Raw genomic sequence first — 115,343 nt, forward strand, 5'->3', positions numbered from 1 at the left:
ATGGTACGCTGCATGACGGCGGCTGGCGAGCCTGGATGCGCCCCGATCGACGTTCTGGTGCTGCATTCGGTGGCGCACCGGCAGCGGCCGAAGCGGCTCGGCGATCTCTGCAGCGTGCTCGGCGTCGAGGATACGCATCTGGTGATTTATGCGGTCAAGAAGCTAGAAAGGCGCGGCCTGGTGAAAAGCACGCGGGCGGGCAAGGAGAAGCTGATCGCCGCCACCGAAAAGGGCTTGGAAATCTGCCTGAAATACCGGGCGGTGCGCGAAGCGCTGCTGGTGCAATCGGTCAAGGGGCTGGGGCTCGATGCCGCGGCGGCATCGGCGGTGGCGTCGACGCTCAGGGCGCTTTCCGGCCACTATGATCAAGCAGCAAGGGCCGCCGCCTCTTTCTGACGACAGCCCTTGACGGGGGCAGGGAGAGATCCCCCGAAAATTTTCAGCGGCGTATTCAGCCGAAGCAGGGCATCGCCGGCAGATTGGCGCGGCTTGCGATCGCTCCGATGATGTTGCTGACCGATGTCGAGCGCGGTTCGCGTTTACCGGCGGCCGTCTCCAGGAGTTGCTTGAAGTCTTCAAGCTTCACGCCATCGGCGCGCATCACCATGGCGATCAGGGGGTCGCGAAGGGCTTCGGATATCGTCAGGTCGTCTCTGGTCTTTCTCATGGTTGTCCTCCTTTCGTGGGCGGTCGCCCGTGTTCCACTTTGCGCTGCCGTGTTCTCATTGACTTTCGCGTTTCGTGGTGTTACCGGTAAGTAACAATGCATTTGTTACCGATCGGTCACATCGATGTCAAGGACTACGTCCGCAAAAAAATCAGAAACTTCGAATGAAATCTCCGCAGCCGTTCCAGAAGATCGCATCCCGCCGCGGGAACGTATCGTCTCGACGGCGTCGGAGCTTTTCCGCGAGCGCGGCATCCGCGGCATCGGTGTCGATGCCATCGCCGACGCGGCGCTCACCAACAAGATGACGCTCTACCGGCATTTCGGCTCGAAGGACGAGCTCGTCTGCGAGACGCTGCGCCGCGCCTCGGAAAAGGCGGGTGCGATCTGGCGCGAGCTGGAGGCGGCCTATCCCGGCAACCCGCGCGCCCAGCTCTACGCCTGGGTGGAGATGCGGGCGCAATGTCTGAACGGCGAGCCCGCCGGCTGCGATCTCGCCAATGCCGCCATCGAGCTGAAGGGCGAGGGCCATCCCGCCCACGAGATGATCGAGCGCCACAAGGCCGAACAGCGTGATCGCCTGGCCGCGCTCTGTTCGGCGGCCGATGCGCGCGAGCCGGAGCTTCTTGCCGATACGCTGACGCTGCTGCTCGAAGGTGCGCGCGTCAGCCGCCAGGCCATGGGCGCTGCCAGCTGCTGCGGTCATTTCGCCAAGGCCTGCAATGCGGCGATCGCCTCTTTCGCCTGAACCGGTTTTTCGGGAACCTTACCGCTTCCATACCGTTTTTCCCTCACCGGAGGCCAAGTGGAGACCGGGAGATGAACTACGTCTATCTCAAGCGCCTGTATGCCAAACGCGCCGAACTCGAAGCCAAGCTGGAGCTTCACGATGCGCGCTATTGTTTCGGCGAGGAGGAGGTCGATGACGGCACCGACAGCGACCTGCGTCAGCGGCTGAGCGAAATTTCCGACGAAATCGACGCACTGGAATCAGGCCGAGCCGCTAGAACAGGCTGATTTCACGCCACGCCGGCCTGAATCCTGTTCTAAATTAGAGTGTGCCGAAAATTGTGAGCGGTGTCGGACCACATTGGGTCGACCGGGCCCAAATCTACCTATTCTAGGTTCGGAGGACTTCCATCGTCCGTTCGTCGAATTTCCCTTCATAGAAATGCTCGATCACCCGGTGGAAGGGGGAGCCGTGGTCGCTGATCGCCGCGAACAAGGTCATCGACGAGCGCAGCTTCAGGTCATCAGGTGAACCGAGGATCTCATGGGCGGACTGGCCCTTCACCGACAGGATCGCCTCGACGCAGCGCAGCAGCCGGCTGGAGAGAACGGGATCGGCGAGATAGGCGGTGGCTTCCTCCGCCGAGCGGATCGCATATTTTTCCGCCATCCGCGAGGTGCCGAGACCTGATATCTGCGGGAAGATGAACCACATCCAGTGGGAGGTCTTGCGCCCGGCTTTCAGCTCCGAGAGCGCTTTTTCGTAGACGCCGTTCTGGGCGTCGACGAAGCGGTCGAGATTGTAATCGATATCACCGGCCATGGTCCTTTTCCCTTTTCCTGCATTATGCAGCCTGGGCCAAGGTCTCCATGCCCGGCGAGGTGATCTTACCCGCGCGAGCGGAACTCGCCTTCAGCAGACCCTTTCAGCATACGGGCTGCTCTCACGGCAATGGCCGTAAGGCTGATGGTGCGGCGCGCTGTCGCCGGCGGGGGCAGCGATGGCTGATGTCGTTACCGGGTCCGTCTCATTCGAAGAATATGCGGCGAAACCGACAAAGCTCAAGAGAGCCAGCGCGGCGACCACGACAATGCGCTCGAAGCCCGAAAGTTTCTGGGCGCTGACATGTTCCACATAGTCGCGCTCGCCCAAGCCGGTGGTTTCATCCTCTTTCACATGGAGGGTCACCATATCCTGGCGACGGGTCAAAGTTTCACAATCTGTCATCTAAATTACTCCTGCAACACATGCGGCGCCGGTCTCTCAAGAATAAACTCTCAACCCTCATGGCGGACCGACTCCCGCATGCGTGCAGCATGTGTGTCTTTAATCGCGGCAATTGAAGGGGCAATCTGCAAACTCAGTGTTCAAAAAATCGTCCTAATAAATGCAAAATATCGTGATGCTCTGGCTCGCCGGAATGATCCGGGGTAGTCCAGAGGATCATCTTTCTGTGGATCGTCCCATGAGCAAATCCTACGGCGCGATGTCGGTCGCCCAGCTTTCCGTCCTCATCCAAGGTGGCGCGGCCGATCCGGTCGATGTGGCCGAGGTGGTCTTCGGCACCATCGCTGATTACGCCGACAAGGCGGTCTTCACCACGCTGACCGAAAGCCGCGCGATGGAGGAGGCGCGCGCCTCTTCCAAACGTTTGCGGGAAGGCCGGTCACTCGGATTGCTGGACGGCATTCCTATCGCCTGGAAGGATCTTTTCGATATGGAAGGCCTGGCGACGACAGCGGGTTCCGTCGTGCTGGCCGGAGACGCGCCGGCCAAGCGCGATGCGGCCGTCGTCGCTCTCCTCCGGCAGGCGGGCATGGTCGCTATCGGCCGCACCAATATGAGCGAATTTGCCTTTTCCGGCCTCGGCATCAACCCGCATTACGGCACCCCGGTCAATCCGCGCGGCACCGATCTCCCGCGCATCCCAGGCGGTTCGTCCTCCGGCGCCGGTGTCGCGGTAGCAACCGGCCTGGTGCCGGTGGCGATGGGCACGGATACCGGCGGCTCGGTGCGTATTCCCGCCGCCTTCAACGGCATCGTCGGCTACAAGGCGACCCGCGGCCGTCATGCGATGGACGGCGTCTATCCACTGGCCAAGAGCCTGGATTCGCTGGGGCCGCTCTGCCGCAGCGTCAGGGACGCGGTGTGGATCGATGCGGCGATGCGCGGCCGGATCGCGCCTGATGTCGTCGAACGTCCGCTGCAGGGGCTGGAATTGCTCGTGCCTGAAAATATCGTCTTCGACGGAGCCGAACCCGGCGTAGTGGCCGCCTTCGAGACCGGTTTGGAACGTCTTCAAAGGGCCGGCGTCCATGTTGCCCGTGCCGTCATTCCCGCCTTCGACGCCATTTTCGATCTGATGACGAGATATGGCCCGCTGGTCACCGCCGAAGCTTTCGCGCTTCACCATGAACGCTTGGCGGGACCGGATGCGGACCGGATGGACCACCGCGTCGTCATGCGCACCCGCTTAGGAAGCAGGACGACCCTGGCCGATTACCTGGCGATCCTCGAGGCGCGCAAACGGATGATCGCCGATGTCGAGCGCCTTGTCGGCGACCGGCTGCTCGCCTTTCCGACGGTCGCCCATGTCGCGCCGCCGATCGGACCGCTGGAAGGGGACGACGAACTGTTCTTCGCGACCAACAACAAGACGCTGCGCAACACCGCGCTCGGCAATTTCCTCGACTGGTGTGGGGTCTCCATCCCCTGCGGCACGGGTGCATCCGGCATGCCGGTCGGCCTGCTGCTCTCGGCCACCGCCCGCCGCGACGAAGCGCTGCTGGGAGTTGCCCTTGCCGCGGAGCCGGTCGTCCGTGGCGATTTCGCCTGAGGCGGCAATTGAACCGGCGGGCTTTTATTGCCATTGATGGCAGAAGGAAATCTTGGAGGAAGGCACGTGCAGATCTTGCAAAACGGACGCTTCGCGGTTTCGACGTGGTCGCTGCATCGGCTGCTCGGTGCCATCCATGCCTACAGCCCCGATCCCGACAAAAGTTCTGCGGCGAAAGAACCCTATGGCCCTGGTGCCGCGGCGCTGATCGATATGCCGGCGGCGCTGGCAGCCCGCGGCATCAACCGGCTGGAAGTCTGTTCCTTCCATCTGCCGAGCCTCGACGCCGGCTATATAAGCGAATTACGCGACGCGATGACGGCCTCGAGCGTGCTGTTCCAGACGCTGCTCGTCGAGGACGGCGATCCGAGCCATCCCGAGACGGCCGAACGCGACGTCAGATGGATGGCAAAGTGGATCGATATCGCCGCGGCCCTCGGAGCGCAGAAGATGCGCGTCATCGCCGGCAAGCAGAAGCCGACCGAAGAAAATCTTGCCCGCGCCGCCCGTCACCTCGGCTGGCTGGCTGAAAAAGCCGAAGGCAGCGATGTGCGCATCGTCGTCGAGAACTGGTTCGACCTGTTGCCGTCGCCTGTCGAGATGAACTGGCTGCTGGATCGGCTGGACGGCAAGGTCGGCCTCAACGGCGACCTCGGCAATTGGGCGCCGCCGGCGAAATATGATGGGCTTGCCGACATCATGCGCCGGGCGGAAATCTGCCATGCCAAGGCCGATTATGGCGTTGCCGGCCTCGATGCCGATGATTACCGCAGGTGCCTGGAGATGTGTGAGCGGGCCGGTTACACCGGCCCCTTCACGCTGATCTACGACTCGCCCTTCTTCCCCAACGAATGGGACGGCATCCTGCTGCAAAAGCAGTTCATCGAGGATTTCCTGCGTGAGGCGCCGGCTCGCAGGACGGCTTGATCCCAAAGGATTTCGCCCTCATTCCTGCCGCGGGAACCTCTGGTTTTCCTCGAGCACGTTCAGGTCCATGTGATTGCGCATATAGCGCTCCGAGGCTTTCTGCAGCGGCTGGTAATCCCAGGGATAATAAGCGCCGTTGCGCAGCGCCGCGTAGACCACCCAGCGGCGCGCCTGGCTTTCGCGCACGGCTGCATCGAAATCGGCAAGGTTCCAGCGGCGGTCGGCCTGGTCTGCGAGCCTCGCCAGGGTGTCGGCATAGGCCGGCTTTCCCGCCAGATTGTCGAGCTCCCGCGGATCGGCTTCGAGGTCGAACAGCATCGGCGGGTCCTTCTCGCAGAGCGAAAGCTTGTAGCGCCCGTCCCTGAGGCAGACGAGCGGCGCTTCGGAGCCTTCCGCGGCATATTCCATCGGCACGGGGCCGCGGCTGCCGGCGCCTTCGGCAAGCGCTGCGAGATCCCAGCCCTCCGTCCAGGGTTTCAACGCGGTGATGTCGATCCCGGCAAGACCGGCGAGCGTCGGGGTGACGTCGAGGGTGGAGACGGGCTGATCGATGCGTTTTGGCTTCCAGCCGGGTGCCGCGATCATCAGCGGGACGCGCGCCGATCCTTCGAAGAAGTTCATCTTGAACCAGAGGCCGCGGTCGCCGAGCATGTCGCCATGATCGGAAACGAAGAGGATGACCGTGTTGTCGCACATGCGGGTCCGTTCCAGCACGTCGAGAATGTCGCCGATCTTCTCGTCGACATAGGAAATATTGGCGAAGTAGCCTCGCCTTGCCCGCCGGATTTCTTCCGGGCTAATGTCGAAGGCCTCGTGGTCGCAAGCTTTCATCAGCCGCTGCGAATGCGGGTCCTGTTGCTCGAAGGCAATCGGCGCCACCGCCGGGTCAAGCGCCGGGCAGCCTTCATAGAGGTCCCAGAATTTGCGGCGTGCGACATAGGGGTCGTGCGGATGGGTGAAGCTGACGGTCAGACACCAGGGGCGCCCGTCGTGGGCGCGTGAGAGATCGAACAGCTTGCGGGTGGCGTGGTAGGCGACCTCGTCGTCATATTCCATCTGGTTGGTAATCTCGGCAACGCCGGCGCCGGTTACCGAACCCAAATTGTGATACCACCAGTCGATGCGCTCGCCGGGCTTGCTATAATCGGGCGTCCAGCCGAAATCGGCCGGGTAGATATCCGTCGTCAGGCGCTCCTCGAAGCCATGAAGCTGGTCGGGGCCGACGAAGTGCATCTTCCCCGATAACGCCGTCTGATATCCGGCGGCGCGCAGATGATGCGCATAGGTCGGAATGTCGGAGGCAAATTCCGCGGCATTGTCATAGACGCGCGTCCGGCTCGGCAATTGTCCGGACATGAAGGACGCCCGCGCCGGCGCGCAGAGCGGGCTTGCCGTATAGGTTTTGGCGAAGCGCACGGAACGTTCAGCCAATGCTTTCAGATGCGGCGCATGCAGGAAATCGGCAGGTCCGTCGGGAAACAATGTCCCGTTTAACTGATCCACCATCAGGATGAGAATATTCGGGCGCGCCATGTCTCCGGCTCCTCCTATGCTATTTGAAGATTTTATTGAAACGTCTATTATCGTGCCTGTAAAGACGGCATTTTTGAATGGCTGCATAAAGGAATTTTTATGCCAGACCGCCCGCTTGAGCTTGGATGGATGCGCATCTTTGTCGAGGTCGCAAGACTCGGGAGCTTTTCGTCGGCCGCAGCGCTTCTCGGACTTACCCAGCCAGCCGTCAGCTACCAGATCCGCCGGCTGGAGGAGCAGTTCGGCGTCAGCCTGCTGCGCCGCGAGCATCGCGGCGTCACGCTGACTGCCGAAGGCGAGCGGCTTCTCGACGTCACCGCCAAAGCGGTCGGCGACATCGATGCGCTCGCCCGCAGTTTTCGTGCTGAAGTCCAGAGACCGATCGTTCGGCTCAGAACCGACTATGCCTTTTCATCGCTTTGGCTGATCCCGCGCATGGACGGCTTTCGTCTTCTCCATCCGGAAACGGACATCCAGATCGTCGCGACGCAGCGGTTTGCAGCCGGTTTTCGCGACGAAGCGGATGTCGCGGTTGTTTTTGGCACGCGGGCGGAATTCGGCGCCATCGGTACGCTTCTGCTGCGGGAAAAGGTCGTGCCGGTCTGCACGCAGGGATTTCTCGATCGCAACGGCCCGTTCGAGGATGCGAGGCAGCTTGCCAAGGCGGTGCTGATCAATCTCGACACGCCGATGCCATCGCCCTGGTTCGACTGGCGCAGTTATCTGACCGAATTCTCCGTCCTGCGCGACGCCCATGCCGGCCGCGGCGATATCAGCTTCAATACCTACTCGCTGGTCATTCAGGCTGCGTTGAGCGGGCAGGGCATGGCGATCGGCTGGATGGGGCTGGTCGATACGCTCCTCCACGCGCGCATGCTGGTCGAAGCCGGCCCGCCGCTCGAGTCGCAGGACCGCGGCTACTGGCTGGTGCCGCCGCGATCGGCAAGCGCCCACGGCGAGAAGCTCAGCACCTGGCTGATGAACGAGGCGGGGAAGGTCAGCTAGCTCAAGCCGCGTCGCATGGCGGAAAGGCTCTGACGGCGGTTATCCCGGATAACCATCGCCACATTCGCATGCTCACCAGACGCCTCGCAAGACATGGATATAGTTGAAGCCTTTTCGAGTCCGACTCTTAGCCGATTTTTCTCGTCACAAAAAAACTCATCGCAGCTTTTTCGTCACCATTTGGCATTGACGTGAACGGCGCTCGAAATTCCTTCCGTGCTAGTCCGTCCGCACGGATGTACTGGAGTTCCGCAAGGATTTCGAAGCCGCTCTCCTGCATCAGATTGATGTGATGGCTACGCCACTTCCGATTTATCAGGTAGGGTCGTCGTCCACGCATCATCGTCCACGTGGGCGCGCTCAAAACCCAGTGCCCATTCCAGTCGCTTGACAGACCGTGAGATTGGAAGTCGATCAGGTGTGTCGCAAACCCTCCTGGCTTCAGCCACCGGGCAATGGCGATATAGGTATCAACGAGGTTGTCCACGTGCTCCATGACTGAATGCGTCATCAGCCAGTCAGCCACACCCGCCTGCAGTACGTTGAAATCGGTCCATGGTGCGACGAACTTTAATCGTTCGCTGCCATTCACGAGGTCCGCCTTCAGCGCGTCGATTGCCTCCGCACTGAGGCGCTGTTGCACGATCCCATCTATTTGATCCCAGGCGAAGTTTGTCGGTGACGGCGGAAAAAAGATGTCGCCCGATACGGTGTTATCCCAAAATGCGGCCCGCTCGCCGAAGAGTTCAATCAAACCGTTCAGGACTTCAAGATCGTGCTCGATGCTCCGGTGGTCTTGCAAATCCAGCCCGATGTACGTGTCGACGCCCGCAAGCAGTGCGGCAATTCCAACGCCAAGCGAACTTCCGGGGCCGACCTCGACCAATACTTCAGGTCTTTTGCCGTTCAGCCAAGGTGCTAGGTGACCGTAGTGGCGAAAGAAAAGGTCATAACAGTGGCGCGCAGAAGCAGTGCCCCCTTCTACGTGCGTATTTCGCAGTTGCGGAAGGACAAAGGAACCCAGTCCCTTGGCTAGGGAGCGAAGTGCAATATGGGTCATGGCGCCACCTTTTTCATCGAAACTCCAGCACGGCAATGTCCGGCGTGCTCTACCCAGCAGAATTCGCGTGCAACATCTTCAGAGACCAAAGAAAAGCCAAGCAATATGGTTCGGCCATGGACTCGTTAGTTAAGATTGTACGCGGCTCATAGTGATTGATATTTTCACCAACCTAAAGTCATTCATTGGGCGTACAGCAATAATCACTATGACCATGGCTGGATTGCTGAAGCGCATGAGAGGCTGCCTCAAAAAGAATTGAGTGATTTCAGCGAGTTGTGATTCCTTCGGATTTGCGAGATTCGATGGAGTTCTTCCTCCCGCTAGCGATCTATGCAACATGAGTAATAGAGAGGGCATTGGGTAAGTGGGCGGATGTATCTCGTTCTCCTGGTCTATATCGGAATTTCAAAAGCGCCACATGGATGCCCGCCCGATCTGGGTGGCGAGCAGCAGCCTTGCGGCTCACCACGCCTCAACGCCGACGTTTGTGTCTAAGAGAAGCCTTGTCGTGAACGACGCCGGTCGCCATTGTGGGATCGAATCGATAGGGAAGGCGGCTGAAGCATGTGGCGAACGATCGGATATGTTCTCGGAGTGCTTATGATCATCTTCGGACTGATCTGGATCGGCCAGGGAAGTGGCTATTTTCCCTATCCGTCGTCCAGCTTCATGATCAGGCAAACGATCTGGATCCTTTGGGGAGCCATCCTGGCGGGACTGGGAGTCGTGGTCATGATCATCGTCTCGCGACTGCGGCGGAGAGTGTGAACCGCCGCCGCTGCCTGACAGCAATGGCCGCCGGCGGTCTGATGAATTGGGGGAGAATGGCATGGGTGCAGCTGAGATAGACGGATTTGCAGATCGGATCAGGGGCAGCCGGGGTGGCATGATCTCCGCCTGGGTCGGCATTCCCGACGCCATGCTCGTCAACCACTTGGCGCAGGAGGCCTTCGATGCCGTCGTGCTGGATATGCAGCACGGCATGTGGGACATGCCGTCGGCGGCCAATGGCATCGCGCAGGTGCGCCTGGCCGGCAAGCCAGCCCTGGCGCGCATCCCGGTCGGCGATTTCGCTTCCGCCTCGCGCCTGCTCGATGCCGGCGCCTCCGGCATCATCGCGCCGATGATCAATTCGGCCGACGATGCGAGAGCCCTGGTCCGGACGACGAAATATCCCCCTGTCGGCGAGCGCAGCTGGGGGCCGTCATTGGCGCTGAACCATACCGGCCTGTCGGGCGATGATTATCTGAAGAACGCCAATGCGCTCACCGTCGCCATCGCCATGATCGAGACCCGCGCCGCGCTCGATGCGATCGACGGCATTCTCGGTGTGACCGGGATCGACGGCATTTTTATCGGACCTTCCGATCTGTCGATCGCGCTGTCGAACGGTGATCAGGTGGCGCCGAACGCCGCCGAAATCGACAGCGCCATGCAGCATGCCGTCGCGCGCTGCCGCGCCCACGGCAAATTCGCCTGCGCCTTTGCCGCCGACGGAGAGCGGGCCGGCGAACTGCTGAAATTCGGCTTCGATCTGGTCATCGCCGGCGCCGAGACGACGCAGCTGCGCTCCGGCGCCCGCCGCGCCATCAATGCCGCCCGGAGGATCGCTTCGGCCAGTTGAGCCAGGCGACGCCGCCTCATTGGTTGAGGAGCTTGGGTCAGCGGGTCGGTTTCTTCGCCAGCCAGATCACATGACGGGCGCCGCCGCGTTTGCCGTTGGCGCGGGTGTTGACGGCTTCGACGGAAAAACCGCTGTCCCTCAGGCGGCGGGTAAAATCGGCATCGGGACCGGACGACCAGACGGCGAGCACGCCGTCGGGGCGGAGCGCGTCGCGGGCGGCGCGCAGGCCGGCGAAATCATAGAGCCGATCGTTGGATTTGCGGGTCAGCCCATCCGGGCCATTGTCGACATCGAGCAGGATGGCGTCATAGGCGCCCTTGCCGGCACGGATCGCTTCGCCGACATCGCCCTGATGGATGGCGACGCGCGGATCGTCGAGACAGCCCTTGAAGACCTCGGCCATCGGCCCGCGCGCCCAGGTAACGACGGCCGGCACCAGTTCGGCGACGGTGACGCCTGCATCCTCGGGAAGGATGGCGAGAGCGGCGCGCAGGGTAAACCCCATGCCGAGCCCGCCGATCAGCATCCTCGGCTTCGGATGCGCCTTGATCCGCTCCCAGGAAAGGGTGGCAAGCGCCTCTTCCGAGCCGCTGAGGCGGCTGTTCATCAGCTCGTTGGCGCCGAGCATGATCGAGAATTCACTGCCGCGCTGCTTCAGCCTGAGTTCGCCGCATTCGCCGGGAATGGTCGCGGAATCGAGCTGAATCCAGGGCAGCATGACGGTTTCGCCTCACTTGAAAGAACCGTCCCCTAGCATAGGGTGATGAGCGGGGCCAGTCAGCAGGCTTCGGGGACCGTTCGAAAGCGGGGCGGTGGTTAGAGGCGGTCCGTTCAGCTTCCGATGTGAAGAGCAGAAAATTGCGCTTGGACGGCTGTCGGCGCTGAGGTTCCTGACACGTCCTTTGTTGGACGAGGCGACGCCTCTCAGATTGCAACGACACTTTTGGAGATTGGAAACATGGCGCTCAAGCGGATGGACAATGTAGGCATCGTCGTCGAAGACCTCGCAGTGGCGATTGATTTCTTTGGCGAACTCGGCCTCGAGCTCGAAGGACGGGCCATGATCGAAGGAGAATGGGCCGGACGTATCACTGGGCTGGGCGATCAGCGTGTGGAGATCGCCATGATGCGCACACCTGATGGCCACAGCCGGCTCGAGCTCTCCCGCTTCCTCATGCCTGATGTCGTCGCAGACCACCGCAACGCTGCGGTCAACGCGCTCGGCTATCTCCGCGTCATGTTCACCGTTGACGACATCGACGACACGCTTGAAAGGCTTCGCGCGCGTGGTGCGCAGCTCGTCGGCGAAGTCGTCCAGTATGGAGATACATATCGGCTCTGCTACATAAGAGGGCCCGAAGGGCTTCTCCTCGGACTCGCCCAGGAACTCAGCTGAGGCGCCTCAGACCATCCGTATGAAATGCTGCGGCTCCACTTCGACGATCTCGTCCTGCGGCGCGGCGGAACGGCGGCGGATATCGTCGACTTCATCCGGCCTGAGACGTGCCTTCGGGTCTTCGAAGCGGATGTCGGGATCGGGCACGGCGGAGAGCAGCAGCCTTGTGTAGGGATGCAGCGGATTATCGATCACCCTTGCGGTGCTGCCCCATTCGATGATCTGGCCGGCATACATCACGGCGATGTCCTCGGCGACATAGCGGGCGGTGGCGATGTCATGGGTGATATAAAGCAGGCCGAGATTCATCTCCTGCTTCATCTCGTTCAGCAGATTCAATACGCCGAGGCGCACCGAGACGTCGAGCATGGAGGTCGGCTCGTCCGCGACGATCACCTCCGGCTGGACTGCAAGCGCGCGGGCGATGTTGACGCGCTGGCGTTGGCCGCCGGAGAGTTCATGCGGATATTTCAGCGCGACGAGATCGGGATCGAGCCTGACGCGCGTCAGCAGTTCGCGAACCGCGACGTCGATCTCGCTTCCTCTAATCTCCGGGCGATGCAGCTTCAGCGGCCGCCGGAGATGATAGGCGATGGTATGGGCGGGGTTCAGCGAGGCGAAGGGGTCCTGGAAGATCATCTGCACCGAGCGGCGGTAGCGGCCGATCTCGGCGGAATTCGCCGCCTCGACCGGCCGGCCCTTATAGAGGATCCGCCCCGATGTCGGCAGATATTCGCGCATCGCCATGCGGGCGCAGGTCGTCTTGCCGCTGCCGGATTCGCCGACGAGCGCCAGCGCCCGGCCGGCATGCAGCGAAAAGGAAATGGCGCGCGCCGCATGCACGGCCGCCGAACCATGGCCGAAACTCTTGGTGACGGCGTCGAGCGCGAGGATGGCGTCGCTCATAGCAGCACTCCTCCGTGAAGCGAGGGGAAGGAGGCCCAGAGCCTTTTCGTATAGTCGTGCTCCGGCGTCCGGTAGATCGCCTCGGCCGCTTTCTGCTCCACCAGCCTGCCTGACAGCATGATGCCGATGCGATCGCAGAATTGCACCATCAGGCCGAGATCATGGGTGATGAACAGTACGGAGAAACCGAAGCGGCGGCGCAACTCATTGATGCGCTGCAGGATTTCGCGCTGGACGACGACGTCGAGCGCCGTCGTCGGCTCGTCCATGACGACGAGCTTCGGATCGAGCGCCATGCAGATGGCGATGACGATGCGCTGGCGCATGCCGCCGGAAAACTGGTGCGGATAGTCGCGCATGCGATCCGGCGCGATGTCGACGAGCCTCAGCATTTCGGCGGTGCGCTCGCGTGCCGCCGCACGGCTCATGCCCTTGTGGGTGCGCAGCATGTCGTAGAATTGTGTCTCGATGCGCAGCACCGGGTTCAGCGAGTTCATGGCGCTCTGGAAGACCATGGCGACCTCGCGCCAGCGGAAGGCGGCAAGCGCCTGCTGGTCGAGATCGAGCACGTCGCGGCCGTCGAGCAGGATGCGGCTTTCCTTGCGGATCAGCGCCGGCGGCTTGTGCAGGCGGCTGATGGCGAAGGCGATGGTGCTCTTGCCGCAGCCGGATTCGCCGGCGAGCCCGAAGACCTCGCCGGGTGCGACGTCGAAATTGACGTCGTCGACGGCGCGGAAATCCTTCTCCTCGCCGATATAGTCGATGGTGAGGTTCCTCACCGACAGCAGCGGCTGCGTCACAGGCGGCCCTCCCCGGAACGGACGAGCAGCGACCAGCGCTTCAGGTGATTGCCGGTGCGCAGCCGCGGATTGGCGATCTCGTCGACGGCGAAATTCAGAAGCGACATGCCGATGCCGAGGAAGGCGAGTGCGAAGCAGGGGGTGAGGATATCCCACCAGGCGCCGACCGAAAGGGCCGATGCCTTCTGCGCATTGTAGAGCATGGTGCCCCAGGAGATCGCGCGGGGATCGCCGAGACCGAGAAACTCAAGCGTCGCCTCGGTGATGATCGCGAAGATGACGCTGCCGATGAAATTGATGCCGACGATCGATATCACGTTGGGAAAGATCTCGAATGTCATGATGCGCCATTGCGGCTCGCCCATCATCTCGGCGGATTTGACGAAATCCTTGTGTTTGACGGAAAGCGTCTCTGCGCGGGTGACGCGGGCGCCCCAGGCCCAGGAGGTGGCCCCAAGGATCAGCGCGATGACGACGGGGCTTGCCTGACCGATGAAGGCGGCGAGCACGAGCAGCAGCGGCAGATTGGGAACGACCAGCACCATATTGGTGAAGAAGCTGATGACCTCGTCGGTCTTGCCGCCGCGATAGCCGGAGATAATGCCGAGCGCGGTGCCGACGAGGGTGATCAGCAGGCCGGCGCCGAAGCCGACGGCAAGCGAGGTGCGGGCGCCATAGATCAGCCGGGCAAAGACATCTTGGCCGAGGCGGGTGGTGCCGAGAATATGGTCGAGCGACGGCGGCTGGTGCGGCCGGCCGGTGCGGGCGGCGGGATCGTATTGCGTCAGCGGCGGTGCGGCGATCGCGACGATGATGATGGCGGCGATGATGGCGAGGCCGGTGAGCGCCTTGCGGTTTCGAAGCAGGGTTTTCATGTCATGCTCCCTTCAGCCGCGGGTCGAGCAGGATATAACTGACGTCGACGATGAAATTGGCGATCAGCATCGTCGCGGTCATGATGAGGAGCTGGCCCTGGATGACGGGGTAATCGCGGGCGAGGATCGCCTGGTAGAGAATATTGCCGAGGCCGGGATAGTTATAGACGACCTCGGTCACCAGCGAGCCGCCGAGAATGGTGCCGATGGCGATGGCAAGGCTGGAGACGGTCGGCAGCAGGGCGTTGCGCGCCGCATACCAGAGCATCACATGCCGGTCGGAGAGGCCCTTGGCGCGGGCCATGACGATATAGTCCTCCCCGAGCAGGTTGATCATGTTGTTGCGCATGGTGACGGTGAAGCCGCCGATCAGCACGGTGCAGAGTGTGCCCATCGGCAGGATGCCGTGATAGGCGACGCTGCCGAGGTATTGCAGGGTGAAAGCCGGATCGAGCGAGGGATCGGCGGCATAACCGTTCGGGAACCAGCCGAGCGTGAAGCCGAAGATGAAGAGCACGATCAGCGAGGTGACAACCGCTGGCACCGAGGTCGCGAAGATCGCGCCGACGGAAACGAAAACGTCGAACCTGCTGCCGCGGCGCCAGGCGGCGGCGATGCCGAGGAGGGTGCCAAGGGCAAAGCTGACGATCGTCGCCGTTCCCATCAGCGCGACGGTCCAGATAAGGGCATGACCGAGCACCGTGGTGACCGGCAGCGGGAAATATTTGATCGAGCGGCCGAGATCGCCGGTGAAAATGCTGCCGAGATAGGTGAGGTACTGCTGCCAGAGCGGCCCATCGACGAAGCCGAAGGTGAGCTTCAGCGCCTGCAGGCTTTCCGGCGGCAGCTCGGTGCCGGCGCTCGAGAACATGATCTGCACGGGATCGCCCGGCATCAGGCGCGGCAGGAAGAAATTGATCGTCGCTGCGGCGATGAAGGCTGCCATGTAGAAGACGAGGCGGCGAAGCAGAAAAGCCATGAGAACTCCGTCGTGACGGGAGCGGCGCTTCTGGATGAGCGTGATGTCATCCGAAAACCGCTTACACTTTTCGGCATCATGTTCTGACGCCGCTCCCGGGAGGTGTCTTACTTGACCGGCTCGAGCGCGAGCAGGTTCAGGAGGCGTGCCGGATTGGTCCGCGAGATCGACGGATTGACGAAGGGATTTTCCTTGGTCGACCAGCCGGTGAAGCGCTTGGTGTTGTACTGATACCAGTTCGGATTGTTGAACACCGGAATCATCGGCATGTTTTCGGCGACGATGCGCTGCGCCTTGTTCATCGCCTCCTTCTGCTTGGCAAGATCTGCCGTCTGGGTGAACTCGGTGACGAGCTTCTCGACCTCGGGATTGAACCAGCGCTGCGCGGTGAAGCGGGTCTTGCCCTTGTCCGAAGCGCTGAAGGCGCGCTTGTAGGGATAATAGGGCGAGGCCGAGGCCGGCAGGCTGTTGATCGCCGCATCGAAGCTGCCGTTGATCAGGTTGCCGGTCCAGACGGCTTCTTCAGGCGTCTCGATCTTGGCGTCGATGCCGACCGCCTGCATGCCTTCGACGGCGAGATTGACGGTGTCGATCCAGTCGGTCCAGGCGCTCGGGACGATGATCGAGAAAGAGATCTTGCTGCCGTCGGGATTGTCGCGGAAACCATCGCCGTCCTTGTCCTTGTAGCCAGCCTCGTCGAGCAGGGCCTTGGCGGCGTCGGCGTCATAGGTTGCGAACTTGCCGAAGTCTGATTTGACGGATGGGTCCGCCCAGCTCTTGTAAAGCTCGCCCATCAGGCCGGGGTCTTCGTTGAGCGTCGGATAGCCGTAGCCGGCGACGTCGATCATCGTCTTGCGGTCGAGCGCCATCGAGACGGCTCGGCGGAATTTCAGATCGTTGAAGGCCTTTTTGTTGTTCTCGTTCGCGGTGTCCAGGTTGAACAGGAAGGCGACCATACTGCTCGGCGAATACCAATAGTGGAAATGCGCCGGATCCTTGGAAACATAGACATTGTCGATATCGGGAATGAAGGAGACGCCCCAGTCGAGCGTGCCGTCGGCCGTCGCCGTCAGCATTTGGTTGTTGTCGGCAAGCTGCGGGAAGCGCATGCAATCGACCTTCAGATGCGCGTTATCCCAATAGTTCGGGTTGCGGCACTGGTCGTAGGTCTGGCCGGTGAAGCGCGGCACCTCGGTCAGCGGGCCGCTGCCGACCGGGTTCTCGTTGGCGAAAGTGACCGGATCGGCGACGTCCTTCCAGACATGTTCGGGAACGATCGGCAGCTGCGAGATCTGCTCGGCAGCGAGCGAGCTCGGATTGGCGAGCGTGAAGCGCACCGTCTGGCCGTCGACGGCTTTGACATCGGTGATGAAGCTCCAGATGCTGACGAAATCGAGCGCCGGGAATTTCTTCAGGTAGTCATAGGTGAACTTGACGTCGGCTGCCGTCAGCGGCTTACCATCAGACCATTTCAGGTTCGGGCGCAGCTTGAAATCGATGCTCTTCAGATCGTCGGAGAGCTTGAAGCTTTCGGCCAGGCGATAGACCGGCTTGTTGCTGTCGAAGCGGTTGAAAATAACCAGCGGCTCATAGATGAAATCGAGCGTCGACTGGCGCGACGAGGTCTGGTTGAACGGGTTGAAGTTGCGCACCCAGGTCGTCGCCGGTTCGATATTCGCCGTCAGGACCGTTTGCGCCATGGCGGAGCCCGAAAGCAGCGTCAGTGCTGCGGCGGCAAGAAGATATCTTTTCATGTCTTATTCCCCTTTTTTATGCAGTGAGAGATGACGCGCCGGTCAGGAGACCAGCGCGCTTGCAAACATGTCTTCGACTTCAGCATGGGCGGCGCGGACATCGATCTTGAGATTGCCGAGGCGGGCCTTGGCGGCGGCGATCCGCTTGAGAGCGGCGTCCGTCAGCGGCCGGGCGGCCTTGGCGGCGGCTTCGCTTTCGGCAATGTCGCCATGGCTGTGGAGGGCGATGTCGAAGCCGGCGTCGAGTATCTGTTTGACGCGTTCCGGCAGGGTGCCGGAGAGCGATTCCATGAAGATGCAGTCGGAAATCAGCACGCCGTCGTAACCCAAATCCTTGCGGATGACGTCGTGCATGACTGGCGAGACGGAGGCGGGCAGCTCCTTGTCGTAGGCGGCGTAGACGACATGGGCGACCATGGCCCAGGGCGTATCCTTCAGCGCCACGAAGGGCTTGAAATCGGTGGCAGCGAGCGTCTCGCGGCTGGCATCGACCACCGGGCGCTCCTTGTGGGAATCCAGCGTCGCGCGGCCGTGGCCGGGAATGTGCTTCATCACAGGCATATTGCCGGTCTCGAGCAGGCCGTCGATCACCTCGCGGCCGAGGGCGGCGATGACATCAGGATCGGGGCCGAAAGAGCGGGCGCCGATGACCGCGCTCGTCGTCTCGAAGACGAGGTCGAGAACGGGCGAGCAGCCGCTGGAAAGGCCGAGTTCCGTCATCATCGCCCCCATGGCCTGGGAGGAAAGGCGCAATGCTTTTTTGCCGAGCGCGAAATCCCGGCGCGCAAGTTCGGCGAACTGGCCGAAGCTGCGGAAGAGTGGCCATGGGCCGGCATCGAGATGCTGCACGCGACCGCCTTCCTGGTCGGTGAAAACAGGCGCATCGTCGCGGCCGACGGCTTCGCGAAAGCGTTCGATCAGCCGCTTCGTCTGCTCCGGCTCGCGCTGATTGCGCCGGCCGACGAAGAGGCCGAGCGGATTGGTCTCGCGAAACAGGGCGAATTCTTCATCCGAAAGGACCGGATTGGGAAGGCCGACGAAAAGGGCGAGCGGGGTCGAGGACAATTCTGGTGCTCCGGGATCAGGTGGTCATTTCGGCATGCGTCTCAGCATGCCTTCGTAGATGCCCTTGTCGGGGGCGGGGATGGTGATGGCGCCTGCGGTCTTCGCGTAAAAATCGACCGGGCCGGCATCGCCGATGAAGGCATAGGCATGGCCAAGCGTCTTCATCGTCTGAAGGCAGGCTGAAAACAGGGCGAGCCCGATACCCTTGCCGCGCGCCTCAGGATCGACGCCGGTCGGGCCGAAGAAGCCGCGCGCCGTCGTGTCGTAGCAGGCAAAGCCGAGCAGCTTGCCGCCGTCGACGGCGATCAGGCAGGCAACCGGCTGGCGGGAGAAGGCGACGGAGACTTCGCTTGCCCAGTTCTCGCTGAACTGCTGGCGAACCCAGTCGACGACGAGGTGCAGTTCCGGGGGGAGGGCCGGTCGGATGGAGACACCGACATGATCGGCTTTCCGATTCAGATCGGCAAGCTTTGTGGAGTATAGACTCACAAGCAGGTCTGGCACCGGTCATTCCTCCTCATATTCCGTTATTGCGGAATATATCCCCTTTTAATGTCATAGACTTGGCTATCTGGCTGAGCTTGTCAACTGCGTTTTTCAAATGGCGCGATGCTGCTCGCCATGATGCTCCCGCTCAAAAGCAAGATGGCTGCCGAACGCAAAAACGGCCCGGGGAGCCCGAGCCGTTTCGATTGAAGGGGTGCGTCGATGATGGATGTTTATCCCGCCACTTTCCAAAGCGCATGAAAATGCTGCACCGGGCCGTGGCCGGAGCCGACGGTGAGGCTTCCGGCGGCGGCGACCGCGCCGGCGAGGTAATCCTTGGCGATAGCGACAGCCTCGGGCACCGAGGCGCCCTTGGCAAGCTCGGCCGCCAGCGCGCTCGACAATGTGCAGCCGGTGCCGTGGGTGTTCTTGGTCGGCACCCGCCGGGCTTCGAACCAGTGCAGGCCGTCGGCCGTGGCAAGCACGTCGGGGCTGTCGTCGCTGTCGAGATGACCGCCCTTGACCAGCACCGAGGCCGGGCCGAGCGCGCGCAGCCGTTCGGCCTGCGCCGCCATCTCCTCCCGGTTTGTCGCGACCGGCTCGTGCAGCAGGGCGGCAGCCTCCGGCAGGTTCGGGGTCAGCAGTGTCGCGAGCGGCAGCAGCCGGCGGGTCAGCACATCGACGGCTTCGGGCGCCAGCAGGGGGCACCGCCCTTGGCGATCATCACGGGATCGATGACGATGGGGATGCCGCGCTGATCGGCGAGCGCTCCAGCAACGGCCTCGGCGATGCCGGCATTGGCGATCATGCCGATCTTGACGGCATCGACACGCACATCGGCAAAGACGGCGTTGATCTGATCGGCAACGAATGCAGGTGGCACCAGATGCACGCCGCTGACGCCTTGCGTGTTCTGCGCCGTCAACGCGGTCAGCACCGCCATGCCGTAGACGCCGCGGGCGGAAAAGGCCTTGAGATCGGCCTGAATGCCGGCGCCGCCTGAGGGGTCGGAGCCGGCGATGGAGAGGACGTTGCGGATCATGCACGGGCCTTTCGAATTTCTGCGGCGATGCGGCGCGTGGCTGCTTCCGGGTCCGGCGTGCCGCAGATGGCGGAGACAACGGCAAGCCCGCTGGCGCCCGCGGCAAAGACTTTCGCCGCATGCTCCGCCTTGAGCCCGCCGATGGCGACCGACGGCACCGGCGAGGCTTTCACCAGCCTTGCCAGGCCGTCAAAACCGATCGGCTGCTTGTGGTCGGCCTTGGTCGAGGTCGCAAACACCGGCCCGACGCCGGTATAATCGACCAGGCTGCGATCGACGCCAGCGGCAAGCGCTGCGGTCTCGACCGAGAGGCCGAGGATCATGTCGGGGCCGATCATCGCCCGCGCTCTCACCGCATCCATATCCTCCTGGCCGATATGCAACCCGTCCGCTCCGATGGCGATGGCCGCCTCGACATCGTCGTTGACGATGAGGCGGGCGCCGGTGCCATCGAGCGCCTGTTTAAAGGCGCGGCCGGTCTCGATCATCGCGGTCGTGCCGGCATGTTTGTCGCGCAACTGCACCATCGTCGCGCCGCCGGCAACTGCAAGCCGCGCCGTTTCGACCATGCCGATCCCGGCGCAGAGGTCAGGATCGAGGACGAGATAGAGCGAAAGATCGAAGGTCTTCATGCCGCCGATATCCTTGCCCTGGCATCGAGCGTTTCGGCGTCGAGCGCGTGCAGCGCATCGAGAAAGCGCCAGGCGAAGGAGCCGGGACCGGCCGCACCGAGTGCTGCCTCCTCGCCGGCGATGGCGAAGGTTGCAAGGGCTGCGACCGTCGCCCCGAACAGATCTTTGGGCACCGTGGCGGCAAAGGCGCCGACCAGGCAGGTGAGCGAGCAGCCGAGCGCGGTGACCTGCGGCATCAACGCCGATCCGCCGGTGATGCGCACCGCCTGCTCGCCATCGGTGACGAAATCGACAGCACCGGTAACGGCGACGATCGCCTGCTGCCGCTCGGCAAGCCAGCGCGCCGAGCCTTCGGCCTGCTCGACCGGATCGCGGCTGTCGACGCCCTGGCCGCGGCTCTCGCCGCCGGCAAGCGCGATGATCTCGGAAGCGTTGCCGCGGATGATCGTCGGCTTGAGCGCCAGCAGACCGGCAACCGCATCGCGGCGGAAGGCCGTGGCATAATGGGCGACCGGATCGAGCACCCAGGGTTTGCCGGCCGCGGTTGCGGCCTTCGCGGCCGCCTGCATGCCGTCGATCCATTGCGTCGACAGCGTGCCGATATTGACGGTCAGCGCACTGGCGATGCCGGCGAATTCGCCGGCTTCTTCAGCCGCATGCACCATGGCGGGCGAGGCGCCGGCGGCCAGGAGAACATTGGCGGCGATGTTCATCGCCACGTAATTGGTGATGCACTGAACGAGCGGCGGCTTTTCGCGCATCGCCGTCAGCATGGCTCCTGGTGTGGTCCTGGTCTGCATGTGGCCCCTTTCAGGCGGGGGCGGGCACGGGGCAATTCGTGCGGGCTAAGCCGCGACCCCGAGCGACTCCCTCCGCCGGCATTATCCGGTTCAGGTTCGAAGGGTGCTTCTCAGCCCGTCTGTCGACGGGCGCCCCTGTCTCTCATCGCGCTCTTTTTCGCAGAGAACGGGGCGGATGTCATCTCGAAAATGACAGTCCTGCGACGGCGCAGCGAGAGACGGGAGGTCGCCGCCGATTCGGGTCTTAATCGGGTTTTCGCGAATGCTGGGCCGCGAATTCCGTCCTGGGCTGTGTCGGCCGTTGCGGTTTCGCCATGCGGTTGTCCCCTCATCCGCAGATAAACAACAGTAGCAACCCGGGGGTGTAAGGAATTTCCGAAATACATCTCTGTATTTGTGGGCGGCATCGGGAATGATGCAGGCGCCTCGGAGCGTCTTTTCTTCAAAATGAGTGCAGCTCATCTTCCGCAGGATTCTCCGGATGTCCGGCGGTGCGGAATTATTCATCCTATCCGTCTATGCGCATGATTTTCAATGACAACGAGCAGGTGGCCAGCTTCGCGTAAGTTGCGCGTCGTCTCATGGGTCTCGCCAATCGGTTTCATTCGAATTTTGGAATCTGTTGTGATTTCGTTGCGCGTAGGTTCTCGGGCAAACTGAACGTAATCTCCCAGAACGCGAAATAAATACCTAACGCAAACTTTACCGTGCTGACACGTTAAGGTTGACCGAATTGCGGATCGTAGCGATATGACTTTCCACGAGAATAAAATCTTCCTGAAGTTGCACTTTAAATGAAGACATTTTTGAAAAGCGGCATGAAGCGGGGTCTCCGGACGAGTGCCCCCATTCTGATATCGATCGCCTGTGCGACCCCATCCTTTTCGCAATCTCCCGGCACCCAAGAGCCGGAGCAGGTGCAAGCGCCGACCCAATCGGCGCCGGCGCTAAAATCTCAGAAATTCGACGACTGGTATTATCGCTGCACCGGTGCGGCAGGCGCTGAGGCTTGCGAAGTCGCACAGGTGGCACAAGTCACCAAGGACGGTAAACCCGTCAATATCTTGACGCTGGCGATATCGGCGCCGCCTGCCGCGCCTTCCGACAAGGACAAGGGCAAGCCACGGCTGATGCTGACCGCCCTTCTGCCGCTCAACGTTTTCCTGCCCTCGGGCCTGTCGATCAAGGCCGACGGCAAGCCCGTCGCCAAGCTCGACTATCGCAACTGCAACCAGACCGGATGCTGGGCGCAGCTGGCGCTGGATACGAAAATGACCGCGGCTTTGAAGAAGGGCGCCGCCGCCGAAGGGCTGGTGCGGCTGATGAACGGCCAGGACGTCAATATCCGTTTCTCGCTGAAGGGGCTGAAGCCGGCCCTCGATGAACTTCAGTCCGTCGCCGCGAAGTAGCCGAATTTCACCCATGACCACAGAAATTCGATACTTTCTGGTTACTGGCGCTGCTCTCGCAGTGGCGATCGCCCCCGCTTATGCGCAAACGCCTGCCGATGATTTCAACCGCCGCCAGGAGGAGCAGTCGCAGACGCAGCGGCTGGATGCCCTGCGCCGCGCAACACCCGGCGGCGGCGCGGATGCGGAAAACGGCGCTTTGCCCGCCGGCCCCGGCAAGGGTGCCTGTTTCGACATCACGCGGGTCGTGATCGACGGGGCGACCCTGCTGTCGGCCCAGGAAATCGGCAAGGGACGGCGCCTTATGGCAACCGCTGCGTTGGCCTTGCCGAGATCAATGCGGTGCTCAGGGACGTCACGCATCTCTATATCGATCATGGCTATGTAACCTCGCGGGCGTATGTGCCGCAGCAGGATATCCGCAAGACCAGGATTCTCCGCCTGCTGGTCGTCGAAGGCACCCTCTCAGACATCTATCTCAATGGCCAGAAAGTGGCCGGCAACGGCACGTTGGCGACCGCCTTTCCCGGCCTGATCGGCCGCGTCGTCAATATCCGCGATATCGAGCAGGGGCTCGACCAGATGAACCGGCTGCAGGCCAACGACGCCAAGTCGGCGATGCTGCCTGGCCCGAAGGATGGAACCTCGATCCTCAACATCGAAAACCGGCCAGGCCGACCCTGGCATGTCTCCGTCGCCAACAACAATATGGGGCAGGAGAGCACCGGCTTTTCCCGCAGCTCGGCATCGCTCGGCTATGATGGCCTGCTTGGCATCAATGACCAGTGGAATTTCTCCTACGAGCACAGCGGTCCGGACTATTCGTGGGAGAATGACGGAAATGGCTATGGCAACAGTTATTCCGGCAGCGTCAGCGTCCCCTACGGTTACTCCACCCTCTCGCTGAGCGGTTCCTGGTATCAATATGAAAGTGCCGTCGAAGGAAACTTCAGCACGCTCGAAACCTCCGGCAATTCGGGGCAGGCGGGCCTCGGCATCGATCGCGTTGTCGCTCGCGACAAGGATTCGATCACCACGGTCCGCAGCGGCCTGACCTACAAGCAGACCAACAACTTCCTGCTCGGCAACCTGATCGAGGTCGGCAGCCGCCGCTATACGGTCGGTGATATCGGTATTTCCCATTCCCGCCGCATGTTCGGCGGCATCTGGATGTTCGACGCCAGCTTTGACAAGGGGCTCGGTCTCTTCGATGCGGTTAACCCGGGGGATCCGGGTGTCGGCAATGCCGATCCGCGGTTTTCGAAATTCAACGCCACCATCAGCGTGACACAGCCATTCCAGACCGCCGGCAGGCAGTTCGAATTCACCTCGCTGCTCGGCGCTCAATATTCCCCCGACAATCTGCTCGGCGCCGAACAGATCTCGCTCGGCGGCTACAGCAATGTCCGCGGCACGCGCGAAAGCGTGCTCTTCGGCAATAATGGCATGTTCAGCCACAACGAGATCGTCTGGCGAACGCAATCCAACCAGGGCGGCGGCGCGGCTGCGAAGGCATTCGGCGAACTGCGTCCCTATCTCGGTTTCGATTACGGCCACGTCTACGCGCAAAAACGCTTCGACATATCAGGCGGCGACCTCGCCAGCTGGACGGCCGGCATCCGGGCCGTCGGCGGCAATATCAGTGCCGACCTCGGCTATTCCGACATTGTTGCAAGCAGCCTCGACGATGTCGACGGCGGGCTCTTTTATTTCAGCGCATCCGCGCATTGGTAACGAAAGCAGGACCATGACCACCCGCAGTATTTCGACGAACAAGCACGCCAACACCCTTTCAAGATCGACGGCGCTGATCCTTGCTCTTTCCATGTCGCTTGCCGGCTGTGCCGGGCGGGAGGCACGCCCGGTCGCTTCGACCAACCCGTCCGACAGCGCCTTCGATTGCGCCGGCATCGCGCGGGAGTTCGAGGCCAACGAGCGGCAGATCTCCTCGACGGTGAAGGAGCGCACCGATGCGCAGGGCAAGAATATCGTGCTCGGGGCGACCGGTGTGCTGCTGTTTCTGCCGGCGCTGTTTTTCATGGATCCGAAATCGCCTGAGAAAGTCGAGATCGATGCATTGCGCAACAGGAACAATGTCTTGACCAGCATCGCCAAATCGAAGGGATGCCCGGCGCCGAAGTCCCAGCTGACCGAGCTCTACAAGCATCTCGACAGCAAACCAAAGCCGGCATCGTCCTCAGACAGCCGAAACTGAATTTGGCGGGCACGCAAATCTTATAAATGAAGTCCGGAGTTTCCTATGCGTTTCGTGCGTTTTCTAACCCTTCTCCTGCTGGCGGCGACGTTGGCATCCTGCGTCACCACCAGGACAGATCCCCGGCTGATTGCCGCCCTCCAGCGCACGTCCGTGCGCGAGATCCGGATCGAGCTGGCTCCTGACGTCAAGACATTCGGTTTCGGCGACAAGCCGGACCAGCAGGTCCAGGAGGCGATTCGCACCCTCCAGGCCACGATGTCGAAGGAACTGATCGGCGTGCCGGGCGGCCCTAACAAGGGCAGGCTGGTCGTGACGCTGCATGTGTTCGACGTTACCACCAAGCAGGCCCGCATTATCGGCGGCCATGACAGCATGATCGACGGAACCGTTCGGCTGGAGGATGCCAAGACCGGCCAATTGATCGCCCAGGCGCAAAACATCCATGGCGAAGACCTCTCCATGCGCGGAAGCGGTTACGGCGTAATCATCGCCGTCGCGGTCAATGCGGCGACAACGTCCGGAGCGCCTGATGTCATGGCACAGCGCCTGTCCAAGTCCTTCACGCGCAATGTGAAGACCTGGCTCACCCAGAAATAACGAGACGAGGCGAGGCGCTGCCGGGAAGGCAGCGCCGGTCACGATTGATGTCGAGACACAAAACCAGTTGTGCGTTTGGAAAGACGAAACGATGCGTGTAGAAGCCGATTTTGGTTCGAATGCCAGGGCCCTTGCTTACCGGTTTGGTAGGTTCGCCCATCGCTCGCTGGCGATCGTGCTCAGCGCGCTGTTGGTCTTTCAGCCGATGCTTGCCAATGCCCAGTCGGTCTCGGCGAGCACCACGGCGCCGGCCGCCAATCAGCCGGGCGTTGGTTCGGCACCCAACGGCGTGCCGCTCATCGACATCGTCACCCCGAACAGCCAGGGCCTGTCGCACAACAAATACGACAATTTCAACGTCGGCACGCCGGGTCTGATCCTCAACAACTTCAAGGGCGAGATCGGCAACTCCAATCTCGGCGGCGTCACGCCCGGAAACCCTAACCTCAACAGCTCAGGGCCGGCATCGGTCATCCTCAACGAAGTCACCAGCGGCAACCGCTCGGCGTTGAACGGCGCGATTGAAGTGTTCGGCGGGCGCGCCGATGTCGTCATCGCTAACCCGAACGGCATCACCTGCGACGGCTGCGGCTTCATCAACACGCCGCATGCGACGCTGACGACGGGTGCACCGCAGATCGGTGCCGACGGCAAGCTCAACGGCTTTACCGTCAAGGGCGGCGATGTCACCATCGGGTCGAACGGCGGCAATTTTTCCGCCGGATCCGGCGCGGTGGATCTGTTCGACATCGTCTCGCGCAGCGTCCACGTCAACGGCCCGGTCTACGGCAAGTCGCTGCGCGTGACGGCGGGTGCGTCCAATTTCGACTACGCCACGGGCGACGCTCAGGCGCTTGCGCCAATCTCCGGCATGCCGGAATACGCAATCGACGGCACCGCGCTCGGCGCCATGCAGGCCGACCGCATCAAGATCGTCGTCACCGAGAATGGCGCCGGCGTGCGCATGAGCGGCGATCTCGCGGCCAACACCAACGAACTGTCTTTGTCGGCCGACGGCAAGATCTCGCTCGGTAACGTCTCCGGCGAGCAGGGCGTCTCGATCTCCTCGAAGTCGAAGGTGACGGCCGCCAAGGTCACGTCGAAAGCAAAGGCCACCATTGCAGCGGATCAGGGCATCACTATCGATACGGTCGCCGCCGACGGCGATATCGCGCTTTCCAGCGGCAGCGGCCCGTTGAGCATCGGCGTCGAGGTCAACAGCGCCGCCAACGTGCAGATGACGTCGGCAGCCGGCATTGCCGCCGGCAGCGTCGTGGCCGGCAATGCGCTCACCCTGTCCAGCACCGCGGGCAACATCCAGATTGCAGGTGCGGTCAAGAGCGCCGATGCGCTGACGATCATCGCGACATCAGGCGCGATCTCTGCCGCCTCGCTTGTCAGCGGCAAGAATCTCACCCTTTCCGCCGGCGCCGACATTGGCATATCGGGTGATATGCTGGCGCAGGGCAACGTCACGGCTTCAGGCCGTTCGATCTCGGCCGCAACCATCGCCTCCGGCGTCGATTTCGCCGCCACCGCTCAATCCGCCAATGGCACGCTGGCGCTGCAGCAGGCGGGCAGCATGAGCCTAACCGCCACAAATGGTTCGATTACCGTCAGCAATGCGCTGCTCAGCAGCGGCAATCTTTCGGCCACGGCAACGCAGAATATCGCCTATAACAAGCTCCAGAGCCTCAGCAATGCAGCACTGACGGCCTCGGGCCAGATCAGCTACCGTAACCCCACCAGCGCCACCGGCAACCTGACGCTCACCACCACCAATATCGATCTCTCCAATGGCGCAGCCGGCAACATCGCTGCCGGCGGCACGCTGACGCTCAACGCCGATAGCGCCAATCTCAGCAACAACAGCCTCACGCTCGGCGGCCTCGCCCTCAATCTCTCCGGCTCGGCCGATCTCAGCGGCGCCACCATCAACGCCGTCACTGGTGCCGGCGGCTCCGGCGACATCGCCATCAATGCCGACGGCCTCTCCACCTCGGCCAGCACCGCGCTGCTCGCCGCCGACGACCTGACGCTGACGCTGCTGTCGCTGACCAATGCCGGGCAATTGGCGGCCGGCGATGATCTCAAATTCAACATTTCCGGCGATTTTGACAACAGCGCCACTGGCCTCGTCTATGCCAGCCACGACGCCGGCCTCTTCATCGGCGGAGTGCTCACCAACAATCAGGGCGCCATCCTCGCCGGCAACGACCTCAAGGTTGCAGGCGTCACGTCGGCGCAGAGAAGCGCTGGTGTCACCAATATTTCCGGCCTCATCCAGGCTGGAAACGACATGTCCATCCTGACCAGCAACCTGACCAACCAGCGGGCCGCCACGCCGCAATGGACGACCGGGACGCTGGTTTCCTCCGGCGTCCTGACCGGCTTCACGCTCAATCCCGCCGCCGCCGGCCTGCCTTTCGGCTACCTCGAGACCGCAGATCAGAACATGTTCCAGCTCTATGCTGGCGTCGATCCGGGGTTGTGGCAGGATTATCAGCCGCTGCTCTGGTCGAAGGCGACGCTCGCCGACGGCACGACCTATCGCGCATGGACGTGGATCTCGGCCGACGGCCCGGAGAAAGTCACGCCGATCATCGACTGGATCAGAGCCCGGGTGCCGCGGGATGCGAACGGCAATCCGGTCGCCGATGCCAACAATCCGTCGCGCTATTTCATCGTCGACGAGGTGAATTTCAGCGGCTCGGACGAAAGCACCACCTATTCATGGGACTGGTCGTCCCATCTCAGCCAGTCGGTCTACGAGGACCGTCTGAACGGCACGCTCAGCCCCGAAGCGACGATCCGGGCGAGCCGCAACCTGACGATCGACGCCACCAATCTCACCAATGCCTACAGCTCGATCGAGGCCGGCGGCGACGCGACGCTGGAGGGTTCGACGCTAAAGAATGAGGGCGTCACCCTCTTCCGCACGACGACGACGACCTGCAGCGCCCAGGGCGCCTGCACCGCCTATGATGCCAACGGCCACGCCAATCCCTCGAAGAACATCGCCAACGGCACGACGATCGTCAGCTCCGTCCAGGCGATCGGCGGCGTCTCGGCGAACATCAAGGCCGGTGGAGCGCTCTCCGTCGATTTCGGCAGCGTCAACAATACGTCGGCAGCCGGCTCGATGGCCGGCGGCGCCAGCGTCGCGGCCGCAAGCAATCCCGGCGATCCGTTGTCGGCCCTCTCCGGCCTGACGGCCGGCGGCGCTCTCTTCAACGTCAACTCGGGCCTCGGCACCACCCTTGTCGCCTCAACCAATCCGCGCTCGGGCGGTTTCGGCGACCCGATCCCGGGACAGACATTCCTGTTCGAAACCCGCGCCAAGTTTCTTGATGTCGGCACCTTCTACGGCTCCGCCTATTTCATGGGCAAGATCGGTTATCAGCCGGAGACGACGGTTCCGTTCCTGGGCGATGCCTATTTCGAGAACCAGCTGATCGACACGCAGCTGCGGCAGCTCGTCGGCGAAGGCCTCGGCAGAAGCACCTTCATTGCCGGCAACAGCGCGATTGAGCAGATGAAGACGCTGCTCGACAACGGCGTGACCTATGCCCAAACGCACAACCTGGCCGTCGGCCAGGGCCTCACGCCGGAGCAGGCGGCCGCGCTCACCGAGTCGATCGTCCTCTACCAGATGCAAACCGTCAACGGCGTCCAGGTGCTTGCGCCTGTCGTCTACGTCGCGGCCGCCGACCGGCAGAAACTGACCGGCGCCGGCGCCGTCATGGCAGGCGGCTCGGTCGACATGAATGTCGACGATCTCGCCAATTCCGGCCTGATCGCGTCCAATGGCGGGCTTACCATCGCCGGCAAGACCATTCAGGGCAGCGGAACGTTCCTGTCGCGCGGCGACACGGTGCTCAACGCCACCAATGGTATTACGCTGGCCGCCCAGACCATGACGATCGGCGGCCAGAACATGGTCAACACCAATGCCGGTGTGACGGCATCGGGCAATGTGCAGCTTGCCGGCGGCAGCGGTGATCTCGCCCTCAAAGGCGTCAAGGTGAACGCCGGCGGCTCCGCCCAGCTCACCGGCACCAATGTCACCCTCGCGGCGGCCAAGGTGGAGAACAACGGCCAGCAAAATGCCACCGGCAGCCAGATCGCCAGCGGCGGAGCCCTGACGATCAAGGCAACCGACAATGTCAATGTCATCGGCAGTTCCGCCAAGGCGGGAACGACGCTCGATGTGACGGCCGACAACGGTTCGGTGGCCGTGGTCTCGACCGATGTCGCCCGCAACAACCAATCCGGCTACACCAGGACGCTTTCCACCGACCAGCCGCAATCGCAGCTTTCTGCCGGCACGAATGCGACGATCAAGGCCGGAGACGACATCCTGCTTTCCGGCTCTTCCGTCGAGGCCAAGGGCAATGTCGCGCTTGCCGCCGGCGACGATATCAATATCACCGCCGCCCAGGAGCAATCGGCCTCCACCTTCGGCAAGAAGTCCGCCTCGTCGATCACCCATGTCGGCTCGGAGATATCGGCCGGCGGCGACCTCTCGGTGACGGCAGGCAGCGGCAGCGGCGATCACGACCTCAACATCGTCGGCAGCAAGCTTGCCGCCGACGGCAAGGTCGGGCTCAAGGCCTCCGGCGACGTGACGATCGCCGAAGCCACCGACACCGCGACCCTCGACACCAAGCTCAGCAGCAAGGGCGGTTTCCTCGGCACGAGCGAGAAGACGACCACGCATCTGGAAACGACGACGGCCGTCGGCTCCGCCATCACAGGGGGTGGCGGCGTCGATATTGAATCCGGCAAGGATACAGTCATCTCCGCCTCGAAGATCGAAGCCGGCAAGGAAGGCAGCACCACTCCGGCCGACCTGAACATCACCACCGGCGGCGACCTCGTCATCGCATCGGGCAAGGACACCACAGCCAAGGATGACAAGGGGTCGCGCAGCGGCTTCCTGTCCAAAGGCTCGTCCAGCCACAAGAGCTATGACGAAGCGACCATCGCCTCTGAACTCGGCGCATCCGGCAATATCAATCTGAGCGCCGGCGGCGCGGCAGTGATTGCCGGCTCTAAGGCTGATGCCGACGGGTCCATCAACATCTCCGGCGACAGTGTCTCGATCGTCGGGGCGCAGGAAACGCACGAGCTCGAAGAGCAGCGCAAGAAGTCCGGTTTTGGCGTTGGCGGCGGTGGCGGCTTCATTTCGATCTATGGCAGCCAGCAGAACAAGGGCGCCCAGGCGTCGACCCTGAATGTCGGCTCAGCGCTTTCCGCTGGCGAGGACGTCAACCTCACGGCGAAGGCGACCGACCTGAACATTATGGGCTCGTCCGTCGATGCCGAGCGCGACATCAACCTGGCTGCCAAGCGCGACGTCAACGTCACACCAGGGGCAGAAAGCTTCTCGCAGTCGGAAGAGGAGAAGAAGTCCGGCTTCGGCCTGTCCTTCTCTGCTGGCAATGGCGGCATTTCCATAGGCATCGGCGCGCAGACAAGCAAGGACAGCTCGGCGCAAAAGTCCGATACCAATGCGGCGTCGATGCTGTCGGCCGGCCGCGACCTCAACATCTCCGCCGGCAACAACCTCAACCTGCAGGCGGCGGGGGCCTCGGCGGAGCGTGACGTCAACCTCTTCGCCGGCAAGGACATCAACCTTCTCTCGGCTGCGGATAAGACCAATTACGAGGAGATACACGAGAAGACCTTTGCCGGCGTGACGCTCAGTGTCTCCAGTCAGGTGAGCCAAGCCGCCGGCAGCATCATGAACTCGGTCGAGCGCCTTGCCGGCGATACCCGCGTCAACGCGGTCACCAACACCGCCATTGCCGGTCTCGGCTTCTATCAAGGCTACAAGGGCCTGAAGGAAGCCTATAAGCAACTGACGGATACCTCCGCTGAAGCGGAAGGCCTCAGCTTCTCGGTGTCGCTGTCGGCCGGCGTCAACCATCAGGAAAACAACTCGTCCTCGTCATCCTCGACGCCCGTCGTCACCGATATCCGTGCCGGCCGCTCGATCGCGCTGGAGGCTGAGAATGGCTCGATCACAAGCGACGGCGCTCAGATTGCCGCCGGCTACGATAAGTTCGGCCTGCCCACAATCTCTGACGATCCGCTTGCCGGTGACATCGTCCTGTCGGCCGAGAAGGGCAATATTACCCTCAATGCCGCGACCGGCACATCCGATACTGCAAGCCAGAACTCGTCTTATAGCGTCGGCGTCGGCGTCAAGTGGGAGTGCGGCACGAAGTCGAAGTGCGTGCCCGGGGTCAGCGTCAGCGGTTCCTACGGCAAGGGCAACGACGGTACGACGGGGCTGACGAATTACAACACCCATGTCAACGGCACCGGCGACGTCACCATTCTTACCAACGACCTCACTTTGAGGGGTGCTACCGTCACCGGAAACTCGGTGACCGCCGCCGTGCGTAACCTGACGGTCGAAAGCCTGGTGGATACGGCGACTGCCGAGGCCCGCCAGCTCAATCTCTCCGGTTCGATCGGCACCGACGGTTTCAGCGCCTCCGGCTCAACGCAGAAGGCGACGGGTGACGCCGCCATCGTCTCCGAGCAATCCGGCATCCATGCCGGCATTGGCGGTCTTGATTTGACCGTCGAGAAGAAGACGACGCTGGTGGGCGGCCTGATTACCAGTCAGGCGCCGGCGGAACTGAACCATCTCGAAACCGGCACGCTCGAAGTTTCCGATGTCGACACCCATTCGCGCTGGAAAGCCGACACCTACGGCGCCTCGATCGGCTCCGGCGGCCTGAGCCTTGCAAAGGTCAACGACGGGGAGAGCGAAACCGGCAAGGCCTATTCAGCCATCGGTGGCAACATCGGCATCACCATCACCGATCCCGAGCATCAGACGCAGGACATCGGTACGATCCGCCGCGACACCGATAACACCAATACCTCGCTGCCCGGCCTGCCGGATCTGCAAAACATCCTGCGCGATCAGTACAAGACCCAAGCCGATCTGCAGGAAGCGCAGGCGACGATGGCGGGCTTGGTGGCCGATATCGCCAACGAGATGATGCTGAACGCGCCGGAGGCGGAGAAGGAACTCTGGGGCGAGGATGGAGTCGGGCGAGCGTTGCTGCACGCTATTGGCGGCGGAATCCTCGGCGGCGTCAATGGCTGGGAAGGAGCGCTGAAGGGTGCCCTTGGAGGCGCAACTAGCACGTTACTCTCTTCTGCCATCGACAAACTCGTTGAGGGTATGCTCAAGGGCAGCAAATACGAGGGGACAAAGGAAGGTGCAGAACTGGCGAGGTTGCTTGGGGCCAGCCTCGCGGCCGTGGTTGGTGGTGCGGTCGGTGGAGGGGAAGGCGCCGCATATGGAGCCGCGAATTATCAGTACAATTACCTTGCCGACAAGGAACTGTTTGAGGCGGTAAAGGCCCTGAAGGAAGCCGAAGCGTGCCAGTCCGATTGCGATGCCGAATGGGCGAAAGTCAGAGGCTATCAGCAGCAGTCATTACAGAATGACATCGTGATGATGGCGGTCTGCCAGCAGAATCCCGCCTCGGACACCTGCCGTTCGATGATCAAGGATTTCCTGAAGTTCGCCTCAAGATTGGATAGGGCAGGCATCGACGTCTTCCCCGATCAGCAACCCGGGGATAGCTCGTTAAACCTGGACTTCGACGCAGATACGCTGGCCCAATTCACTCCGGGCAAGGGCGCAGTCTATCTCGATGTGATCCTTGCTAGATACGTAGCTGACGCTGTCAACAAGGGTGGCTCGATACCGGACGCGATCGAGGGAGCAATGGCCCAGATTGCTCGAACCAATGCGGGCATGTCGGCGATCCTTGAGGTCGCAGGTACGGTCGGTGTTACCGCGCTGTGCAACGTTGGGACGGCGGCGTGTATTGCTGCGATTGCTACAGCGATGAACAGTGCCAACCACTTGGTTGGCTATACGGAAACGCTCATCACCGGCAAGGAAGCCGATAGTCTGCTGGTTTCCCTGCTCAAGAAGCAGAATTATTCGGATGAGGAAGCGCAGAAGATTCAGCTTGCTCTCGATCTCGGTCTTATCGCTGCTACTCTCGTAACGTCAGGCGGTGAGGCACTTGCGATACGCTTCAAGGTCAGTGACTCAGCCGATAGCAGCATCCGTTCCGCGCTCAACAATATTGAGCTGAATCCGCAGACAGGAGAATTTGTTACCGGCGGCGTGTCGGCGCCAACTAATCCGCTTAGAGCGGATGCTATGACCAGAAACGGCAATCGCATGTTGCTTGATCAGGGTCAGGTACCCACTTGCGGTCATAATTCCTGCGGAATGGTATTGGATACGTTAGGACGGCCTGTTGATGTTGAGGCTTTGATCGCTAAGATTCCTCCAATGGAAGACGGTATTTTCCCGGGAGATGTTGTTAGCCTTTTCAAGGATCAAGGTATTGACGCGAATGTCTTTAGGAATAGAAACGTCGATGATCTCGTCCGCTACACGACCAATGGCACACCGGTCATCGCTCGGGTTTCGGATCCGACGACTGGCTTCTCTCACTTTGTGGTTGTGGATGGAGTGACAAAGAGAAACGGCATAGAAGTCGTCGCAATCAGAGATCCGCACGGACAGCAATATTTCAGTCCAAGAACAACATTTTCCAAATATATGGCTGAAGTGATTGTTCCAAGGAGCCCATGATGAATGTAGAACTTATTATCACCAAGAATCTTCTGACCGAAACATTGTTTGCGCAGCGAGGTATACCCTGCTTGTGCCGCATCCGCGGTCCCGAATTCGAGATCGCTTTCGTCGACCCGCTACCTGCGGCCAATGGTAAGGTGAGCGATTGGGACCACAGAAAAATAGATGAACGTGCGCCGGCAGGGGTGGGTGGAAAATATACGCATTACTGCTTTGGGACAGTTAGTCTTGCGCCACTTGGGGATGACAAATATCAGGTTGTAGATCTAGCCTTTTTTAATCGTAGTGTAGGGTGGTGCCCTATCGTGATCGACGGGGAGTACGGCCCGGTTGGCTCTTTCTGGGACGAGGAAGAGTAGACATCGCCGTTGACCGCAGTTACGAGCGCACACGTATTCTGACAGACGATTAACTGGGAAGCATCCACAGTTGTTTAATAGGCTTCTGCGTCCCTTCCGTCCGAAGCCGCCAAGGATTGGCGTGAAGGTGCTTGTTAATCGTTGTCTGCCTACCGTGGAAAAGGCAGTAAACTCCAACATGGACCACGCGGTAGATCGAGCAGTTGAGAGAGGTATTTTCGAAAGTGCTGCAGAGGCCCGCGAGGCCTACAAGCAGCTCTCTGTCGATATTTCCGACCGCTAATACAAGCGTTGTTCCAACGAGTCCTACGGCGAGTGCCCAATGACAGATATGGATAAAGAAGCCATCGAATTGTGAAACCGCACGACGGTATGCCTCGTGCAGGCGTTGCTCGGGACAATTTCTCCAAACTTTAGGCTTGTGGCTTTGGGAAACCTGGGTGGGCGATGGCAACTTAGATTCGTCCTCGAGCACGAAAGCCTGGAAGATCGAGAGGAGATTGAGGATATAGGTAGCCTGTTAGAAAGTATGATCAAAGAGTCTACATTGAAAGCAGGAAAATAGCTTCCATAAGGGTATCGGCTAGGATGCCTTCACGCCTCTAGCTTAGGAAGCAGTCTAATTGACCATCGAAGAACGCGACCCCGCCCCAGGCGAAGGTCCTCAGAGGAACAAACCGGCCGCAACGCGGCTATATGCGATCCTCGCGCGGGCAGCGAGAACGGGTGTCATATTCCGTCGCGGACCGAGCAAACAGGTGCAGCTAATTCGTTGGGACCTGCGCAACGACACTTTTGAACATGGGCAATGGTTCAAGGGACGCATCTACGAACGACGTTGCGATCTTTCGCCGTCCGGCCGACTGCTCGTCTATTTCGCGGCGACAAACTGCGCGCCCTACGGAAGCTGGACAGCAATATCAAAGCCCCCATTCTTCACCGCGTTGGCCCTTTGGCCGAAGGGGGATGCCTGGGGTGGTGGCGGCATTTTCGAGGATGAAGAAACACTGCTTTTGAATCATTCCCCCGAGTGGGAGGCCAGCTTCAAACTCGCCGATGGATTCCGGCTAAAGCCGGGAATGCATATCAAGCCGTGCGGGAAGCGGCCAGGCCGCGGTGAGGACGAACCGATCAATGGCCTCCTGCGCGAGCGCGATGGTTGGCGGGTGATCGCGATCGGTGAAGGGCAGTACTGCGGTTTGAATGCGACCGCATTTTTTCGCTTTAGCCAGCCGCACGTTGAGGAAAAGGTCGGTTTTAACGGTCGGCGGCTCCAGATGATCCTCCACGCGATCGGTCGTAGGCAAAAGGCGTGGTACGGCCTGGATTATCGCGTGATTGATCGCGGCGGAACCCTGCTCATCGATCTCCCTGAGACTGATTGGGCGGATTGGGACGGCGGCGACCTTGTGTTTGCCCGGGGTGGTTGCATCTACCGATTGTCGAAAAGCCAATTCCGATATTATGCCGACAAGCGCGAAGATGCCTTTCAGCGCCTGTATGATTTCAGGGATGCCCGCTTTACTGCTGTGGCGCCCACGCCCGCTGCACTCCAATATTGATGGAGCCAGCGGTTCAACAACAGCCGAGGTACTCGCTACCGGATGAAAGTCGAGTGGCGGGGCAGCCGCTAAAAGTTCCGGGTTTCATGCGAAGCCCGAAATAGGAGATGCGATTGTCGCGCAGATTTGAGGAAATCGAATCGTCATTCCAATGCTTAATGGAAGCAGCACGAACAGAGCTGTCTGAATCGGAATGTGGCGAGATACAGGAATATGTTGATGTCGGTGAGTACGGACTCGCGTTGAGAACAGCAGTTGCGATTTATGCCGAGGAAAACAAGATCGCGAGCATTGCGGTAAGAGAATTGATTCATCGTTTGGCGAGCGCAATGGCGATTGACGTTGATCAATTGCTGGGGCGCTTACCGAATTGAGAAATATTCGGATATTTAACTCTGGGGATGGTTATCTTGGAGCTGGTGGCTTTGATACGCGACGCAACAAAAAGACGATATTGCCGATGCAAGATTTTATCGCAGGTATCTTGGATGTCCCGAAATAAATTGGTCGCCGCCGTTTTCTGTGCGGTCGTTGCGCTGCCGGGGTCCGCGTTCGCTACGGATTCGGCACAGCTGATATCTGCACTCGAACGGTTCAACGACGGCAGCGGCGCTCAGCAACTGGCAATCAAACTGGCTGGGCTGGTTGAGAAGGCCGATAGGCCTGGTTTGAATGCGCTTAGCAAGCAAATCCAAGCCGAGGATGGGCCCCTTGCTTTCTGACTTAGCGGGCGTGGGGGAGCTTGGAGAGGCTGAACAGCGGAAGGTTGCGCTGGCCATGCGGCCATGCCAAACCGCGAATGTGTTGATCAGAGCAATCGCCATTGCGATTGGAGACGGGCGGTTCCAGCCCATCGTCAGAGGCGGAACGGTCATGATTGACGGCACAGAAGTTGATTCCAATTTCGCAAAACACATGTGGACGTGCGAGCTCCTCAGGCAATTGCCCCATAAAACGTCAATCGGCTCCAAATGCCTGATGACTGGCGTTTGCAAGGACGACCCTGACCTATGAGCCGTGTGCCTGTGTTTATGCGGAAGTTGACCGCCACTCGGTGTCTGACGGTGGCGCCGGATTGTGCTGTGTCAACGCACGGCAGATTGTCAGATGCAGTCGAAATAAGCGCCAAGCTTATCCGGATATTGCCGCAAGTCACGACGAGGTGCGTATGGAAGTTGAGAAACAGCTGATCAAGCTCATCAGTGATTTCAGCGGACGCCTGCCCGAGAAATATATCGGCGAATACATATCCCTTGCGAAGCACAATGAGTGCGCAGTCGCATTGGAAAATCTATGCACGCAATTGTACGAGCATGACGTGGTGCCGGCTCCAGGGGAACGGATCACCATTCGGGAGCTAGCCGAGGAACTGAAACTGCAGGAAGATACATGGCACTTCCTCAGGCATTCGAATTCGTGAGCTCGGTGCAAGGGCGACAACGGTGAACAAACTTCCAAACTGGCTTGTCCTCAATATCTGGCGAAATCTACTGGGAGAGATTTACCCAGCGATTAGGGCCATCGCCGTCGAATTCGATGAAAAGGCCCTTCTCATAAGATATTATCTGGAGCGTGAGCCAACTGAGTTTGATATCGAAAGCGCGGAAGTATTATCCACAAATGTTTTCGCCTCTGCCGGACCGGAACTGATCGAACGTATCGATACGGAATGTTCCCACGCAACGCGGCTCTTCAAAGATTTGGACGCATTGTCTGGGTTTGTATATTGCCGTCGAGAATACGACATGCCCGACTGAGGATGGCTGTGTCTCTTGTTCCAGGTGGTGCACGGCATGTGGCGCTTGAACGCATCACAGCGTTCCTCAACTCAAATCATGCAGATCCGTCGTAATCGCCGGCCCGATCGAAAACTCCGAAAAACGCACCATCAACCCACTGCGCTCCGGCGTGCAGGCCGTCGGCCCGACTTCGTATTGGTCGGCGATCGGGAAGGGCGCTAGCCGCAGCAGCGGCCAGCGGCTGCCGTCGCGGGAGGCCTGGATGCGCAGGGCGCCGTTTTTGACGGTGACGCGGATGTGGAAGTCCTCGAGTGGCTTGAAGGGCTGTGAGACCGACCAGTCGGATCGGCCGTCGGTGACGACGGTGCTGAGGAAGGCTTCGCCGTCGGTGAATTCCACGCCGGTTTTCACCCAGCGGTTTTCGTCGAGGCGCACCATCAGGCCGGCCTGGTCGTACAGGGTGCGGAATTCGCCCTGGATGCGGATCTGGGCGGTGAAGCTCTCGGCCGTGGGAAAGGCGAGGAAGTGGCCGCTGTCGCGGGTGAAGCCGTAATAGGTCTCGCGCCAGAAATCGGTTTTCTCGTCGGTCGTCAGGGTGAGAGCGGTGTTGTCGGCGTGCCAGCTGGCCGGTTCGTTCAGCCATTTTCCGTCGTTGAAATCAATGCTCATTCTATTTTCCCGTTCCATTGAAGCCTGACCGCCGGTGATCGCTCACCTTGGCATAAAAAGCGGCCTTCGTGCAGGCAGAGCGCAGCCGAAGATTGTGGTTTTTGGTGTTCCAGTATCCGCCAGAGCGCATAATAGGTCGCCCGCGCTTGACAGGATCGATCCATCTCTTATTCTCTTACAAAAAGATGAATTACATAATTGTGGAACTGACCGGGAGCCCTCACATGAAAACACTTGTCGCATTCCTGCTCGGCACCGCGCTTGTCGCCTTGCCTTCGACCTTGCTTGCCCAGGAAAAGGGCGGCGTCATCAATGTCGCGACGATCGGCGAGCCGCCGACGCTCGATCCGATGTCGTCGACGGCCGATCTCGTCGGTATCGTCACGCAGCATATTTTTGAGACGCTCTACACTTTCGATAAGAGCTGGAACGTCACGCCGCTGCTGGCCGAAAGCCTGCCTGAGATCAGCGCCGACGGCAAAACCTATACGATCAAGCTCAGGACCGGCATCAAGTTCCACGACAACAGTGACATGACCTCGGACGATGTCGTCGCCTCGCTTGGCCGCTGGATGAAGATCGCTTCGCGCGGCAAGCAGGTGGCGGGCTTCATCGACAAGATCACCGCCGTTGATCCCGCAACCGTGACGATCACGCTAAAACAGCCCTATGCGCCGCTGGCCTCGCTGCTTGCTTTCAACAATTCGGCCGCGATCATCATCCCTGCCGAAAAGCAGGATGAGCCGATGAAGGAGTTCATCGGCACCGGTCCCTATATGCTGAAGGAGCGCAAGGCCGACCAGTATATCCAGCTCGTCCGCTTCGACGGCTATAAGTCCCGCGAAGGCGACAGCAATGGGTATGGCGGCGCCCGCCATCAATATCTCGATGAAATCCGCTTCGTGCCGGTGCCGGACCCGAACACCCGCGTCGAGGCCGCCATCTCCGGCCAGTATGATTATGTCGACTCGATCGCGGTCGAATCCTACGACAAGCTGAAAGCCTCCACCGCCTCGCAGCCGGTGATGCTGAAGCCCTTCGGTTATCCGGTCTTCGTCTTCAACACGAAGGAGGGTGTTGCCGGGAATGTCGAGGTTCGCAAGGCGATCCGCCAGGCGCTCAGCATGGAAGATATGCTGGCCGCCGCTTTCGGCAGCAAGGATTTTTATGCGCTCGACGGCGCCATCTATCCGAAGAGCTTTTCCTGGTCGACGGATGCCGGCGTCGAAGGCGCCTATAACGTTGCCGATCCGGAAGGGGCTGCCGCTGCCGCCAAGAAGGCCGGCTACAACGGCGAGCCGATCCGCATCCTCACCAGCCGCCAGTACGAATTTCACTACAAGATGGCGCAGGTCGCCGCCGAATATCTGAAGCTTGCCGGCTTCACCGTCGATATGCAGGTGGTGGACTGGGCGACGCTGACGCAGCGCCGCACCGATCCGAAGCTCTGGGACATCTACATCACCCACAGCCCCTTCCTGCCGGAGCCGGCGCTGATCGGCTCGCTCTCGACCAGCTCGCCCGGCTGGTGGGATACGCCGGCCCGCAAGGCCGCCGTCGATGCCTTCACCTCCGAGGTCGACCCGAAGAAGCGCGTGGCACTCTGGGCCGATGTCCAGAAGGCTATCTATACAGACGCGCCCTTCATGAAGATCGGCGATTTCAACGCCGTCGCGGCAAAGTCGGTCAAGCTCGAAGGCGTCGATCCGGCCCCGTGGCCATATTTCTGGAACGCTTCGATCAAGAAGTAAGCATCGCCGCCGGTGCCGGCCCTGCGGGGCTCGGCGCCGGTCTTTTCTGCCGCATCTGCAAGGGCTTGAAGGCCAGCATTCATGATCCGCTACATCCTCCAGCGCTTCTTTGGCATGATCGTCGTGATGTTTCTCGTCGTCACGATCGTCTTCGTCATCGTGCGCGTGACGCCGGGCGACCCGGCTGCCGTCATGCTCGGGCCGGATGCGACGCCGCAGGATGTTGCCGATCTGAGAAGCAGGCTCGGTCTCGATCAATCGCTCGGCCTGCAATATCTCTATTATATCGGCCAGTTGCTGAAGGGCGATCTCGGTCAGTCGATCTTCCTCAACATGCCGGTCACCTCGGCTCTGCTCGACCGCGCCGAGCCGACCTTCTTCCTGACGCTGTTTTCCCTGGCTATCGCCAGCATCATCGCCTTGCCGATCGGCATCTACGCCGCCTATCGGCGCGGCTCCTTCGTCGACCAGGCGGCAACGACGCTGGCGATGCTTGCCGCCAGCATTCCAAGCTTCTGGCTCGGCCTCATCCTGATGCAGTTCTTCGCCGTCCGGCTCAACCTCTTCCCGGTCTCGGGTTATGGCGGCCCCGGCTCGACCTTCGCGGACCGCATGTATCATCTGACGTTGCCGGCCTTTGCGCTCGGCATCGTCTCCTCGGCGCTGATTCTGCGCTTCACCCGCGCCTCGATGCTCGATGTGCTCGGCGACGATTATATCCGCACGGCGCGCGCCAAGGGGCTGGTCGAGCGCAAGGTCATCCTCAAGCATGCGCTGAAGAATGCGCTGATCCCGATCCTGACGGTGCTCGGCCTGACGGCGGCGGTGCTGATCTCAGGCGCCGTCGTCACCGAAACGGTCTTCGGCCTGCCGGGCGTCGGCAATCTCGTCGTCTCGGCGGTGTTGCGCCGCGACTATCCCGTCATCCAGGGGGCGCTGCTCGTCATCGCCGCCCTCTATGTGCTGATCAATTTTGCGATCGACATGCTCTATCTGCTGGTCGATCCGAGGGTGCGCTACTGATGGCCGATATCGCAATCAGGCCCGCCGCGAGCGAAGGCAGCAAATTCGTCCGCCGCCTGCTGAGGCGCAAGACGGTGGCCTTCGGCCTGCTGATCCTGGCGATCTTCGTGCTATTGGCGGTCTTCGCGCCTGTCGTCGCGCCCTATTCGCCGTCCAAGCTTTCCATCGTCAACCGGCTGAAGCCGCCGAGCGGCACCTTCTTCTTCGGCACCGACGAGTTCGGCCGCGACGTCTTCTCGCGGACGATTTTTGCCGGCCGCCTGTCGCTGCTGGTCGGCGTTGCGGTCGTCAGCCTGTCGGCGGTGATCGGCGTGACGCTCGGCCTTCTCGCCGGCTTTTTCCAGAAACTCGACACGCCGATCGCCCGGCTGACCGATGCGATGATGGCCTTCCCGGATATTCTGCTGGCGATCGCCCTCGTCGCCGCCCTCGGCCCGTCCTTGACCACTGTCATCATCGCCCTGTCGATCGTCTATGCGCCGCGCCTTGCCCGCATCGTCCGCGCGTCGACGCTGGTCATCCGCGAGCTGCCCTATGTCGAGGCGGCGAGGGCGCTCGGCATTTCCACCTTTCACATCATGACGCGGCATGTGTTGCGCAACCTGCTGTCGCCGATCCTGGTGCAGGCCACCTTCCTCTTTGCCAGCGCGATGCTTGCCGAGGCTGGCCTGTCTTTCCTCGGCCTCGGCGTCAGTCCGGAAATTCCGACCTGGGGAACGATGATTGCCGCCGGCCGCCAATATATCGGCCAGGCCGACTGGATGACGCTGTTTCCCGGTGTGGCGATCATTCTCTCGGTGCTGTCGCTGCAGATGGTCGGCGATGGCCTCAGGGACATGCTCGACCCAAGACTTCGCAAGGACCTTTAATCCGCCGACCAGACGTCGGCCAATCCAATTCGCATGACAGGAGTTTGCGTGAATCAGTTTCCCAACGCCGCCGGCAAGGTCGAGAACTCGCCTTACCAACGGTTAGTCGCCCTCGGCATCAAGCTGCCGCCGCCGCCGCCGCCGATCGCCAATTTCGTGACGCATGTGGTGGAGGGCAATATGCTCTACCTCTCCGGCCAGGGGCCGCGCGAAGCCGATGGCTTCCTGCATGCCGGCAAAGTCGGCGCGAATGTCGGTGTCGAGGAGGCTTACCGGCATGCGCGGCTGACCGGCATCAATCTGCTCGCCGTCATGCATGATGCGCTCGGCGATCTCTCCCGCGTCAAGCGGGTGGTCAAGCTGCTCGGCATGGTCAATGCGGTGCCTGAGTTCGAGGATCATCCGAGCGTCATCAACGGCTGCTCGGATCTGCTGATCGCCGTCTTCGGGCCGGCCGGCGAACATGCCCGCTCGGCCGTCGGCTTCGGCTCGCTGCCCGGCAACATCACCGTCGAAATCGAGGCGATCGTCGCCTTGAATGGCTGACGAGAGCTTTCATATTTGGAGCAGCGCCCACCATGCCGCGTTGCTTGACTGAGACTTCTGGAGACCTTCATGCCCAATGATATCAGACCTTCGCTCGGCCTTCGCCCCGTCATCAACGTATCCGGGACGATGACCAGCCTCGGCGCTTCGATCGTCGTGCCGGAGGCGATCGAGGCGATGGCATCGATCCTGCCGCATTTCGTCGAGATCAACGATCTGCAGCGCAAGGCAAGCGCCGTCATCGCCCGGCTGACCGGCGGCGAGGCCGGCTTCGTCACCGCCTCCTGCTCGGCCGGCATTTCGCTGGCCGTTGCCGGTGCCATCACCGGCGACAATCTGCTGGCGATCGAGAAGCTGCCGGATGCCGTGTGCGAGAAGAACGAGGTGCTGGTGCAGATGGGCCATGTGGTGAGCTACGGCGCGCCGGTCGACCAGGCGATCCGGCTTGCCGGCGGCAAGGTCGTGCTTGTGGGGCAGGCGACCTCGACGCATCGCTTCCACATGGAAAAGGCGATCACCGACAAGACTGCCGCGACCGTCTATGTCGTCTCCCACCATGTCGTCGATTACGGCCTGCTGAACCTCAAGGAATTCGTCGAGATCGCCCATGCCAGGGGTGTGCCCGTCATCGTCGATGCGGCCTCGGAATATGACCTGCGCATCTTCCTGGAGCAGGGGGCCGATATCGCCCTTTACTCCGGCCACAAGTTCCTTGGCGGCCCGACCTCGGGCATCGTCGCCGGCCGGAAGGAGCTGGTGCGTCATGCCTTCCTGCAGAACATGGGCATCGGCCGCGGTATGAAGGTCGGCAAGGAGAGCATCTTCGGGGTCATGGCCGCACTCGAAGCCTGGGAAAAACGCGATCACGCCGGCATCCGCGAACGCGAGACCGGCTCTCTCAACCTGTGGAAGAAGACGCTCGACGGCCGTCCCGGCGTCACCGCGCTGATCGAGCCCGACCCGACCAACAATCCGCTCGACCGGCTGCGTCTCGTCGTCGATGCCGAGCAGGCCCATATCACCGCCTGGGATCTGGCCGATGCGCTGGCGAAGGGCACCCCGCCGATCATCGTGCGCGATCATGAGGTGGAGCACCGCTATTTCTATCTGGACCCGTGCAACCTGCATCCGGGCCAGGAGGTCATCGTCGCAAACCGCCTGGCCGAGGAACTCGACAAGGCGCGCGCCTCCAACGAGATCATCGCAACCCCGATCGAAAACCGCAGCCGGCACCGTTTCGACGGCGTGTTGCGCTGGCCGGATTGAGCCGCAAAGGAACCGACCGACATGGGCATCGTCCAAGCACAAACGATCGAGACCGCCAGCACCGTTCTTTCCGTCGAGGGGCTGACAACGTCCTTTCTGGTCGACGGCGCCTGGAAACCGGTCGTGCGCGATGTCTCCTTCACCGTCGCACCCGGCGAAACCGTGGCGATCGTCGGCGAATCCGGCTCGGGCAAGAGCGTCACCTCGCTCTCGATCATGCGGCTGCTGCAGGCGGATATGAGCCGCATCGAAGGCCGCGTCATGCTCGGCGGGCGCGACCTGCTGTCCTTGCCGGAACCTGCGATGCGGCAGGTGCGCGGCAACGAGGTGGCGATGATCTTCCAGGAGCCGATGACCTCGCTCAATCCGCTCTTCACCATCGGCGACCAGATTTCCGAAGCGCTGCTCTGCCATTCCGCTATGAGCCGGGCCGATGCCAAAGCCGAGACGATCAGGCTGCTGGAAAAAGTCCGCATCCCGTCGGCCGCCTCGCGTTTCGACGAATATCCGCATCGTTTTTCCGGCGGCATGCGCCAGCGGGTGATGATCGCCATGGCGCTCGCCAGCCGACCGAAGCTCTTGATCGCCGACGAGCCGACGACCGCACTCGACGTGACGATCCAGGGCCAGATCCTCGATCTCATCAAGATGCTGCAGGAGGAGGAGGGGACCTCCGTCCTGTTCATCACCCATGACATGGGCGTCGTCGCCGAGATCGCCGACCGGACGGTGGTGATGTATCGCGGTGAGCAGGTCGAAAGCGGCCCCACTGCCGATATTTTCCACCGCGGCAAACATCCTTATACGAGGGCGCTGCTGTCAGCCGTGCCGGTGCTCGGCTCGATGCAGGGCCGCAAGCGGCCGCTGCGTTTTCCCGTGGTCAACGTGGCGACCGGCCAATCGGATAGTCCGGCCGAGGCCGCCGATACGGTCGCAGCGACGCCGGTCCTTGAGGTGAAGAACCTCACCAAGCGTTTCGACATTCATTCCGGTCTCTTCAACCGGCTGACCAGCCGGGTGCATGCGGTCGAAAACGTCTCCTTCGATCTTCATGCCGGCGAGACGCTGTCGCTCGTCGGCGAATCCGGCTGCGGCAAATCGACGACGGGGCGCGCCATCATGCGTCTCATCGAGCCGCAGGCCGGTTCCGTTCTCGTCGAGGGCAGGGAGGTGCTCGGCCTCGACAGGAAGGATCTGCGCGAAATGCGCAAATCCGTGCAGATGATCTTCCAGGATCCCTTCGCCAGCCTCAACCCGCGCATGACGGTCGGGGCGGCGATTGCCGAACCCTATCTCGAGCACAGGATGGGCAGCGCGAGAGAGGCGAGGGAAGTCGTTGCCGATCTGCTGGTCAAGGTCGGTCTCTCCCCGGATATGGCGGCGCGTTATCCGCACGAATTTTCCGGCGGCCAGCGCCAGCGCATCTGCATCGCCCGGGCGCTTGCCCTGCAGCCGAAGGTCATCGTCGCCGATGAAAGCGTGTCGGCGCTCGACGTGTCGATCAAGGCGCAGGTCATCAACCTGATGCTCGACCTGCAGCAGAGCCTCAACCTCGCCTTCCTGTTCATCTCGCACGACATGGCGGTGGTCGAGCGCGTCAGCCACCGGGTGGCGGTGATGTATCTCGGCGAGATCGTCGAGATCGGCCCGCGCGCCGCCGTCTTCGAAAATCCGCAGCATGCCTATACCAAGAAGCTCATCGCCGCCGTGCCGGTGCCCGATCCCGACCGCCGTCATGAGAAGCGCATGGTGGCGAATGACGAGATCAAGAGCCCGATGCGCGCCGTCGACTACCAGCCTCCGGCCACCCTCTATCGTGAAGTCGGGCCGGGCCATCTGGTGATGGCCGATCGGTAGGTTGGCTCGGTCCAATGGCAGTTGCCTAACGGACCGCCGGCGCATAAAGCAGATGTAGTGACACCTGCCTGGAAAGCTGCATCAATGGACAAGACAGAGTATTATTCGAAGCTCGGCGGTTTGCCGCCGCAGACCCAATTGCTTTCCGGCAGGGCCGTCTTCACCACGGCTTACGCGGTCATCCCCCGCGGTGTCATGAGCGATATCGTCACCAGCCTCCTTCCGCATTGGACGGGAACGCGGGCGTGGGTTCTCTCCCGGCCGCTTTCCGGCTTCTCCGAAACATTCTCGCAATATGTCATGGAAGTTCAGCCGGGCGGCGGAAGCCACCGGCCGGAGCCGGACAAGCGGGCCGAAGCAGTGCTGTTCGTCGTTGAAGGCGGCATGACGGTGGAACTCGACGGCGTCAGCCACGCACTACGCGCCGGCTCCTTCGCCTATATTCCCGCCGGTTCGACCTGGCGCCTCAAAAACGATGGTTCGGCTGTTGCGATCTTCCACTGGGTCCGAAAGGCGTTTCAGGAAGTCGAGGGACTGGAGCCGCCGCCGGCGATCGTCACCCATGAGGACGACCATCCGATCCGCGCCATGCCCGACACCGACGGCCGTTGGGGCACGACCCGCTTCATCGATCCGGCCGATGTGCGCTACGACATGCACGTCAATATCGTCACGTTGGAACCGGGCGCGGTGATCCCCTTCATGGAAACCCATGTCATGGAGCATGGTCTCTATGTGCTCGAAGGCAAAGCCGTCTACCGCCTCAACCAGGATTGGGTCGAGGTCGAGGCCGGCGACTTCATGTGGCTGCGCGCCTTCTGCCCGCAGGCCTGTTATGCCGGCGGTCCCGGCCGCTTCCGCTACCTGCTCTACAAGGACGTCAACCGGCACATGAAGCTCTGGTAGGCAGCTTCGCATACCGCGTCGGCACGTTTCGGCGTGCCTGTCCGGTTGCTTGACAGCTCTCTCGATTGCCCGCATCGTCCTTCGATGCGGGATATGGATTCATGGCTGTCGGAGAAGCAAGAGATACAGCGGAGAAACGCTGCCGAAGCGGTCTTCGAAGATGTCCGCACGGCCATTGTCGATCGGAAACTTGCTCTCGGCACCCGTCTTCCCTCGGAGGTGCAACTTGCCGAACGGTACGGCATCAGCCGGGCGATCGTGCGTGAGGCGCTCCGCTCGCTGCAGACGCTGGGGTTCACGCAAACCAGGACCGGGCGGGGCACCTTCGTCGTTTCGGAAAGCCCGGCGCGGCAACTCGGCGGCGGCGCCTATTCCGCCCGCGATCTGATGGAGGCGCGGCCCTGCATCGAGATACCGGCTGCGGGCTGGGCGGCATTGCGGCGCTCGAACGCGCAGCTGGCTTCGCTCTCATCCTTGTGCGACCGAATGGATGAGGAGGAGGACGTCCAGAAATGGGTGCGGATGGACGCGGAGTTTCATGGAGAAATCGCCGAAGCCTCGGGCAATGCGATCTTCAGGAAGGTCGTCGCCGATGTCCGCGGCGCTCTGTCGACGCAATCGGAACTGGTGGAGCATGTTCGCGGACGGCGCAAAGCCTCGAACGCCGAGCACCGCCGGATTCTGGAGGCGGTCGCCGCGGGCGGCGAGGGGGATGCGCGCGCCGCCATGACGGAGCACCTGCTGGAGGTAAAGCGGTCGATCATCGGGATTGTCGATGATGAGGGAGCGCGGCTGAAAGCATGATATTAAACTTGGCGTCCGGACAGCCGGGTCGCTGCCGATCGAATGCAAAGCGATGAACGATCTAGAAAGCTGGCTTTCCGACTCCGCGATCCTCAGTCGAAAAAGCGCCTCGCAACTGGTCTTCGAGGAGTTGCGCAATCTCATTCTTTCCGGCCGGTTTGCCGCCCGTTCCAAGCTGCCTTCGGAAGCGAAGTTGGCGGCAAAATACGGCGTCAGCCGCCCGATCGTGCGGGAAGCGCTGCGCTCGCTGCAGATTTTGGGGCTGACGGAGACGCGGACCGGGAGCGGAACCTATGTGCTCACCGCCGCAGGGGATGGAGATATCCGTTACGGCAATTACTCCGCGCGCGATCTGATGGAGGCGCGCCCCTTCGTCGAGGTATCCGCTGCCGGTTGGGCAGCGCTGCGCCGAAACGACGATGAACTGTCCCGGCTGCTTGGACTTTGCGACCGGATGGAGCAGGAAGAAGATACCGAGGCCTGGGTGCAGCTGGATTCCGATTTTCACGGGCTGATCGCCGAGGCGTCGAGGAATACGGTCTTCCGCGACATCGTCAACGACGTTCGCGAGGCGATGGCGCAGCAATCCGGGCTGCTGACCGCTTTGGGGCCGCGACGTCAGGAATCGAATGAAGAGCATCGCGCGATCGTCGACGCCATCCTCCAAGGGTCGGAGGCCAAGGCCCAGGCGGCGATGGAAATTCATCTCAAGAAGGTCGAGGCGGCAGTCAGCCGCATCATCGGCGCCGAGCCGCGCTGAAGTCTGCCGCGCTTTCAACAAGAAAGTGGAATCGACGTCATCCGGCCGCAAACACTGCCTTTCCACAGGTCGTCGTTTATGCATCCGCGCACAGCAGGAGGAAAATCCTTGACTGGAGTGCCGTTTTCGTTTCTATCGCTAAACCTGTCAGACCGCATAGCAGATTGACACATTATTTGCGCGGAGGGGCGGCCGGGAGTTTGCCGAACCCATGGATAGGGAGGAGAAATGACAGTCATGGAATCCAACAGAAGCGAGGCCGATGGCCAGGTTTTTGCCGAGGAGGACCTCGGTTACAAAAAGGCGCTGAAGCCGCGGCAGATCCAGATGATCGCCATCGGCGGCGCCATCGGCACGGGACTGTTTCTCGGCGCCGGCGGCCGGCTCGCCGCTGCCGGTCCCGCGCTGGTGCTGGTCTATGCCTTGTGCGGCTTTTTCGCGTTTCTCGTTCTCCGGGCTCTCGGCGAACTGATCGTCCATCGCCCGACCTCGGGCTCGTTCGTCTCCTATGCCCGGGAGTTTTACGGTGAAAAGCTCGCCTTCGCGGTCGGCTGGATGTATTGGCTGACCTGGGCGATGACGGCGGTCGCCGATGTCACCGCGGTGGCTCTCTACATGAATTTCTTCAAGGCCTATGTCCCGTGGATCGCGATGATCGACCAGTGGGTATTTGCGCTGGCAGCGCTGGTCACCGTTCTCGCGATGAATCTCCTGTCGGTGAAAGTCTTCGGCGAATTGGAATTCTGGTTCAGCCTCGTCAAGGTTCTCGCGCTGGTCGTCTTCTTGATCGTCGGTGTCTATTTCGTCTTCACCGGCACGCCGATCGACGGCCACGTTCCGGGCCTGAACACCATCACCGATTTCGGCGGCATGTTCCCGAACGGCATCCTGCCGGCGCTGGTGGTGATACAGGGCGTGGTTTTCGCCTATGCCTCGATCGAACTGATCGGCACTGCTGCCGGTGAAACCGAAAATGCGCGCAAGGTCATGCCCCGCGCGATCCGGACGGTCGTGCTGCGCCTGGTGGTCTTCTATGTCGGCTCGGTCCTGCTGCTGTCGCTGTTGCTGCCCTATACCGCCTATAAGGGCGGCGAGAGCCCGTTCGTGACCTTCTTCGGCAAGATCGGGATCCATGGCGCCGACGTCGTCATGAACCTCGTCGTGCTGACCGCCGTCATGTCGTCGCTGAATGCCGGGCTCTATTCGACAGGCCGCATCCTACATTCCATGGCGATTTCGGGCTCGGCGCCGGCGGCGCTGGCGAAGATGAACAGGTCAGGCGTGCCCTATGTCGGCATTGCGGTGACCGCTGTCGTGACCGCCTTCGGCGTCGTGCTGAACGCCCTCGTACCGGCAGAAGCGTTCGAAATCGGGCTTAATGTCGCCGCTCTCGGCATCATCGCCGCATGGGGCGTGATCGTCCTGTGCCAGCTCAAGCTGTGGCAGCTGTCGCGGCAGGGCAAGCTGGTGCGGCCCGAATTCCGGATGTTCGGCGCGCCTTACACCGGCCTGCTGACGCTGGGCTTCCTTACTGTTGTCGTGATCCTGATGGCCCTCGATTATCCCGTCGGGACCTACACGGTCGCCTCTCTGCTGCTGATCATCCCGGCGCTGGTGGTCGGCTGGCTGCTGATGCGCGAGCGCATCCACATGCTCGCCGCCGAACAGGGCGAGGATCGCGGCGGCTTCGACCTGGCCTGACACCCTTGATAAGCCGAGCCTGCCCTGGCGGCGTGTGTCGCAGCCAGGGCACCGCATGAATGGAGAGAGAAATGACCCCGAGTGAGGATTTCGCCGTCACCGATCGTGGCGGGATCGTCGAGAACCGTCATCGCGTCCACGCGGCTGTCGTCGATGCAAAAGGCAGGCTGCTTTACGCACTTGGAAATCCGGCACGCCTGACGCTTGCCCGGTCCGCCGCCAAGCCGGCCCAGGCGCTTGCCATCCTGGAGGCGGAAGGTGTCGCGCGTTTCGGATTCGATGATGCGGATATTGCGCTGATGTGCGCTTCCCACAGCAGCGAAGAGCGGCATATCGCGCGCACGCGAACCATGCTGTCGAAGATCAAGGCCGAGGAGGGCGACCTTCGCTGCGGCGGTCATCCTTCGCTGTCCGACACGGTGAACCGCTCCTGGATCAAGCAGGACTTTGTCCCGACAGCCGTCTGCAGCAATTGCTCGGGCAAGCACGTCGGCATGCTTGCCGGCGCCCGGGCGATCGGGGCAGGCATGGACGGCTACCACCTGCCGGATCATCCGATGCAGGGGAGGGTCAGGCGCACCGTCGCCGAACTGTGCGATCTGGACGTCCAGGACGTCGAATGGGGGATCGACGGATGCAATCTTCCGACCCCCGCTTTTCCCTTGGATCGTCTGGCGCAGATCTATGCCAAGCTTGCCACGGCAGCGGATGGGGACGAGGGCCCCGCGACGCGCGGCGCTGCACTGGCGCGCATCTTCCAGGCAATGGCGCGCCATCCTGAAATGATCGCGGGCGAGGGTCGCTACTGTACCGTGCTCATGCGCGCCTTCAACGGCACCGTCATCGGCAAACTCGGAGCCGATGCCAGCTACGCGATCGGTGTACGGACCTCGGATGAAACCAGGCGACTGGGGACGGACGGTGCACTCGGCGTCTCGATCAAGGTCGAGGATGGCAACATCGAAATCCTTTACGCCGTCGTGACGGAGATCCTCGAGCGGCTCGAAATCGGCTCGCCGGAAATCAGAAGTCCGCTCGCGCCGTTCCATCATCCACAGCGCATCAACACGATGGGTGTTACGACAGGTGGCGTGTCTTTTCCATTCAAGCTGCGCGGATCGAAGGCGGACGGTGACGATCCTCGCCTTGCCGCCCTGGCCCGATAACGCCTCGGGACTCGGTTATCCCGCCGCGTTTCCACCCATCCTCTTTTTCCAGTCTGCCGCCGCAATGCATGCCCGGCGCCTCTCTTGAAAGTTCCCGCCATGACGACATCCGATATGACGACAATCCGCGTTGAGCATGACCTGATCGGCGATCGCGACGTGCCGGCCTCCGCCTATTACGGCGTGCATACGCTGCGTGCGGTCGAGAATTTCCCGATTACAGGCCAGACGCTGAAGGAATCGGCGGATCTGATCGCGTCGCTTGCGGCAATCAAGCAGGCGGCGGCTCATGCCAATGCAAGCCTCGGCCTCCTCGATCAGGAGCGGGCCGATGCCATTATCGCGGCCTGCATCGAAATCCGCGACGGGGCGCTGCACGACCAGTTCGTTGTCGATCTGATCCAGGGCGGGGCGGGAACCTCGACCAACATGAACGCCAACGAGGTGATCGCCAACCGGGCGCTGGAAATCCTGGGGCATCGCCGCGGCGAGTATCAGCACCTGCATCCGAACGAACACGTCAATCTCTCGCAATCCACCAACGACGTCTATCCGACGGCGCTGAAACTTGCCGGATGGATCGGCGTTCACCGCCTTGTCGATGCCATGGCGATCCTGCGCCGGGCGTTCGAGGCCAAGGCGATCGAGTTTGCCGACGTCCTCAAGATGGGCCGCACCCAGTTGCAGGATGCCGTGCCGATGACGCTGGGACAGGAATTCGGAACCTACGCGCTGATGCTGGCGGAGGACGAGGCGCGCCTCTTGGAAGCGGTCTCGTTGATCCGCGAGATCAATCTCGGCGCGACCGCGATCGGCACCGGCATTACCGCCCATCCTCATTATGCGGCGCTGGTGCGCGAGCGCCTGTCTGATATCGTCGGCGTCGATCTGGTGACGTCACCGGATCTGGTGGAGGCGACGCAGGATTGCGGCTCCTTCGTGCAGCTTTCGGGCGTTCTCAAGCGCGTGGCAGTCAAGCTTTCCAAGACCTGCAACGACCTGCGGCTTCTGTCCTCGGGGCCGCGCGCCGGGTTAAACGAGATCAATCTGCCGGCGCGCCAGGCCGGCTCCTCGATCATGCCCGGCAAGGTGAACCCTGTTATCCCTGAGGTCGTCAACCAAGTCGCCTTCGAAGTGATCGGCAATGACGTGACGATCACCATGGCCGCGGAGGCCGGCCAGCTCCAGCTGAACGCCTTCGAGCCGGTGATCTTCTACAGCCTCTATCGCAGCCTGAGCCACCTGACCAATGCCTGCCTGACGCTTGAGGCGAATTGCATTTGCGGCATCACCGCCAACCGCGACCGGTTGCGGCAGACGGTCGAGCAATCGATCGGCATCGTCACGGCGCTCAACCCCTATATCGGCTACCGCAACGCCACGGAGGTTGCCCTGGAAGCGCATCATTCGGGCCGAGGAGTCTATGAAATCCTTCTCGAACGCGGGCTGATGCAGAAGGAGCATCTCGATGCGGTCCTGCGCCCGGAAACGCTGACTCGGCCGAGCGAGAAGCTTTCCTTCTCGTAAGCATGCGGCTTATTTTGCCCTGCTTCCGCAATCTGCTCTACAGCGCAGCGGCACATAAAGTCTGGTCGCTTGCCTGTATTCCTGAAACAGCCGTCTTTGATTTCCTCGCCAGCGGGAAGTCAGGCGGCCGTTGTCATTTCTTCGTATCTTCCGGCGGCAGCGGGATCGCCGAGCAATGTCACCGGCAGAAGCGGTCGAAGAAAAGATCATACTTGAAGCCGTGCATCGGCACACAGAAAGGAAAAATCGATGGCGACAGTCAAACTGCTGTCGGACCAAGAGGCCGCAGCCATTCCGGCCGTTCAAGCCGTGTTCGACGACATCAGGGCAACACGCAAGACCGACTTCGTCAACAACTTCTGGCGCGCTCTTGCAAACGATCCGGCAAATCTCAAGCGGGTATGGGAGACGCTTAAATCGGTGATGACGATCGAAGGCGCGCTCGATCCGTTGACGCGGGAGATGATCTACATCGTGGTGTCGACGGCCAATGCCTGCCAGTATTGCATTCAATCCCATACCGCGGCCGCCCGTGCGCGCGGGATGACCGATGCCCAACATGGCGAACTCCTGACGATCATCGGGCTTGCCGCGCAGACAAATCATCTCGCTCTCGCCATGCAGGTTCCGCCCGATCCGGAATTCGAGGTGCGGTAAGAAACGACGTCTCGGATCAAGCGCATACAACCAGTGCCGTCCGCAATCTCCCACATCATCAAAAGCGGGGAGTGTGACGTTCCAACTTTGCGTAACTTCGCAGCTACGGCATCGACGTACAGAACCTGCCCTTTGAGCGCTTTCAGCACGATGCGATTACTCCCCGCTGAAAACGCTCACATGTGCCTTTGACAGAATAACAAGCTTGTCCGGTCTGACGTTGAGATAGTTGCGTCGCGTGCCGCAGACGGCTCCTCCGTCAGCAAAAATTTCTAAGATGCCCTTGTCGTGGATGACTCTCAGATCCGTCGCATCGGCAATGGCCGCGGCGTAACGGATCGATCCGTCGTCTTGCGGCAGCTGCACGGAGACATTTTGATCTTCCACCACGATGGAAAATGACGATTGTCCGGCTTCGGTCGCGGTGATCCTTGTTCCGTCGAGCATCCCGTTCAACCGGATATCGGTCGACGCTCCGTCCAGAACATATCTGCCGGGCTCTGCGCAAGACAGAGGCGCATGAGTGAGGGCATCGTCCACTTCGTCAGCGGGTCTCATACATATCCTCTTGCGCGGATCCAGCGACAGCTGGCGGGGTAGGGACAATTCGCCCGAATACGGCGATCCGGCAGGCTTGCGGAACTCCCAATTGAAGAGCCACGCAAAGGCAATCTGCCTGCCACCCGTCGCGAAGCTCTGCATCGCATAAAAGTCGCTGCCGAAATCGAGGAGTTGCAGGGCATCGGAGTCCGGAAGGAAGCGATCATCGACGAAGCCGCCGACGAGCCCATAGAGCAGGTTGTGTCGCCCGCTGTCAGGATCACGGTGTCCGACAAATCCCATGATCAGCACCCATTTGCCGTCGACGGGAAAAAAGTCGGGGCATTCAACTGCCCTGGCGCCCTGCTCGCGGAAGAAGGGCGGTGCACGGTACAGCGGTCCCAGATATTTCCACTCAAGCAGATCCTCGGAACCGTAAAGCAAGACTGCCGGGTCGCCATGAATAGAAGCGCCAAGCACCATGCGATAAGCGCTGGAGGTTTCATCCCACCACACCTTTGGATCGCGGAAATCGTGCTCAACGCCTTCGGGGCGCCGCTCGAGCACGGTCAAGATGCTTTCCGCCTTGATCATCCGCCGGTCCGGCCGGGCGATCTTTTGTATTTCCCGATAGCCTTTGAAAAGGTCATAGGCGGGCAGGCGTTCCGTATAGAAGAACATCATGCTGCCATCCCTGTCCTGAAATGCATTGCCGGAGAATGCGCCTCCGGTTGCACCGAGACGCCATAGGTTCTGCTCCGGATGGAGAAAAACCGGCATGTGTGTCCAGGTGAACAGGTCAGGGCTGGTAGCATGTCCCCAGTGCATTGGCCCCCAGTCGCCGCCGCATGGATGGAATTGATAAAACAGGTGCCAGCAATCGCCGATCCTGCAGAGACCCACGGGATCGTTCATCCAGTTGCGACAAGGAGAAAAATGAATTCGAGGCCGCTCAGGATCGCTTCGCAGCCATGTGTCAATTTCCTTTCCTGCGCGAATAAGAATTTCATCCGTGCTGAATTCCCATAGCTTTATGCCGGCCTCCGCAACGGTTGCCGGATCGTAGGAGTAGGCCCAAAAGAATGCTTCCGGCCGGTCCCACTCAACGACGACGCTGCCGGCCTCGCGGTGGTGATAGGAATAGTATGATGGATGAGTGTCTAAAGCGGGCACATGCCAGAGGGTCTCGCCATCGTGTGAAATGGTGACAGCCCCAGGGCCAGACGCCCAGAATTCCAAACGCTCGCCCGAAGCAAAAGAGACAGTCATTTTCGCCATTTGGAGACGCAATCTGAGTAAAGAACGGCCGGTCCGAAGACTGGCCCAGGTTATTCTCGGGAAGAGGACTGCGGTCCCACGACCAGCGGGAAAGGCTTGGCGGCTACGGGTTCTATTGCCCAGGAACCGGAGTGCCCCTAAATGCATTTACCGTTCTGTCCATCACAACTTGTTCGTCATTTCCAGAGTCCAGGACTGTATTCCGTACGGACTCCTTTTGCACCAGCACTGCCGTTACATCGAGCAGTGTCGAATTCTCGGTTGAAAGCAAGGCGCTCACTTGTGTGGAAAAACAGGCACTGTTTGGCGCATCGATCTTGTCCTTTTGAGTTGCTTCGGTTGTGGCCACAATGTGGTTGTTGGCTATGTAGTTCCCGTTGCCGGAAACAACATTAATTATCACAGGCCTTACTGCTGGAGGCCTGATGTGTTGGGTATCTATTGTTTCCGAAATATGGTTCGCGATCAGCGAATTGTTGCTGCCGCCAATCTGCAAAAGTCCGAACAGATCATCCAGGCCATTATCGTACTTCTGCATCGGCGCCCATGGCTCGCGATCTCGCAGAAAGTGATTTGAGGAGACCAAATTCTCGCAGCAGTTGGCAGCAAAAACCAACATCCCGGGATAAAAGGAATGAAACCTATTTCCTGTAACCGAGGAACGCACCACGCCGGAGAAATGGACACTGCTCGCTCCTCGAGGAAATACGTTGTTTGAGGATACCAGAATGCCCGCGTAATTCTCAGCGTAAATGGAGTGCCCCCTATATCCGGCGCCGACAAAATTATTTGCTATTCTTGATGCCTGCCCCATACCTTTCAGCTCGATACAGTTGCCGCACTCTGCAATGAAATTGTTGTCTATCGCGAGCGCATCGGCATCATGAACAGTAACTCCATGCTCCAGGTAGATAAGGCCCATCCCGGTTATTCGGAATGAGTCATTGGCGCTGCCTACGTAGATTCCCGTCTTGCCGTTCCTGTATGTGTTTTCTGCGTCGTTTTGCCCCGAACTATCATCGATGAAGTGCAGGCCATCGATGCAAAAGTCAGCAAACTCCACTGAACTGAGACGCGGATTTCCGCTGCGCTTGACATGAAAGGCGGCACCAGCAGCCTCACCGTCTGCGGCCTCTGGAGACGTGTCCACAAGGATGCGACTTCCGCCCGGCCACACTTCGTGCCAGTGGGCCAACTCGCTTGCGGGTGTGTTGAAACGGATGCTCGACGACGTAAAACCGTGCCCAGAGCCGACGATTTTCAGATAGCTCACGTCTATAACGACTTGAGTGACAAGACGATAATCGCCTGGCGGTATATAGATAACCGATCCAGGTTTTCCGCCGTCATTTACATCGGCAACCGCTTGCCTGTTTTTGATATCCGCAATGATGCTATTGATGACCGCGCCAATATCCTCACGAGGATTGCCGGCTGGATACTTGGTAACGTCGTAACAATTTTCGCCAACCATTGTAATGTCTCCTCGGACAGCGAGAGTTATCTTGTTTTCTTTTGGCTATGCCATCACCAGATGCTGATGCGGGTGTCCGGGTCAAAGAAGTGAAGTTCTTCAGCATCGACAGCGATGCGCGCGATATCACCTGCACGCACTGTGCTCTTTGGGGAAAAACGGGCTACAGCAGCTTTTTCGTCGCCGATGTCGGCGATGGCGTCCGGGTCGCCGGCTTCCACCCAAGGTGCGTCGATATTCAGATGCACCATGGATTCAGAACCGAGCGCCTCAACAAGAGTGACCGGGGCCGAGATCTCGGCCGAAGAAGGCCGGATTGCAGCGTCGTTCATGTGCTCGGGCCGGATACCGAGAAGGATTTCACGGTTGGACGCGCCGTTGAGCGAGGGACGGCATTCAAAAACCCGGTCAGGAATTTCGAAACTGTTGCTGCCCAGGGTCACCGTCCTTCCATTCAGAACGGCCTCGTACAAGTTCATCGAGGGCGATCCGATAAAGGCCGCAACAAAGACGTTTTCAGGGCGACTGTACAGGTTTTGCGGTGTATCGACTTGCTGCAGCACACCGCCTTTCATGACAGCGACACGGTCACCCATCGTCATTGCCTCGACCTGATCGTGAGTGACGTAGATCGTGGTGACGTTAAGTTTTCTCTGAAGGCTGGCAATCTCGGCGCGCATCTGCACACGCAGTTTTGCATCGAGATTGGACAGCGGTTCATCCATCAGGAAGGCGGACGGCTGGCGGACGATCGCCCGACCCATGGCGACGCGCTGCCGCTGGCCGCCCGAGAGCAGCGCCGGTTTGCGGTCGAGCAGAGCCGTCAGTTCTAGGATGCGCGCGGCCTCATCCACGCGGCCGGCAATGTCGGATTTTGGCAGCCCCGCCATCAGCAGTGGAAAGGCGATGTTTTCGCGCACGGTCTTGTGCGGGTACAGCGCGTACGACTGAAAGACCATGGCAATGTCGCGGTCCTTGGGATCGACCTCGTTGACGACCCTGTCCCCAATTCTGAGTTCGCCGCTTGAAATGCTCTCAAGGCCGGCGATCATGCGAAGCGCCGTCGATTTCCCACATCCCGAGGGACCGACAAACACCATGAACTCACCATCCCTGATGTTGAAATTCAGGTCGTGCAGCGCATGAAAGCTGTTGCCGTAGATCTTGTTGACGTTGCGTAGTTCTATATCGGACATGTCGCCTCCCTCATCCTTTTACAGCGCCGAAAGTCAGGCCGCCGACGATCTGCTTTTGAAGTGCGAGTGTTATGATGATGACGGGCAGTGAATAGAGCACGGCCGCCGCCGTCATCGCTCCCCAGGCCAGGCCATAGACTGAGTTGTATTCAGCAATGACGATCGGTGCGGTTTTGGTCGCCTCTGACGTCAGCAGTAGTGCGTAGAGGAATTCGTTCCAGCTCGTGATGAAGGTAAAGAGCGCGGTGACCGCGATTCCGCCCGTCATGATCGGAAGAATGACCTTCAGAAAGGCCTGGAATCGGGTGCAGCCGTCCATGCGCGCCGCCTCTTCCAGATCCTTCGGCACGCCTTCGAAGAAGGCTGCCATGAGAAGAAGCGCAAGAGGTACCGCGGCCGATGTATGGGCGAGCACCAGACCGGGAACGGTATCCAGTAGACCGAGCGACTTCAGAAGCTGGAACAATGGCACGCCGAGCGACACCGAGGGCACCATGCGCGTGACCAGTGCGAAAAGCAGGAACAGGGTGGTGATCCGGCGCCGGTATTGGGTCGCGACATAAGCGGCCGGAACCGCCACGGCGAGGGAAAGGATGGTTGTCAGCACCGCCACCGTCAGCGAGCTTGCGAAGGCCCGCGGCAGGGTCGATGATTGCAGGACGTCGCGAAAATTCTCGAAAGAGATGACGGCGGGAAAGAAGCTCGGCGGAATCTGCTGGACATCCGCCGCCGGCTTGATCGACGTCATGAGCAGATAGACGTAAGGCAGCGCATAGGACAGGACGAGGACGAGTGCAGCGGCATTGATCAGGATACCGTTGAGATTGAGGCGCCGCGCACTAAGCATGGACCGGCCTCCATATCTTCCAATAGGCAGCGGCGGCCAGAAGGATCATGACGATCAGAAACAGCGTGCCTGAGGCCGACGCCTCGCCGAGATCGCCGAAGCGCACCATGCGCTGATAGATGTTCATCGAAAACACTTCGGAGGCGTGGTTGGGGCCACCTTGCGTCTGGATCCAGATGAGGTCAAAGGTCTTGGCTGCATCCACCCCACGCACGATGACGACAACGGCGATAACCGGGCGCATCAGCGGCAGCGTGACATGCCAGAAGCGCTTGAACGCGTTCGCGCCGTCGATCCTCGCCGCCTCGAGCAGGTCTTTGGGAATGTTTGTCAATCCGGCATAGGAGACGAGGGCGACAAAGGACGTCGTCAACCAGATATCGGCGAAAGAGACGGAATAGATGGCGATATCTTCGTCGGACAACCAGGCAATCGCATCGGGATCGCTGATGACGCCCAGATGGACGAGCCCGTAGTTCAAGATGCCGATGTTCCCGACCAGGAGAAAGCGCCACAAGAGGCCGGCGACAATGGGCGGCACCATCAATGGCAGCGTGAAGATCGTGCGGTGCCAGCGCGACTGACCGGGGAGCGCCGTGAACAGCAGAGCGGCGCAGAAGCCGAACGTAAATTCGAAGAACAGCGCAAAGGTCGAATACCGGATTGTTCTGAATGCGCTTTCCGCGACCCGCTTCGAGGTTAGCGCGTCGATATAGTTCTTGAGCCCGATCCACTCTCGTATGTGGGGAGTAATGGTATCGACCTTAAAAAAGGAATCGAACACCAAAAGCCCTACCGGGTATGCGACCAGCAAGCCAAGGATGGCGAGCGCTGGCGCAAGCATGCACAGCACGAATCGATCTTCACCCGACATGGCGCTCTCCGAAAGCTGATGATGCGAGGAGGACCATCCGTCCTCCTCGACGCTGAGGGATTAGTCGAGGATGTCTTCAATCGTTTCCTTGGCGTCCGTCAGGACCTTTCCGACATCCGCTTTGCACGTCAGCGCCTGCTGCACGGCGGGAAGAACCGCTTCGTCGACAATTTCCTGATATTTTTCGTTCATCGGACGGCCTTGCGTAGCAGGAGCATGCAACGTCTCAAGCAGCGGCGTGAAATGCTCATAACCGGGCTTGCTGGCATATCTGTTATAGGCCGAGTTCGTCGCAGCCAATCCAAGCGGCGCTTCGATACCCAAGGCGTTGTTGGCAATCGCGAAGGCTATGAACTTCTTGGCCGCGTCCTTGTGCTGGGAGGTCGACGGAACGACATTGTACCAAGGACCCGGAATTGCCGCGATTCCTGCATCGCCGGCCAGCATCGGGACGACGCCGACCTTTCCGCTGACCTTGGAATCGGTGGGCGTCATCTTGTAGGCGTGCGCCCAGAATTTCATCATCGCCGTCTTGCCTTGATAAAACAGGTTCTGAGCTTCGCCCCAGCCGATCTCATTGACGTTCTCGGGCACAGAATGATCGATGCAGTGCGGTGCGATGTAGAATTCGAGCGCCTTCCTATGCGCTTCGTTGTCGATGATCACCTTCCCATCTTTGTCGAGGATCACACCTGGCGAGCCCGCCTGAAGTACATGCGCCATCCATTCTTCGGAGAAGCTGCCGATGGTGTCGGTGCCCCAAAAGTCGGTCTTGCCGTCACCGTCTGTGTCTCGGGTGAAGAATTTTGCGATGTCGCGCCACTGCTGCCAAGTCTGCGGCGGGGCGAGGGGATAATTATATTTTTCCTGGAACGCTTTCTGTTCCTCCGGTTTGTCGAAGAGGTCCTTGCGATAGAAAACAATTTCGGCATTGGCCCAGGCAGGCATGCCGATCAGTTTGTCACCGACCTTCGCGTCGGCAAGCAAAGCAGGCGGCAGGTCCTTACGAACCGTATCGGTGAAAAGCGGCGCGAGGTCTTCGACGTGGCTTGCGAATTTCGCGTTCCACACGACGTCGATCGTTACCACATCGAACGCCGATGAACCGGAGGCGATTTCGGCCGAAAACTTGTCAAAGACGCCCTGATATGGAACGACGGTGAAGTTCACCTTGATGCCGGTCTCGGCGGTGAACTTCTCCGCGGCCGCCTTCTGCAGCATTTCGCCGCCACCTTCCACGAGGATATTGATGGTCTCGGCCTTAGCGGAGGCCGCAATGCAAACGAGCGCGAGCGCGCTGGCGCCAAGCAATTTCTTCATGAGTTCCTCCCTCATTGCGCCGGAAGCATTTGCCTCAGGCTGTTGCATTGTTGGGACCATAAGCGCGCTATGACGACGTTGTCAACGGCAATGTCGACGTTGTCAGAAAAATATGTCGACGTTGTCATGCGTCTGGTTTACAACAGACCCGCACGAGGAGAATTGGCGGACATGGTGAGCATCGTCAGCGTCGCGAAAGCGGCCGGGGTTTCAAATAAAACAGTCTCTCGTGTCATCAATGGCGAGCCCTACGTGACTGAGGAAACTCGGGAGAGAGTAGAAAAGGCTATTCGCGACCTCGGCTATGTCCCGAATATGGCGGCGCGCCTCATACGATCCAACCGCTCCAACACCTTTGGGATTATCACTGATTATGTTTCTACGACGCCCTATTCCGTCGATATTGTCCGCGGAATTCAGGATTGGGCCAATGCGAATGGGAAAACCATCCTGATAGCCAACACCGGTGGTTCTTCCGAGCGAGAGGTGGAAATCTGGAAAATGTTCCAATCCCATCGCATTGATGGAGTCTTGTATGTCACCATGTACCGTCGCATTGTGGATCCGGAGACCGGCGATGTCAGCATTCCGACAGTGATGATAAATTGTCGGCCGCAAACAAGTGAGCTCCTGCCATCTATCGAACCCGATGATTATCAGGGGGCGCGAGATCTTACCCGTTATCTCCTTGACCGGGGGCATCGCAGAATCGGTTACATCCGGCTCAATCCAATCCTCTTGGGAGCCGAACTGCGCCTGGATGCATTTCGCCGAACAACAAGCGAGTTCGGTCTCACGGAGAACGACCTCTCTATCAGCCTTGGTATGGATGGGCCTGTTGGGGCAGAAAACAACTACGTCTTTGCGGCAGCGACCGAAATGCTCAAACAAGACGACCGTCCGACCGCGATCATGAGCGGCAACGACGAAATGGCAATTCAAATTTACATTGCCGCCATGGCATTGGGATTGCGTATTCCACAAGATGTCAGCATCGTCGGCTTTGACGATTTTCGAACAGTCACTATGGCGCTGAAGCCGGAACTGACCACGGCGGCCTTGCCATACTACGATCTCGGCCGAGAGGGTGCGAAGTGGCTGAACGATTTGATAGGGGCCGAGAAGATTTATCCGGGCCGTCGGGTTATCTCTTGCAAGCTGGTTGAACGTAGCTCTGTCGCCTGTGGCCCTCGTTAGGTGTCGAGAAGCTCAACTGCCTGACTCGAATGATCACGTCTGGTTTGAGCGTTGCCATAGCTGAACTGGAGTGAATCTGTGCACGTCGGAAGATCGTCAGCTCGCCCTCCTTATTCCCAACGTCGGCATTGACCAGCACGTCGAGAGGCGAGACTGTCGCATCTAACTGGCCAACTGTCGCATTACTAAATAGCTCCTACAGTTAATGTGGCGGCAAGGTTGAAATGTCCGCCGGCCTGCAAAGTCGAAATGTCCGCCTGGTCGCCGCACGGCGCAACGACCAGTCCCGATCTGAGCGGCTGAGACCGGTTGCAAGATCAGATCGGGGCGGGTGATAAGAACACCTCTTCGGCTTTAGATCCCATGAGGAGTGAACAGCGGCCGCCGCTCTGGCAGAGTGAGGTTGCATCAAAACACTCGCTCAGGAGGAGAAGTTTATGAAACCTGCATCCATTCATCCGACCGCTGTCCGCACTGATCTTGGCGCAATTTTTGTGTCATTGGAACTGAGCCGATCGACCTGGTTGATCACTTCGTTGTCGCCGGGCAGTGGCGAGAAGATGTCGAAGCATGTAGTGGCCGGTGGCAATGTGGCCGAGCTGCTGGATCGGTTTGAGCAGCTACAACAGAAGGCGCGGTTGAGAACAGGGAAGTTATTTCCCATCGTGACGATCCAAGAGGCCGGATTGGACGGCTTCTGGATACACCGCGTGCTGGAGGCTCGCGGCATCGAAAGTTACGTTGTCGACGCAGCTTCGATCGCGACCTCCCGTCGACGTCGGCGTGCGAAGACCGACAAGATTGATGGAGAGGCTCTGACGCGCACATTGCTCGCGTTCAAGCGCGGCGAGCCACGCGTATGTGCGATGGTCAGAGCGCCAGATCCGAAGGACGAAGATCGGCGTCGGATTTGCCGGGAACGCAAAGTTTTGATTGCTGAACGGGTCAGGCATGTCAATCGAGTGAAGGGGCTGCTCTTCGCTCAAGGCGTCAGCGGCTATCAACCGCTCCGTAAGGATCGCCGTAAGCGCCTGGAGGAGCTCCAGACGGGAGATGGGCGCGAGTTGCCGAAACACCTAAAGGCTCAAATCAATCGCGAACTCGACCGTCTCGAGTTGCTGCTTGAACAGATTGCTACAGTGGAAAGCGAGCGTAATTCTCTCCTATCGACGTATGAGCAGCCAGCGGTTGAGGCAACCTCGCCCGCAGCGATGCTGCTGTCCTTAAAGGGTGTCGGCGCTGAATTTGCCGCCGTTCTTTGGACCGAAGCACTGTCCCGGCATTTTGATAATCGGCGGCAGATTGCCGCCTATGCAGGTTTGACACCGACCCCATGGATGAGCGGGACGATTGACCACGAACAGGGTGTCTCAAAAGCAGGGAATCCTCGGCTGCGCACCACGATGATTCAACTGTCGTGGCTTTGGCTACGCAATCAGCCAGCGTCAGCGCTCAGTCGTTGGTTTGTGGATCGGGTTCAGTTGAACGGGGGACGTTTAAAGAAAGCCGCGATAGTTGCCCTTGCGCGCAAGCTCCTTATCGCGCTGTGGAAGTTTGTTACTGCGGGTGTTGTTATCGAAGGGGCTGTCATGAAGACCGCCTGACGACCAAGAAATGACCGAACACACAAATCTTCCAGGACTGATCACTCCTGGCGGATCCAGGTGAGCGAACCGCCTCAAAGTCGGGCTTCAAATGCCGCGCTTTAGATTGGTCCCGTTCTCCTGAGCCTTGCCGCTACGCAAGCGGGATAATGGTGCAGCCGGACAAAACGGCGACCGTATGTGAGTTTGAACCGGTGACGGAAACGTGCCGCGTCAAGCAAGGTGGCTCAGACCATGGGTTCGATATGAAATCGAAGGGGCACGCTATGAAGCCATGATTGATCTTGACGCCAAAATCCTCATGTGAGCTTTGAGGCTATTCAAACGATCACTCATTCCGCGGCAGGTCTCGACAGCGCTTTCTCTCGCCGGGCAATCACCGCCGGATCGTTCATGTAATCTGTCCTCGGCTTGCGGCCACGCTTCTGATAGCCGTTTTTGTCACTATTGGTTTTGACGACCGGCGGCACATGCTGGTCCTGGCGCTCCTTGACGTAAGCCAGAATATCCCCGAGCCGTTTGTTCTCGGTAATTGCCGTATGCGTCACCCGCTGGTCCTTGTCGAACACTTTGTAGGGCAGGGAATAACCCTTCCAGCGCACATCGAGGCGACCATCTGCATAGGCATAGGTCTCGACATAATGGCCAACCAGACCACGCGTCACCTCGGTCTCCGCCAGCATGATCCGCTTGCGTTCAAACGAAAATGTTAGCTGTGTTCCGACGTAACGCTGCTCGCGCTTGCACAGGATCTCCGTCAATCGATCCGGCGCCAGATTCAGCGGTCGGTGCAAATCATCTGAACGGGCAGGGGCGATCGAAAATCGAGCATTATACCGGCTCATGAAACTCGCCAGAAGCGCGTTGCCGGCTTCCATGCTGTCGATCCCGGCAAGTCGCAGTGCCTTGACCAGGCGATCCTGCAATGTCCGGTTCATCCGTTCGACGCGGCCCTTAGCCTGACTTGAATTTGCGCAAAGAATCTCGATATTTAGCTCACAGAGTGCACGCCCGAACTGCGTCATGGCCTGACCACCTCTGGCATCCTTCTTTGCCACCCGGAACACCGAATGCTTGTCTGAATAGAATGCTATCGGCGCGCCATGTTCACGTAAATACAGCCCTAGCGCTTCAAAATACGAGAACGCACTTTCCGACCGTACGAACCGCAATTGCATCAACTTGCCTGTCGCATCGTCGATGAACACCAATAACGAACAGGGATCGCCTCGGTCTTCGAACCAGCGATGGTCAGAGCCATCAATCTGCACCAGCTCGCCATAGGCCTCGCGTCGTAGCCGCGGTTGATGAAACGTCCGACGTTGCTTGCGCGACAACCAGATGCCGGCATCGATCATCCAGTGCCTCAGCGTCTCGCGCGACACACACAATCCATCCCGCTCAGCCAACATCTCTGAAGCCAGGGTCGGACCGAAGTCCGCATAGTGTTCGCGAACCAGCGTCACTGCATAATCCCGAACGCCGTCGCCGATCCGATTGTTCGATGGACGGCCAATCGCCTTGTGCCGGATCGATGCCGCACCACCAACGCTCATCCGCATCAACAGACGCCGGACCTGGCGCGTGCTCACGTCGAGCACATGTGCCGCCGACACCATCGTCATACGGCCAGCCGCTACCTTCGACAAAACTTCGATCCGCTGCAGGTCGCGCTCGCTCATCGCTATCAATCCCATCTGATCGTCTCCGCGTTATCAAGCGCGGGGAGCGTGACATTCTAACTTTGCTAAAGTAGGACATTCTAACTTTGCGGCTACAGTTAAATGTGGCGTAATCTGTCTTATGGAACCTGCCGAGGGAGACCTAGAACGATCGCCCGGCGCGAGGGCAACATGTGGCGGAGATTGCCAGTAGGGTTGCCGTAAGCACAGCGACAAGGTTAGGCCACCTCTACCGTGCATCAGCCTTGTTTGGCGTGCTGGCGACCGCCGAAGACAGGTGCGCTTGTCCTTGGCATCCGTCATCATCTCGACAAAGCCATTACGGGCAAGAGGACGCACCGCATAGGTCAGAGCAGCCGACGCCACGCTGAGAAGCGACGTGAAGACTTAAAGCGCGGGTCGCTCGGCGAATGCTGTCATTGGTACGGGTGGACGATATTGGCGGCTCCGGCAAATATAAGGCGCATTCGAATCCCACGAGCGTAGCAACCAGTGCGGTAGGGCGATGCGGAAATTATTTTCCGGTCGCCTCCTTCTGACTCTTGAATATATATCATTATATAATATGTTATTTTATATATTGATTTATTGGAGGCGTTCATGGCTCTAACCGCAATTTCTTTAAAACTGTCGGTTTCTCCCCAGCCGAGCATCGAGGACATAGGTTCCCTGCGCGACCGAGGGTTTACGGCGCTCGTCAACAACCGGCCGAACGGGGATGAACCAGGCCAACCTGGGTCCGACGCCGAGCGGGATGAGGCGCGCCGTCACGGCATGTCCTATGCCTATATCCCGGTGACGCTGGACAAGATAACCGAAGCGGATGTACGCGCTTTTCAGTGGGCGCTCGACGAAGCGCCAGGGCCTGTCTTTGCCCATTGCAAATCAGGTACGCGTTCGCTGAACCTCTATCTGATCGGCGAGGTTCTCGATGGTCGACTTTCGGCCGACCAGGTCATCGAGTTTGGCAGAAGCCGTGGCTTCGATACCAGGACTGCCGCGCACTGGATTGAGAAGCAGGCCGCGCGCCGACCGCAGGTGAGGGGTTTTTTCGACCGGCGCACATGGAGCGTCCAATACGTGGTGTCTGATCCGACGACCCGCAAATGCGCGATTATCGATCCCGTTCTCGATTTCGATGAGAAGTCCGGGGCGACGGCAACCGGCAGCGCCGATGCCATCCTGGCGTATATCGTCGAGAATGAGCTAGTGGTTGAGTGGATTCTCGATACGCACCCGCATGCCGATCACCTCTCTGCAGCCGATTATCTCAAGAAGAAGACCGGTGCCAGAACTGCGATCGGTGAGCATGTCGTGGATGTCCAGGCCCTGTGGAAGGGCATCTACAACTGGCCGGAGCTTGCCGTCGATGGCTCGCAATGGGACCGGCTTTTGCACACGGCGAAAGCTTCGAACTTGGCTCGATCAATGCGAAGGTGCTGTTCTCACCCGGGCATACGCTGGCCTCGATTACTTACCTTATCGGCGACGCGGCGTTCGTGCACGACACGCTGTTCATGCCGGATAGCGGCACGGCCCGCGCCGACTTCCCCGGCGGCGATGCCCGCCTGCTTTGGAAGTCGATTGAAGAAATCCTGGCGCTGCCGGACGAGACCCGCGTCTTCACCGGCCACGACTATCAACCAGGCGGCCGCGCGCCGCGATGGGAAAGCACGGTGGCCGAGCAGAAGAAATCCAACCCTCATGTTGCTGGCATGACGGAGGACGCCTTCGTGGCGCTGCGCACCAAACGCGACACGACATTGCCGATGCCGAAGCTCATCCTGCATGCGCTGCAGGTGAATATCCGCGCCGGCCGCCTGCCGGAACCCGAAGCCAACGGCGCGCGCTACCTGAAGTTTCCGCTCAATGCGCTTGAAGGAGTGGCCTGGGAATGACGCAGGTTAAAAAATCCATGCCGAAGGAATGGCTCTCCCGCGCCGAAATGGCCGACCGGGCCGACGATGTGGCGAATCTTCTGAAAACCCTCGCACACCCGGCACGCTTGATGATCGTCTGCACACTGGTGGACAGCGAATTTTCCGTCGGCGAACTCGAGGAAAAGGTCGATGTCCACCAACCGCATCTGTCGCAGCATCTCACCGTGCTGCGCGGCTCGGGCATCGTCGAAACGCGGCGTGAGGGAAAGCAGATTTTCTACCGCTTGACGGAGGAGAAGGCGGCGCAGCTGGTCGACGCGCTCTACGATATCTTCTGTGTGAAGGACGGCAAATGAACACATATCTCCCTTCCCTCTTCGGCGGCATGCTGATCGGCGTCTCTGCTGTCATGCTTCTTCTTTTCAACGGCCGCATTGTGGGGATCAGTGGGATCGTTGGACGGCTCGCCCAGGGTGTTGGTGTTCAGACCAACCTGCCCTTCGTCTTCGGCTTGCTGCTCGGCCCGCTTCTCTATCTGCTTGTATTCGGGCGTTGGCCAACAGTTCAGATCACCGTCGGCTGGCCGCTTCTCATCGTCGCGGGCCTGCTTGTCGGTTTCGGCTCGCGCATGGGCTCGGGCTGCACGAGCGGGCACGGCATAATGGGTCTAGCTCGCCTGTCTCCACGCTCCTTCGTGGCCGTCGCCATTTTCTTGACCGCTGGCGTAGTGGCGGTCACGGTCCTTCGATGTCTCGGATTATGAACGGCAACATCTACAAAAGCGCGTCGGCGCTTGCCTCCGGCATTGTCTTCGGCTTCGGGCTGTCGCTGTCCGGCATGCTGAACCCGACGCGGGTCCAGGGCTTTCTGGACGTCTTTGGCGGCTGGGATCCAAGCCTCGCCTTCGTCCTTGGCGGAGCTGTCGTCGTCGCGTTCGCAGGCATGCAGATGGTGAAGCGGATGCATCGCCCAGCCTTCGATGGCCGTTTCCACATTCCGACCGGGCGGCGTATCGATGCTCCCCTCGTCGCCGGATCGGCGATCTTCGGCCTCGGCTGGGGTATCGGCGGCCTCTGCCCCGGCCCGGCCGTTGCATCCCTCCCGATCGGCTTTTCCTCGACCGCTGTGTTCGTGATCGCGATGCTGGCCGGAATGGCGCTTTATGACAGGGTGTGGAGCCGTCGATCGTGAGCAACTCTGTCCTCGCAGCAGTCAGTTCCGGCGGCCTGGTGGGCTTCATGCTCGGGCTGCTTGGTGGCGGCGGCTCCATTCTGGCGACACCCTTGCTCCTCTACGTTGTCGGCGTTGCTCAACCGCATATAGCGATCGGCACGGGGGCTCTGGCGGTGTCGGCAAATGCCTTCGCGAATTTCGTGAGCCATGCATACAAAGGACACGTCTGGTGGCGGTGCGCAATCGTGTTTTCCGTTTTCGGCGTCATTGGCGCCTTTGCCGGGTCGAGCCTTGGCAAGGCGATGGATGGGGGCCGTCTGATGTTCCTGTTCGGCCTTCTAATGATCGTAATCGGCCTTCTGATGTTGAAGCCGAAAAAAACGGTCGTGGAACGGTCTCGACCGGTCGACCTGAAGATGTGCCTCGCTACCGCCGCCGTAGCCCTTGCCACTGGCACAGCATCCGGTTTCTTCGGCATAGGCGGAGGATTTCTTATCGTGCCTGGTCTGATGATGGCGACAGGCATGCCGATGATCGATGCGATCGGAACCTCTCTGCTGGCAGTCGGCGTATTTGGACTGGCGACCGCTTTGAACTATGCCTTGTCAGGCTTCGTGGACTGGCGGCTGGCCGGCGAGTTCATCGGTGGCGGTATCATTGGCGGCGTGCTAGGCATGCTGGGGGCGACACGCCTGAGCGCTCGCCGGAATGTCCTCAACCGTGTCTTCGCTGCTCTGGTCTTCACAGTTGCGGGCTATATGATCTTTCAGCAGTCATGATCATTCGCTTGGATCGCGGCCGACGAGGCTCATCCGAATCTGGTTCGGCTTTGGCCCAGAGCTGAACCAGAGGGCGCGCCTGTGTGGAAGGCATGGCCTAGCCACGTGCAATGTCGCAAGAACCTAGGTCCATATTTCGCGGCCACATGATTTTCCGATCCAGCGACGATTTTTCATTGCGAAACGCAGGAAATCAATAGCCTAGGGATGCCGGGGCGATACTTGCCCGTTTACCCCGCCAACCACGGCGGCGGCCGCCACCACGGTAAGATTCAACTCTTCGCGAATCGCAGGACCGTTGCGAACCCTTTCAACAAACTTTCGGAAGGCTGGCGCGTTAATCTCGCGCAGCGGCGACGCAGAGGAAATGCTGATGAGCAAAGGCTTTCGATTTGATGTGCTCGCCAAGGGCGGCTACACGGCGCGCGGCGTCGTTTTTCTGCTGATAGCCGGGCTTGCGCTCTTCTCCGGCGTCGCCGGCGGCCGACCGGAAACGAAATCGGCGCTCTCGACGCTGCTTGCGCAGCCGTTCGGCCGGATCTGGGTCGGAATGATCGGTCTTGGACTTCTCGGATTTGTCGCCTGGAGGCTGGCCCAGTCCTTGGCGGATAGTGACGGCCACGGCAGGGACGGAAAGGCACTGGTGATTCGGGCAGCACTCCTCGGCAGCGCCATCACCTATCTCGGGCTTGCCGGATATGCCCTCAGTCGTGCCATCTTCCTAGGCGGCGGGAGTGAAGGTTCGGGTGAGAAGGGGCTGGCGGGATGGATCATGTCGCAGCCGTTCGGGTCCTACCTTGCGATCGCTGTTGGGGCCGGCTTTGTCATCGGCGGCATCGTAACGATCGTAAAGGGCATCAACCGGAAGTTCGAGCGCTACGTCAAGATACCCGACAGCAAGGGTATCGTGGCTTTGATATGCGTTTACGGTCTCGTCGCCCGCGGCGTAGTGTTCGCGATCACGGGGATACTTTTCGCCTATGCCGGCGTCCGGGTGGATCCGCAGCAGGCCGGCAGCATGGGCGATGCCCTGGAATGGGTCCGCCAGCTTCCGTTCGGATCCTTCCTCTACATCGCCGTCGCCGCCGGATTGGCCGCCTTCGGAATATACAACCTTGTCGAGGCACGGTACCGCGTCATTTCCCACCCGTCATTGGCAGACGCCAGGCGTTCAATTCCGCTGGCACGCCCCTGAAACAGCTTTGTCAGCAGTTGACTTCCCTCCACTGAAGCCATGGAGCTGCCATTGCCCCCGCCTTCATCCGCGGTTTGCAGAGCGACACTTGTTTTTCGTCTTTTCGTTGTATTTTTTGCGTCGATCTTTGGCATTTTAACAAAGCCCATATGGTTTCGTTAGGCCCGCTTTGGCACCCTCCCCGCACCTTGGAGATGCCATGTTCACTGTGCTTTCATGTATCGCCGACCAGCATGACTGGACGTTGCTTTTCGTCGCCCTGTCGATCTGCTGCTTCGGCAGCCTGACGGCCGTCTTCATGCTGACGCGTGCGCAGGAATGTGTGCGCCACCATCACCACTACTGGCTTATCGCCGCTGCCGTCGTTCTTGGCGCCAGCACCTGGGCAACCCATTTTATCGCGATGCTGGCCTATGCCGGACCGGTGCCGATCGGCTACGACGGTCCTCTGATCATTCTGTCGATCATCGCCGCCATCGTACTGTTTGCGGTGGCGGTTGAAATTGCTTTTAAGAATGGCGGCCAGCTTGTCCAGGCGTCCGGCGGGGTCCTGTTCGGCGTTGCCATTTCGGCAATGCATTTCGTGGGGTTGCTCGCCATCACGCCGTTCAGCATGGTTTCGCTCGCTTTCGACAAATCGATCGTCGCCTGTGCGTTGGCAATCGGCTTCGGCATCGTTGCGGTTGTGGTCGTGCGGCATAGCGCCGGCAGGCGTTTCTATATTTTTACCGGCGCGGCGTGCATCGTCCTGGCGATCTGCAACCTCCACACCGTGTCGATGAGCGGTGTCCAGATCACCCCTTCCGCCGAGCCTGTCCATGCCGATCTGTCCTCCGTCGATCGGATCGCCATCGCCATTGCCGTCTCGATCATCTCCACCTTGATCCTGCTCGGAGCCGCCGCAGCGCTGTTCCTCGATCGTCATCTGACCGATCTGCGCGGGTTGGCGAATGCCTCGTTCGAAGGGCTCGTCATCACCCAGGAAAATGTCGTCATCGATCTCAACGAGAAATTCGCCGTGATGGCCGGCAAAGCACCCGCGCTTCTGAAAGGCCAACGGGTCGAGGCGGTGCTTGCGATCGAAAGACGCCTTGGCATCGACACCTGCCAGGGAGCGGTGTTGTGCGACGGCCAGGAGACGATTCCGGTCGAGATCCTTGATCGGACGATCGAATATCGCGGGCGCGAGTGCCAGGTGATCGCCGTGCGCGATCTGACGGAACGCCGTGAGGCGAGCCGCAGGATCGAGCATATGGCGCGCCACGACCCATTGACCGGCCTGGCGAACCGCCGCGAGTTCGATCAGCGTTTCGAGATGGCGATTGCCGCCGCTGCTGCAACACCAGGCGGGCTGGCGCTGCTTGCCCTCGATCTCGACCGTTTCAAACTCGTCAATGACACATTCGGCCACGCCGAGGGGGACGCGGTTCTGCAGCGCGTCGCCCAAGTCTTGGTCCGGACCTTGCCGGCCGATGTTACGATCGCCCGCATGGGAGGAGACGAATTCTGCATCATCCTGGAAAACGCGTCCCGCCAACAGACGGAAGCGTTGTCGGCCGATCTGCAGAAGGCCTTCGCGCAGGAGTTCGCAGATCTCGCGACCTCTTCGGGATTCGGCGCCAGCATCGGCATTGCGTTGTACCCGGAGCATGGCGTTACCGATCGGCGGCTGCGAAACAACGCCGACATGGCCCTTTACAGGGCCAAGAGCGGCGGCCGCGGCAGAGCCTGCACATTCGAGGCGGCGATGGACATTGAACTGCATGCCAAGCGGCAACTCGAGCACGATCTGCGGCACGCACTCGCCAAAGGGGAGCTGTTTCTGGTCTACCAGAGGATCGTCGACACCTCTTCGCAAGAACCGTGCGGCTACGAGGCGCTGCTGCGCTGGCGCCATACAAGCAGAGGCGTCCTCGCACCGGCGGACTTCATCGCTGCCGCCGAAGAAACCGGCTGCATCATCCCCATCGGGATCTGGGTTCTAGAAGAAGCCTGCAGCGAGGCAGCCTCGTGGAAAACCCCGCTGTCGATCGCGGTCAACATCTCGCCGGTTCAGTTCCTGATGCCGAACCTGGTGGAGCAGTTCTCGCAAATTCTTGCAAGAACGGGGCTGCAGCCTGACCGGCTGGAGCTCGAGATCACCGAGACGGCGCTGTTTCACGATCGGGCTGCCGTCCTTTCCACGCTCGGTCAGCTGCGCGCAATGGGGATCCGGGTCGTCCTCGACGACTTCGGGACCGGTTATTCCTCGCTTGCCAATCTCCGGGATTTTCCGTTCGACAAGCTGAAGATCGATCGGCGTTTCCTTGCCGGCATCGGCGCCGATCCAACCATCAGAGCGCTGTTTGAGAATGTCATCGAGATGGCCTCGACGCTCAACCTGCCGGTGATTGCCGAAGGGGTCGAGACGCAGGAGCAGCTTGCGATCCTTCATGCAAGCCAGCCGGCCCAGATGCAGGGCTTCCTGTTCGGCAAGCCTGAGGCAGCGCCGAGCAGCCGCGCTCCCTTGAAAGCCATCGCCTGACCCTTGCGGGCGGAATGGTCGCTGTTCAAACAGCGACTACTTTCCGTCGAGCCACTCCTGCAGCTCTGCTTCGGCCCGCTCCAGGGCGCTGTAGTTCAGGAGCTTGCGCAGGAAAGCGACGGTGATGGCGCGGGCGCGGAGGTTGAAGCGGCCGTCCTCATGGTCGTCGCCAGCGCTCTGGTAGACGTCGAGCTTGTCGTAGAGCTGCTGCAGGCGGTTCTGCACGCTGCGCAGCGACAGGCCCCGGCGTTTGGCGATCGCCCGATCGGTCAGACCCAGCGCGATATCGACGAGGATCTCGTATTCGGAATCGGTAAAGCCGTTGGTCTGGCCGAGGCTTTTCTGCTGCAGGCCGCGCACCTCGCGGTCGATGACGCATTGGCTCTCGATGAAGATCGAGCGCAGCGCCAGCTTCAGCCGCTCATCCGAGGCGGATTTCAGCACATAGCCGTAGGCGGCGCCATCCGGCACTATGCGCGAGACGCCGCGCACATAGGCCTCGTCGGAATAGTTCGACCAGAACAGGATGCGGGTCTCCGGCCGCTCCTTCCAGATGGTGCGCGCCGCCTCGATGCCGTTGCGGCTCGCCATCTGCAAGTCCATGACGATATGCGCCGACTTGTGGTCGCGGGCGAGCTTCTCGCCGACCGTTCCGTTCTCGGCCTCGATCACCGTGTCGCATTCCGGCAGGGCGGCGTTGACCGCCTCGTGCAGATAGGAGCGGTGCAGCGGGTCGTCCTCGACGATCAGAACCTTCATTGCGCGTTTCTCCTCAGTCCGGCCCGCTCGCCGGGTTGTCGAGCGGGGTCAGCGGCAGCACGACGCGCACCACGGTCCCGCGATTGTTGTGGCCGGGCCCGGTCGAGAAGCGTGCCGAGATCAGCCGCGCACGAGTCTTCATATTGTCGATGCCGCCGCCGATCCGTCCCCGCGCCTTGGCAAGTCCCGTTCCGTCGTCGGAAATTTCGATCGACAGCCGTTCCTCGTCGGCCTCGAGCCGCACCGTCACGGCCAGCGGGGCGGCGTGGCGCACCGCATTGTTGATCGCCTCCTGCGCGATCCGGAACAGCGCGACGCTGACGGTCGGTTCAAGCCGCTCCAATGCGCCGTGCGTTTCGTCGACCAGACCCCATTCGATGGCCGATCCCGTGTCGCGGGTCGATCGGTCGAGATGATGCTCGATCGCCTGCGCGAGACCGAAGAGCTGGAGGACCGAGGGTTTTGCCTGTTCGATGATCTGCCGCAGATCCTGCATGCAATGCTGCAGCGAACGCGATACCGGCTCCAGCGCCTCCGGCGTCACCTCGCCGTTGCGCGACAGTCGATCGATCCGGCGGGCGAGCCGCGTCAGGTCGGCAAGCGTCTGGTCGTGCAGGTCCATGCCGATCCGCTGGCGTTCCTGCTCTAGTGCCTCGGTCAGCTTCAGCGCGCCCTGCCGCAGCCCCTCCTCGCGGGCGCGGGCCTCGGCCTCGACGATGGCCGAGCGTTGCGCCTGCTCGGCAGCCTGCAGCGCGAAGAAATAGGGCGTCAGCAGGTCGGCGATAATGCGGGCGCGTTCGATATCCTCCATCGTGTAGGCGCTCGCCGTTCGCGATGAACAGGAGAGCGCGGCGATGATCGTGCCCTGCACCTTCATCGGCACATGCAGGCGGCTCCTCAGCGACTCTTCGACGATTGGCCGCTTGAACGCGCCCTCGAAATGGAAACGCGGGTCCGTCATGGCGTCTTCCGCCAGCAGAAAGTCGACCTCGCCCCAGAGCAGCGAACGGATCGGGCTGTTGACCACCGGCGCGCCGGCAAGATCGCCCCAGGCGGTTTCGATGCCCGTCTCGTAGGCCGTGTGGTAGTTGCCGCCCTCCAGGAGCACGCAGACATCGAGATGGTCGTGCGGAATGATATGGGCGACCTCGGCTGCAACCGAACGGATGGCCGAGCGGAAGTCGAGCTGGCCCGCGAGCAGCCGGGAAATACCGAGATAGTGGTCGAACATCGCTGCGGGTGTGAGATGCAGCATTGTAGTTCCTCCCCGAGACGGCACAGGCTCCTCAACCCGCCGCGATCCCTTCGCAGTAAGCGCCCGCGGAAGCGCCGCCGTCTTGCGTAAACCCGCAGCTAATTGCGCAAAACCCGCAAACGACTTGCTGCCTTGCCCCTGTACAGGCTGATCGATCTCCCGCATCCTGCCCTTACTGAGAGGAGGAAGCTCAGTGCAAGAACAATTTTCACTCGGCTCCGATTGGGCAGGCAGGAGTGAAGCGATCCGCCGACCGGCGCGATCATCAGGGAGGAAGTCATGACAATCCGCAAGATGCTTCTGGCATCGGCCGCTATTGCCTGCGCCGCGATGCCCGTTTCCGCCTTTGCCGACACGTCGGCCAAGAAAATCGCTCTTTCCAACAACTATGCTGGCAACTCATGGCGCCAGGCCATGCTGACGAGCTGGGGAAAGGTGACGGGTGAAGCCGTGAAGGCCGGCACAGTTGCCGCAGCCGACCCTTTCACCACCGCCGAGAACCAGGCGACGGAGCAGGCCGCGCAGATCCAGAACATGATCCTGCAGGGCTATGACGCCATCGTGCTGAACGCCGCCTCGCCGACGGCGCTGAACGGCGCGGTCAAGGAAGCCTGCGACGCCGGCATAACCGTCGTCTCCTTCGACGGCATCGTCACCGAGCCCTGCGCCTGGCGCATCGCCGTCGATTTCAAGGAAATGGGCCGCAGCCAGGTGGAATACCTGTCGAAGAAACTTCCGGCGGGCGGCAACCTGCTTGAGATCCGCGGCCTCGCCGGTGTCTTCGTCGACGACGAGATCTCGGCGGGCATCCACGACGGCGCCAAACAGTTCCCGCAGTTCAAGATTGTCGGCTCCGTTCATGGAGACTGGGCGCAGGACGTGGCGCAGAAGGCGGTTGCCGGTATCCTGCCGAGCCTGCCCGACATCGCCGGCGTGGTGACGCAGGGCGGCGACGGTTATGGCGCTGCGCAGGCGATTGCGGCGACCGACCGGAAAATGCCGGTCATCATCATGGGCAATCGCGAAGATGAACTGAAATGGTGGAAGGAACAGAAGGACGCCAAGGGCTACGAGACCATGTCCGTCTCCATCGCACCTGGCGTTTCGACGCTCGCCTTCTGGGTCGCTCAGCAGATCCTCGACGGCAAAGAGGTCAAGAAGGACCTCGTGGTGCCCTTCCTGCGCATCGACCAGGACAATCTCGAAACGAACCTCGCCAATACCCAGGCCGGCGGCGTCGCCAACGTGGAATATACCCAGGCTGATGCAATCAAGGTCATCGAGCAGGCAAAGTAAATCTCCCGGCGACTGCCGCGCGGCCGCACATGGCCGCGCGGCATTCTTTATGAAGCAGATGTGGCAGGCAGGATGGATGAGGTTTTGAAGGCGGTGATCGCCGTCGATGGCGCCAAGGTGAGCTTCGGCGCGGTCAGGGCGCTCGACGGCGTCACGCTCCGCGTCATGCCGGGCGAATGCGTCGGGCTCGTCGGCCACAATGGCGCCGGCAAATCGACGATTGTCAGTGTGATCAATGGCGGCCTCACCCCGCACGAAGGAAGTGTGGCAAGCGACGGCGAGCGGCTGGAGCGTTATGGCATCAACGCGGCGCGGGCCCGCGGCGTGCGTTGCGTCTTCCAGGAGCTTTCGCTCTGCCCCAACCTATCCATCGTCGAGAACACCCGCATCATGCACCGTCATCTCGGCGGCTTCGGCTGGCGCAGGCGCGCGGCTGGGATCATCGAGAAGAGCCTCGATGCCGTCTTTCCCGGCCACGGAATCGACAGCGGCCGGGCCGTGGGCGATCTGTCGATCGCCGAGCGGCAGATGGTCGAGATTTCAATGGCCTTTTCCGATGCCGGCGTTGCGCCACGCCTGGTGATCCTCGACGAACCGACCTCGTCGCTCGATGCAAGCCTTGCCCGCCAGATGCTCGACCATGTCCGCCGCTTCGTCGCCGCCGGCGGCTCCGTTATCTTCATCTCGCATATCCTGCACGAGATCCTCGAAACCTCCGACCGCATCGTCGTCATGAAGGACGGCCGCGTCGTTGCCGAGCGTCCGGCGCCGGGCTTCGATCATCACGGTCTGGTGGAAGCGATGGGCACCGTTGCGAAGGAGGAGACCGCGCAGCGCCCGGGACGCGAACAATCCACCGCTCAGCTCGTTCTGTCCCACCAGACGAAAGGCCTTCCCTTCAGCGCCCGCAAGGGAGAGATCATTGCACTGGCGGGACTGGCCGGCCACGGGCAGACCGAACTGCTGCTTGCCCTGCATGCCGCCCAATCCGGCAACTGGCTGCCTGAGCGCGATCCGCTCGTCACCTTCGTCGCCGGCGACCGCCGCCTGAACGGCGTCTTCGAACTCTGGAGCATCCTGCGCAACTTCTCGATCGCCTCGCTTGGTGACCTCACCCGGCGCGGCCTGATCCTCGCCGGCGAAGAGGAGACGAAGGGTGCCGACTGGAAGCGGCGGATCGAAATCCGCACGCCCGACATGGCCAACCGCATCCTGTCGCTGTCCGGCGGCAACCAGCAGAAGGTGCTCTTTGCCCGCGCGCTTGCAACGCGCGCGCCTGTTGTGCTGATGGACGATCCGATGCGCGGCGTCGACGTCGGGACCAAGCAGGAGGTCTACGCCATCATCCGCGAGGAAGCGGCGCGCGGCCGCACCTTCATCTGGTACTCCACCGAAATGGACGAAGTCAGCCTCTGCGACCGCGTCTACGTCTTTCGCGAAGGCCGGATCACCGCCGAACTCGCCGGCGACGCCGTCAACGAGACGAATATCATTGCTGCGTCCTTCGAGGGGGTCACCGCATGACGTTCCGGCTGTCGTCCGAAGCCTTGCGTCTTGCGATCCCCGCCTTATCGTTGACGCTGCTGCTTGCCGCCGTCTTCTGGCTGCAACCGCGTGCCATGAGCTATGTCGGGCTCAACCTGCTGTTCAACCTGGCTGTGCCCATCGCGCTTGCGACGATCGCCCAGATGCTGGTGATGGCGGTCAACGATCTCGATCTGTCGATGGGCACCTTCGTCAGCTTCGTCGCCTGCGTCACCGCGACCTTTCTGCGGGATGCTCCCCTGACCGGCATCCTGATCCTTGCCGGCGCAATCGCCATCTATGCTGGCCTTGGCGTCGTCATCCATCTGCGCAACCTGCCCTCCATCGTTGTCACCCTCGGCATGAGCTTTGTCTGGGGCGGCCTTGCGGTGCTGCTGCTGCCGGCGCCGGGCGGCCAGGCGCCGGATTGGGTGCGCTGGCTGATGACCGTCAAGCCGCCGCTGGCGCCGATGGCGATCGTGGCGAGCATCGCCATCGCCGCCGTCGCCCATCTCCTCGTCATGCGCTCTTCGCTCGGCGTGCTGATCCGCGGCATCGGCGGCAACCAACGCTCGGTCGAGCGGGCCGGCTGGTCGATCGTCGCGGCGCGCGCCGGCGCCTACGCTCTTGCCGGCCTGTTCGCGGTTCTTGCCGGCATCGCCCTCGTCGGCCTGACGACCTCGGCCGATGCCAATATCGCGCTGCGCTACACGCTGCTGTCGATCGCCGGCGTGATCCTGGGCGGCGGCGAGTTCATCGGCGGCCGCGTCTCCCCTGTCGGTGCTGTCATCGGCGCGCTGACGCTGACGCTCGCCGGCTCGTTCCTCTCCTTCCTGCGTATCTCGCCCGACTGGCAGATCGGGGCGCAAGGCGTGATCCTGATCGTCGTGCTCGCGCTCCGGCTGATGCTGAACCGGCTGGAGAAGCGGGAGAAACGCCGATGACCCTCGTCCTTCGTCTTTTCAGCAAACCGTGGATCTGGTCTTGGCTTGCCGCCCTCACCGTCTGGTTCCTGACGATCATGGTTACGTTCGGGGCGAGCACGCTCGGCCTGTCGCAGGCAGCCCTCACCTTCGCCGCCTTCTCGGTCATCGTCGGCATCGGCCAGATGTTCGTCATCACCCTCGGTCCCGGTAACATCGACCTCTCGGTTCCCGCCACCATGACGCTTGCCGGCACCGTGGCGTTGAAGCTGATGAACGTCGAAAACGGCATGATCCTGCCCGGTCTTCTTCTTGCCGTCGTCCTCGGCCTTGCCGTCGGCCTCGGCAATTATGCGCTGATCAAGGCGCTGCGCATTCCGCCGATCATCGCCACGCTTTCGATGAGCTTCATCGTCCAGTCCGCCGCGATCTGGACGAACCGGGGATTGCGCATCAAGCCTCCGGGCATGCTGGCGGAATTCACCACCTCGAACACGCTCGGCGTGCCGAATGTGGCGATCGTCGCGCTCTTGATCTCGCTGCTTGCCTGGTTCTTGCTCGAGAAGACGATCTACGGGCGCTGGATCTCGGCGATCGGCCAGAGCATGCCGGCGGCGCGCATGGCGGGCATACCGGTCGACGGTACGCGCTTCGTCACCTACCTGTTCTGCGCCGTGCTTGCCTCGGTCGCAGGTTATCTGCTCGCCTGTTTCTCCGGTGGCGCGGCGCTCAACATGGGCTCGGAATATCTCCTGATGTCGATCGCCGTCGTCGTGATCGGCGGCACGGCGGTCGCCGGCGGCGATTCCAACGTGCCGGGCATCTGGGGCGCATCGCTCTTCATGTTCCTGGTCGTCTCCATGCTCAACACCTACGGGGTCGGCGCGGGCATCCGCCTCATCATGACCGGCCTCATCATCATCAGCGTCATCATGCTCGCCGGCGGCCGCCGGGCCGGCATGCGATAAATGGAAAGACCGCCATGGCCGAGGCCAGCATCTACGAAATCCATGACCCGCGCTTCCGGCAACTGATCGTGACGAGCGCCACTCTCGACGAACTCTATTCCGGCTGCCGCTGGGCCGAAGGTCCCGTCTGGTTCAACGATGCGAACCAGCTGCTGTGGAGCGACATTCCCAATCAGCGCATGCTGCGGTGGACGCCGGAGAGCGGCGTCTCCGTCTATCGCCAACCCTCCAATTTTGCCAACGGCCATACGCGCGACCGGCAGGGACGGCTGATCTCCTGCGAACACGGGATGCGCCGCGTCACGCGCACCGAGGTCGACGGCTCGATCACCGTGCTCGCCGACCGGTTCGAAGGCGTCAGGCTCAATTCGCCGAACGACGTGGTGGTGAAATCCGACGGCACGATCTGGTTCACCGACCCCACCTACGGCATCATGTCGGATTATGAAGGCTATCGCGCCATGCCGGAGCAGCCGACCCGCAACGTCTACCGGGTCGATCCGGAGACCGGGGGGCTTGCGGCTGTCGTCACCGATTTCATCCAGCCGAACGGCCTTGCCTTCTCCCCCGACGAGACAGTTCTTTACGTGGCGGATTCGGCGGCAAGCCATGATGAAAGCCTGCCGCGCCATATAAGAGCTTTCGACGTGGTCGACGGCCTCAGGCTTGAAAACGGCCGGGTCTTCTGCCTGATCGACAGCGGCATTCCGGACGGCATCCGCACCGACGTGAGCGGAAACCTCTGGTCGAGCGCTGGTGATGGCGTGCATTGCTTCGATCCGGCCGGCAAACTGATCGGCAAAATCCGCGTGCCGCAAACCGTCGCCAACCTCACCTTCGGCGGGCCGAGGCGCAACCGGCTGTTCATTGCGGCAACGCGTTCCGTCTATTCGGTCTATGTCGCCGTCAGCGGTGCTCAGATGCCGTGAGAGCGTGATCGTCAGTGCTTGACGTTCCGATCGCCGCGATCGCCCTCCCCCGACTTGGCTTTGGTCTTCGCCGTTTGCCGACGGTCGGCTGACAGCGAGCGGCTGACGTCATCGCTTTCCTTGAATTGCCCCTGTTCATTGCGGCGGACGTAGCGTTTGTCGGTGCCGGTATCGACGAGTTCGCGCTTGGTCATGTCGTTCATCCCTGTGGTTGCAGTCTCAGTTGAACGCGTGTCGCGGCAAAAAGATGCATGGAATCAAGAGTATCTCGCGGTCGGCAAGACGGGCCGGCGCATGTGTCGCAAGCCTTTGAATTTGATTCGTTTCGACGCGGAACAATCCGCGGGCCGATCGGGTTGACTCGCACTGCTTGCGTCAGGAGTATGATGACATGGCTCCCGCGCAAGCGGGAACGGCGACATCGTTTGGAGAAGGGAAGGACAGACAACGATCATGACGCGCTCGCGCCTCCCCTCATTGCCATTCCTCAACGAGTCCAACGCGACGCTGCAGTCTCGTCCGATCCGCAAGCGCGATCCCGACCAGCCAAGCCTTCCGTTCGATCCAATGCCGGCGAGGGTCGAGCCGTGCCTCGCGCTACTGAAGCCCCGCGTGCCGATCGGGCCGGATTGGCTCTACGAGGCGAAGTGGGATGGCTACCGGCTAGCAATCCACATCGAGCCGAAGGGCGTTCGTGTCATCACCCGCGGCGGCCATGACTGGACGCATCGTTTTCCCACCATCGCCGCGGCCGCCAAAGAACTTGGCGTGACCACCGCCATACTGGACGGGGAAGCGGTGGTTCTGGACGATCACGGCCGGTCGGATTTTGGCGCGTTGCAACGTTCGCTCGGCGGTCGAGGCGGCAAGCGGGCCTCGAGCGAGTCCATTCTCTACGCCTTCGACCTTTTGTATCTTGACGGGCATGACCTCACCGGCACCGAGCTCGCCGTGCGCCGCCACCTTCTTGAAGACCTGATACCGGAGGGCAAGGGGACGATCCGCTTTTCCGAAGAAATAGACCTGCCGGCCGAGGACCTCCTCGAGCACGCCTGCCACCATCATATGGAAGGCATCATCGCCAAACATCGCGACCGGCCCTACAGCAGTGGCCGCACGGGTGACTGGCTGAAGATCAAGTGCGTTGAGAGCGAGAGCTTCATGATCGTCGGTTACGAACAATCGGCATCCGCCCGCGGCGGCATCGGCAGTCTGCTGCTCGCCGGCAAGAAGGGTTTTGACTGGATTTCCGTGGGATCGGTCGGAACCGGTTTCAGCGCCAGCGATGCAGAGCACCTGAAAAAGACGCTCGACCGGTTGAAGACGAGCCGGCCGGTCGTTCCCCTGAAGGGCAAGCGATACGTCTTCGTGCAGCCGACCCTCATCGCCGAGATCGAGTTTCGCGGCTGGACCGATGACGGCAGTCTCCGTCACGCCTCGTATAAGGGGCTGCGCGAGGTGCAGGACAATGCCGCCGTGTTCGATATGACCGGCTTCGGCCGTTGAGGGTCACGAGCGCCCGTGGTCCCCGTGGGAAGCTCCACGTCCGAAACGGCAGCCGGGCGGAAGCAGCCTCAGACGTCGTCCTGGAGGTAGCGTTCGGCGAGCCTTGCCCACATTGCCGCGCCAACCGTCAGGCTGGCATCGGCGAAGTCGTATTTGGCGCTATGCAGCATGGCGGAATTCATCCCATTTCCGAGACGCAGGAAGCTGCCCGGCTTATGCTCGAGAAAGTGTGAAAAATCCTCGCTGCCGGGAATGAGCGGGCAAGTCGCGACCTTGTCTTCGCCGATCAGTTCAACCGCGACGATCCGGGCAAAATCCGTCTCAACAGGCGAATTGACGACGACAGGATTACCGCGATCGTAATCGATCTCGATGGAAGCATTGTGGCCTTCGGCCACTGAGCGGGCCAGCTTAGTGATGCGCTCCTGCAGAAGATCGCGGATGCGCGGCTCGAAAGATCGAACGCTCAATGCGAGCTTGGCATATTCCGGAATGACGTTGACCGCATCGCCGGCATGGATCGTGCCGACGGTAATGACCGCCGTCTGGGTCGGATCGAGGTTGCGCGAGATGATTGTCTGCAGCGAGACGACGAGGTTGCATGCCACGACCACGGGATCGATGGTCAGGTGCGGGCGCGAGGCATGGCCGCCTTTGCCCTTGATGGTGATATTGACGGTATCCGATGCCGCCATCATCGGGCCGGATCGCAGCAGAAGGGTGCCTTCGGGAGCGCCGGGATGGTTGTGCAGACCAAAGATTGCATCGAACGGAAACCGCTCGAACAGGCCGTCTGCGATCATCGCCTGGGCACCACTATTCTTGCCCGCCTCTTCCGCCGGTTGGAAGATCAGCGTCACCGTGCCGCTGAAGCGGCGGGTGCGGGCGAGATATTCGGCTGCGCCGAGCAGGACGGTCGTGTGGCCGTCATGGCCGCAGGCATGCATCTTGCCGGGGGTGCCGCTTGCATAGGTAAGCCCGGTTGCCTCGACGATCGGCAAAGCATCCATATCGGCGCGGATGGCGATACCCTTGCCACCCTTGCCTGCGCTGAGCCGCGCGACAACGCCATGGCCCCCGATATTGCGGCTTACGTCATAACCCCAGCCTTCCAGCTTTTCTGCGACAAAACGCGCCGTTTCCGCTTCTTCGAAGGAGAGTTCCGGACGCGAGTGCAGGTACTGGCGGGTCGCCTTCAGCTCCGCCTCCATGACTTCGAAATCGGAAACGCGGGCATAGGCATTATCGAGCATGGGCATGAAGACATCCAGTCTTGATCGAAAGATCCATTGCTCCGGCCCGGCGGGCCGAAGGAGCTTAGTGATGCCCGTCAGAGAAAACGAGCGAGAAAAGCCTGGGTCCGGGGATGTTGCGGATTGCCGATCACGTCCTCAGGCTTGCCCGTCTCGACGACATTGCCGCCGTCCATGAACACGACCCGATCGGCTGCCTCGCGGGCAAAACCGATCTCGTGGGTAACGACGATCATCGTCAGGCCTTGTTTGGCAAGATCGCGCATGGTGGCCAGCACTTCGCCGACCAGTTCCGGGTCGAGCGCAGAGGTGGGCTCATCGAACAGCATCAGCTTCGGCTTGATCGCAAGAGCGCGGGCGATGGCGACGCGTTGCTGCTGGCCGCCGGAAAGCTGGCGGGGATAGCTGCCAGCCTTTTCCGACAGGCCCACCCGCTCCAACAGCCGCATGGCGTTCTCGGTCGCGGCCTTGCGGCTTTCTCCATGCACGCCGACCGGGGCCTCGATGATGTTCTGCAGCACGGTCATATGCGGATAGAGATTGAACTGCTGGAACACCATGCCGATCTTGCGCCGTTGGCGGGCGATCCCGTTGCTGGACAGCTTTTCCAGCCGGTCCTTGCGGACGCGGTAGCCGATCTGTTCACCATCGACTTCGATGAAGCCCTTATTGATCGCTTCGAGATGGTTGATGCAGCGCAGGAACGTCGATTTTCCCGATCCGGACGGGCCGAGCACCACGACGACTTCACCCGGCATGACGTCGAGGTCGATCCCCTTCAGCACGTCGAGCTGGTCGAAAGACTTGTGAACGTTGCGCGCCCTGACGAGGGGCTTTGCGGTCTCGGCGGCGATCAATGGCTTGCCTCCTCGGCAAGGGTCTCGGATTTGGCCGCAACGGAGTTGCTGCGCCGTTCGCTGCGGCCGTAATAGGCCTCGATATAACTCTGGCCGAGATTGAGGATCGAGGTGATGAAGAGGTACCAGAGGACCGCGACAAGCAGCATCGGCACGATCTCGAACGTACGATTGTAGATCGATTGGACGGAATAGAGCAGATCGGCCATGGCGATGACGCTGACGAGCGAAGTCGCTTTGATCATGCTGATCAACTGGTTGCCGGTCGGCGGAACGATCGAGCGCATCGCCTGCGGAATGATGATCCGCCACAGCGCCCTGCCCTTGGTCATGCCGAACGCTTCCGCCGTCTCGAACTGGCCGCGATCGACGGAGAGAAGGCCGCCGCGAATGATCTCGGCCATGTAGGCCGCTTCGTTCAGAGCCAAGCCGCCGATCGCCGCCGTCATTGGCGTGATCACCGAATTGGTCTCCCAGCTCGCCAGCGTCGGGCCGAACGGAATGGCGATCGAAAGTTCGGGAAAAAGGGTCGAGAGATTGTACCAGAGGATCAGTTGCACGAGCAGTGGCGTGCCCCGAAAGAACCAGATGAACAGCGATGCCAGCGACCTTGCGAGCCGGTCATTGGACAGCCGGGCGATCGCCAGGCCGAGGCCGAGAACGATGCCGATGGCCATCGCGATTACAGTTAGGCCCAGGCTGACGTAAAGGCCGTTGATGACTGTTGGATCGAAGAAATAGGCCGCGACAACCGGCCAGCCGAAATTCTCGTTGTGGGCGACGATCCACAGGAAGTTCGCGGCAATGAGGAGCACGACCACCCACAGAACGAGACGGCCCGTTCGAAAGGGCTTGTGGGCATTGGCGACATCGCGAAAGTCCGCACCGCCCGAAGGCTGTGTGGCAGTCGTGCGGTCATTGCTCATTTCGGCAAGGCTCCACCAAGATTGAGGCCGGGCTGCTTGACCATATTGTTCTCAAGACCCCACTTCTTCATGATGGCGGCATAGGCGCCGTTATCCATCAAAGCCTTGAGCGCGTCGAGCAGAACGGGGCCGAGCGGCGAGCCTTTCGGCACGACGGCGCCCTGATAGAGATCGTCGAACCCATTCTTCTGGCCGACGCCGCTCAGTTCCAGCTGGCCGTTGGCCTGAGACACGAAATAGGTTAGCGGCGCCTGTGAGGAGAAGAAGGCATCGGCGCGTTTGGAGCGGACCGCCAGGATCGAGCTCGGCTGGTCGGTGTAGGACTGCACTTCGAGCGCGGGCTTGCCGTCTGTCTTGCACTTTTCGACCTGAGCCTGGATGACCTTTTCGGCGGAGCCGCCGGCCATGACAGCAATGCGATTTCCGCAGGCGCTGTCGAGCGAACCGATGGCCTTCGGATTGCCCTTCTGAACGGAAAAGACCACGTATTCCTGAACCCAATCGACGAAATCATTGGCCTCTTCGCGGGTCTTGAAGTCACCGATCGGGCCAAAGGCGAACTGGTATCGGCCGGAGTTGATGCCGGCGAGCAACGCGGTCAATCCGCTGACGGTTTCGTGCTCGATCTTGACGCCGAGCATCTGGCCGATCGCATCGGTAAGATCGGCGCTCGCGCCGGTCAGTTCCGTGCCGGTGACGATCTCATAAGGGGGAAATGAACCATTGTTGACGGAGATCATCTTGCCGTCCGTTCGAATCTTCTCCGGCAAGCGGGCGCGAAGCGCGTCGTTGACGGTCTGTTTCGGAACGGCGGTCTCCTGGGCGAACACCGACGTCGTCATCATCAGGCTCGTCAGGGCGGCGGAAGCGATCAGTTTCGAATGCATGTCATTCCCCTTTTTGGCTATACGAAAATGGTGGCTCAACGATGACGCCTGCGAGGAGTTTCACCGGGCCCTGGCGTGCCACGGAAACAGGTCGGCGGGCGTCAGAAGGCGCGGCATGATCTTCTGTTCGTAGAGTTCCTTGGCGAAGTCGGCGATCATTGCCTCGTTCTCGGCAAGCCCGCTGACGTTCCAGGTCGGCGGCAGGTCGGCTGCGCAGCGGCGCAATTCGTCGATCATCCAGGGCGTCGTGTCCGCGTATTTCTCGCGCTTCTCCAGCCAGATACGCTGGGACTCGTCGATCAGCTCGCTGAGCTCATCCATGATCCAGGGATGCTCCTTGACGATTTCCGCCTTGAAGCCGATCAGATGCATGCCTGGAATATAACCGACCTCGTGGAAGTAAGCGACTTCAGCGGAGCGGAAGTCATCCAGCACCTGACGCAGCGGCGAACCCTGATCGAAAAAGCCCTTCGGCATGAAAGGCGTGAAAACGACGTCCAGCCGACCATCCAACAACAGGTCGACCATCGGGCGTTCGCCGGGAGCAGCTTCGATGCGGCCGGATCGTCCAAAGCCATCGAGCCTGTCGACGATCGGATGAGCCTCCGTCAGGCGTCCGGCATACCACATGGCATTCTCGACGCCGACGCCTTCGCGGCGCAACGCAGCGCGGGTCCACGTGTTTCCGGAATCGCGCCAGCCGGTCACGCCGATATTCTTGCCGGCCAGATCGGACAGCTTGCGGATCGCACTGCCCTTGGCGGTGATGATGCAGCGATGGCGGAAGCCGCGCATGATGAAGTTCGGAATGCCGATGACCCGAGCGTCGCCATCATGGCGCAGTTGCGAATAGCGGCTGAAGGACATTTCCGCGGCATCATGAGCCTCGTCATCGGCGAGACTGGAGACTAGCGTGCCAACCCGATCCACTTTGATGTCGAGACGGGAAGACCTGACATCACCGAGCACCAGCGGTGTCATGTAGTCCCAGTCTCTAAGAGCGATGCGAAGCGTTACAGGCATGCGAAGAACTCACGAAATTGCTCGACGAGGAGCAAATTAAATGTTCAAATTAATGAGTACAAATGTTATTACGTTATTGAACATTTAAAGTGAGGACAAAATGGGCGACGCGGTCGAAGCCTCCTGGTTTGCCGAAAAAATAACCGACCGCAGCATCCGGGGGATCGCTCTCGAAACGGGTGCGCTTATCCGTGCCGGCGCCTTGCCCGTCGGCACGCGTCTGCCGGCGATCCGCGATATCGCCTATGAATTGCGTGTCAGCCCGGCAACGATCTCGGAAGCCTGGAGTGAATTGCGGCGGCAGAAGATCATCAGCGGCCGGGGGCGCAACGGTACCTGGGTCAGCGGCGACCGCTTTGTCGCCAAGCCGGAACGTCTCGCGAGTTCGGGAAATTATGCCGCGGGCGTACTCGACCTTACCTCTGCCGGGCCGGATGCAGCGCTTCTTCCCGGTCTGGCCAAAGCAATGGCCCACGGCGCGTCAGCCGCCGACCTCAACAGCTATGAGCGCAGCCGTATCGTGCCGGAGCTGAAGGATGCCATTTCGGAGCGATGGCCCTATGAGGCGGAAGCGTTTCTTGCCACCAATGGCGGTTACAACGCCGTCTACACGGTGTTGCATGCGCTGGTCTCTCCAGGTTCGTCGGTAGCAATTGAACATCCGACCGCGATGCGGCTGCTCGATATCCTGGAAGATCTCGGCGTCAGGATCATTCCCGTCGCCTGCGACAACGACGGTCCCTTGCCGGATTTGCTTTGCGAGGCATTGCGACAGCGGCCGGCAGCCTTCCTGTTTCAGCCGCGGCTGCATTCTGTGACAGGGATTACCGTCAGTGCATCCCGCCTCGATCAGCTCGCAGCCGTGCTGGAGGACAGCGATACGCTAATTATAGAGGACGACGGCGTCGGCGACGTCTCGGCAGCACCTCCGCATTCCCTAGGTGGTCGATTTGCTGAACGGACGATCCATATCCTGTCACACTCCAAAAGCCTCGGACCGGATCTGCGTCTCGCCGTCTTGTCGAGTTCTGCGCCTATTGTCGACCAGATCCAGTCTTACCGCTCCTTCAGCGCCGGCTGGACCAGCCGCATCCTGCAAGGGGCCGCAGCCTGGCTATTGCGTGATCCTGCAAGTTGGTGCCTCATCGCCGAGGCGCGGGACCGCTATCAGCAGAGGCGCGACGCTCTTGCCGATGCGCTCAGCGAACGGGGAATATCGATACCGGCAGGCCAGGGCCTGTGCCTCTGGGTGCCCGTTGTGTCCGAGCCATTTGCGATGGTGACGCTCGCCGCACGCAATATCGCCGTCAATCCGGGCAGCAAGTTCTCCGTCCTGCCAAGCGGTCATATTCGTGTCGCGACCAGCACGCTCAGCGATCGCTGCGAGGAAGTCGCCGATGCGATCGCTCTGGCCCATGCACCATAAAAGGCCGGGACTAAACCCCTAAATTAGAACGCTGATCAGAAACTCTCCAGCAGAAGCCCAAAACTGGGCCGCCATTCGAATACATCGACGCTCCTGTAAACGCCGGCGCGGACGAAGGGATCTCCTGCGCTGAACGTCTGGAACTCGGCGAGCGTTTCGACTTCCGCAATCACCACGGCGGTAGAACCCTTTCCCTCCGCCGGCGGTGCAGAGGGGCCGGAAAGCAGGATGCGGATCGCCGCGCCGTGCAGATAGGCCTTGTGTTGTTCGAGCAATCGGGAACGTTCGGCAGCCTTGCCGGGATCGGACACCGCATAGCGAACAACGATCATCGTCTAGCGTCTCGATGGGCGTCAGCACGAAATCGAAATCGGAGCGCCAGACCGTCGGATGATCGGTACGTTCGAAAGGCGCGATCAGGCTGTTTTTGACACCAAACACCGTATCTGATTCCAGATAGGGATCGTCGCCGACAAAAGTATGGGTTACGAGCTTCTGATAACCTGACGCCGTGATCAGGTAATGGGTATGGGCAGGACGGTAGGAATGGCGGCCGAGGGACGCCAACATCTGGCCGACCGGGCCGTCATCCGGGATCGGATAGGAGACCGGCTTTATCCCGACGAAGCTATAGGTACCATCGGCGCCGGTGACGAAGATGCCCCGGTTGTTCCATTTCGGCTGGAGATCCGGCTGCTGGACATCGTAGAAGCCGTCGGAGTTGTCCGACCATACATCGATTCTGGCTCCCTCGATCGGACTGCCTTCGAGATCCAGCACCCGCCCGATGAAGAGACAGCTCTCGCCCTTACCGTCGAGCGAGATATTTTCACCCATCTGCCGTACGGGCGCCCCTTCGACATGGAACGGTCCAAACACCGTATTTTCCGTAGCGCCCGGCGGACGCCTGTTGTTGATGGCATCCACCAGCATCGAGAAACCCAGCGTATCGCTGAGCAGGATGAACTCCTGCCGCTCGTCATGACAGAGATGGCCGGTACGGGTCAGGAAGCCTATGGCCAGCTCCCATTCCTCCTGGGTCAGGCTGATATCCTTGGCAAAGGCATGCAGATGTTTGACAAGCGATGCCATGAGTTCGGCCAGACGCGGATTAATACCCTGCCCAATCCGCGAGTTGACGGCTTCCACGGATCTTTCTTCGCTGAAATATTCAGGCACGTGGCCATTCTCCTAAAGCGTTAATGCGGCCGCGCGCCCTCCCAGGCGCTCTGCAACAAAGCCCGGATCGCGTCCCGTTCGATCGGGCGCGGGTTCCAGTAGGGGTTCCGGGCGGCGAGTTCCGCCCCGCGGTCCAGGTCGGCTTCCTTCATACCCAGATCTCGCAGCGTCATGGGTGCACCGATCGAGGCGGCAAAATCATAAAGACCGCCGCCCAGCGAGCCGCCGAAAAGATCGGCAGCGGGCTTTAGCGCATCCGTTGCGGCTACAGCATTGTAGGCGGCAGAATGGGGAAGAATGACTGCATGGGTTTCTGCATGCGGCAGATCGAAACTGCCGCCCAGCGTATGGCAAAGCTTGTGATGCAGCGCCATTCCGACTGCACCGAGCACCGTGCCGCACAGCCAGGAACCGTAAAGCGCTTCGCTTCGCGATTCGATGTCCCCGGGCGCATTTACGATTTGCGGTAATGCCTGCTTCAGCGCGCGCAAGCCCTCGATGGCCATCATCGACGAAATTGGATTGCGATCCTGTGCGTAGAGACCTTCGACGGCATGCGCCATTGCATTGAGCCCGCTGCTGACACTGATGTTGACCGGCAGCCCCAATGTCAATTCAGGGTCGTAGATCACCACTTCGGGCAGGATGCCCGGCCCGCGGACCGTCTTCTTCTGGCCGTTCTCTGTCTGGCCGAGGATCGGTGTAACCTCCGACCCCGCATAGGTCGTCGCCACCACGATTTGTGGCGCGTCGTTACGATAGGCGATCGCCTTGCCGAGACCGATCGTCGATCCGCCGCCGATCGCTACGACGCAATCGGCGCCGGCTTCATTGTATGCCGCCATCGCGCGCTCGGTGACATCGACCGGCGTATGCATCGTAGCATCGGCGAATAGTGCCGCCGCAAGCGGGCCGAGGGAAGCGGCGATGCGTTGAGCCTCCGCTTCCTGGTGCTGGGTCGAAAGGATCAGGGCGCGTTTGCCGCCCTGCCCTGCAATCGCCTCGGTGAGACGACTGAGCGAGCCCCTGCCGAAGATGATCTGGGCGGCGCCGACCGTATATCTGAAAGGTGCGACCATGTTATCGATCGAGTTTGAACAGTGAAACGGCATTGGTGCGACCGATCTTCAGACGGTCGGCTTCGGAGATGGTGGCGCTGTCGAACCAGTTTGCGGCGTGGTCGACGTTCTCGAATGGCCAGTCTGCCGAAAACAGAATTCTGTCCGCGCCGATTTCCAGCATAGCATCGATAAGCGATTGCGTGCGGAAATTTCCCGACGTCGTGATGTAGAAATTCTCGTTGAAATAATCGGCAATCGGGCGTTTGGCCGGATAAGTCTTTTCCACCTTGACCCACGCATTCCGGTTGTCGATGCGCCACATCATATATGGCAATCCCTCGCCCATGTGACCGACAATGATCCGCAAAGCCGGATGTTGGTCAAACAGGCCGGATCCCATCAAGCGCAACGCATGAACAGCGGTTTCCTGCGCGAACGCCCATGTCGGACCCATCAGCCAGGAATGGCCGGCATAGATCCGGCTATCCTGCGGCAGCGGGTTGCGCGGATGCAGATAGAAAGGAACGTTGAGTTTTTCGACTTCGGCCCAGAACGGGCGATATTGCGGCAGGTCGTAATAGAGCGGCGTCGTTCCGTCGCCTTCCTGGGAGAAGCCGTTGACCAGTGCGCCGACGAAACCCATCGTTGTCACGCAGCGCTGCAATTCCTGCGTAGCGGTATCCGGATCTTGCAAGGGCAAAGCCGCAAATCCCAGGAAACGGTTCGGGTTCTTAACGCATTGCTCCGCCAGAAAGTCGTTGGCGCGTTTGGAAATCTCCACAGCCTTTGCCTTGTCGGGGATTGCCTGCACGGCTGGAGCGTTCAGCGACAGGATCATTTTCTCGATGCCGTGAGCATCCATCAGCCGCAAACGTTTGTCTTGAATATCGAGAAGACGGGCGGACAGTTCCGTCCAATAGTCGCCCGGCACGAATCCAGCCGAATCCTGCAGCGTCTCGGGAATGGCGAAATGTTCTTCAAGCGCGATCTTGCCCTGCACGATATGCTCTCTTTCCTGTCTTCAATCGAAATAATGAGGGTGGCGGATCAGAATTGCCCTTTGGGCGGAAGGCCGAGCAGCTGCTGACCGACCATGGTGCCGACGGCATCCCAGTTCATGGAAATGTGGCGTCCGACGGCATTGGCATCGCGCCATGCCCGCTGGACGGGGTTGGACATCTGAAGGCCGAGACCGCCTGTCGATGCATTGAGCGCTTCCACGGCCCGAAGGGCGAGGCTGACCGCAAAGGACTGGCTGCGACGGGCGAGAATCCGATCCTCCTCGGTGATCTCGCGGAGACCATCCTCGCGGTCCTGGGCCAGTTGTTGTGCCCGGGCAATATCCCGCAGAATGATTTCGCGGGCGGCATCCACCGATGCGGCGGCTTCGGCCACGCGAAGCTGGATTGTCGGAAATTCCGCGATCTTGTTGTTGCCACCGGCAACTGCACCACGTGTTACACGGGCCCCCATGTGGTCGATATAGCTCTCCAATGCGCCCTTCGCCGCACCGACGGCTGCGCTGCCGAGGCAGAACGGAATCCCCATGAGGAGCGGAATGTTGAAAAGGCCGATACCCTTATAGCCACGCCCGCCGGGCGTTCTGCCGGAGGTCGCATCCGGAAAGCTCAGTATGCGGTATTCCGGAACGAAGACATCCCTGAGGATCAGGCTCTTCGAGCCGGTGCCCGCAAGGCCCACCACATCCCAGGTCTCGGCAATCGTGTAATCGCCGGCGGGAACCAGAAGGAACGTCGGCACAGCACGCACCCCCGCGCCCTTTGGCGGAATGTTCGCCGCGCAGAGCGCCCACTGGGCATTTTCGCATCCGCTCGCAAAGGCCCAATCGCCGGATAGCCGGAAACCACCCTCGACGCGTTCAGCCGTGCGGACCGGCGCATAGGATCCGCAGAGCAGCGCGTCCGGATTGCTGCCCCACACGTCCTGCTGAACCCTCTCATCGAACATGGAAAGCAGCCATTGATGCGCGGAAAGGAGACCGGCAACCCAGCCGGTGGAGGCACAGGCCGACGACAGTTGGATATTTGCATCGACAAGCTCGGCAAACGATCCTTCGTCGCCGCCGAAACGCGCGGGCTTGACGATATCGAAATAGCCGACGGAGCGCAGCAGATCGATATTACGCGCAGGCACACGGCCGGATTTTTCCGTATCGCGCGCGCCGGCACGGATTTCGCCCAGCATCGGGGCGATGCGATCTGCAAGACATGCGTTCTCACCCCGCGCCGAGGCGGGAAACAGGGCAGCTGTATTGTTCATGGAGCGACCTTCAGTTCTGGGATGCAGGAAGTGCGTGCCGTGGCGCGCAATATTTCGAGTTCTCGTACATCAGTGCGATCGTATCTTGGGAAAGGCGTGTATCCACCACCTGCCCGATGAAGATCGTGTGCGTTCCATAGGGAACAGCGCCCGTGCGGCGGCAGATAACGGAGGCATGAGCGGAATCCAGCACCATCATGCCGCGCTCGTGGCGAACCCAGTCGGCAGCGTCGAACCGACGCTCGGGCGCAATCTTGCCGCTAAAACCTTCCGATACGGCTGCTTGCCTGTCGGTCAGAATGCTGACTGCGAATTCCGGCACCTCAAGCAGCATGTCATGCAGATAGGTGCGATTGTTCAGGCAGATGATGAGAGATGGCGGATCCATCGAAAGCGATGTGACGGCGGTTGCCGTCATTCCATGATCCGCACCGTTGCGGCAGGCAGAAATGACCGTCACCGTCGCCGGGAAACGGCGCATGGTCGATCGAAACGCATCGCTGAGGGGTGCGGGGGCCGGCGCGATGCCGAGGGCAGCAGTGGCAGACATGATTTCCTCCCGTGTCTCCTTGGCGTAAAATTATTGCATTTGCAACTATTGTCAATGCAAATCTGGAAGTCGAGCGGGAAAATGTTTGATCTGCCCAACCGTTCTCGGCGGCTGAAAGCCAATCATGTTGTCATCACGGTAATTTAGGTGCATGTCGGAGAGAACGCTCAGCAAGCGCCCCGAATCCCGCCAGCAGACAGAAATATGTACAAACTTACCGATTCAGTCCCCTATCTTCTCAATCGCGCCGGCGTGCGGATCGCCGAGGTGTTCGCGCAGAGAATTGCCGAAGACAATCTCAGCGTGGCGATGTACCGGGTTCTTGCCATGCTCAAGGAGCGCCGGGAGAGCACCCTGGGGGATCTCGCCGATGTCGTCTCTGTTGAGATCTCGACGCTTTCGCGCCTCGTCGGCACGCTGGCCAAGCGCAAACTGGTGTCGAGAACACGTCCGGAAGATAACGGCCGTATTGTGATCGTAAGGCTGACCCCGCAGGGCGAAGCGCTGACGGAAAGGCTCATGCCACTTGCCGTGGAGCTTGAACGCACCGCGGTTCAGGGCATGTCGGCCGAGGAGGTCGCAGCCCTCAAGAATGCGCTGCGCCGCATGCACAGCAACCTGCCGGCAATATCCGCAAAGGGAAAAGTTGCGGTCTGAGAAGTTTGCAGTTGCAAATATTTTATTCGCAAGTATTGAATAGCGTGTCATCGTTGTCTTGACATCGTCCGCTCGCGGGTGAGTCTGGCGCTGGGAGGAACCACGCCGGCAATGATCCAGGAGGATTTGTACATGGATCGGTGCGGGCCTGCCTCTGGCAGGAGCGTACTTCCTGTACTCAATGTATGGGGAGGGAAAATTGGCCATACAAGATCTCGCTATTTTCAACGAACGGGTTCGTAGCCCGAATATCATCATCACCCTTTGCGGTCTGCTGATCCTGTTCGACGGTTATGATTTGATCGTTTACGGCGCTGTCGCGCCGGCGCTGCTCGGTGAAGCAAGCTGGGGCCTGACGCCCGGCATGGTCGGGCGGGCTGCTTCCATTACCCTGTTCGGCATGCTGCTCGGCGCTCTCGTTGCGGGGACACTTGCCGACAGGATAGGCCGTCGCAAGGTCATCATAGGCAGCCTGTTGAGCTTCTCGATTATGATGATCGGCAGCGGTCTTGCACCGAACTTTCTCGTTTTCGAGGCAACACGCTTTCTCGCCGGTCTGGGCCTCGGCGCTCTTTTTCCGACAGTAACCGCGTTGATCATCGAGTTTTCCCCGCCGAAACGGAAGGCGATCGCCTATTCCATTGCTCTTCTGGGTTATCTGGCCGGCGGCATCATCTCGGGTGTGCTCGGAATGTTGCTGATACAGAAATACGGATGGCGTCCATTGATGATCATTGGCGGCGCACCCATCCTGCTTCTGCCTTTCTTCATCCGCCTCATCCCTGAGTCCCCCGAATGGCTGGCAACGAAAAACCGCCAGGCCGAAGCCAACCAGATCGCAAACCAGTACGGACTGCCCAATCCCCTAGCCAGGCCCGTTGCGGCACGCCAGGTCGGCATCCGGTCGCTGTTTTCCGAAGGTCGCCTGCTGCCGACCTTGAACGCATGGGGCATCCACTTTTGTTCCCTTCTGCTGACATTCGGCATGGTCAACTGGCTCCCGACCATTATGAACAAGATGGGCTACGACCTCGGTTCTGCCCTGCTCTTCTCCGTAACCCTCAATCTCGGAGCCGCAGTCGGCCTGCTGATTGGCGCAAGGATTGCCGACCGTGGAAATGTCAAAATCGTCGTGGCAGGTCTGTTTCTTCTTGGAGCCTGCTCGATCTGGTTGCTGACGCAGGTGGATCAGGGCCTCCAGGTTTACGCTCTCGTCGCACTTGCAGGTACGGGAACGATCGGCACGCAGATCCTCGCCAACATTCTCGTTGGAAACCTCTATCCGGTCGAGATCCGCGGAACCGGCCTTGGCTTCTCGCTCGGCATCGGCCGTATCGGAGGCATGATAGGACCGGCCATCGGCGGTGCGGTTCTCGGCGCAGGCCTGGCTCCGCAGTGGAATTTCTACATCTTCGCAACGGTGGGAGCCTTGGGATGCGTCCTCGCGCTCATGACATTGCTGTATTCCAAAAAGGCTGACTGACGGCGAGATTGTCGGCAGGTCTGGCATCCGAACCTGCCGACAACGCAAACTCTGCTGGCAAGGAAAACGTCGACGAAACAAACAGGCTGACGCGGCATAATTCAGTAGAATTGAATGCTCGAAATATCGAAATCGTTGGAAGTACTTGCCTGATTTCCGCATCGAGTATCTTTAAACCTGTAGGGGTAATCCTTACGTCCTCCATCGTCATGTCTATCAAGGCGACACCGATGTGAGACCACTCACGACCACGCCGCCCCTCATCGGGGACTCGGGACGCGCGGTCGTTTTTCCCAGACAATGAGCAGCCCAGGCGTTCGATACACCTTTAGTGCGTCGAACGAACAGGCGCGCCATCTCCCCGTCTTATCAACCAAACAGCAACCGGCGGCCATCGGGTGGAACGAACCCGTGCGCTCATATGAGAAAAAAGATGGAAACCCTGCAATATCTGAGCCCGATGGGATGGAAGGCGATTGAAATCGCCGTCACGTTCATCGTGCTGGCAATCCTGTTCCGGTGGAGCGGCGTGATCCGCTATATCCCCAACGACAGGCTCGGCATTCTCGAAAAGCTCTGGAGTTTTCGCGGCTCCGTCGACAATGGCTTCATTGCGCTCTACGGCGAGGCCGGCTTCCAGCCGGAAGTCGTGCGCGGCGGCCTGCATTTCTTCATGCCGTTCCAGTATGCGATGCATCGCGCCAATCTCGTGACCATTCCACAGGGCCAGATCGGCTATGTCTTCGCCCGTGACGGCGAGCCGCTGCCGCCGACCCAGACGCTTGCCTCGAATGTCGACGCCGATGATTTTCAGGATGTGCGCGGCTTTCTAACAAAGGGCGGCCAGAAGGGGCCGCAGCGCAAGATCCTGCGCGAAGGCACCTATGCCATCAATCTGGCGCAGTTCATCGTGCTGACCGCACAATCGACCTATGCCGTCAACCTGAACGCGTCGGAACAAGGATTGTTTGCCGACATGTCGACGCTGATCAGCGAGCGGAATGGCTTCGAGCCGGTCGTCATTCATGACGCCGAGGACCTGATCGGCGTCGTCACCATCCATGACGGTCCGGCGCTGCCGGATGGCGAGATCATCGCACCGACCGTTGCCAACAACCCTAGGGATGCAAACTTCCACAACAACTTTCAGGATCCGGAGAAGTTTCTCAATGCCGGCGGTTATCGCGGCCGGCAATTGCAGGTGCTAGCCGACGGCAGTTATTTCCTCAACCGCATCTTCGCGACCGTCGAACTTGTGGAGAAGACGATCATCGAGGTCGGCACGGTGGGTGTCGTCGTCTCCTATACCGGCCGGCGAAGCGCGGATATCTCGGGCCAGTCCTATCGCCATGGCGAACTGGTCGAGACCGGCGCACGCGGCGTCTGGTCGACGCCGCTTTTGCCGGGCAAATATGCCTTCAACACCTATGCCGGCAATATCATCATCGTGCCGACCACCAACTTCGTGCTCAAATGGACAAAGGAACAGTTCGGCGAGCACAGGCTGGACGAGAATCTGTCCGAAGTGTCACTGATCACCAAGGATGCGTTCGAACCGGTGCTGCCGCTCTCGGTCGTCGTGCATATCGACTATATGAAGGCGCCCCTCGTCGTGCAGCGTTTCGGCGATATCAAACGGCTGGTCGAACAGACGCTCGATCCGATGGTCTCGGCCTATTTCAAGAACATCGCCCAGACCAAGACCCTGATCGAACTGCTGCAGGAGCGCAGCGAAATCCAGCGCAAATCCGGCGACGAAATGCGCGAGAAGTTTAACTCCTACAGCCTCGAACTGCAGGAAGTGCTGATCGGCACGCCGCGGGCCAGCAACGGCCAGAACAGCATAGAGCAGATCCTGATCCAGCTGCGCGAGCGTCAGATCGCCGTTGAAAAGGTCGAGACCTATAAATTGCAGGAGGCGGCGGCGATCCAGGAGCGTACATTGCGCGAGAAGGAAGCGCTCGCCGAACAGCAGGCCAAGATCACCACATCAGCGCTCACCATTGAGATCAGCGAGAACGAAGGCAAGGCGCAGCTCGCCCGCACCCGCCAGCAGGCGGAAACCATTCAGGTCACCGCCAAGGCAGAGGCCGAGAAAGTGCGCCTGTCAGGCCTCGGCGAGGCCGACCGGATCAAGGCCGTCGCGCTTGCCGATGCCGAACGCATCAAGGCGACCGGTTTTGCCGATGCTCAAAAGGTGCGTGCAATCGGTTTGGCAGAAGCCGAGGCCACGGAGAAGAAGGTTGCGGCCTTCGGTGGACCGGACTATCAGCTCCACTCGCAGGTGCTGATGCGTTTCGCCGAAGCGATCGAAAATGGCAGGCTGCCGCTGGTGCCGCAGATCCAGGTCGGCGGCGCCGGTGGCGAAAAGGGCGCCGCCAATGGCCTTGTGGAAATGATGCTGTCGATGCTGGTCGCCGATCGGCTTGGACGGCCGGCGTCACCGGCTGCGGTGCCGGCGCCGATCGAGCAGCAGTGATGACGGACGGGCCGGCTTTGCCGGCCCGATTTTGCGTATGGCGCTAGAGCATGTCGCGCAAAAGTGTGCCGCGGTTTTGCGATAACGACATGCGTAAAAACAAAGGGTTAAAGCGCTAGGACCGAATCTGAAAGATCGCGACGCGCTGCTTAATGCTTCACTCCGCTTGGTTTCACCCTGCTGGAGAATTGGTGGACGAGCATGATACCCTGCTCGAGGAGCAGCTCGGCCGCCCGCAGATCGCGCGGTGCAAGCTCCCCGGATAGTCCTCGGATCGTATTGGCGATACAGATGGAATTGGCGACGAAGCGGGCGTCGCCCTCCCCTTCGGCCTCCTCGGCGGTTGCCTCCAGGGCGTCGGCGACGGTGTCGAGCAGGCTTGACCGCTCGACCAGCGTCATGTCGTTCAGGGTTTTCGATATGCCGTTCATGATTGTCTCCTCGCGCGTGCCCAAGACGGGTCGCAGCGCCGGTTGTCTCGATTGAGTGAGGCGGCTGTGACTGTCAGATGGAGATGGAAGTCTGCAGAAGCAACGCATGGCTGCCGCGCGCTTCACGCATGCGTGCAGCGAAACGGGCGGCCCAAGCAATCATTTCGCGCCGATCATTCCTGATGCTTCAGGAGGTCGGCAAGCATCGCTCGCTGCCCTTTCAACAGCTTCGTTGTCGCCTCGGCCAGGGAAAACCATCCCGCGCGGTCAACCTCCGGAAAGCTCTTCATCTGGCCTGATCTGGGCGGCCATTCCATTTGAAATTCAGAGCTTCGTATTGCGTTCACGTCCAATGCCGGATCGGCTTCGATCGACCACGCGACGACGATCTTGCCGCCAGGCTGTCGATATTCGCCGAGCGGCGTCACTCTGCCGTCGATGGCGACTCCCAGCTCTTCGGCTGCCTCCCTCATTGCCGCCGCGAGTTCATCCTCTTCTGGCTCGACCAATCCCTTCGGGATCGACCAGACAGCCTCGTCCTTCCCAGCCCAGAAGGGGCCACCCGGATGAACGAGAAGGACTTCGAGGTCGTTGGATACGCGCCGATAGATGAGAAGTCCGGCGCTCCGAACTGCCATCGCGCTACGCCCCTGCTGCGTTCATCATGAGGCCAGACATTCCTCGCAGATGCCGCAGCCGTCATCGTCCATCCATCGACACCGGCGCTTGCAGCAAAGGCAAGCACGGCCATCGGGCTGGTCGTTTGTGTCTTCCGGAGGAATGATCTCGATCGTCGTATCGAAGAGAGTGCCAACCACAAGTTCCACCATCTCGTCGCTCCATCAAGTCTGTTTGACATGAGATAGGGGCGGTTAGCGATGTCGGCAAGTTCTTGACAAGGCCGGTGGCTCAAGTTGTGCGCTTTCACCTTGACGGCGTTTCCCGTGCCGTCGGGCGTGGCGCTTCATCTGCTTGCCGTAATACGGGCGATAACCTTTATCTCGAAGTCGAAGCCGGCGAGCCAGTTGACGCCGAGCGCAGTCCAATTCGGATAAGGTGGCTTGCTGAAGATCTGCTGCTTGACGGCCATGATGGTTGCGAATTGATTTTCAGCGTCGGTGTGGAAGGTGGTGACATCGACGATATCATCGATCGTGCAGCCGGCTGCGCTAAGCGTTGCCTGCAGGTTTTCAAAGGCCAGCCGGACCTGGCGTTCGAAATCGGGCTCGGCTGTTCCATCCGGAAGGCTCCCGACCTGTCCGGACACAAACAGCAGATCACCGGAGCGGATCGCGGCGGAATAGCCGTGCTCCTCGTAAAGAGCGTGCCTGTCAGCGGGAAAGATTGCTTCGCGTTGGGTCATCCTCATCTCTCTTTGTGGCTGGCAACGACCGATCAGCGCGGGGTAACGCTTCACAGGCTTGCGCAATATTTGATATACGGTACGTATGTGTTATCCTGCATACGTGGTGTATGTCAACATCATATACGCGGCGTATGTGAATTTAAGAGGGCTGGATGGCGAGAACACGCAGCGAAACGATGCAGGAAAACCGCGTCAAGTTGATCGCGGCTGCACGAAAGGCTTTCGCGGAAAAGGGGTACGCCGCAGCATCGATGGACGAGCTGACGGCGGACGCCGGACTGACACGGGGCGCGCTTTACCACAATTTCGGCGACAAGCGCGGGCTGCTGGCAGCGGTCGTCGAGCAGATCGATATGGAAATGGCCGCGCGCGCCAAAGATATCGGGGCTCGGGCGGGTAACGATTGGCAAGGCCTACTTGCCGAGGGTGCGGCCTATATCGAGATGGCGCTCAATCCGGAAGTCCAACGCATCGTTCTGCTCGACGGGCCCGCGGTTCTTGGCGATCCCTCGCAATGGCCGAGCCAGAACACATGTCTGCAGGTGACCAAGAGCACCGTCGAGCGCCTGATCGGACAAGGCATCCTCAAGCCGCTTGACGCGGAGGCGACGGCCCGATTGCTGAGCGGCGCAGCGCTTAATGCGGCACTCTGGATCGCCGCCAGCGAAAATCCGCAGAGCGTGCTGCCGAAAGCGGTCAAGGCCTTTCATGCCATGGCGGCAGGGCTGCTTTTGGAGCGTCTGTGATCCGCTGGCTGTACTGACGGCAGGGTTCGCTGCAGGTTAACGTCCAAGGCTGCCGGCGGCGGCGATGATCTCCGCCGCGGTCGGGAAGGCGGAGAGGCTGTTGGGTCCGTCGAGCGCCTCGATTCGTGCCCAGCCGATCGTGCCGTTCGCATTCACCAGGTAGTGCCCGACGAGCTGGGTCGCGTGGTTCTCGAAGATCGCATGATCGGCTTCGACAAGCTCGAAGCCGTCCTTGGCGTTAAGCATCGTGTTGGCTTCCATCGGGTGCAGCGGTTCCGGCAGTTCGCCGGTGGGGTTGATGCGTGCCGTCTGGAACTGCGCCATCGTTGTCCTATAGGGCCATTCTGGCTGCTCGTTGCTCTCATCGGGCAGGAACTCGGCATGCGGCACACCGTAGGCTCGGTGCGTCCGGCAATCCGGGTCACATAGAAGCGTTATCGGCGTCGGCCGGTGGCGGAAATAAAGACGGGCACGTTCCGCCGGCGTGTTGATAACGGCGACGATCGCCACCCCGGCTGCGCGCAGGGTCGGCTCTACGCTGGCAAGCTGTTCCAGCTGACGCCGGCAGAACGGGCAGTGCAGCCCGCGGAAGAACCCGATCAGGAACGGGCGGCCGCTCAAGTCGGCGAAAGAGACCGTTCCGTCGAAGTTGGCCGTGGCCAATGCGAGATCCGGGCGCGGTTTCTCCAGGTTGCAGCGGGCGTTTCTGGTCTCCCATGGAATAGTTCCTTTATCGTATCGTCCGGACGGACGACCGAAATTTCACTATACCACGTGTCGCAAGAAGGCCCAGTGCTCGACCGTGAAACCGCCGAATGGGTTCGGTGCGCCATTTGCGCCGGTCACTCCTTCACCGCCCCGGTCATCGAGGACACGTAATAATCCACGAAGAACGAGTAGAGGATGACCACCGGCAGCGAGCCGAACAGGGCGCCCGCCATCAGCGCCCCCCATTCGAAAACATCGCCGCGCACCAGCTCGGTCAGCACACCCACGGGAATGGTTTTGTTCTCCGATGACTGAATGAAGGTAAGGGCATAGATGAATTCGTTCCAGGATAGCGTGAAGGCGAAGATCCCGGCCGAAATCAGCCCCGGCACGGCGAGCGGCAGGATGATCTTGGTGAGAATCTGCCACCTGTTGGCGCCATCAACCAGTGCGCTTTCCTCCAGCTCGAACGGGATCGAGCGGAAATAACCCATCAGCAGCCAGGTGCAGAAGGGAATGAGAAAGGTCGGGTAGGTGAAGATCAGCGCCAGCCGGGAGTCGTAGATCCCCAACTTGAAGACGATGAAGGCAAGCGGGATGAAGAGGATCGACGGCGGCACGAGATAGGCGAGGAAGATCACCAGGCCGACCGAACGCGAGCCGGTGAAGCGGACGCGTTCGATGGCATAGGCACCCAAGACCGAAGCCACCAGCGAGAGAAAGGTGGAGCAGACCGCCACCAGCATCGTGTTCCACAGCCAGCCCGGATAGGATGTCTCGAGGAACAGGTATTTGATATGCGCCAGCGTCGGCCCCACCACCCAGAACGGGCTGTAATTAGTATAGTCGGTAAGCTGCTCGTTGGGTTTCACCGCGGTGATCGCCATCCAGTAGAACGGGAAGAGCAGAACGAAGACGAAGACGGCCATCGGCAAATTGAGCATCACGATCCGCCGCGGCAGGCGGTTCAGATAGCTCATCCCTTCGGCATTGTCGGTCACGAGCTGATCGACGGTGTTTGCTCGATCGGCGGTGTTTGAATGTGTCGACATCGTCATTCTCCTAATCTTGGCCGCCCTGCTGCCATTTGCGCCGTTGCAGGCCGAAGAAGCTGAACATGATTGCGCCGAGCAGGAAGGGCACCATGGCAACCGCGATGGCCGCACCCTCGCCAAGCTGGCCGCCGGGAATGCCGCGCTGGAACGAGAGCGTCGCCATCAGATGCGTCGCGTTGACGGGGCCGCCCTTGGTCAGCACGTAGATGAGCTGGAAATCCGTAAAGGTGAAAAGCACCGAGAAAGTCATCACGACGGCAATGATCGGCGTCAGCATCGGCAGTGTCACATAGCGGAAACGCTGCCAGCTCGTGGCGCCGTCAAGCGAGGCTGCCTCCTGCAGCGACGCCGGGATCGTCTGCAGCCCCGCAAGCAGCGAGATCGCCACGAAGGGAATGCCGCGCCAGACATTGGCGACGATGACCGATATGCGCGCATTGATCGGATCGCCGAGGAAGTTGATCGGCCCGCTGATCAGCCCAAGCTTCATCAGCGACCAGGAGATGATCGAGAACTGAGAATCGTAGATCCACCAGAAGGCCAGCGCCGAAAGCACCGTCGGCACCACCCAGGGCAGCAGGACGATGGCCCGGAAGAAGGATTTGTAGGGCAGATGCTGGTTGAGCAGCATCGCCAGCCAGAGGCCAAGCGCGAATTTCAGCACCGAGGCGACGGAGGTATAGAGAATGGTGTTGAAGACCGACAGCCAGAAGACGGAGTCATCCATCAGGAACTGGTAGTTCTCCAGCCCGATGAAGATGCCGTCGCGGCCGATCCGGGTATCGGTGAAGCCGAGCCAGACGCCGAGCCCCAGCGGGTAGGTGAGAAAGCAGACAAGGAACACCGCCGCCGGCAGCATGAACAGGAAGCCGAGCACATTGTTGTTCTGCAGGAGCGAAGAGACCGGCCCACGTCCATTCCCCGAATTTGCCATCGACATTGCTTATCTCCAGATCGCGTTTTGGATCTCCCGGAGGAGCTTGCGGCATGCCGAAAGGCCGGCACGCCGCGTACTTTTTGTTTCCATGCATGTCGTTGTCCCGGAACCGCTACCCACTTCCGGGCGACATGCATTAAGCGGGGCTCAGACGCGATAGTAGCGGTTGGCCCGGCGTTCAGCTTCCTTCATCGCATCTTCCGGCGACATCTGGCCGGTAACGGCGGCGGCATACATGTCGACCAGAACATAGTCGGCCATGGTCGCTGCCGAGGCGTAGCCGAGCGGGCCGGCATAGCCGTTCGGGCGCAGTTTTTCCGAAGCGCGCGCATAAGGCGCGTGGACCGGATCGGCCGTCCAGATGGGGTTCTTGGCGAAAGCCTTGAGCGGCTGGCAACAATAGGCGCTGGAGCCCTGGATCCAGGCATTCATCTGGTCGGCCTCCATCATGAACTTGATGTAGGCCTTGGCCGCTTCCGGATATTTGCTGTGCTTGAAGAGAAGCAGCGAGCTCGTCTGGCAAAGCTCGACGCTCTTGCCGACGGGGCCGATCGGGAAGTTCGTCGTGCGGATGTCTTTGGCGATCTCGGCGAGCTTCGGATCGTTCTTGGCCGTGTAGTAGACCGAGACGCCGTTGGCGATCAGCGAGACCTGGCCGGCCAGGAAGGCGCGGTTGTTGTTGACGTCCTGCCAGCTTTCCGTGCCCGGAATGAAGGTCGCGTAGAGCTCCTTGGCATAGTTGATCGAAGCGAGCGTCTCCGGGCTGTTGATCGTCACCTTGCCGCTTTCATCGACCATCATGCCGTTATGGCTCCAGAGCAGCCAATGGGCGTAGTTGTTGCCGTCGCCGACCGCCTTGCCGTGCGGGAAGCCGGCGGGCGTGCCCTTTGCCTTCATCGCCTTGCAAAGCTCGAGGAAGCCTGCGGTATCATTCGGGAACTCGTTGAAACCGGCGGCCTTTACATGGCTGTCTCGATAGACGACGGCATTGCCGATCGCCGTCAGCGGCATGGCGATGAAGGTGTCGCCGCGGGTGGCATAAACCTTCAAACCGTCGTACCAGCCCTCATACTTGTTGCCGAGATAATTGCCGAGTTCGGTGAGATCGACCAGCTTGTCCGGATATTGGTGGGCGTCGTCGAACCAGCACATGATGAGATCAGGGCCGGAGCCGACATTGGCAGCCACCGCAGCCTTAGGGCGGATGTCTTCCCAGCTTTCCTTGTCGATGCGCACCTCGACGCCGGTCGCCTCGGTGAATTTCTTGGTGTTGGCCAGCCAGGCCTCCTCGTCGCCCTTGACGAAGGGCGTCCAGCGCAGCAGGCGAAGGCTGGCACCGCTTTCCGGTGTGTAGGTCGGCTCGGCCTGCGCCAGGGATGGCCGAATACCGAGGCCGGCGGCGCCGGCGACGGCAGCCGAGGCGGCAAGAAAGTCACGTCTTCTGATCCTCATGAGATTCCTCCTCATCAAAAAGCGGGTGCGAATTCTTCGGCGTTCACCTCCCGCTTGGTGAACGACGATCCTTGCATCCCTGAGAGGGGATGCGGCCGGCCTTCAGGCGACGAGAGGGCTCCTCCACCCTCGCCCCGCCGCCGGACGGCGTCAGTCGGTCAATCTCCGGCCGCTCTCGGCATCGAAGAGATGAACATGCGCGGCGTCGATGCCAACGCGCAGGATTTCGCCCGGCCGCGCATTGACGCGCTCGCGGAAGACGCAGCTGACGTCGCTGCCGCCGAGCTTGAGGGTGAGATGCGTCTCGTAGCCGGTCGGCTCGATCACCACGATTTCGCCGGGCAGGCCGTTCGCGTCGAGCAGGATGTATTCGGGGCGAAGCCCGTAAACCAGGTCGCGGCCGATGGCGTCGGCCGGCGGATTGGCAACCGGCAGCGCCGTGCCGTCGGAGGCCCTGAATTGTGTCGGGTTTTCCGGATCGAGCCTGCCCTTGATCATGTTCATCGCCGGCGAGCCGATGAAGCCGCCAACAAAGAGATTGGCCGGCTTGTCGTAAAGCTCGAGCGGCGTGCCGATCTGCTCGACGACGCCGTCATGCATGACGACGATCTTGTCGGCCATGGTCATGGCCTCGATCTGGTCGTGGGTGACGTAAACCGTGGTGGTTTTCAGCCGCTGGTGAAGTTCCTTGATCTCGGCGCGCATGGCGACGCGTAGCTTCGCATCGAGGTTGGACAGCGGCTCGTCGAATAGGAAGACCTCCGGATCGCGCACGATCGCCCGGCCCATGGCGACACGCTGGCGCTGGCCGCCGGAAAGCTGGCGCGGATAACGGTCGAGCAATTTGTCGAGGCCGAGGATACCGGCGGCATATTTCACCCGCTTCTCGGCCTCCGCCTTCGGCGCCTTGTTCAGCATCAGCGAGAAGCCCATGTTCTGCTCCACCGTCATATGCGGATAGAGCGCATAGTTTTGAAACACCATGGCGATGTCCCGGTCCTTTGGCGGCAGCGTGTTGACCACGCGCCCGCCGATCTTGATCTCGCCGCCGGAAATGTTTTCGAGCCCTGCCAGCATCCTCAGAAGGGTCGACTTGCCGCAGCCCGAGGGGCCGACGAGGATGACGAATTCCCCATCGGCAATGTCGATATCCACCCCCCTGATGACAGGATGCACACCGAACGATTTCCGCACATCCGCGAATTGAACACCTGCCATACTCACTCCTCCCAGAAATCGAGCGCTACATGCTTATGTATTCGTATCTCACTATGTCTTCGGCGGCTGCCATCTCTCCCAAGTCCGTCAGCCACCGCAATCCCGCATCTGTGGGGGTGCCCGAGTGGGACCTCCCTCCGCCCTCTCCTCAATCTCCTCGCGACGCACCCGGAGCGTCTTCGGCGAGGTAGACCTCGATCAGTTCGTCGACGCTGGTTTCGGCGGTGAAGCCCAGTTGCGTCGCGCGTTCAGGCGCAAAGGATTTCGGCCAGCCGGCGACGATCCCTTCGATGACCTCGTCGCGGCGGCGATCGATCAACTCGACCGCCTCGGGGCCGGCCGCCCGGCGCAACGCGGCGATCTGATCGGCAACGGTGGCGGCAACGCCGGGCATGGTGAGCGTGCGCCGCGCACCGAGCGACGATGTGTCAAGCGTCGCGGCGTGGATCAGAAATTTGACGGCGGAACGTGGGCTTGCCAGCCAGTGCTTGACCGTTTCCTCCACGGGCAGAACCGCCCGCTGGCCCGCCAGCGGCTCCCGCAGGATTCCGGAAAAGAAGCCCGATGCGGCGGCGTTCGGCGCGCCGGGCCGGATCACGATGGTCGGCAATCGAATTCCCACGCCGTCGATGAAGCCGCGGCGTGAATAGTCGGCCAGCAGAAGCTCGGATATCGCCTTCTGCACGCCGTAGCTGGTGAGCGGCGCCTGGACGTAATCGTCGGGGATCGGATCGGGAAACGGCGAGCCGTAGACCGCAATCGACGAGGAGAAGACGAAGCGGGGAACATAGGCTTGCCGGCTTCCCTCATGACGGATCGCTTCCAGCAACGCTCGCGTGCCATCGAGATTGACCCGGTAACCGAGTTCGAAATTGCGCTCGGCCTCGCCGGAGACGATCGCGGCGAGATGGAAGATCACGTCGGCCCGGCGGGCCGCCAGGGCTTGCGCCGCATCGCCTTCGGAAATATCGGCAGCCAGGGCTTCGACCGAGGCAACGACGCCGGCTGGCACCGGCGGCGGCGCGATATCCACAAGCGTCATGCGGGTGATCGTTTGAGCACCGAACGAACCGCTGCGCGCCAAGCTGGCGGCGAGCTTCCGGCCGATCATTCCTCCCGCTCCGATAATGAGAATATGCATCCTATTCCCCCCGTCTTCGATGTCTCGTCTCTGCCGCTCTTCGCCCGCGAACTACGCGAGGAGCAGCTTGGTTGTCGTATAAATGCGGGTTTCATGGATCGCGAAGGCCGCGCATGCGGCATCCGGATCCCGCGTCTCCAGGCCGGCGAGGATCAGCCGGTGATCGGCGATGCTCGTGGCGATCGTTCCGGGCTGCGATACGACGCGCCTGCGGTGGCTCAGAAGATAGGAATAGAGGTCGGCTGCCATGTCGGCCAGCACGGCATTGCCGCTGGAACGGTAGATGGCGGTGTGAAATTCCCGGTCGCAGATCAAGAAACGGACGGGATCGTCACAGGCGGCTTCCTGTGCCGCAATCGACTTGCCGAGATAATCAAGCGTCGACGATTCCATCTTGACCGCGGCAGCCCTGACCACCTGCGCTTCGATCAGCAGCCGCGCCTCATGAACATTGTCGAGACTATAGGCCGCAATGTCGCGATAGCGCGCCGCCTGGACAGCCAATTCGCCGACATCTGCAGATGCCACCACCGTGCGGGTTCCCTGCGCAACCGAGAGAATTCCATGCGTCGAGAGGATGAGGATGGCGCCGCGGACGGTCTCGCGGCTGACCGAGAGCGCGGCAGCCAGCTCACGTTCGCTGGGCAGTGGATCGCCGGTTTTGAGGATGCCGGTGGCGATGAAGGTCGCAATCTTCTGGACGACGAAGTCTTTCATCGACTTCTTCGGCGCTCCGCCAAGCGTCGCTACCTCTTCGAGCATCGCTCGAACATCCATTGCCATGCCCCTCCCTGAGGTCTACTGGTCCGGTAAGTGGGCCAGTAGACCTCAGGGGGAAGAGGTTGTCAACGCTTGATGTCGGCAATCCACTCCGCTGTAATTTGGAGCGGTTTTATGAAGGGCAAGATCGGCATGAAGCGAAATTCAATGCGATCAAACCGCTGGCCACGGTCGGGCTCGTGGTGATGCTCAAGCCGCGGTGGAGACTTTGCCAAGCCGTTTGATCGCCTGCTCCAGCGGGCGCTGGCCATCGTCATAATCTTCCCAGGCAGTCGATTTCCACAGCAGTGCCGGCACGGTGCGGATGGTGAAGCGTTTCGGGTCGAGATCGGATTTGACCTGGGTCCAGGTCAGCGGCATCGAGACGGTGGCGCCCGGCCGGGCACGGGGCGACAACGGCGCTACAGCCGTCGCCATCCGGTCATTGCGGAGATAGTCGAGGAAGATACGGCCGTTCCTCAGGCTCTTGTTCATTTTGATCAGATAGAGATCGGGATTGTCGCGCGCCATCTGCTGGCAGACGTCGTGCGCAAAACTCTTCGCCTCAGCCCAGGAAAGCGGCTTGCGTTTGTTGATCGCAAGCGGCGTGACGACGTGCAGGCCCTTACCGCCTGTGGTCTTGCAGAAACCGATCAGGCCCAGAGCGTCGAGACGGTCGCGCATCTCACGGGCGGCGGAAACGACTGTCGAGAACGGCACGTCGGGGCCAGGGTCGAGGTCGAACACCAGCCGGCCCGGCACCTCCGGCTTATGCGGTTGGCAATTCCAGGGATGCAGCTCGACAGCGCCGATCTGCGCGACAGCAGCCAGGCCCTCGACCCGGTCGATCTGTAGATAGGGCTTCTTGTCGCCGAAGACCTTGACCAGTTCGAGAAGGTTGGAGGTGCCGGGCATCGCATGGCGCTGGAAGAATTGCTCGCCCCCGAGCCCATCGGGCGCACGAATGATCGAACAGGGGCGTCCCTCGATATGCACGATCATCCAATCGCCGACAGCCTCATAATAGCGGGCCAGCTCCTCCTTGGTCACCGGTTTGCGGTCATTGGCATCCGGCCATAGCGGCTTGTCCGGGTTGGAGATCATCACGCCCATGACCTCGGCTTTGGCGCCCTTTCGGCGGGCGGGCCTCGCCTTCACCTCCGCCTCCCCGCCGGCTCCGGCACGTCGGTCTCTGCGGGCTTCGCCGGCCGTTCGGCCTTGACCTCCCTGGCCGGCTTGTCCTTCCGCAGGCCCTTGAAGGCCGCCTGGCGGACGATGCCGTCGGCGGTCCAGCCGGCGAACTCGATTTCCGCCACCAGCTTGGGCTTCAGCCAGGTGACCTCGGCCTCCTTCTTTGGCGCGCCGATGCCGGTGAAGGGCGATTTTGCCGTCTCGAGCGCTTGCAGTTTCGGAAGCAGCGTTTCCACTTTCTTCGCGCTATATCCCGTGCCGACGCGGCCGACATAGACGAAATGGTCGCCGCGGTAGACGCCGACCAGCAGGGATCGGAATTTGCCGTTGGTCTTGGCGTAGGCGCCGATCACCACTTCGTGGCCGGCGCGGCATTTCGACTTCGCCCAGCTTTCGGTGCGGCCCGATTGATAGGGTGCATCGCCCTGCTTGGAGACGATGCCTTCCAGTGAGAGCTTGCAGGCGGAGCGAAGGACCGCATCGCCGCCGGTCTCGAAATGCTCGACGAAACGGAGCCGAGAGTCGTCACCGGCATCCGCCAGCAGGCTCTGAAGCCGCGCCTTGCGCTCGACGACCGGCAGAGATCGTAAGTCCTCGCCACCCGCGTAAAGAAGATCGAAGGCGAAATAGACAAGATCGCTAGTCCGGCCTTCCGAAATGGCGGCCTGCAGGGCTGCGAAATCCGGTACGCCATGGTCGTCGAGAGCGCAGATCTCGCCGTCGATGATGGCGTCGGGCAGCACCGATGCCGCCTCGGCGATCTCTGGATATTTGCCGGTCCAGTCAAGCCCTTTGCGGGTCTTCAGCGTCACCTCGCCGTCAAGGATGCGCATCTGGATTCGGTAGCCGTCGAACTTGATCTCGTGAATCCAGCCCTCGCCGGCCGGCGGCCGCTCCAGGGTCTGGCAAAGCTGCGGTGCGATGAAATCCGGGAGGTCGACCCTTGCCGCCGTTTTCGGCGTCCTGCCTGCTCGGCCCTCCTCCTTCCTCTCTTCGGCCGCCAGTCCGTGGTTGCTGTCCCAGACGGCATCCGCCTGAACAACGCCGCCCTTGATCATGAACGGTTTTGGTTTGCGGCCCTTGCCGGCAGCGATCGCATCCATCGTCCGGCCGGAGGCGACGGAGGTGTCGTTGTCTTCCAGGACGGCTGCGCCATCCTCCTCGACCGAGAACGCGTCGTGGTGTTTGATCAGCAGCCAGTTGGTTCGCTTGCCGCCGTCGCGATCATTGCGCATGCGCACCAGGACGAAGCTTCCGCGCAGCCTTTCGCCTTCCAGGGTGAACTTGAAGTCGCCCTTGGCAAGCGCCTGCTCCGGGCTCTTCTTTCCCTCGGGCTCCCAATAGCCGCGGTCCCACAACATCACCGTGCCGCCGCCATATTGGCCTTTCGGGATCGTGCCTTCAAAGTCGCCATAATCGAGCGGGTGGTCCTCGACCTCGACGGCCAGCCGCTTGTCGTGCGGATCGAGCGATGGGCCCTTGGTGACAGCCCAGGATTTGAACACGCCGTCGAGTTCGAGCCGCAGATCGTAATGCAGCCGGGTGGCGTCATGTTTCTGGATGACGAAGCGACGACGATTGCTGCGCGCGATCTGCTTCTCGCCGTTCGGCTCCGCCGTTTTTTGAAAGTCGCGCTTCGATCTGTATGTCGAGAGGTTGTCACTGGCCATGGTCGTTTCCGAATCAGCATCCCCAAAGCACGGAATGCCGGCTGGCGGCCGGAAGTTCCATGATAGAACTCATCGGAGCGCTCGGCTTGTCAGCCTATCCGATTTGTCGGCGACAGCAGGCCATGAAAATTTCGCCTTCGCGTTGTATCGTTCTCGTGCTTCAAACGTTAATTGCTACCACCGGGATGCAAACATGCGCGTTGACCAATGGCTCTCCCTTCTCCTCATCGCGCTTATGATGGGGGCCTTCCTATGGGGGCGTTATCGATACGACGTCGTCGCCGTGAGTTCGCTTCTCCTCGCGGTCATTGCCGGCATCGTGCCTGCCAAAATCGCCTTTTCCGGATTTGCCGATGACATTGTCATTATCGTCGGCAGTGCGCTGATTGTCAGTGCGGCGATATCCAGGTCGGGGATCATGGATCTGGCGCTGCGCCGATTTTCTCCCGAAAGACGCGGGCCGCGGATGCAGCTGATCATTTTGGTTGCCATCGTTGCAGCCCTGTCGGCTTTCGTCAAAAATATTGGTGCGCTGGCGATCATGATCCCGGTTGCCGTGCAGATGGCCAGGAAATCACGCGTGTCACCGTCGATGTTCCTGATGCCGATGTCTTTCGCCTCGTTGCTCGGAGGGCTTATGACACAGATCGGCACATCGCCTAACATCATCGTTTCCCGGGTGCGCGAGGAGATCACCGGGCAGCCGTTCACGATGTTCGATTATACGCCTGTCGGCCTGGCGCTCTCGGTCGCCGGCGTGGCCTTTCTGGCACTGTTCTACAAGCTGCTTCCCGAAAGATCGCGGGTGGAAACGTCGATGGATGAGGCGGTGGCGATCAAGAACTACACGACCGAAGCCAAGGTCACCGCGCCATCTGTGGCGATTGGCCGGTCTATCAGCTGGCTGCAGAAGCCGGCCGGCGGCGATGCGATGGTGACCGCGATTATTGGCGGCAGCGGCCGAAGACGAACGCCCCTACCCGACACCGTCCTTAAGGATGGCGACCTCCTCATTATCGAGGGCGAGCAAAGCGCCCTCGATAAGATTGTCAGTGAAGCCAAGCTCCAATTGTCCGATCGTAAACACGAGCCCGAGACCCGCCGGGACATCAGTTCAGTTGAAGCCATCGTCGGCGAACATTCCCGCCTGATCGGTGTCAGCGCAAAAGATGTCTCTCTCTTCCACAACACCGGCCTCAATCTTCTTGCCGTGAGCCGCCGGGACAGGCGCTTCACCGAGCGTCTGGGTGAGATCAAGATCCGCAATGGCGATGTCGTGGTCTTGCAGGGCAACTTGCAGAAGCTGCCGGATCTTTTACGCGAATGGGGATGTTTGCCGCTGGTCGAACGGGATCTGAAGCTTGGCAATGCCCGCAACGGCATGATCCCCGTCATGATCCTGCTGGCGACGATGGGGGCGACGGCTTTCGGCGGCGTTCCCGTCGCGACGGCATTTTTTGCCGCCGCCTTTCTGATGGTGGTGACCGGATCCGTTCCCTTGCGCGATGTCTATCATCATCTCGATGCGCCCATTCTGATCATGCTGGCCACTCTTATCCCGATCAGCGACTCGCTCAGAACCACAGGGACCACCGACATCATAGCCGACCTCCTGTCGCGAACCGCCGAGATGCTTCCCCCATTCGGCGCCCTGGCTCTCATCCTGGTTGCGGCCATGGCGGTGACACCGTTTTTGAACAACGCTGCGACCGTTCTGGTCATGGCGCCGATCGCAGCGACCTTTGCCGCCAAGCTGGGCTTTCGGCCCGATGCGTTTCTGATGGCGGTTGCCATCGGCGCCGGCTGCGATTTCCTCACGCCGATCGGCCACCAGTGCAACACACTGGTCATGGGGCCGGGCGGATATCGATTTGGCGACTATGCGCGATTGGGCCTGCCGCTCTCGCTGATTGTCGTGCTCGTCAGTGTGCCGGCCCTGCTGGCAGTCTGGCCGATCTGACCGGCGGATTCTGCCCGTGGCGCGAAGCAATTCAGGTTGCGCCGGCGGCGCAGCCTTGCAGCGTTATTTCCACTGCGTCGCGTCACCGGCAGCGCAGCCATACGGCGGCAGCGAACTGGCAAAGGTGATTTTCAGCTTGGCGCAGCCCCAGTTGTTGATCGGGCCGGGCATAAAATTGTTGAGGGTGATGCCGATTTCATCATAGGGGCTGTCGGTATTGGAGACATAGCGATACCAACGGAAACCGGTAAAAACGACAATCGCAAGAGCGATCGTCAGCAGCAGGCGGAACAATTTTTTCACGATAATTTCCTTTAAATGCAAATGGCGCCGTTTAGCACTCCGATGTCGAAGCGGAAAGCTCGTAGTGAGAATTGAGATATCGGGCGGCGCAATCGATCTTCAACGGAATCTGCAATGACCATCGAAGCAGGACGTAATTCACATCCGATCCACTTCATCGGCGCTTTCGCGACCGGTGGGCTCCTGACGTTCATGGTGCATCTGAACGGGGAACTGGCACGTTACGGCAATCCGCTGTTCTCGTCCTGGACCGCGCACGGCACGGGCATGGTCGCCGCCGTCATTCTTCTTTTGGCGATCTACCGCCGACGCGCTCCGATGGCGGGAAAAGCTGCCAGAGCACCCTTGTGGGCCTATCTCGGTGGGGTATCCGGGGCCGCAACGGTTATTTTGACCTCGACCGCGGTCAACTCGCAGCTCGGGCTCTCGGGCACCTTGGCTTTGGGGTTGGCAGGCCAGGTCGTCTTCAGCCTGGCGGCCGACAATTGGGGACTGTTCGGTCTGCCAAAGCGTCGCCCCGACATACGAGACACCGCCGCGCTCGGCATGGTCCTCGCCGGCGGCGCACTCATTATCCTGTTTGGGCGAGGTGGGGCGTGACGGTGTTCATTCTCATTGCTTGCCTCGGCGGCGTGCTCGTCGGCCTCAGCCGTCAGCTCAATGGGCGGTTGAGCATATCGACCACGCCGCTCATCGCATCCTTCTGGAACCATGCCGTAGGCTTTGCTGTGTTGACCTGCCTTGGTCTCGTTGCCGGAGGCCTGCTTCCTGCCGGCGCCGCCGAGGCGCCTTGGTATATCTATCTGGGTGGTCCGATCGGCGTCGTTTTCGTAGCGGCCGGCAGTTGGTCGATTGCGCGCATCGGCGCGGTCAATACGGCTCTGTTGATCATTGGCGGCCAGATGGTCACCAGCGTGGCGCTGGATTATGCGCGCGCTGCTCCGACCTCGTTCTGGGCGAACGCGACCGGAATTGTTCTCATCGTCGGCGGAATGATGGTCAGCCGCAGGCGACGCAAAAGCGGCGGCTCGCAATAGCCGCCAGCAATTCTGCCGAAGCCGTCAAAGACAAGGTATCGGCTAATTCGCGCGTCCAAGGGTGGTAAGGGCGTCCTGCAGTCTGAGTGCCGCAAGCGCCTTCGTCGCCTCATCCGGTGACCATCCGGCCTCCAGCGCCGCAGCCAGCACCAGCGATTCCGTTTGAAGCTCGAGCTTCTCGTAAAGCGGCTCAAGGGCTTCGCGCGCTGTGACAACGTGCTGGTCCGGGGGAGTGATGGATGTTGCGGCAACCGTAGGCATGAAATGCTCCTCCTATTGAACGCTAAGGTTCGAAACCCGTTAGGGGCATCCTTGTTCCGTGCAGATCGCATTTTGGCCTAGTATGACAGAACGTGTTCTGAAATCCCGACGTCGATACTTCGCCTTTGAGGCCTTCTATAGCGCCGAGCGAAAACCTTCTATTAAGGCCAGCAGGCAAGCTACCGCATAATTGCGTAAATCGGAAGCGACTTGAGGATTGTGCCGCGATTCGGGGCGTTGCCGCGTTTGTTGGGCGTCGTGAAGAAGCGCCGAAGCACCCATACCCCGCACATGAATACCCGATCGCCCTTGAGCAGCATCGTATCCTCGATGTTTGCAGAGCATGACGACACCGGGCATTCCCCGGAAAGACAAGCAAGATACAGATACCTGCCTTTACAAATCGATCACGACGTCACCCTGAGGCTTTGAGCAGCAGATCAGCACGTTCCCATCCGCCGGCGCATCGACCGGGTCTGGCCGGTAGCCGACGCTCCCTGCGACAAGCCCGGTCTCGCAGGTGTGACAGACGCCGGTTCGGCACGACCATCGCACCGGCACATCACAGGCCTCCGCCAGTTCGAGCAGGTTCTGGAATGTCGACTCCCAGCGCACATTGAGACCGGTGCGCGCAAATGACACCATCGGCCCGGAGCCTGGACACCCTGCCGGTAAGTGTGGCGGACGAGGCGGCGAAGCAGACATTCCTGGGGTTATCGACGGACCGGCGCCGAACATCTCGCTGTAGATGCGATTGGGGGCGATGCCCAGGGCAGTCAGCCCGTCGGTCAGATCGCTCATGAATGTCGAGGGTCCGCAGATATAGACATCACAATCGCGCGGTAGCTCGAGCGCTTGCAGCGCCGGTACATCCAGACGGCCAGAAGCGTCGAAATCCCGCTCGAGACGATCCGCGGGATCGGGCGAGCTGTAGCGAATGTGGCTGCGATGGTGAGCAAGCCTCCCGAGCAGCCCGCGCGCCTCCTCGGCAAACGGATGTTCGCGGCCGTTGCGGGTCGCGTATAACCACCAGACTTGCCGGGTCGACGCTTCGGCCGCCAGAGCAAGAAGCATCGCCAGCACCGGCGTTACGCCGATACCCGCACTCAAGAGAACAACCGGCGAGGCGCCCGGCCGCAACGTGAAGCCGCCGCGTGCGGCACTTGCC

General features: G+C 60.8%; 102 protein-coding genes, 6 pseudogenes and 1 riboswitch (2 of these 109 cut by a window edge). Of the genes and pseudogenes, 56 read left to right on the top strand and 52 right to left on the bottom strand.

Features of this window, described 5'->3' with window-relative positions; genetic code table 11:
- On the top strand, positions 1-396 hold the 3' portion of the coding sequence (locus tag ACS4RS_RS23375) for a winged helix DNA-binding protein (RefSeq protein ID WP_439013644.1). 135 nt of this gene lie to the left of the window's left edge; only the last 396 of its 531 coding nucleotides appear in the window; the start codon falls outside the window, past its left edge; its stop codon occupies positions 394-396.
- 55 nt (positions 397-451) lie between these two features.
- Here the strand turns inward: ACS4RS_RS23375 and ACS4RS_RS23380 are convergent, their stop codons facing one another.
- The gene (locus tag ACS4RS_RS23380) at positions 452-667 is read right to left on the bottom strand and encodes a hypothetical protein (RefSeq protein ID WP_439013645.1); all 216 of its coding nucleotides are present in this window, start codon (positions 665-667) and stop codon (positions 452-454) included.
- Between the two features lie 124 nt (positions 668-791).
- On the opposite strand from ACS4RS_RS23380, the gene ACS4RS_RS23385 reads away from it, so the two are divergent.
- Both ACS4RS_RS23385 and ACS4RS_RS23390 read left to right on the top strand, forming a co-directional pair.
- On the top strand, positions 792-1,415 hold the full coding sequence (locus tag ACS4RS_RS23385) for a TetR/AcrR family transcriptional regulator (protein WP_012555168.1): 624 nt from the start codon (positions 792-794) through the stop codon (positions 1,413-1,415).
- 71 nt (positions 1,416-1,486) lie between these two features.
- Entirely contained in the window at positions 1,487-1,684 is a 198-nt protein-coding gene (locus ACS4RS_RS23390; protein ID WP_439013646.1) for a hypothetical protein, read from the top strand.
- Between the two features lie 103 nt (positions 1,685-1,787).
- On the opposite strand, the gene ACS4RS_RS23395 is transcribed toward ACS4RS_RS23390, so the two are convergent.
- Both ACS4RS_RS23395 and ACS4RS_RS23400 read right to left on the bottom strand, forming a co-directional pair.
- The gene (locus ACS4RS_RS23395) at positions 1,788-2,219 is read right to left on the bottom strand and encodes a DUF1810 domain-containing protein (protein WP_439013647.1); all 432 of its coding nucleotides are present in this window, start codon (positions 2,217-2,219) and stop codon (positions 1,788-1,790) included.
- Between the two features lie 90 nt (positions 2,220-2,309).
- On the bottom strand, positions 2,310-2,588 hold the full coding sequence (locus tag ACS4RS_RS23400) for a hypothetical protein (RefSeq protein ID WP_183778318.1): 279 nt from the start codon (positions 2,586-2,588) through the stop codon (positions 2,310-2,312).
- A gap of 274 nt (positions 2,589-2,862) precedes the next feature.
- On the opposite strand from ACS4RS_RS23400, the gene ACS4RS_RS23405 reads away from it, so the two are divergent.
- Entirely contained in the window at positions 2,863-4,233 is a 1,371-nt protein-coding gene (locus ACS4RS_RS23405) for an amidase (RefSeq protein ID WP_439013648.1), read from the top strand.
- Between the two features lie 66 nt (positions 4,234-4,299).
- On the top strand, positions 4,300-5,160 hold the full coding sequence (locus ACS4RS_RS23410; protein WP_439013649.1) for a TIM barrel protein: 861 nt from the start codon (positions 4,300-4,302) through the stop codon (positions 5,158-5,160).
- An 18-nt stretch (positions 5,161-5,178) separates the two neighbouring features.
- On the opposite strand, the gene betC is transcribed toward ACS4RS_RS23410, so the two are convergent.
- Complete coding sequence (gene betC, locus ACS4RS_RS23415) at positions 5,179-6,693, bottom strand: choline-sulfatase (protein ID WP_439013650.1); 1,515 nt, start codon at positions 6,691-6,693, stop codon at positions 5,179-5,181.
- Positions 6,694-6,792: 99 nt separating this feature from the next.
- Between betC and ACS4RS_RS23420 the strand changes: the two genes are divergently transcribed.
- On the top strand, positions 6,793-7,698 hold the full coding sequence (locus ACS4RS_RS23420) for a choline sulfate utilization transcriptional regulator (protein ID WP_439013651.1): 906 nt from the start codon (positions 6,793-6,795) through the stop codon (positions 7,696-7,698).
- A gap of 127 nt (positions 7,699-7,825) precedes the next feature.
- Here ACS4RS_RS23420 and ACS4RS_RS23425 read toward each other — a convergent pair whose 3' ends face one another.
- On the bottom strand, positions 7,826-8,758 hold the full coding sequence (locus tag ACS4RS_RS23425; RefSeq protein WP_449314036.1) for a hypothetical protein: 933 nt from the start codon (positions 8,756-8,758) through the stop codon (positions 7,826-7,828).
- A gap of 567 nt (positions 8,759-9,325) precedes the next feature.
- On the opposite strand from ACS4RS_RS23425, the gene ACS4RS_RS23430 reads away from it, so the two are divergent.
- Positions 9,326-9,529 carry a hypothetical protein gene (locus tag ACS4RS_RS23430; protein WP_125848475.1) on the top strand — a complete coding sequence of 68 codons (204 nt, stop codon included), beginning with the start codon at positions 9,326-9,328 and terminating at the stop codon, positions 9,527-9,529.
- A 61-nt stretch (positions 9,530-9,590) separates the two neighbouring features.
- Entirely contained in the window at positions 9,591-10,385 is a 795-nt protein-coding gene (locus tag ACS4RS_RS23435) for an aldolase/citrate lyase family protein (protein ID WP_439013653.1), read from the top strand.
- Between the two features lie 37 nt (positions 10,386-10,422).
- Here ACS4RS_RS23435 and ACS4RS_RS23440 read toward each other — a convergent pair whose 3' ends face one another.
- Entirely contained in the window at positions 10,423-11,103 is a 681-nt protein-coding gene (locus ACS4RS_RS23440; RefSeq protein ID WP_439013654.1) for a spermine/spermidine synthase domain-containing protein, read from the bottom strand.
- 240 nt (positions 11,104-11,343) lie between these two features.
- On the opposite strand from ACS4RS_RS23440, the gene ACS4RS_RS23445 reads away from it, so the two are divergent.
- On the top strand, positions 11,344-11,781 hold the full coding sequence (locus tag ACS4RS_RS23445) for a VOC family protein (RefSeq protein ID WP_439013655.1): 438 nt from the start codon (positions 11,344-11,346) through the stop codon (positions 11,779-11,781).
- A gap of 6 nt (positions 11,782-11,787) precedes the next feature.
- Here the strand turns inward: ACS4RS_RS23445 and ACS4RS_RS23450 are convergent, their stop codons facing one another.
- From ACS4RS_RS23450 to thiM, 10 genes and pseudogenes are all read right to left on the bottom strand, one after another.
- Entirely contained in the window at positions 11,788-12,687 is a 900-nt protein-coding gene (locus ACS4RS_RS23450) for an ATP-binding cassette domain-containing protein (protein WP_439013656.1), read from the bottom strand.
- The gene (locus ACS4RS_RS23455) at positions 12,684-13,487 is read right to left on the bottom strand and encodes an ATP-binding cassette domain-containing protein (protein ID WP_439013657.1); all 804 of its coding nucleotides are present in this window, start codon (positions 13,485-13,487) and stop codon (positions 12,684-12,686) included. The genes ACS4RS_RS23450 and ACS4RS_RS23455 overlap by 4 nt, the downstream gene beginning before the upstream one ends.
- The gene (locus ACS4RS_RS23460) at positions 13,484-14,362 is read right to left on the bottom strand and encodes an ABC transporter permease subunit (RefSeq protein ID WP_439013658.1); all 879 of its coding nucleotides are present in this window, start codon (positions 14,360-14,362) and stop codon (positions 13,484-13,486) included. The genes ACS4RS_RS23455 and ACS4RS_RS23460 overlap by 4 nt, the downstream gene beginning before the upstream one ends.
- A gap of 1 nt (position 14,363) precedes the next feature.
- Positions 14,364-15,341 (bottom strand): ABC transporter permease subunit, encoded by a 978-nt coding sequence (locus tag ACS4RS_RS23465; protein ID WP_439013659.1) that lies wholly within the window; start codon positions 15,339-15,341, stop codon positions 14,364-14,366.
- 107 nt (positions 15,342-15,448) lie between these two features.
- Positions 15,449-17,095: an ABC transporter substrate-binding protein gene (locus ACS4RS_RS23470; RefSeq protein WP_439013660.1), complete on the bottom strand. Its 1,647-nt coding sequence runs from the start codon at positions 17,093-17,095 to the stop codon at positions 15,449-15,451.
- Positions 17,096-17,137: 42 nt separating this feature from the next.
- Positions 17,138-18,160 carry a glycoside hydrolase family 3 N-terminal domain-containing protein gene (locus ACS4RS_RS23475; RefSeq protein WP_449314037.1) on the bottom strand — a complete coding sequence of 341 codons (1,023 nt, stop codon included), beginning with the start codon at positions 18,158-18,160 and terminating at the stop codon, positions 17,138-17,140.
- 24 nt (positions 18,161-18,184) lie between these two features.
- Positions 18,185-18,664: a GNAT family N-acetyltransferase gene (locus ACS4RS_RS23480; RefSeq protein WP_449314038.1), complete on the bottom strand. Its 480-nt coding sequence runs from the start codon at positions 18,662-18,664 to the stop codon at positions 18,185-18,187.
- A 215-nt stretch (positions 18,665-18,879) separates the two neighbouring features.
- A pseudogene (gene thiD, locus ACS4RS_RS23485) lies at positions 18,880-19,688 on the bottom strand (bifunctional hydroxymethylpyrimidine kinase/phosphomethylpyrimidine kinase).
- Complete coding sequence (gene thiE / locus ACS4RS_RS23490; RefSeq protein WP_439013661.1) at positions 19,685-20,320, bottom strand: thiamine phosphate synthase; 636 nt, start codon at positions 20,318-20,320, stop codon at positions 19,685-19,687. Before thiE ends, thiD begins: the two are co-directional and overlap by 4 nt.
- Entirely contained in the window at positions 20,317-21,120 is an 804-nt protein-coding gene (gene thiM / locus ACS4RS_RS23495; protein WP_439013662.1) for a hydroxyethylthiazole kinase, read from the bottom strand. Before thiM ends, thiE begins: the two co-directional genes overlap by 4 nt.
- Before the next feature lie 50 nt (positions 21,121-21,170).
- Positions 21,171-21,267: riboswitch (TPP riboswitch) on the bottom strand.
- Positions 21,268-21,914: 647 nt separating this feature from the next.
- On the opposite strand from thiM, the gene ACS4RS_RS23500 reads away from it, so the two are divergent.
- From ACS4RS_RS23500 to ACS4RS_RS23550, 11 genes and pseudogenes are all read left to right on the top strand, one after another.
- Positions 21,915-22,529, top strand: coding sequence for an invasion associated locus B family protein (locus ACS4RS_RS23500; protein WP_439013663.1), 615 nt, complete (start codon positions 21,915-21,917; stop codon positions 22,527-22,529).
- 13 nt (positions 22,530-22,542) lie between these two features.
- A pseudogene (locus ACS4RS_RS23505) lies at positions 22,543-24,263 on the top strand (ShlB/FhaC/HecB family hemolysin secretion/activation protein).
- 13 nt (positions 24,264-24,276) lie between these two features.
- Positions 24,277-24,744, top strand: coding sequence for a hypothetical protein (locus ACS4RS_RS23510; protein WP_012555145.1), 468 nt, complete (start codon positions 24,277-24,279; stop codon positions 24,742-24,744).
- Positions 24,745-24,789: 45 nt separating this feature from the next.
- Positions 24,790-25,344 carry a hypothetical protein gene (locus ACS4RS_RS23515; RefSeq protein ID WP_439013665.1) on the top strand — a complete coding sequence of 185 codons (555 nt, stop codon included), beginning with the start codon at positions 24,790-24,792 and terminating at the stop codon, positions 25,342-25,344.
- Positions 25,345-25,435: 91 nt separating this feature from the next.
- Positions 25,436-33,991: a hemagglutinin repeat-containing protein gene (locus ACS4RS_RS23520; protein WP_439013666.1), complete on the top strand. Its 8,556-nt coding sequence runs from the start codon at positions 25,436-25,438 to the stop codon at positions 33,989-33,991.
- Positions 33,988-34,353: a hypothetical protein gene (locus ACS4RS_RS23525; RefSeq protein ID WP_449313995.1), complete on the top strand. Its 366-nt coding sequence runs from the start codon at positions 33,988-33,990 to the stop codon at positions 34,351-34,353. The genes ACS4RS_RS23520 and ACS4RS_RS23525 overlap by 4 nt, the downstream gene beginning before the upstream one ends.
- Before the next feature lie 623 nt (positions 34,354-34,976).
- On the top strand, positions 34,977-35,915 hold the full coding sequence (locus tag ACS4RS_RS23530) for a hypothetical protein (RefSeq protein WP_439013668.1): 939 nt from the start codon (positions 34,977-34,979) through the stop codon (positions 35,913-35,915).
- 113 nt (positions 35,916-36,028) lie between these two features.
- Positions 36,029-36,289, top strand: a complete 261-nt coding sequence (locus ACS4RS_RS23535) for a MafI family immunity protein (RefSeq protein ID WP_439013290.1) — start codon at positions 36,029-36,031, stop codon at positions 36,287-36,289.
- A gap of 36 nt (positions 36,290-36,325) precedes the next feature.
- Positions 36,326-36,637 (top strand): hypothetical protein, encoded by a 312-nt coding sequence (locus ACS4RS_RS23540; RefSeq protein ID WP_449313996.1) that lies wholly within the window; start codon positions 36,326-36,328, stop codon positions 36,635-36,637.
- A gap of 446 nt (positions 36,638-37,083) precedes the next feature.
- The gene (locus ACS4RS_RS23545; protein ID WP_439013291.1) at positions 37,084-37,335 is read left to right on the top strand and encodes a MafI family immunity protein; all 252 of its coding nucleotides are present in this window, start codon (positions 37,084-37,086) and stop codon (positions 37,333-37,335) included.
- Between the two features lie 22 nt (positions 37,336-37,357).
- Positions 37,358-37,672 carry a colicin gene (locus ACS4RS_RS23550; protein ID WP_439013292.1) on the top strand — a complete coding sequence of 105 codons (315 nt, stop codon included), beginning with the start codon at positions 37,358-37,360 and terminating at the stop codon, positions 37,670-37,672.
- Positions 37,673-37,738: 66 nt separating this feature from the next.
- Here the strand turns inward: ACS4RS_RS23550 and ACS4RS_RS23555 are convergent, their stop codons facing one another.
- Positions 37,739-38,323, bottom strand: coding sequence for a DUF1349 domain-containing protein (locus ACS4RS_RS23555; protein WP_439013293.1), 585 nt, complete (start codon positions 38,321-38,323; stop codon positions 37,739-37,741).
- Between the two features lie 224 nt (positions 38,324-38,547).
- Here ACS4RS_RS23555 and ACS4RS_RS23560 point away from each other — a divergent pair, with 224 nt between their 5' ends.
- The 13 genes from ACS4RS_RS23560 to ACS4RS_RS23620 all read left to right on the top strand — a co-directional run bounded on the left by ACS4RS_RS23560 (position 38,548) and on the right by ACS4RS_RS23620 (position 53,156).
- Complete coding sequence (locus ACS4RS_RS23560) at positions 38,548-40,074, top strand: ABC transporter substrate-binding protein (protein ID WP_439013669.1); 1,527 nt, start codon at positions 38,548-38,550, stop codon at positions 40,072-40,074.
- 81 nt (positions 40,075-40,155) lie between these two features.
- Positions 40,156-41,097, top strand: coding sequence for an ABC transporter permease subunit (locus ACS4RS_RS23565; protein WP_439013294.1), 942 nt, complete (start codon positions 40,156-40,158; stop codon positions 41,095-41,097).
- Positions 41,097-41,966, top strand: coding sequence for an ABC transporter permease subunit (locus tag ACS4RS_RS23570; RefSeq protein WP_439013295.1), 870 nt, complete (start codon positions 41,097-41,099; stop codon positions 41,964-41,966). Before ACS4RS_RS23565 ends, ACS4RS_RS23570 begins: the two co-directional genes overlap by 1 nt.
- A 33-nt stretch (positions 41,967-41,999) precedes the next feature.
- Positions 42,000-42,512, top strand: a complete 513-nt coding sequence (locus ACS4RS_RS23575; protein WP_439013296.1) for a RidA family protein — start codon at positions 42,000-42,002, stop codon at positions 42,510-42,512.
- 69 nt (positions 42,513-42,581) lie between these two features.
- Positions 42,582-43,778 (top strand): aminotransferase class V-fold PLP-dependent enzyme, encoded by a 1,197-nt coding sequence (locus ACS4RS_RS23580; protein WP_439013297.1) that lies wholly within the window; start codon positions 42,582-42,584, stop codon positions 43,776-43,778.
- A gap of 21 nt (positions 43,779-43,799) precedes the next feature.
- Entirely contained in the window at positions 43,800-45,635 is a 1,836-nt protein-coding gene (locus ACS4RS_RS23585) for a dipeptide ABC transporter ATP-binding protein (RefSeq protein ID WP_439013298.1), read from the top strand.
- Positions 45,636-45,719: 84 nt separating this feature from the next.
- Entirely contained in the window at positions 45,720-46,541 is an 822-nt protein-coding gene (locus tag ACS4RS_RS23590; RefSeq protein WP_439013299.1) for a bifunctional allantoicase/(S)-ureidoglycine aminohydrolase, read from the top strand.
- An 84-nt stretch (positions 46,542-46,625) separates the two neighbouring features.
- Positions 46,626-47,345, top strand: coding sequence for an FCD domain-containing protein (locus ACS4RS_RS23595; RefSeq protein ID WP_439013300.1), 720 nt, complete (start codon positions 46,626-46,628; stop codon positions 47,343-47,345).
- 52 nt (positions 47,346-47,397) lie between these two features.
- Positions 47,398-48,105, top strand: coding sequence for an FCD domain-containing protein (locus ACS4RS_RS23600; RefSeq protein ID WP_439013301.1), 708 nt, complete (start codon positions 47,398-47,400; stop codon positions 48,103-48,105).
- A 228-nt stretch (positions 48,106-48,333) separates the two neighbouring features.
- Positions 48,334-49,806, top strand: a complete 1,473-nt coding sequence (locus ACS4RS_RS23605) for an amino acid permease (protein WP_439013302.1) — start codon at positions 48,334-48,336, stop codon at positions 49,804-49,806.
- A 71-nt stretch (positions 49,807-49,877) separates the two neighbouring features.
- Positions 49,878-50,972, top strand: coding sequence for an asparaginase (locus ACS4RS_RS23610; RefSeq protein ID WP_439013670.1), 1,095 nt, complete (start codon positions 49,878-49,880; stop codon positions 50,970-50,972).
- 99 nt (positions 50,973-51,071) lie between these two features.
- The gene (gene aspA / locus ACS4RS_RS23615) at positions 51,072-52,499 is read left to right on the top strand and encodes an aspartate ammonia-lyase (protein ID WP_439013671.1); all 1,428 of its coding nucleotides are present in this window, start codon (positions 51,072-51,074) and stop codon (positions 52,497-52,499) included.
- A 249-nt stretch (positions 52,500-52,748) separates the two neighbouring features.
- Entirely contained in the window at positions 52,749-53,156 is a 408-nt protein-coding gene (locus ACS4RS_RS23620) for a carboxymuconolactone decarboxylase family protein (RefSeq protein WP_439013303.1), read from the top strand.
- Positions 53,157-53,312: 156 nt separating this feature from the next.
- Here the strand turns inward: ACS4RS_RS23620 and ACS4RS_RS23625 are convergent, their stop codons facing one another.
- The 6 genes from ACS4RS_RS23625 to ACS4RS_RS23650 all read right to left on the bottom strand — a co-directional run bounded on the left by ACS4RS_RS23625 (position 53,313) and on the right by ACS4RS_RS23650 (position 60,685).
- Positions 53,313-54,974, bottom strand: a complete 1,662-nt coding sequence (locus ACS4RS_RS23625) for a glycoside hydrolase family 32 protein (RefSeq protein ID WP_439013304.1) — start codon at positions 54,972-54,974, stop codon at positions 53,313-53,315.
- 112 nt (positions 54,975-55,086) lie between these two features.
- Positions 55,087-56,448 (bottom strand): NosD domain-containing protein, encoded by a 1,362-nt coding sequence (locus ACS4RS_RS23630; RefSeq protein ID WP_439013305.1) that lies wholly within the window; start codon positions 56,446-56,448, stop codon positions 55,087-55,089.
- A gap of 53 nt (positions 56,449-56,501) precedes the next feature.
- Positions 56,502-57,644 carry a sn-glycerol-3-phosphate ABC transporter ATP-binding protein UgpC gene (locus ACS4RS_RS23635; RefSeq protein WP_439013306.1) on the bottom strand — a complete coding sequence of 381 codons (1,143 nt, stop codon included), beginning with the start codon at positions 57,642-57,644 and terminating at the stop codon, positions 56,502-56,504.
- A gap of 10 nt (positions 57,645-57,654) precedes the next feature.
- The gene (locus ACS4RS_RS23640) at positions 57,655-58,491 is read right to left on the bottom strand and encodes an ABC transporter permease subunit (RefSeq protein WP_439013307.1); all 837 of its coding nucleotides are present in this window, start codon (positions 58,489-58,491) and stop codon (positions 57,655-57,657) included.
- Entirely contained in the window at positions 58,484-59,365 is an 882-nt protein-coding gene (locus tag ACS4RS_RS23645; protein WP_449313997.1) for a carbohydrate ABC transporter permease, read from the bottom strand. The genes ACS4RS_RS23640 and ACS4RS_RS23645 overlap by 8 nt, the downstream gene beginning before the upstream one ends.
- A 60-nt stretch (positions 59,366-59,425) precedes the next feature.
- Entirely contained in the window at positions 59,426-60,685 is a 1,260-nt protein-coding gene (locus tag ACS4RS_RS23650) for an extracellular solute-binding protein (RefSeq protein WP_439013308.1), read from the bottom strand.
- 171 nt (positions 60,686-60,856) lie between these two features.
- On the opposite strand from ACS4RS_RS23650, the gene ACS4RS_RS23655 reads away from it, so the two are divergent.
- Both ACS4RS_RS23655 and ACS4RS_RS23660 read left to right on the top strand, forming a co-directional pair.
- Positions 60,857-61,882: a LacI family DNA-binding transcriptional regulator gene (locus ACS4RS_RS23655; RefSeq protein ID WP_439013309.1), complete on the top strand. Its 1,026-nt coding sequence runs from the start codon at positions 60,857-60,859 to the stop codon at positions 61,880-61,882.
- Positions 61,883-62,319: 437 nt separating this feature from the next.
- Positions 62,320-63,486, top strand: a complete 1,167-nt coding sequence (locus ACS4RS_RS23660) for an IS110 family transposase (protein ID WP_439009802.1) — start codon at positions 62,320-62,322, stop codon at positions 63,484-63,486.
- Between the two features lie 332 nt (positions 63,487-63,818).
- On the opposite strand, the gene ACS4RS_RS23665 is transcribed toward ACS4RS_RS23660, so the two are convergent.
- Positions 63,819-65,183 carry an ISNCY family transposase gene (locus tag ACS4RS_RS23665; protein ID WP_439009806.1) on the bottom strand — a complete coding sequence of 455 codons (1,365 nt, stop codon included), beginning with the start codon at positions 65,181-65,183 and terminating at the stop codon, positions 63,819-63,821.
- Positions 65,184-65,768: 585 nt separating this feature from the next.
- Between ACS4RS_RS23665 and blh the strand changes: the two are divergent.
- The 7 genes and pseudogenes from blh to ACS4RS_RS23700 all read left to right on the top strand — a co-directional run bounded on the left by blh (position 65,769) and on the right by ACS4RS_RS23700 (position 72,719).
- Positions 65,769-67,066, top strand: a pseudogene (gene blh, locus ACS4RS_RS23670) (bifunctional sulfur transferase/dioxygenase Blh).
- The gene (gene bigR / locus ACS4RS_RS23675) at positions 67,057-67,404 is read left to right on the top strand and encodes a sulfite-sensing transcriptional repressor BigR (protein WP_439013674.1); all 348 of its coding nucleotides are present in this window, start codon (positions 67,057-67,059) and stop codon (positions 67,402-67,404) included. Before blh ends, bigR begins: the two are co-directional and overlap by 10 nt.
- Complete coding sequence (locus ACS4RS_RS23680; protein ID WP_439013311.1) at positions 67,401-67,811, top strand: YeeE/YedE family protein; 411 nt, start codon at positions 67,401-67,403, stop codon at positions 67,809-67,811. Before bigR ends, ACS4RS_RS23680 begins: the two co-directional genes overlap by 4 nt.
- Entirely contained in the window at positions 67,808-68,239 is a 432-nt protein-coding gene (locus ACS4RS_RS23685) for a DUF6691 family protein (RefSeq protein ID WP_439013675.1), read from the top strand. The genes ACS4RS_RS23680 and ACS4RS_RS23685 overlap by 4 nt, the downstream gene beginning before the upstream one ends.
- Positions 68,236-69,000, top strand: a complete 765-nt coding sequence (locus tag ACS4RS_RS23690; RefSeq protein WP_439013676.1) for a TSUP family transporter — start codon at positions 68,236-68,238, stop codon at positions 68,998-69,000. The genes ACS4RS_RS23685 and ACS4RS_RS23690 overlap by 4 nt, the downstream gene beginning before the upstream one ends.
- A 373-nt stretch (positions 69,001-69,373) precedes the next feature.
- Positions 69,374-70,195 carry a DUF1206 domain-containing protein gene (locus ACS4RS_RS23695; RefSeq protein WP_439013312.1) on the top strand — a complete coding sequence of 274 codons (822 nt, stop codon included), beginning with the start codon at positions 69,374-69,376 and terminating at the stop codon, positions 70,193-70,195.
- Between the two features lie 199 nt (positions 70,196-70,394).
- Positions 70,395-72,719 (top strand): EAL domain-containing protein, encoded by a 2,325-nt coding sequence (locus ACS4RS_RS23700; RefSeq protein ID WP_439013313.1) that lies wholly within the window; start codon positions 70,395-70,397, stop codon positions 72,717-72,719.
- Between the two features lie 36 nt (positions 72,720-72,755).
- On the opposite strand, the gene ACS4RS_RS23705 is transcribed toward ACS4RS_RS23700, so the two are convergent.
- Positions 72,756-73,478, bottom strand: a complete 723-nt coding sequence (locus ACS4RS_RS23705; RefSeq protein ID WP_064843440.1) for a response regulator transcription factor — start codon at positions 73,476-73,478, stop codon at positions 72,756-72,758.
- Between the two features lie 13 nt (positions 73,479-73,491).
- Positions 73,492-74,733: an ATP-binding protein gene (locus tag ACS4RS_RS23710; RefSeq protein WP_439013314.1), complete on the bottom strand. Its 1,242-nt coding sequence runs from the start codon at positions 74,731-74,733 to the stop codon at positions 73,492-73,494.
- Between the two features lie 279 nt (positions 74,734-75,012).
- On the opposite strand from ACS4RS_RS23710, the gene ACS4RS_RS23715 reads away from it, so the two are divergent.
- From ACS4RS_RS23715 to ACS4RS_RS23735, 5 genes are all read left to right on the top strand, one after another.
- The gene (locus ACS4RS_RS23715) at positions 75,013-76,029 is read left to right on the top strand and encodes an ABC transporter substrate-binding protein (RefSeq protein WP_439013315.1); all 1,017 of its coding nucleotides are present in this window, start codon (positions 75,013-75,015) and stop codon (positions 76,027-76,029) included.
- Between the two features lie 72 nt (positions 76,030-76,101).
- Positions 76,102-77,553: an ATP-binding cassette domain-containing protein gene (locus ACS4RS_RS23720; RefSeq protein WP_439013316.1), complete on the top strand. Its 1,452-nt coding sequence runs from the start codon at positions 76,102-76,104 to the stop codon at positions 77,551-77,553.
- Positions 77,550-78,497, top strand: coding sequence for an ABC transporter permease subunit (locus ACS4RS_RS23725; RefSeq protein WP_439013317.1), 948 nt, complete (start codon positions 77,550-77,552; stop codon positions 78,495-78,497). Before ACS4RS_RS23720 ends, ACS4RS_RS23725 begins: the two co-directional genes overlap by 4 nt.
- Complete coding sequence (locus tag ACS4RS_RS23730) at positions 78,494-79,444, top strand: ABC transporter permease subunit (RefSeq protein WP_439013318.1); 951 nt, start codon at positions 78,494-78,496, stop codon at positions 79,442-79,444. Before ACS4RS_RS23725 ends, ACS4RS_RS23730 begins: the two co-directional genes overlap by 4 nt.
- 14 nt (positions 79,445-79,458) lie before the next feature.
- Positions 79,459-80,373, top strand: a complete 915-nt coding sequence (locus ACS4RS_RS23735; protein WP_439013319.1) for an SMP-30/gluconolactonase/LRE family protein — start codon at positions 79,459-79,461, stop codon at positions 80,371-80,373.
- Between the two features lie 11 nt (positions 80,374-80,384).
- Here ACS4RS_RS23735 and ACS4RS_RS23740 read toward each other — a convergent pair whose 3' ends face one another.
- Entirely contained in the window at positions 80,385-80,567 is a 183-nt protein-coding gene (locus ACS4RS_RS23740; protein WP_439013320.1) for a hypothetical protein, read from the bottom strand.
- A 259-nt stretch (positions 80,568-80,826) separates the two neighbouring features.
- Here ACS4RS_RS23740 and ligD (ACS4RS_RS23745) point away from each other — a divergent pair, with 259 nt between their 5' ends.
- Positions 80,827-81,879 (top strand): non-homologous end-joining DNA ligase, encoded by a 1,053-nt coding sequence (gene ligD / locus ACS4RS_RS23745; protein ID WP_439013321.1) that lies wholly within the window; start codon positions 80,827-80,829, stop codon positions 81,877-81,879.
- A gap of 68 nt (positions 81,880-81,947) precedes the next feature.
- On the opposite strand, the gene ACS4RS_RS23750 is transcribed toward ligD (ACS4RS_RS23745), so the two are convergent.
- The 5 genes from ACS4RS_RS23750 to ACS4RS_RS23770 all read right to left on the bottom strand — a co-directional run bounded on the left by ACS4RS_RS23750 (position 81,948) and on the right by ACS4RS_RS23770 (position 86,825).
- On the bottom strand, positions 81,948-83,138 hold the full coding sequence (locus ACS4RS_RS23750) for an amidohydrolase (RefSeq protein ID WP_439013322.1): 1,191 nt from the start codon (positions 83,136-83,138) through the stop codon (positions 81,948-81,950).
- 71 nt (positions 83,139-83,209) lie between these two features.
- Positions 83,210-83,989, bottom strand: a complete 780-nt coding sequence (locus ACS4RS_RS23755) for an ATP-binding cassette domain-containing protein (protein ID WP_439013323.1) — start codon at positions 83,987-83,989, stop codon at positions 83,210-83,212.
- A complete protein-coding gene (locus ACS4RS_RS23760) occupies positions 83,986-84,915 on the bottom strand; it encodes an ABC transporter permease subunit (RefSeq protein ID WP_439013324.1) in 930 nt (309 codons plus the stop codon). The genes ACS4RS_RS23755 and ACS4RS_RS23760 overlap by 4 nt, the downstream gene beginning before the upstream one ends.
- Positions 84,912-85,802: an ABC transporter substrate-binding protein gene (locus ACS4RS_RS23765; RefSeq protein WP_449313998.1), complete on the bottom strand. Its 891-nt coding sequence runs from the start codon at positions 85,800-85,802 to the stop codon at positions 84,912-84,914. Before ACS4RS_RS23765 ends, ACS4RS_RS23760 begins: the two co-directional genes overlap by 4 nt.
- A 60-nt stretch (positions 85,803-85,862) precedes the next feature.
- On the bottom strand, positions 85,863-86,825 hold the full coding sequence (locus ACS4RS_RS23770; RefSeq protein WP_439013325.1) for a nitrate ABC transporter substrate-binding protein: 963 nt from the start codon (positions 86,823-86,825) through the stop codon (positions 85,863-85,865).
- 100 nt (positions 86,826-86,925) lie between these two features.
- On the opposite strand from ACS4RS_RS23770, the gene ACS4RS_RS23775 reads away from it, so the two are divergent.
- The gene (locus ACS4RS_RS23775) at positions 86,926-88,251 is read left to right on the top strand and encodes an aminotransferase class I/II-fold pyridoxal phosphate-dependent enzyme (RefSeq protein ID WP_439013326.1); all 1,326 of its coding nucleotides are present in this window, start codon (positions 86,926-86,928) and stop codon (positions 88,249-88,251) included.
- A gap of 35 nt (positions 88,252-88,286) precedes the next feature.
- On the opposite strand, the gene ACS4RS_RS23780 is transcribed toward ACS4RS_RS23775, so the two are convergent.
- The 6 genes and pseudogenes from ACS4RS_RS23780 to ACS4RS_RS23805 form a co-directional block, all read right to left on the bottom strand.
- On the bottom strand, positions 88,287-88,583 hold the full coding sequence (locus tag ACS4RS_RS23780) for a YciI family protein (RefSeq protein WP_439013327.1): 297 nt from the start codon (positions 88,581-88,583) through the stop codon (positions 88,287-88,289).
- Between the two features lie 10 nt (positions 88,584-88,593).
- Positions 88,594-89,430, bottom strand: a pseudogene (locus ACS4RS_RS23785) (dioxygenase family protein); the annotation flags it as partial.
- A gap of 20 nt (positions 89,431-89,450) precedes the next feature.
- Positions 89,451-90,509: a maleylacetate reductase gene (locus ACS4RS_RS23790; RefSeq protein WP_449313999.1), complete on the bottom strand. Its 1,059-nt coding sequence runs from the start codon at positions 90,507-90,509 to the stop codon at positions 89,451-89,453.
- 1 nt (position 90,510) lies between these two features.
- Complete coding sequence (tsdA, locus tag ACS4RS_RS23795; protein ID WP_439013330.1) at positions 90,511-91,491, bottom strand: gamma-resorcylate decarboxylase; 981 nt, start codon at positions 91,489-91,491, stop codon at positions 90,511-90,513.
- A gap of 47 nt (positions 91,492-91,538) precedes the next feature.
- Positions 91,539-92,771 carry an acyl-CoA dehydrogenase family protein gene (locus tag ACS4RS_RS23800; protein ID WP_439013331.1) on the bottom strand — a complete coding sequence of 411 codons (1,233 nt, stop codon included), beginning with the start codon at positions 92,769-92,771 and terminating at the stop codon, positions 91,539-91,541.
- Positions 92,772-92,781: 10 nt separating this feature from the next.
- Positions 92,782-93,321: a flavin reductase gene (locus ACS4RS_RS23805; protein WP_439013332.1), complete on the bottom strand. Its 540-nt coding sequence runs from the start codon at positions 93,319-93,321 to the stop codon at positions 92,782-92,784.
- 204 nt (positions 93,322-93,525) lie between these two features.
- Between ACS4RS_RS23805 and ACS4RS_RS23810 the strand changes: the two genes are divergently transcribed.
- The 3 genes from ACS4RS_RS23810 (at position 93,526) to ACS4RS_RS23820 (ending at position 97,940) form a co-directional block, all read left to right on the top strand.
- Positions 93,526-93,978: a MarR family transcriptional regulator gene (locus ACS4RS_RS23810; protein WP_439013333.1), complete on the top strand. Its 453-nt coding sequence runs from the start codon at positions 93,526-93,528 to the stop codon at positions 93,976-93,978.
- Positions 93,979-94,159: 181 nt separating this feature from the next.
- A complete protein-coding gene (locus ACS4RS_RS23815; protein WP_439013334.1) occupies positions 94,160-95,461 on the top strand; it encodes an MFS transporter in 1,302 nt (433 codons plus the stop codon).
- Between the two features lie 433 nt (positions 95,462-95,894).
- Positions 95,895-97,940: an SPFH domain-containing protein gene (locus tag ACS4RS_RS23820; protein ID WP_449314000.1), complete on the top strand. Its 2,046-nt coding sequence runs from the start codon at positions 95,895-95,897 to the stop codon at positions 97,938-97,940.
- Positions 97,941-98,089: 149 nt separating this feature from the next.
- Here the strand turns inward: ACS4RS_RS23820 and ACS4RS_RS23825 are convergent, their stop codons facing one another.
- The 3 genes from ACS4RS_RS23825 to ACS4RS_RS23835 all read right to left on the bottom strand — a co-directional run bounded on the left by ACS4RS_RS23825 (position 98,090) and on the right by ACS4RS_RS23835 (position 99,734).
- On the bottom strand, positions 98,090-98,371 hold the full coding sequence (locus tag ACS4RS_RS23825) for a hypothetical protein (protein ID WP_439013335.1): 282 nt from the start codon (positions 98,369-98,371) through the stop codon (positions 98,090-98,092).
- Between the two features lie 173 nt (positions 98,372-98,544).
- Complete coding sequence (locus ACS4RS_RS23830; RefSeq protein ID WP_439013336.1) at positions 98,545-99,009, bottom strand: NUDIX domain-containing protein; 465 nt, start codon at positions 99,007-99,009, stop codon at positions 98,545-98,547.
- Positions 99,010-99,335: 326 nt separating this feature from the next.
- A complete protein-coding gene (locus ACS4RS_RS23835; RefSeq protein ID WP_439013337.1) occupies positions 99,336-99,734 on the bottom strand; it encodes a RidA family protein in 399 nt (132 codons plus the stop codon).
- A 155-nt stretch (positions 99,735-99,889) separates the two neighbouring features.
- On the opposite strand from ACS4RS_RS23835, the gene ACS4RS_RS23840 reads away from it, so the two are divergent.
- Entirely contained in the window at positions 99,890-100,483 is a 594-nt protein-coding gene (locus tag ACS4RS_RS23840; protein WP_439013338.1) for a TetR family transcriptional regulator, read from the top strand.
- A gap of 36 nt (positions 100,484-100,519) precedes the next feature.
- Here the strand turns inward: ACS4RS_RS23840 and ACS4RS_RS23845 are convergent.
- From ACS4RS_RS23845 to ligD (ACS4RS_RS23880), 8 genes and pseudogenes are all read right to left on the bottom strand, one after another.
- A pseudogene (locus ACS4RS_RS23845) lies at positions 100,520-101,201 on the bottom strand (redoxin domain-containing protein).
- A 124-nt stretch (positions 101,202-101,325) separates the two neighbouring features.
- A complete protein-coding gene (locus ACS4RS_RS23850; protein WP_439013339.1) occupies positions 101,326-102,243 on the bottom strand; it encodes an ABC transporter permease subunit in 918 nt (305 codons plus the stop codon).
- Between the two features lie 10 nt (positions 102,244-102,253).
- The gene (locus ACS4RS_RS23855) at positions 102,254-103,186 is read right to left on the bottom strand and encodes an ABC transporter permease subunit (RefSeq protein WP_439013340.1); all 933 of its coding nucleotides are present in this window, start codon (positions 103,184-103,186) and stop codon (positions 102,254-102,256) included.
- A 144-nt stretch (positions 103,187-103,330) separates the two neighbouring features.
- The gene (locus ACS4RS_RS23860) at positions 103,331-104,635 is read right to left on the bottom strand and encodes an extracellular solute-binding protein (RefSeq protein WP_439013341.1); all 1,305 of its coding nucleotides are present in this window, start codon (positions 104,633-104,635) and stop codon (positions 103,331-103,333) included.
- A gap of 150 nt (positions 104,636-104,785) precedes the next feature.
- On the bottom strand, positions 104,786-105,853 hold the full coding sequence (locus ACS4RS_RS23865; protein WP_449314001.1) for an ABC transporter ATP-binding protein: 1,068 nt from the start codon (positions 105,851-105,853) through the stop codon (positions 104,786-104,788).
- Between the two features lie 148 nt (positions 105,854-106,001).
- The gene (denD, locus tag ACS4RS_RS23870) at positions 106,002-106,994 is read right to left on the bottom strand and encodes a D-erythronate dehydrogenase (protein ID WP_439013342.1); all 993 of its coding nucleotides are present in this window, start codon (positions 106,992-106,994) and stop codon (positions 106,002-106,004) included.
- A 51-nt stretch (positions 106,995-107,045) separates the two neighbouring features.
- Positions 107,046-107,771, bottom strand: a complete 726-nt coding sequence (locus ACS4RS_RS23875; protein WP_439013343.1) for an FCD domain-containing protein — start codon at positions 107,769-107,771, stop codon at positions 107,046-107,048.
- Between the two features lie 192 nt (positions 107,772-107,963).
- Positions 107,964-110,614, bottom strand: a pseudogene (gene ligD / locus ACS4RS_RS23880) (DNA ligase D).
- 193 nt (positions 110,615-110,807) lie between these two features.
- On the opposite strand from ligD (ACS4RS_RS23880), the gene ACS4RS_RS23885 reads away from it, so the two are divergent.
- Positions 110,808-112,574 carry an SLC13 family permease gene (locus ACS4RS_RS23885; RefSeq protein ID WP_439013345.1) on the top strand — a complete coding sequence of 589 codons (1,767 nt, stop codon included), beginning with the start codon at positions 110,808-110,810 and terminating at the stop codon, positions 112,572-112,574.
- 63 nt (positions 112,575-112,637) lie between these two features.
- Here the strand turns inward: ACS4RS_RS23885 and ACS4RS_RS23890 are convergent, their stop codons facing one another.
- Positions 112,638-112,877 (bottom strand): hypothetical protein, encoded by a 240-nt coding sequence (locus tag ACS4RS_RS23890; protein ID WP_439013346.1) that lies wholly within the window; start codon positions 112,875-112,877, stop codon positions 112,638-112,640.
- A gap of 114 nt (positions 112,878-112,991) precedes the next feature.
- Here ACS4RS_RS23890 and ACS4RS_RS23895 point away from each other — a divergent pair, with 114 nt between their 5' ends.
- A complete protein-coding gene (locus tag ACS4RS_RS23895) occupies positions 112,992-113,477 on the top strand; it encodes a DMT family transporter (RefSeq protein WP_439013347.1) in 486 nt (161 codons plus the stop codon).
- A complete protein-coding gene (locus tag ACS4RS_RS23900; protein WP_439013348.1) occupies positions 113,474-113,914 on the top strand; it encodes a DMT family transporter in 441 nt (146 codons plus the stop codon). The genes ACS4RS_RS23895 and ACS4RS_RS23900 overlap by 4 nt, the downstream gene beginning before the upstream one ends.
- 42 nt (positions 113,915-113,956) lie before the next feature.
- On the opposite strand, the gene ACS4RS_RS23905 is transcribed toward ACS4RS_RS23900, so the two are convergent.
- Both ACS4RS_RS23905 and ACS4RS_RS23910 read right to left on the bottom strand, forming a co-directional pair.
- Positions 113,957-114,175 (bottom strand): hypothetical protein, encoded by a 219-nt coding sequence (locus ACS4RS_RS23905; protein ID WP_439013349.1) that lies wholly within the window; start codon positions 114,173-114,175, stop codon positions 113,957-113,959.
- 396 nt (positions 114,176-114,571) lie between these two features.
- Positions 114,572-115,343: the final stretch of an MOSC domain-containing protein gene (locus ACS4RS_RS23910; RefSeq protein ID WP_439013350.1), read on the bottom strand. Its footprint extends 989 nt past the window's final position; the window shows 772 of its 1,761 coding nt (coding positions 990-1,761); its start codon lies off the right edge, out of view; the stop codon is at positions 114,572-114,574.

The organism is Rhizobium sp. F40D2, assembly GCF_051810745.2.
Lineage (GTDB): Bacteria > Pseudomonadota > Alphaproteobacteria > Rhizobiales > Rhizobiaceae > Rhizobium.

Bases quoted from the DNA above. Each gene is read 5' to 3' on its own strand.
- ACS4RS_RS23380 (WP_439013645.1), bottom strand. From the start codon at position 667: ATGAGAAAGACCAGAGACGACCTGACGATATCCGAAGCCCTTCGCGAC.
- ACS4RS_RS23385 (WP_012555168.1), top strand. From the start codon at position 792: ATGTCAAGGACTACGTCCGCAAAAAAATCAGAAACTTCGAATGAAATC.
- ACS4RS_RS23390 (WP_439013646.1), top strand. From the start codon at position 1,487: ATGAACTACGTCTATCTCAAGCGCCTGTATGCCAAACGCGCCGAACTC.
- ACS4RS_RS23395 (WP_439013647.1), bottom strand. From the start codon at position 2,219: ATGGCCGGTGATATCGATTACAATCTCGACCGCTTCGTCGACGCCCAG.
- ACS4RS_RS23400 (WP_183778318.1), bottom strand. From the start codon at position 2,588: ATGGTGACCCTCCATGTGAAAGAGGATGAAACCACCGGCTTGGGCGAG.
- ACS4RS_RS23405 (WP_439013648.1), top strand. From the start codon at position 2,863: ATGAGCAAATCCTACGGCGCGATGTCGGTCGCCCAGCTTTCCGTCCTC.
- betC (WP_439013650.1), bottom strand. From the start codon at position 6,693: ATGGCGCGCCCGAATATTCTCATCCTGATGGTGGATCAGTTAAACGGG.
- ACS4RS_RS23420 (WP_439013651.1), top strand. From the start codon at position 6,793: ATGCCAGACCGCCCGCTTGAGCTTGGATGGATGCGCATCTTTGTCGAG.
- ACS4RS_RS23425 (WP_449314036.1), bottom strand. From the start codon at position 8,758: ATGACCCATATTGCACTTCGCTCCCTAGCCAAGGGACTGGGTTCCTTT.
- ACS4RS_RS23430 (WP_125848475.1), top strand. From the start codon at position 9,326: ATGTGGCGAACGATCGGATATGTTCTCGGAGTGCTTATGATCATCTTC.
- ACS4RS_RS23435 (WP_439013653.1), top strand. From the start codon at position 9,591: ATGGGTGCAGCTGAGATAGACGGATTTGCAGATCGGATCAGGGGCAGC.
- ACS4RS_RS23440 (WP_439013654.1), bottom strand. From the start codon at position 11,103: ATGCTGCCCTGGATTCAGCTCGATTCCGCGACCATTCCCGGCGAATGC.
- ACS4RS_RS23445 (WP_439013655.1), top strand. From the start codon at position 11,344: ATGGCGCTCAAGCGGATGGACAATGTAGGCATCGTCGTCGAAGACCTC.
- ACS4RS_RS23450 (WP_439013656.1), bottom strand. From the start codon at position 12,687: ATGAGCGACGCCATCCTCGCGCTCGACGCCGTCACCAAGAGTTTCGGC.
- ACS4RS_RS23460 (WP_439013658.1), bottom strand. From the start codon at position 14,362: ATGAAAACCCTGCTTCGAAACCGCAAGGCGCTCACCGGCCTCGCCATC.
- ACS4RS_RS23465 (WP_439013659.1), bottom strand. From the start codon at position 15,341: ATGGCTTTTCTGCTTCGCCGCCTCGTCTTCTACATGGCAGCCTTCATC.
- ACS4RS_RS23470 (WP_439013660.1), bottom strand. From the start codon at position 17,095: ATGAAAAGATATCTTCTTGCCGCCGCAGCACTGACGCTGCTTTCGGGC.
- thiE (WP_439013661.1), bottom strand. From the start codon at position 20,320: ATGAAGACCTTCGATCTTTCGCTCTATCTCGTCCTCGATCCTGACCTC.
- thiM (WP_439013662.1), bottom strand. From the start codon at position 21,120: ATGCAGACCAGGACCACACCAGGAGCCATGCTGACGGCGATGCGCGAA.
- ACS4RS_RS23500 (WP_439013663.1), top strand. From the start codon at position 21,915: ATGAAGACATTTTTGAAAAGCGGCATGAAGCGGGGTCTCCGGACGAGT.
- ACS4RS_RS23510 (WP_012555145.1), top strand. From the start codon at position 24,277: ATGACCACCCGCAGTATTTCGACGAACAAGCACGCCAACACCCTTTCA.
- ACS4RS_RS23515 (WP_439013665.1), top strand. From the start codon at position 24,790: ATGCGTTTCGTGCGTTTTCTAACCCTTCTCCTGCTGGCGGCGACGTTG.
- ACS4RS_RS23520 (WP_439013666.1), top strand. From the start codon at position 25,436: ATGCGTGTAGAAGCCGATTTTGGTTCGAATGCCAGGGCCCTTGCTTAC.
- ACS4RS_RS23525 (WP_449313995.1), top strand. From the start codon at position 33,988: ATGATGAATGTAGAACTTATTATCACCAAGAATCTTCTGACCGAAACA.
- ACS4RS_RS23545 (WP_439013291.1), top strand. From the start codon at position 37,084: ATGGAAGTTGAGAAACAGCTGATCAAGCTCATCAGTGATTTCAGCGGA.
- ACS4RS_RS23555 (WP_439013293.1), bottom strand. From the start codon at position 38,323: ATGAGCATTGATTTCAACGACGGAAAATGGCTGAACGAACCGGCCAGC.
- ACS4RS_RS23560 (WP_439013669.1), top strand. From the start codon at position 38,548: ATGAAAACACTTGTCGCATTCCTGCTCGGCACCGCGCTTGTCGCCTTG.
- ACS4RS_RS23565 (WP_439013294.1), top strand. From the start codon at position 40,156: ATGATCCGCTACATCCTCCAGCGCTTCTTTGGCATGATCGTCGTGATG.
- ACS4RS_RS23570 (WP_439013295.1), top strand. From the start codon at position 41,097: ATGGCCGATATCGCAATCAGGCCCGCCGCGAGCGAAGGCAGCAAATTC.
- ACS4RS_RS23575 (WP_439013296.1), top strand. From the start codon at position 42,000: ATGACAGGAGTTTGCGTGAATCAGTTTCCCAACGCCGCCGGCAAGGTC.
- ACS4RS_RS23580 (WP_439013297.1), top strand. From the start codon at position 42,582: ATGCCCAATGATATCAGACCTTCGCTCGGCCTTCGCCCCGTCATCAAC.
- ACS4RS_RS23585 (WP_439013298.1), top strand. From the start codon at position 43,800: ATGGGCATCGTCCAAGCACAAACGATCGAGACCGCCAGCACCGTTCTT.
- ACS4RS_RS23590 (WP_439013299.1), top strand. From the start codon at position 45,720: ATGGACAAGACAGAGTATTATTCGAAGCTCGGCGGTTTGCCGCCGCAG.
- ACS4RS_RS23595 (WP_439013300.1), top strand. From the start codon at position 46,626: ATGCGGGATATGGATTCATGGCTGTCGGAGAAGCAAGAGATACAGCGG.
- ACS4RS_RS23600 (WP_439013301.1), top strand. From the start codon at position 47,398: ATGAACGATCTAGAAAGCTGGCTTTCCGACTCCGCGATCCTCAGTCGA.
- ACS4RS_RS23605 (WP_439013302.1), top strand. From the start codon at position 48,334: ATGACAGTCATGGAATCCAACAGAAGCGAGGCCGATGGCCAGGTTTTT.
- ACS4RS_RS23610 (WP_439013670.1), top strand. From the start codon at position 49,878: ATGACCCCGAGTGAGGATTTCGCCGTCACCGATCGTGGCGGGATCGTC.
- aspA (WP_439013671.1), top strand. From the start codon at position 51,072: ATGACGACATCCGATATGACGACAATCCGCGTTGAGCATGACCTGATC.
- ACS4RS_RS23620 (WP_439013303.1), top strand. From the start codon at position 52,749: ATGGCGACAGTCAAACTGCTGTCGGACCAAGAGGCCGCAGCCATTCCG.
- ACS4RS_RS23625 (WP_439013304.1), bottom strand. From the start codon at position 54,974: ATGGCGAAAATGACTGTCTCTTTTGCTTCGGGCGAGCGTTTGGAATTC.
- ACS4RS_RS23630 (WP_439013305.1), bottom strand. From the start codon at position 56,448: ATGGTTGGCGAAAATTGTTACGACGTTACCAAGTATCCAGCCGGCAAT.
- ACS4RS_RS23635 (WP_439013306.1), bottom strand. From the start codon at position 57,644: ATGTCCGATATAGAACTACGCAACGTCAACAAGATCTACGGCAACAGC.
- ACS4RS_RS23640 (WP_439013307.1), bottom strand. From the start codon at position 58,491: ATGCTTAGTGCGCGGCGCCTCAATCTCAACGGTATCCTGATCAATGCC.
- ACS4RS_RS23645 (WP_449313997.1), bottom strand. From the start codon at position 59,365: ATGTCGGGTGAAGATCGATTCGTGCTGTGCATGCTTGCGCCAGCGCTC.
- ACS4RS_RS23650 (WP_439013308.1), bottom strand. From the start codon at position 60,685: ATGAAGAAATTGCTTGGCGCCAGCGCGCTCGCGCTCGTTTGCATTGCG.
- ACS4RS_RS23655 (WP_439013309.1), top strand. From the start codon at position 60,857: ATGGTGAGCATCGTCAGCGTCGCGAAAGCGGCCGGGGTTTCAAATAAA.
- ACS4RS_RS23660 (WP_439009802.1), top strand. From the start codon at position 62,320: ATGAAACCTGCATCCATTCATCCGACCGCTGTCCGCACTGATCTTGGC.
- ACS4RS_RS23665 (WP_439009806.1), bottom strand. From the start codon at position 65,183: ATGGGATTGATAGCGATGAGCGAGCGCGACCTGCAGCGGATCGAAGTT.
- ACS4RS_RS23680 (WP_439013311.1), top strand. From the start codon at position 67,401: ATGAACACATATCTCCCTTCCCTCTTCGGCGGCATGCTGATCGGCGTC.
- ACS4RS_RS23685 (WP_439013675.1), top strand. From the start codon at position 67,808: ATGAACGGCAACATCTACAAAAGCGCGTCGGCGCTTGCCTCCGGCATT.
- ACS4RS_RS23695 (WP_439013312.1), top strand. From the start codon at position 69,374: ATGAGCAAAGGCTTTCGATTTGATGTGCTCGCCAAGGGCGGCTACACG.
- ACS4RS_RS23700 (WP_439013313.1), top strand. From the start codon at position 70,395: ATGTTCACTGTGCTTTCATGTATCGCCGACCAGCATGACTGGACGTTG.
- ACS4RS_RS23705 (WP_064843440.1), bottom strand. From the start codon at position 73,478: ATGAAGGTTCTGATCGTCGAGGACGACCCGCTGCACCGCTCCTATCTG.
- ACS4RS_RS23710 (WP_439013314.1), bottom strand. From the start codon at position 74,733: ATGCTGCATCTCACACCCGCAGCGATGTTCGACCACTATCTCGGTATT.
- ACS4RS_RS23715 (WP_439013315.1), top strand. From the start codon at position 75,013: ATGACAATCCGCAAGATGCTTCTGGCATCGGCCGCTATTGCCTGCGCC.
- ACS4RS_RS23720 (WP_439013316.1), top strand. From the start codon at position 76,102: ATGGATGAGGTTTTGAAGGCGGTGATCGCCGTCGATGGCGCCAAGGTG.
- ACS4RS_RS23725 (WP_439013317.1), top strand. From the start codon at position 77,550: ATGACGTTCCGGCTGTCGTCCGAAGCCTTGCGTCTTGCGATCCCCGCC.
- ACS4RS_RS23730 (WP_439013318.1), top strand. From the start codon at position 78,494: ATGACCCTCGTCCTTCGTCTTTTCAGCAAACCGTGGATCTGGTCTTGG.
- ACS4RS_RS23735 (WP_439013319.1), top strand. From the start codon at position 79,459: ATGGCCGAGGCCAGCATCTACGAAATCCATGACCCGCGCTTCCGGCAA.
- ACS4RS_RS23740 (WP_439013320.1), bottom strand. From the start codon at position 80,567: ATGACCAAGCGCGAACTCGTCGATACCGGCACCGACAAACGCTACGTC.
- ligD (WP_439013321.1), top strand. From the start codon at position 80,827: ATGACGCGCTCGCGCCTCCCCTCATTGCCATTCCTCAACGAGTCCAAC.
- ACS4RS_RS23750 (WP_439013322.1), bottom strand. From the start codon at position 83,138: ATGCCCATGCTCGATAATGCCTATGCCCGCGTTTCCGATTTCGAAGTC.
- ACS4RS_RS23760 (WP_439013324.1), bottom strand. From the start codon at position 84,915: ATGAGCAATGACCGCACGACTGCCACACAGCCTTCGGGCGGTGCGGAC.
- ACS4RS_RS23765 (WP_449313998.1), bottom strand. From the start codon at position 85,802: ATGCATTCGAAACTGATCGCTTCCGCCGCCCTGACGAGCCTGATGATG.
- ACS4RS_RS23770 (WP_439013325.1), bottom strand. From the start codon at position 86,825: ATGCCTGTAACGCTTCGCATCGCTCTTAGAGACTGGGACTACATGACA.
- ACS4RS_RS23775 (WP_439013326.1), top strand. From the start codon at position 86,926: ATGGGCGACGCGGTCGAAGCCTCCTGGTTTGCCGAAAAAATAACCGAC.
- ACS4RS_RS23780 (WP_439013327.1), bottom strand. From the start codon at position 88,583: ATGATCGTTGTTCGCTATGCGGTGTCCGATCCCGGCAAGGCTGCCGAA.
- ACS4RS_RS23790 (WP_449313999.1), bottom strand. From the start codon at position 90,509: ATGGTCGCACCTTTCAGATATACGGTCGGCGCCGCCCAGATCATCTTC.
- ACS4RS_RS23800 (WP_439013331.1), bottom strand. From the start codon at position 92,771: ATGAACAATACAGCTGCCCTGTTTCCCGCCTCGGCGCGGGGTGAGAAC.
- ACS4RS_RS23805 (WP_439013332.1), bottom strand. From the start codon at position 93,321: ATGTCTGCCACTGCTGCCCTCGGCATCGCGCCGGCCCCCGCACCCCTC.
- ACS4RS_RS23810 (WP_439013333.1), top strand. From the start codon at position 93,526: ATGTACAAACTTACCGATTCAGTCCCCTATCTTCTCAATCGCGCCGGC.
- ACS4RS_RS23815 (WP_439013334.1), top strand. From the start codon at position 94,160: ATGTATGGGGAGGGAAAATTGGCCATACAAGATCTCGCTATTTTCAAC.
- ACS4RS_RS23820 (WP_449314000.1), top strand. From the start codon at position 95,895: ATGGAAACCCTGCAATATCTGAGCCCGATGGGATGGAAGGCGATTGAA.
- ACS4RS_RS23825 (WP_439013335.1), bottom strand. From the start codon at position 98,371: ATGAACGGCATATCGAAAACCCTGAACGACATGACGCTGGTCGAGCGG.
- ACS4RS_RS23830 (WP_439013336.1), bottom strand. From the start codon at position 99,009: ATGGCAGTTCGGAGCGCCGGACTTCTCATCTATCGGCGCGTATCCAAC.
- ACS4RS_RS23835 (WP_439013337.1), bottom strand. From the start codon at position 99,734: ATGACCCAACGCGAAGCAATCTTTCCCGCTGACAGGCACGCTCTTTAC.
- ACS4RS_RS23840 (WP_439013338.1), top strand. From the start codon at position 99,890: ATGGCGAGAACACGCAGCGAAACGATGCAGGAAAACCGCGTCAAGTTG.
- ACS4RS_RS23850 (WP_439013339.1), bottom strand. From the start codon at position 102,243: ATGTCGACACATTCAAACACCGCCGATCGAGCAAACACCGTCGATCAG.
- ACS4RS_RS23855 (WP_439013340.1), bottom strand. From the start codon at position 103,186: ATGTCGATGGCAAATTCGGGGAATGGACGTGGGCCGGTCTCTTCGCTC.
- ACS4RS_RS23860 (WP_439013341.1), bottom strand. From the start codon at position 104,635: ATGAGGATCAGAAGACGTGACTTTCTTGCCGCCTCGGCTGCCGTCGCC.
- ACS4RS_RS23865 (WP_449314001.1), bottom strand. From the start codon at position 105,853: ATGGCAGGTGTTCAATTCGCGGATGTGCGGAAATCGTTCGGTGTGCAT.
- denD (WP_439013342.1), bottom strand. From the start codon at position 106,994: ATGCATATTCTCATTATCGGAGCGGGAGGAATGATCGGCCGGAAGCTC.
- ACS4RS_RS23875 (WP_439013343.1), bottom strand. From the start codon at position 107,771: ATGGATGTTCGAGCGATGCTCGAAGAGGTAGCGACGCTTGGCGGAGCG.
- ACS4RS_RS23885 (WP_439013345.1), top strand. From the start codon at position 110,808: ATGCGCGTTGACCAATGGCTCTCCCTTCTCCTCATCGCGCTTATGATG.
- ACS4RS_RS23895 (WP_439013347.1), top strand. From the start codon at position 112,992: ATGACCATCGAAGCAGGACGTAATTCACATCCGATCCACTTCATCGGC.
- ACS4RS_RS23905 (WP_439013349.1), bottom strand. From the start codon at position 114,175: ATGCCTACGGTTGCCGCAACATCCATCACTCCCCCGGACCAGCACGTT.